The 114,406-nt window shown below is 69.6% G+C and carries 111 protein-coding genes and 1 riboswitch (1 of these 112 cut by a window edge); of the genes, 51 read left to right on the forward strand and 60 right to left on the reverse strand.

The window, feature by feature from the left end; all coding sequences use genetic code 11:
* A protein-coding gene (locus ON41_RS15500; RefSeq protein WP_040748325.1) for a TIGR03621 family F420-dependent LLM class oxidoreductase crosses the window boundary here: on the reverse strand, positions 1–239 show its 5' end (the start). 637 nt of this gene lie to the left of the window's left edge; 239 of the gene's 876 nt are visible here — the first part of the coding sequence; its start codon is at positions 237–239; its stop codon lies off the left edge, out of view.
* Between the two features lie 118 nt (positions 240–357).
* Between ON41_RS15500 and ON41_RS15505 the strand changes: the two genes are divergently transcribed.
* The 3 genes from ON41_RS15505 (at position 358) to ON41_RS15515 (ending at position 3,609) form a co-directional block, all read left to right on the forward strand.
* On the forward strand, positions 358–1,566 hold the full coding sequence (locus tag ON41_RS15505) for a helix-turn-helix domain-containing protein (RefSeq protein WP_040748326.1): 1,209 nt from the start codon (positions 358–360) through the stop codon (positions 1,564–1,566).
* A 106-nt stretch (positions 1,567–1,672) separates the two neighbouring features.
* Positions 1,673–3,193, forward strand: coding sequence for an acetaldehyde dehydrogenase ExaC (gene exaC / locus ON41_RS15510; protein ID WP_276325737.1), 1,521 nt, complete (start codon positions 1,673–1,675; stop codon positions 3,191–3,193).
* Positions 3,193–3,609, forward strand: a complete 417-nt coding sequence (locus ON41_RS15515; RefSeq protein ID WP_040748328.1) for a DUF779 domain-containing protein — start codon at positions 3,193–3,195, stop codon at positions 3,607–3,609. Before exaC ends, ON41_RS15515 begins: the two co-directional genes overlap by 1 nt.
* A gap of 24 nt (positions 3,610–3,633) precedes the next feature.
* Here ON41_RS15515 and ON41_RS15520 read toward each other — a convergent pair whose 3' ends face one another.
* The gene (locus tag ON41_RS15520; RefSeq protein ID WP_083905395.1) at positions 3,634–5,196 is read right to left on the reverse strand and encodes a putative glycoside hydrolase; all 1,563 of its coding nucleotides are present in this window, start codon (positions 5,194–5,196) and stop codon (positions 3,634–3,636) included.
* Positions 5,197–5,348: 152 nt separating this feature from the next.
* Between ON41_RS15520 and ON41_RS43440 the strand changes: the two genes are divergently transcribed.
* A complete protein-coding gene (locus ON41_RS43440) occupies positions 5,349–6,338 on the forward strand; it encodes a polysaccharide deacetylase family protein (RefSeq protein ID WP_051161572.1) in 990 nt (329 codons plus the stop codon).
* A gap of 110 nt (positions 6,339–6,448) precedes the next feature.
* On the opposite strand, the gene ON41_RS15530 is transcribed toward ON41_RS43440, so the two are convergent.
* Positions 6,449–7,504: an LLM class flavin-dependent oxidoreductase gene (locus ON41_RS15530; RefSeq protein WP_040748477.1), complete on the reverse strand. Its 1,056-nt coding sequence runs from the start codon at positions 7,502–7,504 to the stop codon at positions 6,449–6,451.
* A gap of 51 nt (positions 7,505–7,555) precedes the next feature.
* Positions 7,556–9,109 (reverse strand): succinic semialdehyde dehydrogenase, encoded by a 1,554-nt coding sequence (locus ON41_RS15535; RefSeq protein ID WP_040748330.1) that lies wholly within the window; start codon positions 9,107–9,109, stop codon positions 7,556–7,558.
* A gap of 149 nt (positions 9,110–9,258) precedes the next feature.
* Between ON41_RS15535 and ON41_RS15540 the strand changes: the two genes are divergently transcribed.
* Both ON41_RS15540 and ON41_RS15545 read left to right on the forward strand, forming a co-directional pair.
* On the forward strand, positions 9,259–9,588 hold the full coding sequence (locus tag ON41_RS15540) for an ArsR/SmtB family transcription factor (RefSeq protein ID WP_040748331.1): 330 nt from the start codon (positions 9,259–9,261) through the stop codon (positions 9,586–9,588).
* A complete protein-coding gene (locus ON41_RS15545; protein ID WP_040748478.1) occupies positions 9,588–10,259 on the forward strand; it encodes a cation efflux transmembrane domain-containing protein in 672 nt (223 codons plus the stop codon). The genes ON41_RS15540 and ON41_RS15545 overlap by 1 nt, the downstream gene beginning before the upstream one ends.
* Before the next feature lie 13 nt (positions 10,260–10,272).
* Here ON41_RS15545 and ON41_RS15550 read toward each other — a convergent pair whose 3' ends face one another.
* A complete protein-coding gene (locus ON41_RS15550; RefSeq protein WP_051161576.1) occupies positions 10,273–10,899 on the reverse strand; it encodes a LysE family translocator in 627 nt (208 codons plus the stop codon).
* A gap of 248 nt (positions 10,900–11,147) precedes the next feature.
* Here ON41_RS15550 and ON41_RS15555 point away from each other — a divergent pair, with 248 nt between their 5' ends.
* Entirely contained in the window at positions 11,148–11,561 is a 414-nt protein-coding gene (locus ON41_RS15555; protein ID WP_040748332.1) for a roadblock/LC7 domain-containing protein, read from the forward strand.
* Positions 11,562–11,705: 144 nt separating this feature from the next.
* Positions 11,706–12,275, forward strand: coding sequence for a GTP-binding protein (locus ON41_RS15560; protein WP_040748333.1), 570 nt, complete (start codon positions 11,706–11,708; stop codon positions 12,273–12,275).
* On the opposite strand, the gene mtnC is transcribed toward ON41_RS15560, so the two are convergent.
* The 5 genes from mtnC to ON41_RS15580 all read right to left on the reverse strand — a co-directional run bounded on the left by mtnC (position 12,276) and on the right by ON41_RS15580 (position 15,930).
* Positions 12,276–12,965 carry an acireductone synthase gene (gene mtnC, locus ON41_RS15565; protein WP_040748480.1) on the reverse strand — a complete coding sequence of 230 codons (690 nt, stop codon included), beginning with the start codon at positions 12,963–12,965 and terminating at the stop codon, positions 12,276–12,278. It abuts the gene before it with no gap.
* An 8-nt stretch (positions 12,966–12,973) separates the two neighbouring features.
* The gene (locus tag ON41_RS15570; RefSeq protein ID WP_040748334.1) at positions 12,974–13,549 is read right to left on the reverse strand and encodes a 1,2-dihydroxy-3-keto-5-methylthiopentene dioxygenase; all 576 of its coding nucleotides are present in this window, start codon (positions 13,547–13,549) and stop codon (positions 12,974–12,976) included.
* A gap of 30 nt (positions 13,550–13,579) precedes the next feature.
* Positions 13,580–15,361, reverse strand: a complete 1,782-nt coding sequence (locus ON41_RS15575; protein WP_040748481.1) for a bifunctional S-methyl-5-thioribose-1-phosphate isomerase/methylthioribulose 1-phosphate dehydratase — start codon at positions 15,359–15,361, stop codon at positions 13,580–13,582.
* Positions 15,362–15,454: 93 nt separating this feature from the next.
* Positions 15,455–15,628 (reverse strand): hypothetical protein, encoded by a 174-nt coding sequence (locus tag ON41_RS42280; RefSeq protein WP_169336486.1) that lies wholly within the window; start codon positions 15,626–15,628, stop codon positions 15,455–15,457.
* Positions 15,625–15,930 (reverse strand): hypothetical protein, encoded by a 306-nt coding sequence (locus ON41_RS15580; protein WP_040748335.1) that lies wholly within the window; start codon positions 15,928–15,930, stop codon positions 15,625–15,627. The genes ON41_RS42280 and ON41_RS15580 overlap by 4 nt, the downstream gene beginning before the upstream one ends.
* A 462-nt stretch (positions 15,931–16,392) precedes the next feature.
* On the opposite strand from ON41_RS15580, the gene ON41_RS15585 reads away from it, so the two are divergent.
* The 3 genes from ON41_RS15585 to ON41_RS40280 all read left to right on the forward strand — a co-directional run bounded on the left by ON41_RS15585 (position 16,393) and on the right by ON41_RS40280 (position 17,878).
* On the forward strand, positions 16,393–17,271 hold the full coding sequence (locus ON41_RS15585) for a helix-turn-helix domain-containing protein (protein WP_040748336.1): 879 nt from the start codon (positions 16,393–16,395) through the stop codon (positions 17,269–17,271).
* Entirely contained in the window at positions 17,268–17,474 is a 207-nt protein-coding gene (locus ON41_RS15590; RefSeq protein ID WP_040748337.1) for a DUF397 domain-containing protein, read from the forward strand. Before ON41_RS15585 ends, ON41_RS15590 begins: the two co-directional genes overlap by 4 nt.
* Positions 17,475–17,671: 197 nt before the next feature.
* Positions 17,672–17,878 carry a DUF397 domain-containing protein gene (locus tag ON41_RS40280; RefSeq protein ID WP_083905396.1) on the forward strand — a complete coding sequence of 69 codons (207 nt, stop codon included), beginning with the start codon at positions 17,672–17,674 and terminating at the stop codon, positions 17,876–17,878.
* 38 nt (positions 17,879–17,916) lie between these two features.
* On the opposite strand, the gene ON41_RS15595 is transcribed toward ON41_RS40280, so the two are convergent.
* Both ON41_RS15595 and ON41_RS15600 read right to left on the reverse strand, forming a co-directional pair.
* Positions 17,917–18,108 carry a hypothetical protein gene (locus ON41_RS15595; RefSeq protein ID WP_040748338.1) on the reverse strand — a complete coding sequence of 64 codons (192 nt, stop codon included), beginning with the start codon at positions 18,106–18,108 and terminating at the stop codon, positions 17,917–17,919.
* A gap of 10 nt (positions 18,109–18,118) precedes the next feature.
* The gene (locus tag ON41_RS15600) at positions 18,119–19,156 is read right to left on the reverse strand and encodes an SDR family oxidoreductase (protein WP_040748339.1); all 1,038 of its coding nucleotides are present in this window, start codon (positions 19,154–19,156) and stop codon (positions 18,119–18,121) included.
* Positions 19,157–19,241: 85 nt separating this feature from the next.
* Here ON41_RS15600 and ON41_RS15605 point away from each other — a divergent pair, with 85 nt between their 5' ends.
* Positions 19,242–19,874 carry a TetR/AcrR family transcriptional regulator gene (locus tag ON41_RS15605; protein WP_040748340.1) on the forward strand — a complete coding sequence of 211 codons (633 nt, stop codon included), beginning with the start codon at positions 19,242–19,244 and terminating at the stop codon, positions 19,872–19,874.
* 22 nt (positions 19,875–19,896) lie between these two features.
* Here the strand turns inward: ON41_RS15605 and ON41_RS15610 are convergent, their stop codons facing one another.
* The 6 genes from ON41_RS15610 to ON41_RS15635 form a co-directional block, all read right to left on the reverse strand.
* On the reverse strand, positions 19,897–20,607 hold the full coding sequence (locus ON41_RS15610) for a cupin domain-containing protein (protein WP_246461657.1): 711 nt from the start codon (positions 20,605–20,607) through the stop codon (positions 19,897–19,899).
* Positions 20,608–20,655: 48 nt separating this feature from the next.
* Complete coding sequence (locus ON41_RS15615) at positions 20,656–21,222, reverse strand: TetR/AcrR family transcriptional regulator (protein ID WP_040748342.1); 567 nt, start codon at positions 21,220–21,222, stop codon at positions 20,656–20,658.
* Positions 21,223–21,311: 89 nt separating this feature from the next.
* Positions 21,312–22,049, reverse strand: a complete 738-nt coding sequence (locus ON41_RS15620) for a maleylpyruvate isomerase family mycothiol-dependent enzyme (protein WP_051161578.1) — start codon at positions 22,047–22,049, stop codon at positions 21,312–21,314.
* Between the two features lie 104 nt (positions 22,050–22,153).
* Positions 22,154–22,969: a CE1 family esterase gene (locus tag ON41_RS15625; protein WP_157185486.1), complete on the reverse strand. Its 816-nt coding sequence runs from the start codon at positions 22,967–22,969 to the stop codon at positions 22,154–22,156.
* Positions 22,970–23,165: 196 nt separating this feature from the next.
* Positions 23,166–23,912, reverse strand: a complete 747-nt coding sequence (locus ON41_RS15630; protein ID WP_040748344.1) for a class I SAM-dependent DNA methyltransferase — start codon at positions 23,910–23,912, stop codon at positions 23,166–23,168.
* A gap of 129 nt (positions 23,913–24,041) precedes the next feature.
* Complete coding sequence (locus tag ON41_RS15635) at positions 24,042–24,572, reverse strand: hypothetical protein (protein WP_040748345.1); 531 nt, start codon at positions 24,570–24,572, stop codon at positions 24,042–24,044.
* A 147-nt stretch (positions 24,573–24,719) separates the two neighbouring features.
* On the opposite strand from ON41_RS15635, the gene ON41_RS15640 reads away from it, so the two are divergent.
* On the forward strand, positions 24,720–24,944 hold the full coding sequence (locus tag ON41_RS15640; protein ID WP_040748346.1) for a hypothetical protein: 225 nt from the start codon (positions 24,720–24,722) through the stop codon (positions 24,942–24,944).
* A gap of 104 nt (positions 24,945–25,048) precedes the next feature.
* Here ON41_RS15640 and ON41_RS15645 read toward each other — a convergent pair whose 3' ends face one another.
* Together ON41_RS15645 and ON41_RS15650 are read right to left on the reverse strand one after the other, a co-directional pair.
* Complete coding sequence (locus tag ON41_RS15645; protein ID WP_040748347.1) at positions 25,049–25,399, reverse strand: HNH endonuclease; 351 nt, start codon at positions 25,397–25,399, stop codon at positions 25,049–25,051.
* Positions 25,400–25,504: 105 nt separating this feature from the next.
* On the reverse strand, positions 25,505–25,987 hold the full coding sequence (locus tag ON41_RS15650) for a GNAT family N-acetyltransferase (RefSeq protein WP_040748348.1): 483 nt from the start codon (positions 25,985–25,987) through the stop codon (positions 25,505–25,507).
* Positions 25,988–26,052: 65 nt separating this feature from the next.
* On the opposite strand from ON41_RS15650, the gene ON41_RS39040 reads away from it, so the two are divergent.
* Positions 26,053–26,799: a class I SAM-dependent methyltransferase gene (locus tag ON41_RS39040; protein ID WP_051161580.1), complete on the forward strand. Its 747-nt coding sequence runs from the start codon at positions 26,053–26,055 to the stop codon at positions 26,797–26,799.
* A gap of 76 nt (positions 26,800–26,875) precedes the next feature.
* Here ON41_RS39040 and ON41_RS15660 read toward each other — a convergent pair whose 3' ends face one another.
* The 4 genes from ON41_RS15660 to ON41_RS15675 form a co-directional block, all read right to left on the reverse strand.
* Positions 26,876–27,898 (reverse strand): NADP-dependent oxidoreductase, encoded by a 1,023-nt coding sequence (locus ON41_RS15660; protein WP_040748349.1) that lies wholly within the window; start codon positions 27,896–27,898, stop codon positions 26,876–26,878.
* 41 nt (positions 27,899–27,939) lie between these two features.
* Positions 27,940–28,260 carry a hypothetical protein gene (locus ON41_RS15665; RefSeq protein ID WP_040748350.1) on the reverse strand — a complete coding sequence of 107 codons (321 nt, stop codon included), beginning with the start codon at positions 28,258–28,260 and terminating at the stop codon, positions 27,940–27,942.
* 55 nt (positions 28,261–28,315) lie between these two features.
* On the reverse strand, positions 28,316–28,861 hold the full coding sequence (locus ON41_RS15670) for a hypothetical protein (protein WP_040748351.1): 546 nt from the start codon (positions 28,859–28,861) through the stop codon (positions 28,316–28,318).
* Positions 28,862–28,924: 63 nt separating this feature from the next.
* Positions 28,925–29,500 (reverse strand): TetR/AcrR family transcriptional regulator, encoded by a 576-nt coding sequence (locus tag ON41_RS15675; RefSeq protein ID WP_040748352.1) that lies wholly within the window; start codon positions 29,498–29,500, stop codon positions 28,925–28,927.
* A 40-nt stretch (positions 29,501–29,540) separates the two neighbouring features.
* Here ON41_RS15675 and ON41_RS15680 point away from each other — a divergent pair, with 40 nt between their 5' ends.
* Entirely contained in the window at positions 29,541–30,782 is a 1,242-nt protein-coding gene (locus ON41_RS15680; protein WP_040748353.1) for a KasA/KasB family beta-ketoacyl-ACP synthase, read from the forward strand.
* 240 nt (positions 30,783–31,022) lie between these two features.
* Complete coding sequence (locus ON41_RS15685; RefSeq protein ID WP_040748354.1) at positions 31,023–31,460, forward strand: SRPBCC domain-containing protein; 438 nt, start codon at positions 31,023–31,025, stop codon at positions 31,458–31,460.
* A gap of 3 nt (positions 31,461–31,463) precedes the next feature.
* On the opposite strand, the gene ON41_RS15690 is transcribed toward ON41_RS15685, so the two are convergent.
* Together ON41_RS15690 and ON41_RS15695 are read right to left on the reverse strand one after the other, a co-directional pair.
* Positions 31,464–31,688 carry a hypothetical protein gene (locus ON41_RS15690; RefSeq protein ID WP_083905377.1) on the reverse strand — a complete coding sequence of 75 codons (225 nt, stop codon included), beginning with the start codon at positions 31,686–31,688 and terminating at the stop codon, positions 31,464–31,466.
* Positions 31,689–31,723: 35 nt separating this feature from the next.
* Positions 31,724–32,509, reverse strand: coding sequence for an HNH endonuclease family protein (locus ON41_RS15695; protein WP_246829536.1), 786 nt, complete (start codon positions 32,507–32,509; stop codon positions 31,724–31,726).
* 330 nt (positions 32,510–32,839) lie between these two features.
* Here ON41_RS15695 and ON41_RS15700 point away from each other — a divergent pair, with 330 nt between their 5' ends.
* The 5 genes from ON41_RS15700 (at position 32,840) to katG (ending at position 38,728) form a co-directional block, all read left to right on the forward strand.
* Entirely contained in the window at positions 32,840–33,418 is a 579-nt protein-coding gene (locus ON41_RS15700) for an LppP/LprE family lipoprotein (protein ID WP_051161581.1), read from the forward strand.
* A 153-nt stretch (positions 33,419–33,571) separates the two neighbouring features.
* The gene (locus ON41_RS15705; RefSeq protein ID WP_040748356.1) at positions 33,572–34,684 is read left to right on the forward strand and encodes a ferredoxin reductase; all 1,113 of its coding nucleotides are present in this window, start codon (positions 33,572–33,574) and stop codon (positions 34,682–34,684) included.
* 8 nt (positions 34,685–34,692) lie between these two features.
* Complete coding sequence (locus tag ON41_RS15710; protein ID WP_040748357.1) at positions 34,693–35,934, forward strand: fatty acid desaturase family protein; 1,242 nt, start codon at positions 34,693–34,695, stop codon at positions 35,932–35,934.
* Between the two features lie 91 nt (positions 35,935–36,025).
* Positions 36,026–36,460 (forward strand): Fur family transcriptional regulator, encoded by a 435-nt coding sequence (locus ON41_RS15715; protein WP_040748358.1) that lies wholly within the window; start codon positions 36,026–36,028, stop codon positions 36,458–36,460.
* A gap of 36 nt (positions 36,461–36,496) precedes the next feature.
* Positions 36,497–38,728 (forward strand): catalase/peroxidase HPI, encoded by a 2,232-nt coding sequence (katG, locus tag ON41_RS15720; RefSeq protein ID WP_040748359.1) that lies wholly within the window; start codon positions 36,497–36,499, stop codon positions 38,726–38,728.
* 106 nt (positions 38,729–38,834) lie between these two features.
* On the opposite strand, the gene ON41_RS15725 is transcribed toward katG, so the two are convergent.
* Positions 38,835–39,737: a P1 family peptidase gene (locus ON41_RS15725; RefSeq protein ID WP_051161584.1), complete on the reverse strand. Its 903-nt coding sequence runs from the start codon at positions 39,735–39,737 to the stop codon at positions 38,835–38,837.
* Positions 39,738–39,804: 67 nt separating this feature from the next.
* Positions 39,805–40,548, reverse strand: a complete 744-nt coding sequence (locus ON41_RS15730) for an SCO6745 family protein (protein ID WP_040748360.1) — start codon at positions 40,546–40,548, stop codon at positions 39,805–39,807.
* 238 nt (positions 40,549–40,786) lie between these two features.
* Between ON41_RS15730 and ON41_RS15735 the strand changes: the two genes are divergently transcribed.
* Positions 40,787–43,036, forward strand: a complete 2,250-nt coding sequence (locus tag ON41_RS15735; RefSeq protein ID WP_051161586.1) for a serine/threonine-protein kinase — start codon at positions 40,787–40,789, stop codon at positions 43,034–43,036.
* 99 nt (positions 43,037–43,135) lie between these two features.
* Positions 43,136–43,789: a metal-dependent hydrolase gene (locus tag ON41_RS15740; RefSeq protein ID WP_246829537.1), complete on the forward strand. Its 654-nt coding sequence runs from the start codon at positions 43,136–43,138 to the stop codon at positions 43,787–43,789.
* Here ON41_RS15740 and ON41_RS15745 read toward each other — a convergent pair.
* The 3 genes from ON41_RS15745 to ON41_RS15755 form a co-directional block, all read right to left on the reverse strand.
* Complete coding sequence (locus ON41_RS15745; RefSeq protein ID WP_246829538.1) at positions 43,727–44,515, reverse strand: helix-turn-helix transcriptional regulator; 789 nt, start codon at positions 44,513–44,515, stop codon at positions 43,727–43,729. The genes ON41_RS15740 and ON41_RS15745 overlap by 63 nt on opposite strands.
* Positions 44,516–44,963: 448 nt before the next feature.
* Positions 44,964–47,663 carry a tetratricopeptide repeat protein gene (locus tag ON41_RS40285; RefSeq protein ID WP_083905379.1) on the reverse strand — a complete coding sequence of 900 codons (2,700 nt, stop codon included), beginning with the start codon at positions 47,661–47,663 and terminating at the stop codon, positions 44,964–44,966.
* A gap of 506 nt (positions 47,664–48,169) precedes the next feature.
* Positions 48,170–48,733 carry a TetR/AcrR family transcriptional regulator gene (locus tag ON41_RS15755; protein WP_040748363.1) on the reverse strand — a complete coding sequence of 188 codons (564 nt, stop codon included), beginning with the start codon at positions 48,731–48,733 and terminating at the stop codon, positions 48,170–48,172.
* 88 nt (positions 48,734–48,821) lie between these two features.
* Between ON41_RS15755 and ON41_RS15760 the strand changes: the two genes are divergently transcribed.
* Entirely contained in the window at positions 48,822–49,904 is a 1,083-nt protein-coding gene (locus tag ON41_RS15760; RefSeq protein WP_040748364.1) for a saccharopine dehydrogenase NADP-binding domain-containing protein, read from the forward strand.
* An 85-nt stretch (positions 49,905–49,989) separates the two neighbouring features.
* Here the strand turns inward: ON41_RS15760 and ON41_RS39045 are convergent, their stop codons facing one another.
* Positions 49,990–51,366 carry a DUF4328 domain-containing protein gene (locus tag ON41_RS39045; protein ID WP_157185487.1) on the reverse strand — a complete coding sequence of 459 codons (1,377 nt, stop codon included), beginning with the start codon at positions 51,364–51,366 and terminating at the stop codon, positions 49,990–49,992.
* A gap of 1,295 nt (positions 51,367–52,661) precedes the next feature.
* On the opposite strand from ON41_RS39045, the gene ON41_RS15770 reads away from it, so the two are divergent.
* From ON41_RS15770 to ON41_RS15780, 3 genes are all read left to right on the forward strand, one after another.
* Positions 52,662–53,027 (forward strand): MerR family transcriptional regulator, encoded by a 366-nt coding sequence (locus ON41_RS15770; RefSeq protein ID WP_040748365.1) that lies wholly within the window; start codon positions 52,662–52,664, stop codon positions 53,025–53,027.
* 162 nt (positions 53,028–53,189) lie between these two features.
* Positions 53,190–53,627 (forward strand): Rv1443c family protein, encoded by a 438-nt coding sequence (locus ON41_RS15775; RefSeq protein ID WP_051161592.1) that lies wholly within the window; start codon positions 53,190–53,192, stop codon positions 53,625–53,627.
* Positions 53,628–53,711: 84 nt separating this feature from the next.
* Positions 53,712–54,206 carry a phosphoribosyltransferase gene (locus ON41_RS15780; RefSeq protein WP_040748367.1) on the forward strand — a complete coding sequence of 165 codons (495 nt, stop codon included), beginning with the start codon at positions 53,712–53,714 and terminating at the stop codon, positions 54,204–54,206.
* A 57-nt stretch (positions 54,207–54,263) separates the two neighbouring features.
* On the opposite strand, the gene ON41_RS15785 is transcribed toward ON41_RS15780, so the two are convergent.
* The 5 genes from ON41_RS15785 to ON41_RS15805 all read right to left on the reverse strand — a co-directional run bounded on the left by ON41_RS15785 (position 54,264) and on the right by ON41_RS15805 (position 58,025).
* Entirely contained in the window at positions 54,264–54,755 is a 492-nt protein-coding gene (locus ON41_RS15785) for a peptidylprolyl isomerase (RefSeq protein WP_040748368.1), read from the reverse strand.
* Between the two features lie 89 nt (positions 54,756–54,844).
* Positions 54,845–55,231 carry an SMU1112c/YaeR family gloxylase I-like metalloprotein gene (gene gloA2 / locus ON41_RS15790; RefSeq protein ID WP_040748369.1) on the reverse strand — a complete coding sequence of 129 codons (387 nt, stop codon included), beginning with the start codon at positions 55,229–55,231 and terminating at the stop codon, positions 54,845–54,847.
* Between the two features lie 180 nt (positions 55,232–55,411).
* Positions 55,412–56,278 carry a fructosamine kinase family protein gene (locus ON41_RS15795; protein WP_040748370.1) on the reverse strand — a complete coding sequence of 289 codons (867 nt, stop codon included), beginning with the start codon at positions 56,276–56,278 and terminating at the stop codon, positions 55,412–55,414.
* Between the two features lie 37 nt (positions 56,279–56,315).
* Positions 56,316–57,101, reverse strand: a complete 786-nt coding sequence (locus ON41_RS15800; protein WP_040748371.1) for a helix-turn-helix domain-containing protein — start codon at positions 57,099–57,101, stop codon at positions 56,316–56,318.
* A gap of 66 nt (positions 57,102–57,167) precedes the next feature.
* Positions 57,168–58,025 (reverse strand): NmrA family NAD(P)-binding protein, encoded by an 858-nt coding sequence (locus tag ON41_RS15805; RefSeq protein ID WP_051161594.1) that lies wholly within the window; start codon positions 58,023–58,025, stop codon positions 57,168–57,170.
* Positions 58,026–58,144: 119 nt separating this feature from the next.
* Here ON41_RS15805 and ON41_RS15810 point away from each other — a divergent pair, with 119 nt between their 5' ends.
* The 10 genes from ON41_RS15810 to ON41_RS15855 all read left to right on the forward strand — a co-directional run bounded on the left by ON41_RS15810 (position 58,145) and on the right by ON41_RS15855 (position 65,199).
* The gene (locus ON41_RS15810) at positions 58,145–58,996 is read left to right on the forward strand and encodes an SDR family NAD(P)-dependent oxidoreductase (RefSeq protein WP_040748372.1); all 852 of its coding nucleotides are present in this window, start codon (positions 58,145–58,147) and stop codon (positions 58,994–58,996) included.
* Positions 58,997–59,069: 73 nt separating this feature from the next.
* A complete protein-coding gene (locus tag ON41_RS15815) occupies positions 59,070–59,582 on the forward strand; it encodes a GtrA family protein (protein WP_040748491.1) in 513 nt (170 codons plus the stop codon).
* Positions 59,583–59,687: 105 nt separating this feature from the next.
* On the forward strand, positions 59,688–60,041 hold the full coding sequence (locus ON41_RS15820) for an iron chaperone (protein ID WP_040748373.1): 354 nt from the start codon (positions 59,688–59,690) through the stop codon (positions 60,039–60,041).
* Between the two features lie 112 nt (positions 60,042–60,153).
* A complete protein-coding gene (locus ON41_RS15825; protein WP_246829539.1) occupies positions 60,154–60,942 on the forward strand; it encodes an SGNH/GDSL hydrolase family protein in 789 nt (262 codons plus the stop codon).
* A 190-nt stretch (positions 60,943–61,132) separates the two neighbouring features.
* Positions 61,133–61,693: a hypothetical protein gene (locus ON41_RS15830; protein WP_083905382.1), complete on the forward strand. Its 561-nt coding sequence runs from the start codon at positions 61,133–61,135 to the stop codon at positions 61,691–61,693.
* A gap of 350 nt (positions 61,694–62,043) precedes the next feature.
* A complete protein-coding gene (locus tag ON41_RS15835) occupies positions 62,044–62,577 on the forward strand; it encodes a copper chaperone PCu(A)C (RefSeq protein WP_051161600.1) in 534 nt (177 codons plus the stop codon).
* Positions 62,570–63,760 carry a Dyp-type peroxidase gene (locus ON41_RS15840; RefSeq protein ID WP_040748374.1) on the forward strand — a complete coding sequence of 397 codons (1,191 nt, stop codon included), beginning with the start codon at positions 62,570–62,572 and terminating at the stop codon, positions 63,758–63,760. Before ON41_RS15835 ends, ON41_RS15840 begins: the two co-directional genes overlap by 8 nt.
* 56 nt (positions 63,761–63,816) lie before the next feature.
* Positions 63,817–64,095, forward strand: coding sequence for a hypothetical protein (locus ON41_RS15845; RefSeq protein WP_040748375.1), 279 nt, complete (start codon positions 63,817–63,819; stop codon positions 64,093–64,095).
* Entirely contained in the window at positions 64,092–64,418 is a 327-nt protein-coding gene (locus ON41_RS15850; protein ID WP_051161601.1) for a YlcI/YnfO family protein, read from the forward strand. Before ON41_RS15845 ends, ON41_RS15850 begins: the two co-directional genes overlap by 4 nt.
* Positions 64,419–64,482: 64 nt before the next feature.
* On the forward strand, positions 64,483–65,199 hold the full coding sequence (locus ON41_RS15855) for a 5-formyltetrahydrofolate cyclo-ligase (protein WP_040748376.1): 717 nt from the start codon (positions 64,483–64,485) through the stop codon (positions 65,197–65,199).
* Between the two features lie 19 nt (positions 65,200–65,218).
* Here ON41_RS15855 and ON41_RS15860 read toward each other — a convergent pair whose 3' ends face one another.
* Positions 65,219–66,178 (reverse strand): GlxA family transcriptional regulator, encoded by a 960-nt coding sequence (locus tag ON41_RS15860; RefSeq protein ID WP_040748377.1) that lies wholly within the window; start codon positions 66,176–66,178, stop codon positions 65,219–65,221.
* Positions 66,179–66,294: 116 nt separating this feature from the next.
* On the opposite strand from ON41_RS15860, the gene ON41_RS15865 reads away from it, so the two are divergent.
* A complete protein-coding gene (locus ON41_RS15865) occupies positions 66,295–66,750 on the forward strand; it encodes a nuclear transport factor 2 family protein (protein WP_040748378.1) in 456 nt (151 codons plus the stop codon).
* On the opposite strand, the gene ON41_RS39050 is transcribed toward ON41_RS15865, so the two are convergent.
* The 3 genes from ON41_RS39050 to ON41_RS15880 form a co-directional block, all read right to left on the reverse strand.
* A complete protein-coding gene (locus ON41_RS39050) occupies positions 66,747–67,574 on the reverse strand; it encodes a diiron oxygenase (RefSeq protein WP_051161603.1) in 828 nt (275 codons plus the stop codon). The two genes, ON41_RS15865 and ON41_RS39050, sit on opposite strands and share 4 nt — an antisense overlap.
* Positions 67,575–67,693: 119 nt before the next feature.
* Positions 67,694–68,044, reverse strand: a complete 351-nt coding sequence (locus ON41_RS15875; protein WP_040748379.1) for a hypothetical protein — start codon at positions 68,042–68,044, stop codon at positions 67,694–67,696.
* Between the two features lie 63 nt (positions 68,045–68,107).
* Complete coding sequence (locus ON41_RS15880; RefSeq protein WP_040748380.1) at positions 68,108–68,521, reverse strand: VOC family protein; 414 nt, start codon at positions 68,519–68,521, stop codon at positions 68,108–68,110.
* Between the two features lie 219 nt (positions 68,522–68,740).
* On the opposite strand from ON41_RS15880, the gene ON41_RS15885 reads away from it, so the two are divergent.
* Positions 68,741–69,667, forward strand: coding sequence for a glycosyltransferase family 9 protein (locus ON41_RS15885; protein WP_040748381.1), 927 nt, complete (start codon positions 68,741–68,743; stop codon positions 69,665–69,667).
* A 64-nt stretch (positions 69,668–69,731) separates the two neighbouring features.
* Here ON41_RS15885 and ON41_RS15890 read toward each other — a convergent pair whose 3' ends face one another.
* Positions 69,732–70,043: an ArsR/SmtB family transcription factor gene (locus ON41_RS15890; protein ID WP_040748382.1), complete on the reverse strand. Its 312-nt coding sequence runs from the start codon at positions 70,041–70,043 to the stop codon at positions 69,732–69,734.
* Positions 70,044–70,227: 184 nt separating this feature from the next.
* Here ON41_RS15890 and ON41_RS15895 point away from each other — a divergent pair, with 184 nt between their 5' ends.
* Positions 70,228–70,899, forward strand: coding sequence for a M23 family metallopeptidase (locus ON41_RS15895; protein ID WP_040748383.1), 672 nt, complete (start codon positions 70,228–70,230; stop codon positions 70,897–70,899).
* Positions 70,900–71,020: 121 nt separating this feature from the next.
* Entirely contained in the window at positions 71,021–72,052 is a 1,032-nt protein-coding gene (locus ON41_RS15900) for a hypothetical protein (RefSeq protein ID WP_174411327.1), read from the forward strand.
* Positions 72,053–72,078: 26 nt separating this feature from the next.
* Here the strand turns inward: ON41_RS15900 and ON41_RS15905 are convergent, their stop codons facing one another.
* Entirely contained in the window at positions 72,079–72,387 is a 309-nt protein-coding gene (locus ON41_RS15905; protein ID WP_174411328.1) for a hypothetical protein, read from the reverse strand.
* A gap of 390 nt (positions 72,388–72,777) precedes the next feature.
* Here ON41_RS15905 and ON41_RS15910 point away from each other — a divergent pair, with 390 nt between their 5' ends.
* A complete protein-coding gene (locus tag ON41_RS15910; RefSeq protein WP_040748384.1) occupies positions 72,778–73,113 on the forward strand; it encodes an RNA polymerase-binding protein RbpA in 336 nt (111 codons plus the stop codon).
* A gap of 51 nt (positions 73,114–73,164) precedes the next feature.
* On the opposite strand, the gene ON41_RS15915 is transcribed toward ON41_RS15910, so the two are convergent.
* The 8 genes from ON41_RS15915 to ON41_RS15950 form a co-directional block, all read right to left on the reverse strand.
* Positions 73,165–73,947, reverse strand: coding sequence for an ABC transporter permease (locus tag ON41_RS15915; protein ID WP_040748499.1), 783 nt, complete (start codon positions 73,945–73,947; stop codon positions 73,165–73,167).
* Positions 73,948–74,051: 104 nt separating this feature from the next.
* Positions 74,052–75,038, reverse strand: coding sequence for a daunorubicin resistance protein DrrA family ABC transporter ATP-binding protein (locus tag ON41_RS15920; RefSeq protein ID WP_040748385.1), 987 nt, complete (start codon positions 75,036–75,038; stop codon positions 74,052–74,054).
* Positions 75,035–88,660: a non-ribosomal peptide synthetase gene (locus ON41_RS15925; RefSeq protein ID WP_083905383.1), complete on the reverse strand. Its 13,626-nt coding sequence runs from the start codon at positions 88,658–88,660 to the stop codon at positions 75,035–75,037. The genes ON41_RS15920 and ON41_RS15925 overlap by 4 nt, the downstream gene beginning before the upstream one ends.
* Before the next feature lie 390 nt (positions 88,661–89,050).
* Positions 89,051–90,781, reverse strand: a complete 1,731-nt coding sequence (lnt, locus tag ON41_RS15930) for an apolipoprotein N-acyltransferase (protein WP_083905384.1) — start codon at positions 90,779–90,781, stop codon at positions 89,051–89,053.
* Between the two features lie 13 nt (positions 90,782–90,794).
* A complete protein-coding gene (locus ON41_RS15935) occupies positions 90,795–92,387 on the reverse strand; it encodes an amidohydrolase (RefSeq protein WP_040748386.1) in 1,593 nt (530 codons plus the stop codon).
* Positions 92,388–92,466: 79 nt separating this feature from the next.
* Positions 92,467–92,949: an FxsA family protein gene (locus ON41_RS15940; RefSeq protein ID WP_040748387.1), complete on the reverse strand. Its 483-nt coding sequence runs from the start codon at positions 92,947–92,949 to the stop codon at positions 92,467–92,469.
* A 97-nt stretch (positions 92,950–93,046) separates the two neighbouring features.
* The gene (locus ON41_RS15945; RefSeq protein WP_040748502.1) at positions 93,047–93,706 is read right to left on the reverse strand and encodes a response regulator; all 660 of its coding nucleotides are present in this window, start codon (positions 93,704–93,706) and stop codon (positions 93,047–93,049) included.
* Positions 93,707–93,796: 90 nt separating this feature from the next.
* Positions 93,797–94,978, reverse strand: a complete 1,182-nt coding sequence (locus ON41_RS15950) for a sensor histidine kinase (RefSeq protein ID WP_040748388.1) — start codon at positions 94,976–94,978, stop codon at positions 93,797–93,799.
* A 217-nt stretch (positions 94,979–95,195) separates the two neighbouring features.
* On the opposite strand from ON41_RS15950, the gene ON41_RS15955 reads away from it, so the two are divergent.
* Entirely contained in the window at positions 95,196–95,963 is a 768-nt protein-coding gene (locus tag ON41_RS15955) for a TSUP family transporter (RefSeq protein ID WP_040748389.1), read from the forward strand.
* Positions 95,964–95,972: 9 nt separating this feature from the next.
* On the opposite strand, the gene ON41_RS15960 is transcribed toward ON41_RS15955, so the two are convergent.
* Positions 95,973–96,647, reverse strand: coding sequence for a TetR/AcrR family transcriptional regulator (locus ON41_RS15960; RefSeq protein ID WP_083905385.1), 675 nt, complete (start codon positions 96,645–96,647; stop codon positions 95,973–95,975).
* Positions 96,648–96,853: 206 nt separating this feature from the next.
* On the opposite strand from ON41_RS15960, the gene ON41_RS15965 reads away from it, so the two are divergent.
* The 5 genes from ON41_RS15965 to ON41_RS15985 all read left to right on the forward strand — a co-directional run bounded on the left by ON41_RS15965 (position 96,854) and on the right by ON41_RS15985 (position 103,611).
* Positions 96,854–98,380, forward strand: a complete 1,527-nt coding sequence (locus tag ON41_RS15965; protein ID WP_040748390.1) for a TldD/PmbA family protein — start codon at positions 96,854–96,856, stop codon at positions 98,378–98,380.
* A gap of 14 nt (positions 98,381–98,394) precedes the next feature.
* Positions 98,395–99,783: a TldD/PmbA family protein gene (locus tag ON41_RS15970; protein ID WP_040748391.1), complete on the forward strand. Its 1,389-nt coding sequence runs from the start codon at positions 98,395–98,397 to the stop codon at positions 99,781–99,783.
* Positions 99,784–100,042: 259 nt separating this feature from the next.
* Positions 100,043–100,483 carry a hypothetical protein gene (locus tag ON41_RS15975; RefSeq protein ID WP_040748392.1) on the forward strand — a complete coding sequence of 147 codons (441 nt, stop codon included), beginning with the start codon at positions 100,043–100,045 and terminating at the stop codon, positions 100,481–100,483.
* A complete protein-coding gene (locus tag ON41_RS39055; protein WP_157185488.1) occupies positions 100,483–102,780 on the forward strand; it encodes a hypothetical protein in 2,298 nt (765 codons plus the stop codon). Before ON41_RS15975 ends, ON41_RS39055 begins: the two co-directional genes overlap by 1 nt.
* A complete protein-coding gene (locus tag ON41_RS15985; RefSeq protein WP_040748393.1) occupies positions 102,781–103,611 on the forward strand; it encodes an ESX secretion-associated protein EspG in 831 nt (276 codons plus the stop codon). It abuts the gene before it with no gap.
* A gap of 11 nt (positions 103,612–103,622) precedes the next feature.
* Here ON41_RS15985 and ON41_RS15990 read toward each other — a convergent pair whose 3' ends face one another.
* The 4 genes from ON41_RS15990 to ON41_RS16005 all read right to left on the reverse strand — a co-directional run bounded on the left by ON41_RS15990 (position 103,623) and on the right by ON41_RS16005 (position 106,504).
* Entirely contained in the window at positions 103,623–104,285 is a 663-nt protein-coding gene (locus ON41_RS15990; protein WP_051161607.1) for a MerR family transcriptional regulator, read from the reverse strand.
* A gap of 50 nt (positions 104,286–104,335) precedes the next feature.
* Entirely contained in the window at positions 104,336–105,127 is a 792-nt protein-coding gene (locus ON41_RS15995) for a CPBP family intramembrane glutamic endopeptidase (RefSeq protein WP_040748394.1), read from the reverse strand.
* Between the two features lie 73 nt (positions 105,128–105,200).
* A complete protein-coding gene (locus ON41_RS16000) occupies positions 105,201–106,007 on the reverse strand; it encodes an alpha/beta fold hydrolase (RefSeq protein WP_040748395.1) in 807 nt (268 codons plus the stop codon).
* 233 nt (positions 106,008–106,240) lie between these two features.
* Positions 106,241–106,504 (reverse strand): helix-turn-helix transcriptional regulator, encoded by a 264-nt coding sequence (locus tag ON41_RS16005; RefSeq protein WP_040748396.1) that lies wholly within the window; start codon positions 106,502–106,504, stop codon positions 106,241–106,243.
* A gap of 75 nt (positions 106,505–106,579) precedes the next feature.
* Here ON41_RS16005 and map point away from each other — a divergent pair, with 75 nt between their 5' ends.
* Positions 106,580–107,347 carry a type I methionyl aminopeptidase gene (map, locus tag ON41_RS16010; protein WP_040748397.1) on the forward strand — a complete coding sequence of 256 codons (768 nt, stop codon included), beginning with the start codon at positions 106,580–106,582 and terminating at the stop codon, positions 107,345–107,347.
* Between the two features lie 6 nt (positions 107,348–107,353).
* On the opposite strand, the gene ON41_RS16015 is transcribed toward map, so the two are convergent.
* On the reverse strand, positions 107,354–108,049 hold the full coding sequence (locus tag ON41_RS16015) for a DUF8817 family protein (RefSeq protein WP_051161609.1): 696 nt from the start codon (positions 108,047–108,049) through the stop codon (positions 107,354–107,356).
* Positions 108,050–108,161: 112 nt separating this feature from the next.
* Between ON41_RS16015 and ON41_RS16020 the strand changes: the two genes are divergently transcribed.
* Complete coding sequence (locus ON41_RS16020) at positions 108,162–108,746, forward strand: PadR family transcriptional regulator (RefSeq protein ID WP_040748398.1); 585 nt, start codon at positions 108,162–108,164, stop codon at positions 108,744–108,746.
* A gap of 10 nt (positions 108,747–108,756) precedes the next feature.
* On the forward strand, positions 108,757–109,140 hold the full coding sequence (locus tag ON41_RS16025) for a PPOX class F420-dependent oxidoreductase (protein ID WP_040748507.1): 384 nt from the start codon (positions 108,757–108,759) through the stop codon (positions 109,138–109,140).
* A gap of 36 nt (positions 109,141–109,176) precedes the next feature.
* On the opposite strand, the gene ON41_RS16030 is transcribed toward ON41_RS16025, so the two are convergent.
* From ON41_RS16030 to cobN, 3 genes are all read right to left on the reverse strand, one after another.
* Complete coding sequence (locus tag ON41_RS16030) at positions 109,177–109,566, reverse strand: PPOX class F420-dependent oxidoreductase (protein WP_040748399.1); 390 nt, start codon at positions 109,564–109,566, stop codon at positions 109,177–109,179.
* A gap of 87 nt (positions 109,567–109,653) precedes the next feature.
* Positions 109,654–110,193 carry a DUF8020 domain-containing protein gene (locus ON41_RS16035; protein WP_040748508.1) on the reverse strand — a complete coding sequence of 180 codons (540 nt, stop codon included), beginning with the start codon at positions 110,191–110,193 and terminating at the stop codon, positions 109,654–109,656.
* A gap of 230 nt (positions 110,194–110,423) precedes the next feature.
* A complete protein-coding gene (gene cobN / locus ON41_RS16040; RefSeq protein WP_040748400.1) occupies positions 110,424–114,098 on the reverse strand; it encodes a cobaltochelatase subunit CobN in 3,675 nt (1,224 codons plus the stop codon).
* Between the two features lie 42 nt (positions 114,099–114,140).
* A riboswitch (adenosylcobalamin-variant (AdoCbl-variant) riboswitch) is annotated at positions 114,141–114,217 on the reverse strand.
* Positions 114,218–114,406 lie beyond the last annotated feature (189 nt).

The raw sequence follows: 114,406 nt of genomic DNA on the forward strand, positions 1-114,406 counted from the left end.
TCGCGGGCCAGCAGCGCCGGGTTGTAGAACGGCACGTTGAGGACGAAGGTGATCAGCCGCACCCGCTCCGTGGCCTCCGCCGCCTGCACCATCGCGGGGAACGGCGCCGGGAGCCCCAGATGGTCGGGCACGCTGACCACGTCGTAGCCGAGTTGTTCCGCGCGGCGGCACTTCTCGATCCAGTCGGACCGGGATTCGGGCCGCATCAGATTGACACCGAAGCGGAAGGGAGCGCTCATCGCTCCTGTCTACCAGCCCCCGGTGACAGATCCGCGACCCGAAATCCGGCCCGCGCCGCCGCCGGGTACGCAATCATGAGAATGCGCAGGCGCTTTCCGGACGACGAGGTTGGTAGCGATGCCCCAGACCCGCACGCTGTCCCAGCGGCGCGCCGACCTCGAGCAGGAGTGGGCCCGCTGGGCGTCCTCGCATGCCGTGCCCCCGGGGAAGACGGTGCTGCGCACCGAGGTGGTGCAGTCGTGGCGGCGCTCGCTGCCCACGGTCGACCCCGCCTGCCCCGCCGCACCCGCCGACTCCGATCCGGGGTCGCGGTGGTCGCGTTCACCGCTGCGCACCCCGGTCACCGACCTCTCCGGCGATCTACGCAGTATCGCCGACGATTCCGGATTCGTCGCCGCGGTCACCGACGATCGGGGCACCATCCTGTGGTCGTGCGGCGGCCGGGTGATGCGCCGCCGCGCCGAGGAGGTCAACTTCGCGCCGGGCGGCCGCTGGGACGAGACCCACATGGGCACCAACGCGCTGTCGCTCGCGCTGCGCACCGGGCAGCCGAGCATCGTGTTCTCCGCCGAGCACCTGGTCGCCGCGCTGCACGGGTGGGTCTGTTACTGCGCGCCCATCCATGCCCGCGACGGGCGGCGGCTCGGCGTGCTCGACCTGTCCACCACCTGGGACCGCTCCCACCCGCTGGCCATGTCGACGGTGCGGGCCCTGGTGTCGGCGATCGAATCCCGGCTGCCGGAGGTACCGGCGGACACGGGAGCCGCGGGGATCCGGTTGCGGTGCCTCGGCGGCGCGGCCGTCACGCGAGCGGGACGCTCGATCCGGTTGCGGCCCAGGCAGATCGAGATCCTCACGCTGCTCGCCCTCGACCCCGACGGCTACACCCCGCAGCGGCTGCACGCCGCGATCTACGGCGACCGCGCGGTCTCCGCGTCGACGCTCAAGGCCGACGTCTCCCATCTGCGGCAGGCGACGGGCGGCGATATCACCAGCCGCCGCTACACGCTGGCCCGGCCGATCTCCTGCGACGCGGTCGACCTCCTGGAAGCGATCGCCGCCGGTGATCTCGCCACCGCGCTACGGCTCTATCGGGGCCCGTTGCTACCCGGCTCGGACACCCCCGGCATCGCGCACTGGCGCGAATACCTCACCGTGAGCCTGCGCACCGCCGTGCTGACCAGCGAATCACCCACGCACGCGGTCGAATTCGGCGCGCGCTGCCCCGACGACGCGCAGGTCCACGAGCACGCGCTGCGCCTGCTCCCCCGGGACGATCCGCGCCGCGCCCTGGTCACCGCCCGGCTGCACGCCGCGCTCGGCTGATATCGCGCCAACCTCGCGCCAACCGCGCCGATCCATAGTGGCACAGGTCACGCCGCCCACACCGCGGCGCGATCGTCGCGCACCGCGAGCAGAACAGGAAGCGAGCATCATGATCTACGCCAAGCCCGGAACCGACGGCAGCCTCGTCACCTTCGCCCGGCGTTACGACAATTTCATCGGCGGCGACTGGAAGGCCCCGGTCGAGGGACGCTACTTCGACAATCCCTCCCCCATCGACGGCGAGACGTTCTGCGAGGTCGCCCGGTCCACGGCCGCCGATATCGAGCTGGCCCTCGATGCCGCGCACGCCGCGGCCGACGCCTGGGGCGCCACCTCGGCCACCGAGCGGGCCAACCTCCTGAACAAGATCGCCGACCGGATCGAGGGCGATCTGGAGCGGCTGGCCGTCGCCGAGACCTGGGAGAACGGCAAGGCGGTGCGCGAGACCCTCGCCGCCGACCTGCCCCTGACCGTCGACCACTTCCGGTATTTCGCCGGCGCCATCCGCGCCCAGGAGGGCAGCCTGTCGGAGATCGACGCCGACACCATCGCCTATCACTTCCACGAACCGCTCGGCGTGGTCGGGCAGATCATCCCGTGGAACTTCCCGATCCTCATGGCCGCCTGGAAGCTCGCCCCGGCGCTGGCGGCGGGCAACTGCGTGATCATCAAGCCCGCCGAGCAGACCCCGGCGTCGCTGCTGCTGGTGATCGAGCTGATCGCGGATCTGCTTCCGCCCGGAGTCGTCAACGTGGTCAACGGGTTCGGCGTCGAGGCCGGGAAGCCGCTGGCCTCCAGCTCGCGCGTCGCCAAGGTGGCGTTCACCGGGGAGACCACCACGGGCCGCCTGATCATGCAGTACGCCAGCGAGAACGTCATCCCGGTCACCCTGGAACTGGGCGGCAAGAGCCCCAACATCTTCCTGCCGGACGTGACCGCGGCCGACGACGACTTCCTCGACAAGGCGGTGGAGGGCTTCGTCATGTTCGCGCTGAACCAGGGCGAGGTCTGCACCTGCCCGTCGCGGGCGCTCGTGCACGCCTCGATCTACGACGAGTTCCTGGCCCGCTGCGTCGAGCGGACCCGGAACATCAAGGGCGGCAACCCGCTCGACGACACCACCATGATCGGCGCCCAGGCCAGCAACGACCAGTACGAGAAGATCCTGTCCTACATCGACATCGGCCGTCAGGAGGGCGCGCGGGTGCTCACCGGCGGCGAGGTGCGCAAGGTCGACGGCTACCCGAACGGCTACTACATCGAGCCGACCATCTTCGAGGGCCGCAACGATATGCGCATCTTCCAGGAGGAGATCTTCGGGCCGGTGGTGTCGGTGACGAAGTTCGACAGCGTGGACGACGCGATCTCGATCGCCAACGACACCCTCTACGGCCTCGGCGCGGGGGTGTGGACCCGGGATACGAATTCGGCGTACCGGATCGGCCGCGCGATCAAGGCGGGCCGGGTGTGGACGAACTGCTACCACGCCTACCCGGCGCACGCGGCGTTCGGCGGCTACAAGAAGTCCGGGATCGGGCGCGAGAACCACCGCATGATGCTCGACCACTACCAGCAGACCAAGAACCTGCTGGTGAGCTACTCGCCGCAGAAGCTCGGGTTCTTCTGATGTCCGGACCTGCTGCGGGACACTCCGTTTCGCGCATCGGCATCACCGACGACGCGGCCCGGCTGCTCGATCAGCTGGCCGGGCGGCACGGTCCGGTGATGTTCCACCAGTCCGGCGGCTGCTGCGACGGTAGCTCACCCATGTGTTACCCGCGCGGGGAGTTCCGGGTGGGCGGCGCCGATGTGCTGCTGGGTCACCTTCCCGACGGGACGCCGTTCTGGATGAGCGCCGACCAGTACGAGTACTGGCGCCACACCCACCTCACCGTGGACGTGGTGCCCGGTCGCGGCAGCGGCTTCTCGCTGGAGGCTCCCGAGGGTGTGCGGTTCCTGATCCGCTCCCGGCTGCTGACCGACGCGGAAGTCGAAGCGCTGGAAGCGGATCCGCCGCGCACCGGCGCAGACCACATCGGCTGACGGGATCGGTGCGCGCCACGCCGGTCAGTGCCCGGGCAGCAGGGCGCCGGCGTGGTAGCGCACCGACGGGTTCCACAGCAGGAAGCTGTCGATCCCGGTCGCGGCGGCCGCGTCGATCTGGGCGCGGACCTCGCCGTCGCCGTAGTTCACCCCGAGGCTGAAGTCCTGCAGCCACGGGATCACGGTGGCGCCGGTGCCGGCGGTCTGCGCGCGGAAGTCCTGCAGCGACCGCGCGACGATGTCGTACGGCTGCCCGTTCGGGTTGCCGACCCCGTACTCCCCGGGACCCCAGTGCGACGGATACACCATCGGCGCAACGTAATCCACGTTCTCCGACATCATCCGGATGTCCTGTGCGATCTGGTCGGGCCGGGTGGCGGCGATGCCGAAGACGGCCGCGCCCAGGCAGGCGCCCGCGTCGCGCACCGGGTCGCGGCTCTCGCGCAGGAAGTGGGCGATCGAATCGGTCGGCGACTCCGCGAGCCCCGGGAACCGCATCCCGTCCAGCGGACCGTCGGGGCGGCGGACGTAGTCGTACATGACGCCGTCGAAGCCCAGCCCGGCCGCCTCGGCCGCGAGCGCGATGTTGTACTCGCGCACATCGGGATTCGCGAAGTTCGTGAACGCGATGGAGCCGTACCCGCTGGAATACGGCTGCCCCGAGGGGTTCTGGGCGACCCAGTCCGTGCGACCGCTGTGCCACGCCCAGCCCGCGAGGGTGGGGTCACGGAAGGCCACGATCCGGCCTTCTACTCGTATTCCCATGTCGTGCAGCGTTTTCAGGGCGGCGGGGGCGTCGTAGATACCGGCCGCGGCCCCGGACTCCCGGGCCAGCGGGACATGTGAGTCGTAGCCGACGGCGCCGTCCTCGTCCTTGATATCGAGTTCCACGGTATCGATGCGGCCCTCGCGCGCCATGGCCAGCACACCTTCGCGCAGGCCCTCGTCGGCCCAGCCGTACGCGGTCACGTGGACCGCCTTCATGCGCGGCGCGGCGACGGCCGTCCCGATCGGGCGCGCGGTCGTATTGCCCGCCGCGTCCGTCGCGACGGCGCTCGCGCCCACGGGGGCGCGGGGCACGGTCAGGGCGAAGTCGCCGGAGGCGTCGGGCGTCGCCGAGACAGTGCCGACGGTCACGCGATTCGCGCCGGTCGCCTTGCCGCGCACCGTCACCGGCTGGCGGTAGGACTGCACCGGCTGCGGCGGCGTCACCTCGAGGGCCGGGGGTTCGGTGTCGACGGTGAAGGTCTTCGAGACTCCGGGGCCGGTCCGCATCCAGCCGAACAGGCCGCCGGGCGGGATCTCCGCGGTGAGGGTGTGCTCGCCGTCCGACAGCGGGCCGGGCCGGTATCGCACGATATTTCCGGCGACGTCCTTGTGGACCTCGCGGCCGTCGAGGGTCAGTCGCAGTGCGGCCGGGTCGTGCTCGCGGGCGTCCACCGACAGCGTCAGCGAACGCAGCGCTTCCGCGCCGACGGGCCCCTCCGGCAGGCCCGTCACACTCAGTCCCGTCGGCTGCGCGCGGACCGCGCCGAGGAGAGATCCGGATATCACTACGAGCGCGATCGCCAGGACCGACACCACCACCCATAGCCGACGATCCTGCGTCGGGACACGCTTCAGCAAGGCGTACACCAGCTTTCGGTTGACGTCCCTCTACGTTGTACCCAGGTACTGCCATTCGAGACGACTTTTCGAGATCATCACGAAAATCGTTGGCGGTACGTAACATTGACGTGATGGTGAGGATGTGCTGTGTCGTCCTGTCCGCTCTGACGGTGCTCGCCGCTGCCGCCTGCGGCACCGAACCCCCGCCGCGTCCCGCCGCGGCGGCCCCGCCCGCAACCCCGCCGCCCGCACCCGATCCGGCCGCCGTCGGGGCCGACGAGCTGGGCCTGGTGCCGATCATGATGTACCACCAGCTGAGCCCGCAGCCCTCCGGCGAATACGACCAGACGCCTGAGGAATTCCGCGCGGAACTGGAGCGGATGTACCGCGAGGGCTACCGTCCGGTGACCGCCGCCCACTACGCCGCGGGCGAGATCGATATACCGGCCGGCACCCATCCGGTGGTGCTGACCTTCGACGACTCCACCGTCAGCCAGGTGTCGTTCGCCGCCGACGGCACCCCCGCGCCCGATACCGTCGCCGCCGTCCTCACCGAATTCGCCGCGCGGCACCCCGACTTCCCCGCCCGCGCCACCTTCTACGTCACCAACGACATGTTCGGCGACGACCGCCGCGCCCTGCCCTGGCTGGTGGCCCACGGCTTCGATATCGGCGCGCACACCGCCGACCACGCCAACCTCGGAAACCTCGACGCCACCGGCGTACAGCGCGAACTGGCCTCGAACGTGCGAGCCATCCAGGAGGCCGTCCCGAATACCCCGGTACGCACGATGGCCCTCCCGCTGGGCGTCTCCCCCGACAACCGAGCCCTGGCCACCGCGGGCGCCTGGGAGGGCACGCCCTATTCCTTCGACGCGGTAATGCTGGTCGGCTCCGAACCGGCCCCCTCCCCCTACGGCCCCCTCGACCCCGCCGCCGTCCCCCGCATCCGCTCCGGCCGCGGCGAGGTCCCCTTCGACTCCGCCTACTGGCTCGACCACCTCGCCACCCACCCCGACCAGCGCTACACCTCCGACGGCGACCCAACCCGAATCTCTTTCCCCACCAACCTATCCGGCGAACTCACCCCCCGCTGGTCCACCCGAGCCCACCCCTACTGACCCTCCCCGATCTCCCCACACGCCTCGTCCCCATTTCCCCACACGCCTCGTCCCCATTTCCCAGCACGCCTCTTCCCCATTTCCCGGCACGCTTTTGGCCGGGATCCACCTCACCCCCGCAGTCGCCTCCGAACCTCCGGAAGCACTTCCTCCCCCAGGCGCTTCACATTCGCCAGCACACTGTCGTGGTCTCCCGAGATCTCCACCTGGCACAGGATGCGGCGGCACCCCGAAACGCGGATCTGGTTCACCAGGCGGTCGACGCAGACGTCGGGAGGGCCGACGGGGTGGGTTGCCAGGGCGGAGTCGGTCAGGCCGTCGATGACGTGCTCGGGCGGGACGTCACCGGAGACCCGCTGCGGGACGTCCAGCAGCAGGCGATAGTTCTGACTGGCGCGGACGAATTCGCCTGCCGCGCGGCGCATTACCCGGCGGGCCTCGCCGGGGTCGTCGGCCACGTGGGTGAACAGGGCCGCACCGTGGGCGTAGCCGGTATCGGGATGGCCTGCGGCGCGGGCGATGTCGGCGTGTTCGGCAACCGAGGCGGCCTTGGCCTCGGGGTCCCTGTCGAAGAACAGCAGCATCGGCAGCCCCCGGCGTGCGGCCAGTTCCACCGAGGCCGGGGAGTTGGCGGCGAGGTAGACCGGCGTCGAGCGGCCGGGTGCGGGGCCGGGTTCGGGAACCACCTCGCGGAAGCGGTACAGCTCGGAATCCGCCACCACCGGACCGGACAGCGCGGCCAGCGTCAGGTCCAGCGCCTCGGGCAGGCCGCGCTGCCAGTACTCGACGCCGCGCCCGATGACCTCGTAGTCGACGACCGGCTGCGCCCGGCCCACACCGAGATCGAAGCGACCGCCGGACAGGTGGTCCAGCAGCGCCGCCTGCTCGGCGACGTGGACCGGTGAATGCAGCGGCAGGACGGTCACCGCGGTGCCGACCCGCACGGTACTCGTCCGGCCGAGCAGGTACCCGGCGAAGGTCAGCGCGGACGGATTCACCCCGAACGGCACGAAATGGTGTTCGGTCACCCACACGTCATCGAATCCGGCGTCCTCCGCGGCCTGCGCCGTGGCGACGCCCCGCGCCAGCACCTCACCGGCGGACTGCCCGTCGTACCGGCTGGTGAACACGAACGCGCCGATACGGACCTCGTCTGCAATGCTCATACCGAGCATGGTCGCGTATCGGCGCGTTGGTGTTCTTGGATAAAAGGGAACTCAGCGGCCGGGGAAGAACCGGATCGCGCGGGCGACGGCCATGAGGAACGGCTGCCACTTGTCCTGCGGAACCCCGCGCGGCGCATCCAGATTCAGGAACCGGGTCACCACGACGGTCTGCGGCTCGGTGAACTTCAGCAGCCCGTCGGGCCCGTGACGGCGGCCGACGCCCGAGATGCCCATGCCGCCCATCGGCGCGCCGGTGCTGCCCCAGGCGGGGGCGTATCCCTCGTCCACGCAGACCGTTCCGGCGTGCAGGCGCTCGGCGATCCGCTCGCCCTCGGACTTGCTCGCCGCCCACACGCTGGCGTTCAGGCCGTATTCGGTGTCGTTGGCGAGCGTGATCGCCTCCTCCACATCGGCGACCGGGTAGATCGACACCAGCGGGCCGAAGGTCTCGTTACGGCCGCACTCCATGGCATCGGTGACATCCGCGAGAACGGTCGGCTCGAAGAACAGCGGGCCGATATCGGGGCGGGCATTGCCACCGGCCAGCACCTTCGCCCCCTTGGAGGTGGCGTCGGCGACGTGCTTGGCCACGGTCTCGAGCTGGGCCTCGGAGATCAGCGAGCCGATATCGGCCGAATTGTCGTAGGCAGCACCGAGTTTCGCCGCCTTCACCGCCGCCACGAACTTCTCGGTGAACGCCTCGGCCACGGCCTTCTCGACATACAGCCGCTCGATGGAGATACACAGCTGCCCGGCGTTGGAGAAGCACGCCCGCACCGCGGCCTTGGCCGCCTTGTCCAGATCCGCGCCGCGGGTCACGATCATCGGGTTCTTGCCGCCGAGCTCCGCGGAGAACCCGATCAGCCGCTTACCGCACTGCTGGGCGAGGGTGCTGCCGGTCGCCGAGGAGCCGGTGAACATCAGGTAGTCGCACTGGTCGACGATGGCGGTGCCGACGACGGTGCCGGGGCCGGGGATCACCTGGAGCAGGTCGCGCGGCAGGCCGGCGCGGTGCAGCAGTTCCACATTGGCCAGCGAGGAGTACGGCGTCTGGCTGTCCGGCTTGACGATGACGGCGTTGCCGGCCAGCAGCGCCGGAATCGAATCGCCGATCGACAGCAGCATCGGATAGTTCCACGGCGCGATCACGCCGACCACGCCCTTGGGCTGCGTCCGCACGCTGGCGCGGTTGAGGACCGGGAACGCGCCGGGCACCGAATGCGGCGCCAGCAGCCGCGGCGTGACCCGCGCGAAGTACCGGGCCGCGAACATCAGGCCCATGATCTCTTCCTGCGCCGCCCAGCGGGCCTTGCCGGTCTCGGCCTGGATGACGTCCATCAGATGGCCGCGGTTCTGCACCACCAGCTCGCGGTAGCGCTCGAGGACCGCGGCCCGATCCTTCGGGGACTGCGCGGCCCACCGCCGCTGGGCGACGCGCGCCCGCTCGAACGCGGCTGTCACATCCTCGGCCGTCCCGACCGGCACCTCGCCCAGGGCGTTGCCGGTGAACACCTCCGTGATCGTGCGCGTCGCATGCTCCTGGGCGGCATCGACGGCCGCGGACTCCCGCAGGCGCTCGAATACGGCGGCTTCCGGCACGGGCATCATCGTCTCCTACTTGTCAGTAACCACGCGGTACACACAATCTACCGCGCGCTCCGGCCCGCGCCTACCACCTTGGGACGGACCCCAGTCGGTACATCCGCCAATTGTTCACCGTTTTCTGAATACAGATTGTGCTGTACCGTCGGCGTATGGACGCCGCCCTGCACACCGATGCGCTGTCCCGCTTCGGGCACGCGCTCTCCGACCCGACGCGCACCCGGATCCTGCTGGCATTGCGGGAGGCCCCGGCGTATCCGTCGGAGCTGGCCGACGGTATCGGGGTGTCGCGGCAGATCCTGTCGAATCATCTGGCTTGCCTGCGGGGTTGCGGTCTGGTGGTGGCGGCGCCGGAGGGGCGGCGCACCCGGTACGAACTGGCGGATCGGCGGATCGCGCGGGCGTTGGAGGATCTGCTCGGGTTGGTGCTGGCGGTGGACCCGGCGTGCTGCCCCGACGCCGAACGCGACGGGTGCTGCTGATGGCCGAGCCGGGAGTGCTACCGGCGGAAGCCTCCGGACGGCAGCAGGTGCTCGCGCGGCGGATCCGCCGGCTGGTGGCCGCGACCATCTCCTACAACGTGATCGAGGCGATCGTCGCCGTCGCCGAGGGCACGCGGGTGTCGTCGGCCGCGTTGATCGGGTTCGGGCTGGATTCGGTGATCGAGGTGTCCTCGGCGGCCGCGGTGGCGTGGCAGTTCGCGGGCCGTGATCCGGAAGCGCGGGAGCGGACGGCCTTGCGGCTCATCGCCTTCTCGTTCTTCGCACTGGCCGCCTACGTCGCTGTGGACGCGGTGCGCGCCCTGGCGGGTGCCGGTGCGGCCGGGCACTCCACGATCGGAATCGGCCTGGCCGCGGCGAGTCTGCTCGTCATGCCGCTGCTGTCGGCGGCGCAGCGCCGGGCGGGCCGCGAACTCGGATCCCGTTCCGCGGTCGCCGATTCCAAGCAGACCCTCCTGTGCACCTACCTGTCCGCGGTCCTGCTCGCGGGCCTGCTGGTGAACAGCGCGTTCGGCTGGTCGTGGGCCGACCCGATCGCGGCGCTGGTCATCGCCGTGATCGCGGTGCGCGAGGGCATCGATGCCTGGCGCGGCGACCTGTGCTGCGCCGCACCGCCGCGGCAGGCCGGCGACGGGCGCGCCTGCTGCGGGTGATCCTGCGCGGAGTTCAGTTGCTCTGCACCGCGATTCGCACCCCCAAGGCCACCAGAACCGTGCCCATGGCGGCATCGACGACCCGCCGCACGCGTGCACCGGTGAAGACGTGGCGCAGGGTCGCTACTCCGGTGGCCAGCACCAGGAACCACGCCAGCGTGACCGCCGTGGCCGTCGCGCTCAGCTCCAGGGTGTCGAGGAGGCCGGGAGACGCGGGGAGGAACTGCGGCAGTAGCGCGAGGAAGAAGACGGCCGCCTTGGGGTTCAGCAGATTGTTCAGCAGCCCCTGCCGGAACCCGGTCCGCATACCTACCGGACGCCCGCCCAGGGCCGTGTCCAGCTCGTACCCACCGCGCCGCGCGGCGAGCAGCGCCCGCACGCCCAGGAACATCAGATACCCCGCGCCCACGAGCTTCACGACCGTATAGGCGACCGCCGACGCCGCGAGCAACCCCGCGATTCCGAGACCCGACAGCGCCGCCCAGACGAACACTCCCAGCGCGACACCCGCGGCCGACGCGACTCCGGCGCGACGGCCCGACAGCATCGCGTTGCGCACCACGATGACGAAATCGGGCCCCGGCGAAATCGCCCCGAGCAGCATCGCCCCACCCACACCGAGTACCTGCGCCGTCGACATCACCCGGCCAGTCTACGAATCGCCACCGACATCGCCACCCGGATTTCGGGCCTCTGCCCAACCGCTGCCCCACCGGCCCTTCCGACACTCCGGGGCCGGGTGTCGCGGGTACGACACGCTGCCGAAACCGGCCCGCGGCGAACACGTTCGGTGGAGGTGCCCCGAGATCCGGTGTCGGCCATAGAGAATGGGTCCGGCAACCGCGGCGGGAGAGCTCTCGGCCTCCCGGGACGAACAGGAAGGCGCCGGTGACCTCTCCCCACGCAGGTGATCTGAACACGCTTCTCGACGAACTCGTCGACCGCCTCGGTCTGCGGCACGCGGTGGTCCATTCGGCCGACGGCCTATTGATCGCCCGGTCCTCCGCCATGGACCGCGCCGACGCCGAGCACTTCGGCGCCATGTCCGCCACGCTCTACGGGCTCGCCCGCAGCGCCGGCAGCCGCTTCGACGGCGGGGGCGTGCGGCAGGCCGTCATCGAACTCGACCGGGCCGTGTTGTTCGTCACGGCCGCCGGCGACAACACGTGTATCGCATTGCAGGCCACCGATACCGCGAACCTCGGTATGGTCGCCTACGAGACGAACCTGACCGCGCAACGCGTCGGCGGCTGCCTGTCCGCCGCGGCGTCCGCGGCTCCGGAACAGCTGGAGCACAGATAGCCATGACACGCTGCGGGAACCCCCTGGCTGGCACCGAGCGCCCGGTCGGTGATTTGATCAGCAAGGGGCACTCGACCTTCCGGGCGCCCGCACGCCATCCTCGACGGAATCCGAAAGCTGTAGAAACACACCGTGCCTGAAACGATGTCCGCGGCGCCACTAGCCGCATCGGTCAAGATCCTGGTCGCCGGCGGTTTCGGCGTCGGCAAGACCACGATGGTGGCCTCGATCAGTGAGATCCCGCCGCTGCGCAGCGAGGAGGTCATCACCGAACTATCGTCCGGCGTCGACGATATGACCGGCGTGGAGGGGAAGAAGACCACCACGGTCGCGCTGGACTTCGGCCGCCTCACCATCGATCGCAATCTGGTGCTGTACCTGTTCGGGACGCCCGGACAGGACCGGTTCTGGTACCTGTGGGACGAACTCTCGCGCGGCGCGCTGGGCGCGATCGTCGTCGCCGATACCCGGCGGCTGGAGAATTCGTTCGCCGGCATCGACTATTTCGAGCGTCGCGGGCTGCTGTTCACCGTCGCGGTGAACTGCTTCGACAACGCGCCGGTCTACAGCACCGCCGAGGTCCGCGACGCGCTGGATCTCGATCCGAACGTCCCGGTGGTGCTGTGCGACGCGCGCGATCGGGCATCCTGCCGCGCGGTGCTGATGACGCTGGTGGAGCATCTCATCAAGCGGGCCGCGCCGAGCGCGGTGTGACTACCGCGCGCCGATCTCCACGGCGTCGAACGTATCGATCCACCGGTGCGGGGGGCGCGGCGAATTCGGTTCACCGGGGCGGGTGACGCCGAGGACCTGCCAGCCCGCAGCGGCGGCGGCGTCGAGTTCGTCGGGATGGTCGGACAGGAACAGGATCCGCCCGGGCGGTTCTCCGATCGCCCCGGCGATCTTCTCGTAGGAACCCGCGTCGCGCTTGGCTCCGGCGTTGGCGAGGTCGAACCAGCCGCCGATCAGCGATGCCAGCTCACCGCCCCGGGCGAAGGCGAACCAATCCTGTTGGTTGCGCACCGAACCCGACGAGTACACGTACAGCGCGATTCCCGCGGCGTGCCAGGCGCGCAGCGCGGGCGGTGCGTCCGGGAAGAACTCGCCGTGCAGGGCCCCGCCCCGGAAACCCTCCGCGCAGATCAGGCCCTGCGCGGCCTTGAGCGGTGCGGCCTTCACGTCCGCATCGAGCCAGCCGCGCAGGATCTCGGCGACCTCGGCGGTGTCCGCGTCGGGGCGACCGGCCTGTTCACGTGTGCCCTCGATCACGGCTTCGGCAGCACCGCCGCGATTGTCGGCGAGCCATCGCGGAAGGTGTTGGCGCGTATAGCCGTACAGGTCCTCGCGCACCGCACTCGTCGGGCTGGTGGTGCCCTCGATATCGACGACGACCGCGGAGATCACGGGGGCGGTCACGCCGCGACGAGCGCGTCGAGGGCCGGGAACCGGGAGCCGATCTCGTCACCGGTGAAATCGCCGACCCAGCCGTCGGCCTCCTCGAAGAACCGGACGGCCACGAAATCGGGGCGGGCGCCCATATCGAACCAGTGCCGCGTGCCCGCCGGCACCGATACCAGATCGCCGCCCTCGCACACCACCGCCACCACTTCCGGTTCCAGGTGCAGATAGAAACATCCGCGACCGGCCACGAAGAAGCGGACCTCGTCCTCGGCGTGACGGTGTTCGGAGAGGAATTTGCCGCGCGCCGCTTCGGCTTTCGCCGACCATTCCGGGTCGGCGGCGTCGGGGTGGATGCGGGCCAGATCGATGTGCTTGTACCGGCCGTCGGCGTTCAGGTCGCCGATGCGGGCGTCGTAGTGGGCGAGGATGTCCTCGGTGGAGGTCGCCGGGTCCAGCCCGGGCATGGTGGGCCAGCGGTCGAAGACGATGCCGCGCTTACCCAGTTCGGCGCCGATGACCTCGGCGTCGGCGGTGCGCAGCCGCACGTCGGCGGCGTCGCTGTCGGCCATGATCTGCAGAACGGTCATTGCGGTTCCTCCGGAACTCGGTGTGGGTGTTCAGATCTCGCGGCGGCCGGTCAGGGTCACCAGCTCGCACATCGCCTCCAGGCATTCGGCGCGGTCGCGGGCCTGCGCCAGGGTGGCGCCCCACGCGGTGATGCCGTGACCGGCGATGAACAGGACCGGCGGTGCGTCCGGATGCTCGCTCAGGTGGCGCTCGATATCCGCGCCTATGCTCGGGACGTCCGCGTGATTCGGGAAGACCGGGATATCGATGGCGCCGGTGGCGCCGAGTCCCTTGATGAGTTCGTATCCGGTGAAGCGCAGCGACTCCGGCGTGCCGATCGATCGTGCCGTGGCGTGGGGCGGATGGGCGTGGACGACCGCCCGGGCGTCGGTCGCCCGGTAGACGGCGGTATGGATGGTGGTCTCCGCCGACGGGCGTCTCGTGCCCGAAACCGGCTGGGAGTCGGCGATAGTCACGGTCACCATGTCGCTCGCCGTCAGCTCGCCCTTCGACAGGCCGCTTCCGGTGATCACCGTGTGGTCCCCCACGCGCTCGGAGATATTGCCCGCCGTTCCGGGCATCCAGCCGCGCTGGTAGAGGCCGCGCGCCACGTTGGCGATGCGCTCGCTCGCCGCCGATTTCCGTGCCGCGCAAACCTTTTCGGTGGCAGCGGCCAGACCCCCCTCCGCGTTCTCGGCCACGGGCGTGCTCGGCGCTGCGGACAGTGTGGCAGGCGGGTCCGCCGTCTCGCTCCCGGCGGCGGCTGCAGCGCTGGCGGCTGTCCCGCTCCCGGCAATCGCTGTGGTCGCGGGCGAGTTCACTGCACCACTCCCGGTGAGCGTTGCGGTCGGGAGCAGGCTCACCAGCCCGTTCTCTGTGACAACCGCGGTAATCAGGTCGGGTGGGGTGACGTCGAAGGCCGGGTTGAACACGTCGGTGTTCTTCGGCGCGGTGGCGATGCCACCGACGTGGGTGATCTCGCCTGCGGCCCGCTCCTCGACCACGATCTCCGCGCCCGTTGCCGTGTGCGCGTCACGCGTGGATTCCGGAGCGACCACAATGAAGGGGATGCCGTGCCGCTGCGCCGCCACCGCCAGGCCGTAGGTGCCGATCTTGTTGGCCACCGATCCGTCGGCGGTGATCCGGTCCGCGCCGACGAGCACACAGTCCACCTGCCCGGTCGCCATGGCCCAGGCGGCGGCCGAGTCGATCGTCAGCCGATGCGGGATGCCGGCCTCGGCGAGTTCCCAAGCGGTGAGCCGGGCCCCTTGCAACAGCGGGCGGGTCTCGTCGACGAGGACCGACTCGACCGCGCCGCGCGCCGACAGCACCCGCAGCGCACCGATCGCCGTGCCGAACGCGGTCGTCGCCAACCGACCGGTATTGCAGTGGGTGAGCAAGCGCAGCGGCCGGTCCGGACACAATCGCTGGACCAGATCGGCGGCGTGGGTCGCGGCCGCGCGGTTGACGCGGCCGTCCTCCTCCAGCATCGCCAGGGCCTCGTCGAGCACCGCCTGCGGCCCCGACGGCAGGGCCGACAGCGCCCGCCGCACGCCCCACGCCAGATTCACCGCCGTCGGCCGGGCCGCCGCGATGCGCTCGGCCTCCAACTCGACCTTCTCGCGATCACCGGGATAGGCCGCCGTGGCCAGCACCACACCGAACGCCCCCGTGACCCCGATGGCCGGCGCCCCGCGCACGGCGAGGGTCTTGATCGCGTCGACGACCTCGTCGACCGTCGCGAGCCGCAACTCCCGCACCTCGTGCGGCAGCGCCCGCTGATCGATGGTGACCACCGCCCCGTCGACCCACGCGATCGAACTCTCACCCATCCGCGCAACCTCACCCATCGGCACAACAGAATCCACTGAAACCGTATCGAACCAGCAGCTCACCGCCCACACCAGGTTTGCGCTCGCCGGGAGTCATTCGGACAACCACCGCTCGATGAGGTCGAGCGACGCCGCCGCATGCAACGCCACCCCATCCGCCGCATCCACCAGGACCCAGTCCCCGGGCCCGCGCACCAGCCGATAGCCCGCCCGCGCCGCGCGGTCCGCGACAGCCCGTTCCCGTCCCGGATCTCGATCGACCATCATCGGCTGACCTTCCCTGTCTTCACGTGCGATCGGCCTTCGCGTGCGGATTGCTGCGGGGTGATGAATTCAGTCCAGTACTCGTGCCGCACCGCATCCCACAGCCGGGTAAGCCTCGGGAACTGCTCGCGCATGTGCGCCAGATCCGGCGCGACGGCCGGGGTGGTTGCCGCCATCAACGTCAAGGCATCGGATACGTTGTGTACCAGCATCATTCGTATACTGTGCTGTTCCAGTCGCCAGACCGCCTGCCATCCGTCGATCTCCGTGCAGCGCTCGCCCGCAGCGTTCGCCGGGCCGGTCATTCGGAACCTACGACCGGTCGAACGATCAATTGTCGCGCGGCCGAAATAATTACGGCCGAGACCGGCTGTCTCACCGTGAAATTCAAGACGTATCCCCTCGGATCGTATTTCTCCGGCTGTGGCACTTGTTTATCGGTCATCGGTCCGACTTTCGGTCGATGGTGTGGTGGCAGCCCGGCGGCCAGGATCGACACGGATCGCATTTCGCTCGATCGCTCAGCGGAGTGCGCTAGTGTTTCGAATCGGTCGCACCGGGGATGGGGATCTTCTGGGCGGCTTGCTGATTCGAGCTTCCTCCGGCTGTCGGGTCACAACAGAACACCACTGGACAAACCGGCAGCACAAGCGCACCATGCATTCGCTGACAAGCTTATTTGAATGGCCAGAGCGGTTTTCACGATTACCCAGAAGCTTTTGCACGGTGCAAACAACCATCACTCACGATGCAAAGCGAGGAACCTCGTGCCAGACGATAGCTCGACGACCCTCCCCCGTCGCCAACTCGGCCGATATCTCCGGGAAGCCCGAGAGGCCGCCAACCTGAATCTCGAAGATGTCGCCCCGATGATCCAACTGTCGGTCAGTACCCTGTCCCGGGTCGAACGAGGCCTCACCGGCGTCCGCGTCCCCGACGTCGAGGCACTCTGCCGCATCTATGCCATCGACGACTCCGAAACCGTTGCGGGACTTGTCAGTCTGGCGAGGCAGTCGACCGGCAAGAGTTGGTGGCAAGCCTTCGATGATGTCATGTCGGGCAACTTCGACATGTACGTAGGGCTCGAATCGTCAGCTAGGCATTTGACCATCTATCGACCCGATATGCTGTCCGGCCTGTTCCAGACCCCGGACTACGCGCACGCGCTCAATCGAGTCTATTTTCCGGATCTCAACGATGAAGAGCTGGAAAGGCGCATACAGCTCAAGATCAAGCGCCAGGCGCTGATCACCCGCAGGACCAAGCCTGCCAGCGTCGACCTCGTCGTCCACGAATCAGTCCTGCGCACGGTTGTCGGCGGCGCGAAGGTCATGAGGGAACAGCTGAACCACTTGGCGAACATGCCTGCCAACGTGACAGTGAGTGTGCTTCCGTACGCTGCGGGGTTTCCCACCGGCTTCTCGACCGGACCGTTCACGATCCTCGGATTCGGCCAAGACGCCAAGGGCCGAGACGTGTCGCCCACGGTGGTTTACATCGAGTCGTACGCGGGTGACCTTTATCTGGAGCGAGCCAAGGATGTCGGCAGGTATCGTCAGGCCTACAACGTCATACGGCAATCGTCGCTTGACGTCGCATCCAGCAAGCGCCTGGTAAGGCAGATAGCAAGGGAGTACCCAACGTGAGCTTCGATCTGTCGACGGCCCAGTGGTTCAAATCAACCCGCAGCGCGGCCGACAAGGACTGCGTAGAGGCCGCCTTCCTCGACCGCGGGATGGTCGGGGTGCGTGACTCCAAGAACCCGACCGGCCCCACCCTCGTCTTCACCTCATCCGAATGGGATGCCTTCACGGCAACCCTCCAAGGCGGCGAGTTCGACCACGCCTGACGATCCGCCTACGGCCCACGCCGACACGCGAAGCAGCCTCGCCCCACCACTTCCGGGGCGGGGCTGCTTTGTGAGGCCGGGGGTGTGCGGTCGACCTCCACTCGGGTGGGCATAGTCGGGCTGTGCTGCGTGGTCTGAGCCGAGTAGCGTTGAGCCAGACGGATTTCAGAGATAGGGCCCTGCGAAGGACGACGACTATGCATATCGATCTGTCCGCAACGCGATGGTTCAAGTCCAGTCATAGCGCGGGCGGCAAAGACTGTGTGGAGGTTGCCTTCCTCGGCGACGGGATGGTCGGGGTACGGGACTCCAAGAACCCGACCGGCCCTGCACTCGTCTTCACCCCGTCCGAGTGGGACGCCTTCACGGCAACAGTCCAGGGTGGCAGGCTCGACCGATCCTGACAACACCTCGAACCAGAGCCGGAGATATCAGGCACCACTTAGGCGGTCATTCCCCAGCAGGGGTCGATCAGCACCCAGCCGAGCATGAGGGTGGCGGCCAGGGTCGCTGATGCGATGACGGGAGCCTTCCGGAATGTGATGCGGGCGAGTCTGTTTCGCAGCGGGCCGCCGGGGCGGACGATACGGCGCAGGTAGACGATCGAGGCGATGAGCATAGTGGCGATGAGCATGGGGGATCCCTCAGGCCGATGCTGACGCTGACTGTGGGCGAACGCCTTTGCGGGCCGCTCGGCGGGTATTCGGCCCCGGGTCGGGTACCAGACCGAAGTGGATGAGGCTCGCGGCCGTGTCGAGGACGGTCTGCTCGATCGGGCGCATGGTCCAGCCCAGTTCGCGCCGGGCCTTGTCGGAACTGACGTCTTCGTGTCGGCTCAGATAGCGCGCCGCGGTGCGGGCCGCCGGATTGAAGCGGGCGATCAAGCGGATCAAGGGAGCCGGGATGGTGCGGGTAGGCACGCGGTAGTGGTCTGCCAGGATCCGCGCGATCTGCGGCAGCGAAACCTGGTCTCCCGCACAGATATAGCGCTCGCCCGCAGCGGCCGGCTCGGTCATCGCCAGGCGATGCGCCGCCGCGACGTCGCGGACATCGACCGTGGCGAAACCGATGGGCGGCACACCCGGCATGCTCGCGGCCAGCAGTAACCGGATGGCGTCCACCGAGGTGCGGGCCTCGGCGCGCAGTACCGGCCCCAGGATCATGCCCGGATTGACGACGGCGAGTTCGAATGCGGCTGTCTCGCGGACGAATTCCCATGCGGCGCGTTCCGCGAGCGTCTTACTCTTCTCGTAGGCCTGACACTGCGCGAGATCCGACCAATCCTCCTCGGTGCATACCCGATCTGCGTGCCCGACTCGCACGGCGGCGATCGAGGAAGTCACCACCACCCGCTCGACGGTCCCCGCCTCGGCGGCGGCCCGCAGCACCCGCCGGATGCCGTCGACGGCGGGGCGCACGAGGTCGTCCTCGTTCTCGGGTTCGGCGTCGGGGAACGGCGAGGCGGCGTGGATCACGTAGCGACAGCCCGCGACCGCCTCGGCCCACCCAGCGCCGGCGCTCAGATCGGCTCCGACCAGCTCGATATCGCCGAGTTGGGCGGCGATCTCCGGCGTGGCCCGGCGCGCGGTCCCCCGCACCGCGTAGCCGTGAGCACGCAACTCGGCAACGATGTGCCCCGCGAGATACCCCGACGCGCCCGTCACCAGAACACGGTCCTGCATGACAACCCCAATCTAAGCAGTGTTCAGAATATAATCACTGTATAGATTGCCGGATGTACCGCTGTCAACCCGTACCCTTCGTCCCATGCCGCCGACCAAGAACCGCTATCACCACGGGGCGCTGCGCGAGGAGTTGCTGCGCGCCTCACTCCAGTTGATCGAGGCCGAAGGGCTGGCCGCGGTGAGCTTGCGTCGGGTCGCGCGGGAGGCTGGTGTCAGCCCCGGCGCGCCCTACCATCACTTCACCGACCGGGCCGCGCTGCTGTCGGCGCTGTCGGTCCAGGGATTTCGGCTGTTGGCCGAGCGATTGCAGTCGGCGCACGCCACGACGACCGCGCCCATGGAACGCCTGCGCGCCATGGCCGAGGCATACGTGCGGTTCGCCTGGGATCAGCCCGCGTACTTCCGCCTGATGTTCCGCCCCGAACTGTCGCAACCCGATAAACACCCCGATGCCGAAGCCGCCGGGGACGCCGCATACTCCGTACTCGCCGACACGATCGACGAGGCCGTCGAGGCGGGCGTGCTGCCGTCGGGCGAAGCGGCGGAGATGGCGATCGGCTGGTGGAGCCTCGCCCACGGCCTGGCCTCACTCGCCCTGGACGGCCAGCTCACCAAACGAGCCGCGCAACTCGGCACCGATCCCCGCACCCTGGCCGAACGCATCACCCGCATGTTCGCCGACTTCGCCGGGGCGGGCGCGCGGCACGCGGAATAGCGATGCTGTAGTCCTGCCGTACTCAGTGGGCCTGCAGGAGTTCGACGTTCAGGCCTTCGGCCAGCAGGAAGTACCCCAGGAACGTGACGCCGTCGCCTCGGGCGTCGAAGCGAGCGATGCGCGCGCCCTCGGGCTCGTAGAACACGTCGCCGGGTTCGAGGACGGTTTCGGGTTCTCCTTCGATCTGATAGACCGCCGAACCGGTCTCGATGTTGCCGAAGACCGGCCCGTTGTGGATGTGGAGCCCCGCCGGGTGCCCGGGCGCGATGGTGATCCGCCTAATCTCGACGCGCTGGGTGGCCAGGGGCCGCGGCAGTGCCTGGTCCATGACGACAACGCGGCTCACCGGCTCGGTCTGAGCTGTACTCGCGCAACCATATTCGACGTCGGTCACCGCCTCGGCGACTTCTGGCGTCCGCCCGTCTTCCGGCGACTCCTCGATGGCCACATGGATCATCGCGCTGGTGGGCGTCGCACCGTGCCAATGCCACTCGCCGGCGTCGATCCGTACGACGTCACCGGTGGTGACCGTCTCGACCGGTGCGCCGCGACGTTGTACGAGGCCGGCACCGGCGGTCACCACGAGAACCTGCCCGACCGGGTGACGATGCCAGTGGGTGCGGGCACCGGGCGTGAAGTGCACGCTGTCGACCTGTGTCCGCGACGGCCCCGCGGGGACGGCGAGTTCTTCGACGCGGGCGTCGCCGGTTACCCATTCGGGCGAAGCGGGCATGCCGGTGTGGGGAGTACGGGATATACGCATGCTGTTCTTTCGATCTTGTCAATGGACGGTATGGCCGTCGAGCAGCGCGAGGACCCCCTCGATCGCCTGCTCGAAAGGCGCTGCGCTGCCTGCGGACCGGGCGAGGACGTACCCGCCCTGAAGTGTGGCGACGATCGCCGACGCCGTGGCCTCCGGGTCGAGGGCCGCGCTCAGCTCGCCGCCGTCGATACCCTCTGTCACCACCCTCGCCAGGCGTGTGCGCAACCAGCTGAGCGTCTGCTCGACCGGCTCTCGCAGGACGGGTGCGGCGAGCACATCCGGGTCTTGGGTCAGCCGGCCGATCGGGCAGCCCTTCAGGACATCGCGTTCACGCCGCAAGTAGGCCGAAATGCGGTGGAGCGCAGTGCCCGGACCGGACAGCTGTGCGTCGACACCGACCCGCAACTCCTCGACCGTGCGGTCGATCGCGGCACGCGCCAAGTCCTCCTTGCCCGAGAAGTGGTGGTACATACTCCCCTGCCCGGCCCCCGCCCGCTGCTGAATGGCCTTCGGGCTGGTACCGACATAGCCCCGCTCCCACAGCAACGCCCGCGTGCTCTCGATGAGGTTGTCCTTGGCGTTCACACGAGCTACTTTACATACTAGTAGGTACAGCGTCCATAGCTACAGGTGCGGTTGCCGTTCCGCCGTAGCCGATTGTGGTGGTCGGGCCCCTATCGGGTTTCCTCGCCGAACCGAGTGGCGAGGGTGGCCAGAGCCGTGGGATCGCCCCAGGTTCGCACGACCACGTTGTCCAGGTCGCGGTTCCACAGATACAGCAGCAGATCCTCCGGAGGTGCGTGTATGACCGCGTCTACGGCAACGCCTCTCGCCGCGTAGTCGACTCCGCCTGGCCGAAGGGTCAGCGTCCACCGGTGGTGGCCGGCCTGCAACTCGACGGTACGGCCTGCGCCCTCCGGGAGCGCTGGGCTGTCTCCGAAATCGTGGACAACGAAGCCGATCAGTTCATCGATCCCGTCCGCTGCCAGCTCAGGATCTACGGGTGTTCTTGTGCCAGCGGCAAGTTCGGCGTCGACGCGGTGGACCGCGGTCTCCGACGCCATCCTGCGATACCAGAAACCGACCGATTGATCGGGAGGGAACCAGGTGTGGCTCGGTTGGGCGTGGCCGCGCCGGGACAGCTGCTCCAGCAACGTATCCCGATGCCCGACGAACCAAGTGTGCAAGGCAGAAGCGTTCTGCGGCACGGCCGTTCGTTGCTCCGGATCGGGTTCGCGCCCCAGGGTCATGCACAGGATCTTGTGCTCGTATACCTGGCCGACGTGAACCAACACGTCCGTCGCGGTCCATCCCGGGCACGAGGGCACTACGGCACCTGGATTCTGCCGGGCAGCCGCGAGCAGCGTATTACTGTCGGCCAGAATCAGTTCGAGATATCGAGGAAAATCCATTCCGACGATTCTGCCGCACAGTCAATCCTCGGGACCGGGAAACTTCACCTGAGCTTTTCGCAACAATCACGCTTCGGACGGTTCGGGACCCTCGTCCGGCGGAATTACGGGAGCGGATGGTTCTGGAACAGTTGCCACATGCGGTTGCGTACGTCGGCGCCACGGGCATCGGCAGGCCATTCGTGGCCGCCGTCCTTGTACTTGCGCCAGACGACGTTGGCCCCCTGCTCACAGGAATACCGATATCCTTCTGCCACTTCGGGACCGGTCTCGGTGGCCGCGTCGTTGCCGCAGCCGATGGTGCCGCGCCATTGCAGGTGTGCGGCGAAGACGGGTGCCTGGGTGAAATCGTTGTCGGCGGTGAAGAATCCGAACGACAGTTTGCGCACCGGAACACCGTCCTCGCATCCGCCGTGCGAGCCGCCCGCGTACATCGCCGTCGCGCCGAGCTGTGCCGAAGCGGCACACGCCATTCGGGATGTCATCTGCCCGCCGTTGGAGTGTCCGGCCATGTAGACGCGCTTACTGTCGACGCACGACCGGCCCTCGACATCGGCGATGACTCCCAGGAGGAAGTCCACGTCCGTTTTGTTGCCGTTCTCGAAATACCAGCTGCGGTCGTCGGGCCGGGTGGGATCGCTGACGTCGTCCTTGCCGCCCTGCGGATAGGCGACGATAAATTTCTGCTGCGCGGCGAATGGCGTCCAGCCGGATTGAGTCTCGTGCAGAGCCGGGTTGCTGCCGCCGCCGTGGAGCGCGATCAAGAGCGGGGCGGGACCGGTCAGTCCGCTCGGGACACGCAGCAGGTACTGCCGATCGCCGAGGGGGCGGGTCTCCGAAATGGGAGCCAACGAGCAGGCCGCCTGCGAAGGGTTCTCCTGCTCCGGTGCCGGCTGGGCCGTCGCGAGGCTGCCCGGCACCGCCAGCGCGGCTATGGCGCACAAAGTTGTCGTGACTCTGCCCGCGGCTCGGGTCGCCCGGCCGAACATACGAATCTTATGCACCGAAAACTCCTGCCCGGCAAATGCATTGAACGTACAACGATCGAAACTTATCGCCGTGCATCTCGGTTCGCTGAGGTTCGTAGGCTTTTGTGACAACTCCCAGGACCGGTCGCTAACCGCTGGGAATCTTGTGCCATACGGAGATGTGCTTCGCGGAGTCCTGGGTGAACGGCGTCCCGTCCCAGTCCGCGACGCGACATTCCAGCTCGAGCCCGGCGATTCGGGCCATGAGGTCGAGTTCCGCGGGCCAGGCGTACCGGTGCCGGGAGCTGTCGCGGCGGTAGCGGCCGTCGTCGCCGTCGCGGGTGAGGTGGTGGGACACGAGAATCTGCCCGACGAGATCGACGGTGTCGAAGCCCAGGTGCCGCTCGGAGACGTCGAACGGCACCGCGACCTGCCCGGGCGGCAGGAACCGCAGCGGCGGCACGCCCACCTCGATGACGAATCGGCCGCCGGGCTCGAGATGGCGTGCGGCGTTGCGGAAACACTCGACCTGCTCGTCTTGGGTGAGCAGGTTCGTGATGGTGTTGTAGACGAGGTAGACCAGCGTGAACGCGCCAGGGACGGCGGTGGTGGTCATATCCCCGATGGCCACCGGGAGGGTGTCCTCGTCGACCTTGCGCCGAAGCACTGCCGCCATGTGCTCGGACAGTTCGATGCCCGCGACCGGCACGCCCCGCTCCCGCAACGCAACGCCGACACGTCCGGTTCCGATGGCGAACTCCAAAGCCCTTCCGTCCCCGGCGAGTTCGGCCAGGAAGGCGAGAGTCGGCGCGAGAACGGCGTCGGAGGACATCTCGGTCTCCTCGGCGTCGTAGCGCTCGGCGGCTGCACGGCTCCACACTTCGCTGCTCGTCACAGAGGGCTACTGTGCCGAGCGCCCGGGGCGCTGTCCACGCATTTACTCCCCGCCCCTGCCGCGCATGCGTCCGATCCCGCCGATTGGCCTACGCGGCCCCGGAGATCCGGATCCGGACCGAGTACGGCCTCAGGGAGATGAAGCAGGCAATCGAAACGGCAGCGCACGTAGCCAGTCCGTGAGAACCGTGAAATCGGTGTCGCGGAGACCCAGAGCACTGTCGATTCGATAGAGAAGGGCAGGGCCGGGATGATTGCTGCCAACCCAGGTTCGATCCTGCTGCCTGATCTCATCATCGATCCAGATGAACGAGCGACCGGCGGCAATGCCGACTAACGTCCTTGTCTTCCAATGCAACTCGTCATCGTAGTAATCTCCGCCGGGATACTCCGGCAGCGTCACCACCGGCAACTGCGGCAGGCCCAGGACCGGGGCGAGCACGCGGTTGGCGTCGTCGCCCCACCCCGTAGCCCACCTCAGGTCGCAACCCAATGCCAGCAGTTGGTCACCGAGGCGTCGATTCAACCGGGACAGAGCTGGATTCGACCGATGCTGCCATGCCGCCCAGTCGATTTCATTCTCCGCTGGCTCCGCGCCGCGAGGAAGTAGTGTGCCGTCGACATCGAGGAACAGCAGGTGACGAATCGAGCCAGCGCCCATGCGGACGATTCTCCGTGATGGAGGCGGCTTCGTTGTCACCACGCCATGAGTGCGATGGCCGATCCGGATCGCATGATGTGGTCGATGTGGCCGGCGATGGCCGGCAGGGGCGGATTTTCGTTGGGTTCGGACGTAGGGTGAGGTCCCGTGGAGTCAGACGGCAAGTTAGAGGACTTACGGTCGGTGCTCTCCTGCGTTTTCGAGAAGCTCGGTGCCGAGAGTCTCACCGAGCCCGATCGGGTCGAGTTGGTGGCGCGCGCCGAGGTGGTTCAGGATCAGATCGAGGCGATCCAGGATGGCATCGACGACGAGGAGCGCGCACGGATGCGAACGACGGCCGTGCCGGAGCCTACGGGTGATCGGCTGTTCTGAGGCGGCGTTGATCCGCGCGGGGCGCGGCAGAAGGGAACGACCGCGCGGTGCCGTCACGCAACCTTCGTCCGGTCGGTTTGATGGGTTGAAGCCGCGACTGGCTGCTAGGCGAACCGGGCGGTGAGTTCGGTCCAGATTTCGTGGTGGCGCACGAGGAATGAGCGTTCGTCGAGCTTCTTGCGTCGCAGCCAGCCGGTCACCTCGGCGTTGCATTTGCTGGCGTTGCACGACCCGCATGCGGGGACGACGTTGCCGAGTGTGTAGCGGCCGCCGCGTGAGATGGCCTGCACGCAATCCTTCTGCAGTGCGGTGGCGGGAGAGCCGCAGTAGGCGCACCCGCCCCAGGACGTCTTGAGCGCGTCCCACTGGGCGTCGGTGAGATCGTGGGTGACGCGCACCATCCGCTTCTTGCGCTTGCGCGCCGCGCGAACCTGTTTGCTACCGCCGGACGGCATGGATAGTGAGACTACGCGCCGCGATGGTCAACCGGTCGGAGGCGGGGCGTTGTGCCGAGCGCGCTCATACCGACATCTCGCGGGTCGGCCGCTCACGTCGCGGCGTCACGGCGTTTCGGAAATTTGGCTGCTCCTCGACCTCAGCATGCGCCGTTCGCTGGCGTCATCCGGCGAACGGCCCGCGTCGGTGAATCCATGGCGTTCGTACAGTCGGATCGCGGCCTGGTTGTCGCTCTTCACCGACAACCCGACCACTCGGCCGTCTGCCCACTGCAGCACTGCGCTCACCGCCGCGTCCGCGACGCCCCGGCCGCGGGCGTGCGGCGCGACCCACATCGATATCAGTTCGACCGTGCCAGCTTCTTCCTTGTAGGCGCTGACCATGCCTGCCTCGATTCCGTGCCACCGAACGACCACATTGAACGGAACGTCCGTCAGCCGCGCACGCCACCGGGCTTCCGTATCACCTGGCCCACTCCATTCGGCGAGCGTCGAGCCGAACGCCGCCGGCGCCTCCGCCAATGCCTCCCGTCGCAGCCGCCGCCAAATAGGCCAGTCATCGGACCGCAGCACCTGCACCTCCACCACACCACGACGATATCCACGACACGAACGCGCGGCCAACGAATATCGCGCCGATTAGGCTGAATTCAATGGTCGATTCGATGCACTTCGATGCTCATGCCGGGGCTTACGAGCGTGGGCGGCCGCCGTATCCGGCTGCGCTGTGGGCGCGATTGCGGGCCGGTGGTTTGCTGCGTGCGGGTACCCGTGTGGTCGAACTCGGCGCGGGTACCGGGTTGGCGACCGGGCCGATGGTGCGAGCCGGTGCGTCGGTGACCGCTGTCGAGCCGGGACGAACGTTCGCCGACATCCTGCGTCGCCGCTGGCCCGAGGCGGACGTACAAGCCGCTACTGCCGAAGATGTGGCCTTGCCGCCTGCCGCTTTCGATCTGGCTGTTGCGGCGACGGCGGTGCATTGGTTCGACCTCGACGTCGTACTTCCCACACTGCATCGTGCCGTGGTGCCCGGCGGTCATTTCGCTGTGTGGCGCAATGCGTTCGGCGACCCATCGGCACCCGTTACCCCGTTCCGGAAGCGGGTCGCCGCGATCACGGACCGGCGCCGCGCGGTGCCACCACCACCGGTCCCTGGAGAATTCGAAACCGCCGCCTGGGTGGAGCGTCTGACCGGAACCGGACATTTCACATGCAGTAGTGTCGAGTGCTTTTCGTGGACCATCGAACTGCGCACCGACCAGATCCGTGATCTGTTCACGACCTTCAGCAACTGGAGTTCCGGCGAAGCCGACGAGGCGGCCCGAGCGGTGGACGATCTCGGCGGGCGCGTACTAGAGTATTACACCACTCCGCTGATCATCCTCGAACGCGGCGAATGAGTAATCGGCTCCTTGATGAGGACGGGCGCAGTTCTCCTACGTAACGCCACACCCAGGTTTCCTGATCGGCAGGAATTCACGGTTGCACGATCTGGACCAGTTGCTTGCCGAGATTGGCGCCCTCGAAGACCGCGCGTAGTGCGGAGGGTGCGGATTCCAGTCCGCTGGCTATGGTTTCGGCGAGGGTGATGTCTCCCTGTGCGTGCCAGTCGCGTAATGCTGTGAAGGCTTCGGGGAATCGGTCGACGTAGTCGAGGAAGATGAAGCCTTCCATGCGTGCTCGGTCGAGCGCCAGGCGCATGTAGTTGCGTGGGCCGTGTGCGGGGTCGGAGCCTTGGTAGCCGGAGGAGATGGCGCCGGCCAGAACGACGCGGGCGTGGCGTGCGAGGTGTGCCAGACCGTATTCGAGGATGCGGCCACCGACGCCGTCGAAGAAGACGTCGATGCCGTTCGGGGCCAGGCGGTTCAGACAGGCGTCGATATCGTCGTGCTTGTAATCGATGGCGGCGTGTAGCCCCGCGTGATCGGTGATCCACGAGCATTTGCGCGGCCCGCCCGCGATCCCGATGACCGTGCAGCCCAGCGCTTTCGCGATCTGGCCCGCGAGGGAACCGGTCACGCCCGCGGCGGCCGATACCAGCACCGTCTGGCCCGGCTCGGGGCGACCGATATCCGTCATTCCGAAATACGCGGTCAGGCCGGGCGCTCCGAACAGGCTCAGCATGTGCGTGGGCGTCACCCCGTCGGGAATCACGTTCAGCCCGAACAATCCGCCCTCGGACGCCACCGCGTAGTCCTGCCACCCCACCATTCCCGCGACCCGGCTTCCGTCCGGATATCGCGGATCGTTCGAATCGACAACCTCACCGATGCCGCTACCCCGCATTACCGCGCCGACAGGTACGGCATCGATGTAGTTGTCGGCGGCGTTGAGCCAGCCACGCTGCGTGGGATCGATCCCCAGGCAATGCACCCTGACCAGGGCCTCCCCCGGTCCCGGGACGGGTACGGGCCCGCTGCGCAGTTCGAAATCCTCGTCCCGCAACGCGCCCTCCGGCCGCCGCCGCACGATCCACTGCCGATTCACCGCATCCGCCACCGGGCGATGCTAGATCACCCTCCACACAGCCTTCGAGCCATTTACGCTTGGATGACCTCGATTCCCACGAGGGCGTTCAGTGAGTCGCAGCTGGCCCAGGACTGGTTTTGCCCGTACTGTGCCGGGCCGTATTTCCAGTAGAGGAATGGGACGGGCCACGCGACGCATGTCAGCTTGACCTGGTGCCAGGTGGGCAGCTCACAGGTGGACATACCGCCGGTGTTGAAGATGCTGTACACGTGGCAGTTGGCCTCCCACACCGGTACGTCGGCCTGGGCCACACCGCCGCCACCGACCAGTGCGGTGGTCGCGGCCGCCGTGACAACGGCGGCGCCGGCGGCCAGTCGCTTCGCAGAAAACATGTCGAGCCTCCTGAATGAGTGATGCTCAACACATCGGACGGAGGTAGCTGTTGTGTTACTGAAGGCTGTCGAGAATGTGCACCCGGACCCCCGCCGGGGCGAATTCGGCAGCGGCGTCCGCGACGGCCGGGCGGGGGAAATTCTCGCCGAAGGGCATGAGCACCGCGGCGCCGTCTTTGCCGCGGAATCGTTTGGGAAGGGTGGTGTCGACGGCCCAGACTCGGAGGCGGGCGGATTCGGTTCCCGTGCCCCTGCCGTCGATGCGGCGGATATGGCTCCACGGCAAGCGGAGATCGGTGCCGTGATAACGGATGGTCAAGCCGTAAGTGTCGAATCGGAGAGTGTCCGGGGTGCGGTAGGCGGCCCAGTCCAGGCGGCCGGCGCGCAGGAAGCGCCACAGGAGTCCGCCGCAGCACACGAGCATCAGCGCGGTGCCGAGAATGACTTGATCGAGGAAATGCGCGGTGAGCCAGCGGGACAGCAGTTGGATCGTGCAGATCACCAGCAGCAGCAGGAAGATCCAGACAATCCAGGTCGGACGGGACGGGGGCGCGGTGAATTCCCGTGTCTCACCGTGTGGTTCGAGTTCGGAGTGCGTCACGAGTCCCCCGGTCCGGCCGCTTGTCCGGCCACACTACAAGCAGTCGCCCCCGCCCGCAGCGCGTCACCGCGGTTCCGGTGATCGGAGGGTATTCGTGATGAGCAGGCGGGCAGCCTTCGACACCCGAGTGTTGTCGCCCGTGACCAGCCGGTCCTGAAGCAGGCCCCGGATACCCGAAACCAGCAGTGTGGCCGTCGATTCCGGATCCGGGAATTCGGGCTCCAGCCGCCGCAGCACGTCGGTCACCGCGCCGACCAGCACCCGGACCGCGTCGACGCCGTAGCGGCGGAACGGGCTGCCCGGCACCGAGGCCACGCCGAGTACCTGGAACAGGACACGCGTGCTGCTCACCCAGCCGGTGGTGGTGTTCACGCAGAACGATTCGATCAGCCGCCGCCGCAGTTCCTCGATGTCGTCGATATCGGCGAACATTCCGGCGATATCGGGGCGCTGGGTCTCCAGCGCCGCCACCAGCATCTGCTCCTTGGTGCCGAAGTAGTGGATCAGCATGCGCGAGCTGGTGCCGAGGTAGTCCGCCAGCGGCCGCAGCGACAACTCGATGAGTCCGTGCTCACCGATGTAGGCGATCACTCCTGCCAGCAGTTCGGCGCGACGCGCTTCGTCGAGAGGTCTGGGCACGGGTTGACTGTAGCGGTCGCTACAGGTATCCATGTCCCCTATGGGTGTACCAACTGCTACACAAACCCGGAACGTGGTCGTGACCGGCATGGCCGCCACCACGTGCCTGGCCCCCGACCTCGACACCACCTGGGCGGGCCTGCTGGACGGCGCGTCGGGGATCGCCGCACTCGACGACGACTTCGTGACCGACTACGACCTGCCCGTCCGCATCGGTGGCAAGCTGAAGCTGCACCCGGGCGAGCATCTGAGCCGCATCGAGCAGCGCCGCCACTCCTATGTCCAGCAGCTCGCGCTCGTTCTCGGCCGTCAGGTGTGGGAGGAGGCGGGCAAGCCCGACGTGGACGGCGAACGGCTGGGCGTGGCGATCGGCACCGGACTCGGCGGCGGCGACGCGTTCGTCTCCGCGGTCGACGCCATGCGCGCCGGCGGCTATCGCAAGGTGCCGCCGCTGACGGTGCCGATGGTCATGCCGAACGGTTCCGCGGCCCGCGTCGGACTCGAATTCGGCGCCAAGGCGGGCGTCTACGCGCCGACCTCGGCGTGTTCCTCCGGCGCGGAGGCGATCGCGCACGCCTGGCGGCTGATCACCACCGGCGAGGCCGACGTCGTGATCGCGGGCGGCGTCGAGGGCTACATCGAGGCCGTGCCGATCGCGAGTTTCGCCATGATGCGCGCGATGAGCACCCGCAACGACGAACCCGCCCGCGCCTCACGGCCTTTCGACCGCGACCGCGACGGATTCGTCTTCGGCGAGGCCGGGGCCCTGCTGGTGCTCGAGTCCGAGGAGTTCGCGCGGGCCCGCAGCGCCGAGATCCACGGCCGGATCCTCGGCGCGGGCATTACCTCCGACGGATACCACATCACCGGCACCGAACCGGAGGGCGCGGGCGCGGCGCGGGCCATGCGGAAGGCGATCGCGTCGGCGGGACTGATCGCCGCCGATATCGACCACGTCAACGCGCACGCCACCTCCACCCCGGTCGGCGACGCGTCGGAGGCCAATGCCATTGCGGCCGTGGCGGGCCAGGCCTCGGTGTACGCCCCCAAGTCGGCGCTCGGGCATTCGATCGGGGCGGTCGGCGCACTCGAGGCCATTCTGACCCTCCGCACGCTGCGCGATCAGATCGTGCCGCCCACACTCAATTTCGACCATCCGGACGAGGGCGTCGATCTGAACATCGTGCACGGCGCGGCGCGACGGCAGCGAATCTCGCACGCGCTCAGCAACTCCTTCGGCTTCGGCGGGCACAACGTCACCCTCGCCTTCGGGCGGGCCTGAAACGACTTGTCCCCAAGTCCGTCCCAAGGGTGTGGAACGAGCGGTGTTCACCGAAATGTGTGGATGAAGAGCGATAACTGGGGATAAACCAGCCGGACATTGCATCGCGTGCGTTCATGCACTAACTGCCCGGCCGCCCAAGCGATTTCGATCGGCTGGTCGGTAACTGCTCTCGGTCCGGATCGGAGGGAATGCGGCACACCCTCGGGGAGGTAGAACCGGTTTCAGTATTGTCGTTGCATGGCCTTCACGATCGACGACAGTGTGGATATCGACGCGCCCGCCGAGGTGGTGTGGAAAGTGCTCACCGACTTCCCCGCGTACGGCGAGTGGAATCCGTTCGTCGGCGAGTGCCGGACCACCCTCGAGCCGGGCGACGCGATCGATATGCGGGTGCGGCTGGTGGGCCCGCGGCCGATGGCGCAGCGGGAGTGGGTCCGCTCGCACACGCCGGGCACCGAATTCAGTTACGCGATGAAGCCGATACCGCTCGGCGCGCTGCACAGCCTGCGCTCGCACACGCTGACGCCGCTCGAGGGCGGGCGCTGCCGCTACACCTCGCACTTCGAGATCGCCGGATGGCTGCAGCCGCTGGTGACCGGGCTGCTGGGCGCGGCGCTGCGGCGCGGGTTCGGCGGGATGACCGCCGCGGTCAAGCGGCGGGCCGAGCAGGGCTAGGCGCTACGCCTCGAAGGGGATGGTGTTGCCGGCCGCGTCCCGTTCGCCGCGGCCGGCCTCGATCGCTTCGGCGAGTTCGCTGACCGACGACCAAGTGCGCACCGGCTCGTCCTCGAGATTGCCGACGGCGTACCAGGTATCGGTGTCGCGGTAGCGGACCTGCCCCCGGCCCGCGTCGTCCAGGCGCACATCGAGTTCCCCGGACACCGTCCCTTCCTCCTGGGTCATGACGGCGGCCTTACCGGGGATCTCGATGATGTCGCTTATTTGAACTCTCCTCGCTTCACACAGTCGTCGACCGCGGTGCGCAGCGCCGACTGTTCGTCGGGATCGATCGTCAGACCGTATTTTACTTTCACGGTGACGTAGTGAGCGACATAGGCGCACCGATAGGCGCCGGGCGGCAGGTAGTCGGAGGGGTCCTGATCACCCTTGGACCGGTTGGCCGACGGGTCGGCGGCCACCAGATTCTGCGCGTCGTTGGCGATATTGCGGCGCGTGTTCTCGTCCTTGTCGGCGGCGCCCGAACGCCACGCCTCGGCCAGCGCGACGATGTGGTCGGCGTCCATACCGGAAGGGTCGGAGGTGAACTTGTAGTCCTTGAGCTTGCCGGTCTTCTTGTCGAGGATGCCGTACTGATCGCGCCAGCCGCCGTCCTTGCCGACGGTGAACTTGCACGTCTTCGCGTCGAGTTTCACCGAGCCCGTGGCGTCGCGCAGCAGCATGACGTCGCGCGTCTCGCATTTGGCGTAGGCGGTGTAGTCGGCGCCGAATCCGTGTTCGGGCGTATTGGTGTCCCAGTGCGGGAACTTCTCGCGGGAATAGCCCGACATCGAAGCCTCCGGCGCGACAACGAGCTTCGCGAGCAGGTCGGGAATCTCCTTGCCCGCCACCACGGTCGACCCGGCCGGGGCGGGTTTGTTCTTGTCGTTCTTGTTGCCCATCTCGTCGATGAGCACGTAACCCACCGCGAGAACGATCGCGACCAGAACCGGCGCGACCAGAGTGATGATCCGGCGCATACCGGACTGCCGGGAGCCTCGCTTCACCACGACTCCCCCGCTCGTTCCACGACGCCGTCGTCCTTGTTACCGTTCACCACGCACCGTCCCGAATACTGCTGCACTGCCGGGTAAATCATGCGCTATCTCCCTGATTCGCGCAGCATCCTCCGGTACGGCAGGCGCCGCGCGACCGCGCAGCAACCGCGCGCGCCGCCCAGACCGCAAGCAGCAGGAGATACACAACACCCAAGGGCAGGATCACTTTTCGGCCGCGGCGGGACGGCTCTTCGCAGGCATTTCTCATCTCGGGAAAACACAGTGTCAACGGTTCGGGCAAACAGCAAGCCCGACACAGGGTTCAGTAACGTGAGTCACATGTCCCGAACAATCGCCACCGCGGTGGCCACCACCGCCCTCGCGTGCGCGCTGGCCGCGTGCGGATCCTCGACCGGCCCGAGCGCGGGCTCCGACGAGTCGAAAGCCCCAGCGGCAACGCGGAGTCCGAGCGCCGCGGCCGAGCAGGCGACGCACTCCTCGACCGTCTCGCCGGCGCGCTGCGGCGTGGACCTGGGCGCACCGGCGGTTCGGCAGGCGGCGTCGGCACTTCCGCCCGAGGCCTCGACCCACGCCGCCTGGAATACCGATCCCGCGACGTTCGAGGGCAATTTCGATCCGTGCGCGACGCTGTCCACCGCGATCGTCAGCATCGCAGGGGCGACGGGCAGTTCGCCGCAGCACGCGCTGATGTTCCACCGGGGTGAGTACCTCGGCACCGCCACCGCCGACGCGCGCGGGTTCACCACCCTCGCCGCGGCGGCGACCACCGACGACACCGTGGTCCTCGACTACAAGACCCCCGGCAGCTGCAATGCCTGCCCGGACGCCACCCACACCCAGGTCGGATTCCACTGGGACGGTACGCGTGTCGTGATGGAGGGGAACCCTCCGAAGTAAGGGGGGACGACGCGCGCCGGGCGTGAATTTTAGTGTACATCTGTGCACTACTGGCTGGATATTTGTGCGATATCCACAGAGCCGTCGCACCGGCTTGCACGGCAGCCCTCCCCATGTGAGTGTACGGTCGTACACAGGGAGGTGAGGTCCGCCGTGGATCTGTTGAAGTGGAGCACACGGCCCGCGGCGGGGGTCAGCGCGCGGACGCCGCGGGTGAACATCGTGCGCGGGCTCGTCGCGCGGGCGACCACGCCGCTGCTGCCGGACGACTATCTGCGCCTGGTCAATCCGCTGTGGACCGCGCGGGAACTGCGCGGCAAGGTCGTCGACGTCGTCAAGGAGACCGCGGATTCGGCCACGGTGCGCATCCGGCCGGGGTGGGGCTTTCCGGCGTCCTACGAACCCGGGCAGTACATCGGCATCGGATTGCAGATCGCGGGCCGCTGGCATTGGCGCTCGTATTCGCTGACCTCGATCGGCTCGGCCGCGGACAAGACGATCACCATCACCGTGAAGGCGAATCCCGACGGTTTCCTGTCGACCCACCTGGTCGACGGCGTCGGCCCGAACACCATCATCCGGCTGGCGGCGCCCAAGGGCGATTTCCATCTGCCGGAACCGGTTCCGGGCAAGATCCTGTTCGTCACCGCCGGCAGCGGCATCACGCCGGTGATCGCGATGCTGCGGGCGCTCGAGGCGCGCGGGCAGACGCCCGACATCTGCCATGTGCATGCCGCGCCGACCCGCGACGACGTGATCTTCCTGGAGGAGATGGAGACCCGCGCCGCCGCCTCGCCCGATTACGATCTGACGCTCCAGCTGACCCGGGAGAACGGGAATTTCGACGTCGCGCGCCTCGAGGAATGGGTGCCCGACTGGCGCGAGCGCGAATGCTGGGCGTGCGGTCCGCCGGCGCTGCTGGACGCGATGGAATCGCACTTCGAGGCCGGTGGGCTGCGGCAGCGCCTGCATGTCGAGCGGTTCACCATCGCGCGCACCGACTACGGCGGCGAGGGCGGGACCGTGCGATTCGCCGCCTCCGGTAAGGAGGCGGAGATCGACGGCGCGACAACGCTTCTGGAAGCGGGCGAGAAGCTGGGCGTGCAGATGCCCTTCGGCTGCCGGATGGGGATCTGCCAGACCTGCGTCGTCCCCCTCGCGGGCGGCTATGTGCGCGATCTGCGCACCGGCCAGGAGCGGCGCGAGGGAGAACGCATCCAGACGTGCATCAGCAGCGTGTCCGGCGAGTGCACGCTCGATTTGTAGGAGGTCCCATGGCCATTACCGATATCGACGCCTACGCGCATCTGACCGCCGCGGACGTGGAGGCGCTGGGCGCCGAACTGGACGCCATCCGCCGCGATATCGAGGAGTCGCGCGGTGAGCGCGACGCCAAGTACGTGCGGCGCACGATCGCGCTGCAGCGCGCGCTGGCCGCCGGCGGCCGCGCGACCCTGATGTTCAGCAATCGCCGACCGGCGTGGCTGGCCGGGACGGTGATGCTGTCACTGGCGAAGATCATCGAGAATATGGAGCTCGGGCACAATGTGATGCACGGGCAATGGGATTGGATGAACGATCCCGAGATCCACTCCTCCTCGTGGGAATGGGATACCACCTGCCCGAGCGTGCAGTGGAAACATTCGCACAACTTCGTCCACCACAAGTACACCAATGTCGTCGGCATGGACGACGATGTCGGGTACGGCATCCTGCGCGTCACCCGCGACCAGAAGTGGGAATGGTGGAATGTCGGCAATCCGCTGTACAACCTGGTGCTGGCGACCTTCTTCGAGTGGGGCGTCGCCCTGCACCACCTCGAGGCCGAGAAACTCCGCACGAAGAAGAAGACCTATCGGCAGGCGCTCAAGGACCTGCGCATCATCGGGACGAAGGTCGGCAAGCAGGCGGCGAAGGACTACCTGATCTTCCCGGCCCTGGCCGGGCGGAATTGGAAGACGACCCTGACCGCCGACGCGACCGCCAATTTCGTGCGTAATTACTGGGCGTATCTGGTGATCTTCTGCGGCCATTTCCCCGACGGCGCGGAGAAGTTCACCACGGCGGAACTGGAGTCCGAGGACCGGCCGCGCTGGTATCTGCGGCAGATGCTGGGATCGGCCAACTTCCGGGCCGGGCCGCTGATGCGTTTCGCCAGCGGCAATCTCAGCCACCAGATCGAGCACCACCTGTTCCCGGACCTGCCGAGCAACCGCTACGAGGAGATCGCCGTGCGGGTGCGGGAGGTGTGCGACAAGTACGACCTGCCGTACACAACCGGATCGATCGGCCACCAGTATTTGCAGACGTTCCGGACGATCGCGAAGCTGGCCCTGCCGAACGCGCTGCTCGCGTCGACCTCCGACGATGCGCCGGAGACGGCGTCGGAGTTGCGGTTCGCGATCCGCGAGGGCATGCAGGATCACTTCGGCGTCGACCCCGAGACCGGCAGGCGCCGGGGGCTGCGCACCGCGCTGCGCGAGCTGAAGCACGCGCCGGTGCGGTCGGCGAGCTGAGGACGATCACCACGTAGCCGAGTCTCGGATTCCGGGAGAACTTCCGCCGAAACGCTCCCGCCCGAGACTTGAATGATTCATACTTCGGAACGTGTCCAGCACGTCGGACTTCGAGCGCATGCTACGCGGGGCCACCCTCCGGGTGACCGCACCGCGGGTGGCTGTGCTGGGCGCGGTACACGACAACCCGCACTCCGATACCGACACGATCCTCGGTCTGGTGCGCGCATCCCTCGGCACGGTCTCCCATCAGGCCGTCTACGACGTGCTGCGGGCACTGACCGACGCGGGACTGATCCGTCGCATCCAGCCGATGGGTTCCGTGGCGCGCTACGAGACGCGGGTCGGCGACAACCACGTCGTGTGCCGGTCCTGCGGCGCCATCGCCGACGTCGACTGCGCCGTCGGTGACGCGCCCTGCCTCACCGCGTCGAACGACAACGGCTTCTCCCTCGACGAGGCCGAGGTCATCTATTGGGGCGTGTGCCCCGACTGTTCGACGACCCCAACACGATCACAGCCGTGATCACAGCCCGAACGACAGCCCCCGAAAGGAAAACCCGTGCCCGAGGAAACTCCGCCCATCGGCGAGGCCAACACGGAACCTGCCGAAAACGGTTGCCCCGTTCTGTCCGGTCGCCTCAAGGAACCGGTCGAGGGTGGCAGCAACCGTGACTGGTGGCCCAACCAGCTCAACCTGAAGATCCTGCAGAAGAACCCCGCCGTGGCCAACCCCATGGCCGAGGACTTCGACTACGCCGCGGAGGTCCGAAACCTCGACGTGGCCGCGGTGCACCGCGACATCGTCGAGATCATGACGACCTCGCAGGACTGGTGGCCCGCGGATTACGGCCACTACGGCCCGCTGTTCATCCGCATGTCCTGGCACGCCGCGGGCACCTACCGCGTCAAGGACGGCCGCGGTGGCGCCGGCGCCGGCATGCAGCGCTTCGCGCCGCTCAACAGCTGGCCCGACAACGCCAGCCTGGACAAGGCCCGCCGCCTGCTGTGGCCGGTCAAGAAGAAGTACGGCAAGCAGCTGTCCTGGGCCGACCTTCTGGTCTTCGCCGGCAACGTGGCGCTGGAGTCGATGGGCTTCAAGACCTACGGCTTCGCCTTCGGCCGCGTCGACCAGTGGGAGCCCGAGGAGGACGTCTACTGGGGCCCCGAGCACGTGTGGCTCGACGACGAGCGCTACACCGGCGAGCGCGATCTGGAGAACCCGCTCGCGGCGGTCCAGATGGGCCTGATCTACGTGAATCCCGAAGGCCCCAACGGCAATCCGGATCCGCTGGCCGCGGCCATCGACATCCGCGAGACGTTCGGCCGGATGGCCATGAACGACGTCGAGACCGCCGCGCTGATCGTCGGCGGCCACACCTTCGGCAAGACCCACGGCAACGGCGACGCCGACCTGGTCGGCCCCGAGCCCGAGGCCGCCCCGCTCGAGGAGCAGGGCCTGGGCTGGCGCAGCGCCAACGGCACCGGTGTCGGCGGCGACGCCATCACCAGCGGCCTCGAGGGCACCTGGACCCCCACCCCGACCAAGTGGGACAACAGCTTCCTGGAAACCCTCTACGGCTACGAGTGGGAGAAGACCAAGAGCCCCGCGGGCGCCTGGCAGTACATCCCCAAGGACGGCGCGGGCGCGGGAACGGTTGCCGATGCCCACGATCCGGCCAAGAGCCACCCGCCGGTCATGCTGACCACCGACCTGTCGATGCGGGTCGACCCGATCTACGAGCAGATCACCCGCCGCTGGCTGGACCACCCGGACGAGCTGGCCGAGGAATTCGCCAAGGCCTGGTACAAGCTCATCCACCGCGATATGGGCCCGAAGGTGCTCTACCTCGGCCCGCTCGTGCCGGAGCAGACGCTGCTGTGGCAGGACCCGATCCCGGAGACCACCCACGATGTCGTCGGGGCGGAGGACATCGCCGAGCTGAAGCGCCAGATCCTGGCGTCCGGGCTGACCGTGCCGCAGCTGGTGTCGACGGCGTGGGCGTCCGCGTCCTCGTTCCGCGGCAGCGACAAGCGCGGCGGCGCGAACGGCGGCCGCATCCGGCTGCAGCCCCAGATCGGCTGGGAGGTCAACGAACCCGACGAGCTGGCGAAGGTGCTGCGGACGCTCGAGGGCATCCAGGAGTCGTTCAACTCCGCGCAGACCGGCAACACCCGGGTGTCGTTCGCCGACCTCGTGGTGCTGGGCGGCGTGGCGGCGGTCGAGCAGGCCGCCAAGACCGCGGGGCACGACATCCAGGTGCCGTTCACCCCCGGCCGCACCGACGCCACCCAGGAGCTGACGGACGTGGAGTCCTTCTCCCTCCTGGAGCCGAGCGCCGACGGATTCCGCAACTACCTCGGCAAGGGCAACCGGCTCCCCGCCGAGTACCTGCTGATCGACCGGGCGAACCTGCTGACGCTGAGCGCTCCGGAGCTGACCGTGCTGGTCGGCGGCCTGCGGGTGCTGGGCGCCAATTACAAGCAGTCGCAGCTGGGCGTGTTCACCGCCAACCCGGGGTCGCTGACCAACGACTTCTTCGTGAACCTGCTCGATATGGGCACCAAGTGGGAGCCGTCGCCGGCCGACGACGGCACCTACGTCGGCACCGATCGCGCCACCGGCGCGACCAAGTGGACCGGCAGCCGCGCCGACCTGGTCTTCGGGTCGAATTCGCAGCTGCGGGCGCTCGCGGAGGTCTACGCGACCGACGACGCGAAGCAGAAGTTCGTCGAGGACTTCGTCGCCGCCTGGGACAAGGTGATGAACCTGGACCGGTTCGACGTGCGCTGACCCCGTCGTTCCACCCGACGCCCCGCGAGTTCGGCTCGCGGGGCGTCGCGCGTGTGGGGCCGAAACCTGTTCCGCCGCAAGGTGGAATCGCGCGGGTGGCGCGGCGTCAGCGGTCTACGGAGCGGATGGCGTCGGTGACGGCGGCGAGGGCCATCAGGCGGACGACGTCGACGTGGGTATCGACCTCGCCGGTGGCGGCGGCGATGAATCCGTCGCCGTCGAATCGGGTGTGCGGCGGGGTGAGGGCGCGGGAGAGGCCGTCGTGGGCGCCCTGCGCGACGATGTGGCACGACGGCTTGTCGAGCCGGGCATTGGTCACGACCGCGCCGATGGTGGTGTGCGTGCGGCCCTCGGCGAATTCGAACGGCTGATTCAGAATCGCCACGGCGTCCAGGGGGACCTCGGTGTCGCCGTGGTCGATATCGCCGAAGGCGTTGACGACGCACAGTGCGCCCACGACGAGATCGCCCAGCCGCCGCTGCGCGAACGCCAATCCGCCGGGGCGGCGGCCCTCCCCGCGCCAGTGCGAGGTGTACGCGCCGGTTCCCGCCCCGATGCGCCCGGCAAGCACCTGTTCGCCCGAGACCGCTTGCGCGGCGGCATATCCCGAGTCGGCGGTGGGTCGTGCGGTGGCGTCACCGGCGGCCAGGTCGAACAGGGCGAGGGTCGGGGCGATCGGGACGCGGCCGGCGGGCGTCGGCACGCCGCGCCCCTGTTCCTCCAGGTAGCGCATGACGCCGTCGGCCGCGGCGAGGCCGAACGCGGAACCGCCGGTCAGCACGATGGCGTCCACGCTGACGACGGACTTGTCCGGGGACAGGGCATCCAGCTCGCGGGAGGCGGGAGCGCCGCCGCGGACCTCGCACGAGGCGACCGACCCCTCCGGCAGCTCCAGCACCGTACAGCCGGTCTGCCCGGCCGTATCGGTCCAATGTCCCACGCGCACACCGGAAATCCCGAACTCCACACCAACCTCGCTCTCGCCGGACGCACTCCGCCCCTCGATCATCTCACCAACCTCCGGACGCGCCCGCCGCGGCTCGCACATGATCGACGGTGTTCTGCCAGCGGCGAACTCAGCGGGCACCGAAGACGATTGCCCGAGCGGTGTCCACCAATTTGACCAGGTCGTCGGCGGCTCCGTCGTCCAGGACGGCGAAGGCCGGGGCGATGAGGGCGTCGGTGGTGGACTCGGCGGCCTCCCAGGCGTGCCGCTGGGCGTCGGTGATCTCCTCGAACGGCTCCGGCCAGCCGAAACTGCGCGCCTGGTCGGGGCCGCTCTTGAGCGGCGAACCGCCGATGAGGACGGCCTGCCGCGGCGTCAGGCCGTGGGCGCGGATCGCCATCAGGTGCAGCCCGCCACGCAGTTCCCGCAGCACGTGGATGAGTTGCAGGACGCGGGCGGGCGCGTCGTCGGCCAGCGGCAGCGCCCGCCAGCCCGCGAACAGCGGCGCGCCCGCCACATCCGCGGCCTCGGCGACGGCCCGCAACAGCTCGGCGAGGCGTTCCGCGCCGTCGAAATCGCCCAGCTTGCGCCGGCCGAAGTCCTGGCAGGCCGCGAGGTAGCCCGCCGCGGCGTCGGCGGCGGGCAACCGCACCGATTCCCAGGCCGCGCGGACCGTGCCGGGCTCGAAGAATCCGAACGCGGCCACCACGACGGCGGCGTCGACATCGCCCAGGACCCCGCCGCGACCACGGGTGTACGGGCCGAGGAATCCGTCGACGCCCGTCGACTTCCCGAAGGTCTTCGTCTCGCGGGAGAACATGAATCCCCCGCCGACCTGCTGAATCTGCTCCTTGACCGCGGCAGCGACCGACACGGGCGAACCCCTCTCTCCGAGAACCGAACTCGAACCGGACCCTATCTCACTATCGTCCGCTAAGGCCAGGACTCGGCGGCGGCACAGAAACAATGGGCTTGCACACCGACGCTCCCGATCGGATGATGACCTCGATATTCCGACACCGGGTTACGGTATCGGCACACAGCCGATGACCCGCGCCAGGATCGAATACTCGGGGCCGGGCCCGGGCACGACCAGTTCGAAGCGAGCGACGATGGACGACGACCTCGGCGCGACCGCACCCGACCCCGGTGCCGATCGTGCGACGGCAACGCAGACCGCGTTGACGAGCCTGGTCGCGCTCTTCGCCGGGCAGTGGCAGGCCGCGGGCGCGCCCCCCGACCTGTCCGCCCACCTCCCGGCCGAGCCCGCACTGCGCCGCACCGCCCTCATCGAACTGATCAAGGTCGATCTCCAGGAACGCTGGCAGCGCAGCGACGCCGCCCTGCGCCTGGCCGACTACCGCGCACAATTCCCCGAACTCGCCGCCGCGCCGCTGCCACCGGACCTCATCTACGAGGAGATCAGCGCCCGCAGCCGCCGCGACGACATCGACCTGAGCGAATACGAGCAGGACTACCCCAGCCAGATGGCCCGCATCACCGAGGGCTACGACGTCGACGGCCTGCGCACCACCATGCTCGCCGATCCCACCGCGCTCGACGCCCTCGACACCATCAACCCCGGCGCCACCATCGACGACTTCGACCTGCTGCTGCCCCTGGGCCAGGGCGCGTTCGCGCGCGTCTTCCTCGCCCGCCAGCGTTCCCTCGGCCGCCTCGTCGCGGTCAAGATCTCCCACGACCGCGGCAGCGAACCGCAGACCCTGGCCCAGCTCGACCACGACCACATCGTGCGCGTCTTCGATCAGCGCCAGATCACCGACCAGCACCTCAAACTCATGTACATGCAGTACATCCCGGGCGGCACGCTGCTGGGGGTGCTGCGCATCCTGCGGCGCACGCCGCTCGAACGCCGGTCCGGGCGGCTGCTGCTCGAGGCGATCGATGCCGCCTCCACCACCGGCGGCGTCCTGGAACCCCAGCCGTCGGCCACCCGCTCCGAACTCGAACGGCTGACCTGGCCGGAAACCGTTGCGTGGCTGGGCAGCCGGCTCGCCGCCGCCCTCGACTACGCCAACCATCGCGGCGTGCTGCATCGCGATATCAAACCCGCCAACGTCCTGCTCACCGCCGACGGGCACCCCAAACTGGCCGACTTCAACATCAGCTTCAGCCGCCACCTCCCCGGCGCGAACCCGGTCGCCTACTTCGGCGGATCGCTGCCCTACATGTCCCCCGAACAGCTCGCCGCCTGCCACCCCCAGCTCGAGGCGACCGCCGCCGACCTCGATACCCGCAGCGATCTGTACGCGCTCGCGGTCGTGCTGTGGGAACTGCTCACCGGGCGCATCCCCTTCGACGACGGCCACGCCGCCGGAGAATCCGAGCATTCCCTGAACGCCATGATCGAACGGCGGCGCGTGCCCGTCAGCGCCGAGGCCGAGGACGCCCTGCCGCCCGACTGCCCGGCGGTCCTGCGCCACGCGCTGCTCACCTGCCTGTCGCCCGATCCCGCCGACCGCTACGCCAGCGGCACCGAACTCGCCCATCAGCTGGAACTCAGCCAGGACCGCGCGGCCCGCGACCTCGTCGATCCGCCCGCCCACAGCTTGCGGGCCCGGCTCAAGATGCGGCCGATGCCGGTCGTCACGCTCTCCAGCCTGCTCGGGCAGCTGCTCGCCGGAGTGTTCCTGGCCGCCCACAATCTCCGGCTCATCCGGCACGAACTCGGCACCGACGCGGCCACCGAGCTCACCCGCCTCGGCTACCTCGTCATCGTCATCGCCTACCCACTGGCCATCGGGCTCCTGCTGTACTGGTGCCGGCTGGTGATCCTGGTTCCCGACGGGCTGCGCCGCGGCAGGCAGTTCGACGAGCGGACCCTCGCCAAGGCCCGCAACGACAGCCTCGCCTGCGGCGACCGCATCGCCGTCATGACATTCGCCGGCTGGATCGGCGCGATGGGCATCTTCCTCGCGAAGCTGTACTCCCTGGGGTCGATGCCCGCCGGGTTCACCGTGAACCTCATCGCGTCGAATCTCGTCGCCGCCGCGGTCGCCGTCGTCTACACCTACTTCCCGGTCACCTTCTTCATGCTGCGCTGGTACTACCCCGGCATGGTCGCCGCGGGCCGCACCACCGCCGCCGACGGCATCCGGCTGCACCGGCTGGTCCGCCGCAGCCGCGTGTATCTCGGTGTGGCCGCGTCGGTTCCGCTCGCCGGGGTGCCGGCCGGGCTCGTCTTCCTGACGCCGCCGCAGCAGCAGCTCGTGATCAGCAGCATCGTCGGCCTCTGTGTCGGCGGGCTTTTCGCGTTCGCGATCGCGTTGCGGGCCTTCTACGCGCTGGAATCCGATCTGCACGCGCTCGACCGCGTCGTGAACTCGCACTCGCACGGCTGACCACCGCACGGGTGTTCGATCAAGATCGGCTAGTCTTCCCCGGTGCTAGGACATTCACATGCGACCAGTGGAGCACTGGCCTGGGCGGGAGCCGCTGCGGTGCTTCCGCTTTCGGTGCTCACCTACCCCGTGCTCCAGAACGGCGATCTCGGAACCGTCGACCTGCTGATGGGTACCTTCCTCACCGCGGGCGCGGCCCTCCTCCCGGACGCCGACCATCCGAACGGGACGATTTCGCATGTGCTGGGGCCGATTTCGCATGTGGCCTGCAAGATCATCTCCACGGTGTCGGGCGGGCACCGCCACGCCACCCACTCACTCGCCTTCGTCGTCCTGGCCGCCCTGGGCACCTGGGCCGGCGAACACTGGATCGGCCGCTGGTTCACCCTCGGGCTGGTGTTCTTCCTGCTGGCGCTCGCCCTGCGGGCGCTGAACCTCTGCCCGCCCGGGGAGGGATTCCGGTCCTATTTCTCCGTCACGGTGCTCGCGGTCGCGGGCACCTTCGCCATGGATCACTGGCTCTCCGACAAACCCTCCTGGCTGCCGTTCTGCGTCGGACTGGGCGCCCTCGCCCATCTGCTCGGCGACTGCCTCACCGACCACGGCTGCCGCCTGCTGTGGCCGCTGAAGCTGCGCATCAGCGTGCCGATCATCGATCGCACCGGCAACAAGGTCGAAACCTGGGTGATCTCACCGCTTTTCGTGCTCGGCACCCTCGCCCTGCTGTGGTACATCGTCATCCACCAGCCCTAGGCGTACCTCCGCATTCGCTCCGGCCGTGCGCGGACTGGGGACGGCTACGCCGACCAGCAGGGCCACCGCGTCGCGGTCCGGGCCGTCCGGCGCGGCCTGGAACGCGACGACCCGCTGACCGTCCGGGGCGGTGAGAATCTCGGAGGTCAGCTCCATACGGCCGACGGCGGGATGCCGGAACGCCCGCCGCGATCCGCGCTTGGTGCGCACCTCGTAGTGCGCCCACAGTTCGTCGAACTCGGCACTGGCAGCGCACAATTCCGTGGTCAGCGCCGCCAGCCCCGGATCCGCCGGATCGCCGCCCTGCACCGTGCGCAGATGCGCCACGCAGTCCCGCGCCATGCCCTGCCAGTCCTCGAAGACCGTCCGCGCCGCGGGATCGGTGATCACGTACCGAATCAGATTGCGGCGCCCCGGTTCCCACGCCGTCATCCCGGACAGCAACCGCAGCCCTTCGGGATTGGCGGCGAGCAGATTACTCACCCGATCGAGGACGAACGCCGGTGTCGGGCGCACCGACTCCAGCAACAGCACCAGTCCAGCACGCGGCGCCGCGTGCACCGGCCGCGACACCTCGCGCCTATCCGCCACCGCCCGAGCCAGATCGATGAGGTGATCGCGCTCGTCCGCGGTCAGCCACAGCGCCGTGGCGAGCGCATCCAGCACGGCGAGGCTCGGAGTGGTATCGCGCCCTTGCTCCAGACGGATGTAGTAGTCGACGCTCACCCCAGCAAGTGGTAGCCGCTCTGCACTATCGATGGCCGGAACCTGGCGGACGATCCTCTAGCCAATGCAGACCGACATGATCCCGCGTCGCGAGTGCTGCCCCACATGTCACCTCGGGTCGCGGTGAGCGAGTATCACGCAATTGGCAGTTGCGCTGCGCAACTGAGGTCACACCCGGCAGACGCGGAAACTTCTCGGCAGTGAGGGCTCGCGGACACGGCATTCTGAAAGTGATCGATAGTATCCGAGACTGGGCATTGACTGGTAGTCCGACCGGAGGGAGGAGAATGGCTGCTCCGAAGCTGAGGACTGTGCTCATACGGGAGAGCCGCTGACGGACCCAAGATTATGACGTTGACGACCTTCTTGAGAGCGTCGGTTATTGGTTCCACTCGTCGATTGCTCAAGCGCATCCGCCACCTCGCCGATTCCAGGAGCGACCCTGAGATCACTTCCTGGGATCGGTAGCGACGGCCTTGTTGGCCAGCACCAGAAGTCTTCGACACCGCAATGCTTGGACATGATCACCGCCTAATACCCGGACACAATCGTCCAAGCTTGATTCGGCAAGTGAAATAGCCTTGCCATGCTGCCTGTTCAGCACGTACGCGAAAACGAGGTTCTCCGTGTTGTCGAGAACGTTCGGATGAGTCGCGTCCAAGCGGCGGATCCGGTGCGCAAGGTTTTTCTCGCGTTCGGCTACAGCCTCGGCGTAGCGATCCGCCAGGATATAGGCGTCGGCCAAGCGGTCGCGGTAATGCTGCGTGAGTGGGTATCCATCACCGAGTATTCGTTCTGCTTCGCAGAGATTCCGCTGGTAGAGCTCGATTGCTACGTCGACGCGATCCAATTGACAGTAGACGTAAGCGAGGTCATTCCGGGCTCCTAGTACGTCGACGTGCTCGGGTCCAAGAACGCTCACCGCCTCGTCAAGATTCGATTTTCCGAGTTCGAGCGCCTGGTCCAAGTGGCTTGCCGAGCTGTAGGCCATGACAAGATTGCGGCGGCAGGTGAGTGTGCTGGGATGGTCATTTCCGAAAATTCGCTCGGATACAGATAAGTTCTGCCGATGTAGATCCACTGCTTCGGATGCACCCCCGACCGAGACGCAAACGGTGGCAAAGTTGTTGCGGTAGAGGACTACGTCGGGATGCTCATGGCCAAGAACGCGGATCGACTCCCGCAGATTTTCTGCGTATAATGCGAACGCGTCAGACTCGCGGCCAGCAGCGTTATACGAATGAGCGAGGTTGTTCCGTGCTAATAAAACCTCGGGATGCTCGTTTCCATGGATTCGAATCCATGCCGCAACCAGCTCTTCGTGTATTGCAATCGCCTTCTCGGTGAGGCCGATGTCTTGATATGCGACGGCGAGATTATTTCGTGCAGAGAGAACTTGGGGATCATCGCTCGCAAGGTCGCGGATCCTCGATGATGCCTCGTATAGCGCGACCGCCTCAGCCGGTCGACCGATGCCGAGTTGCGCGTGGGCCGCGAAGCTCCGAGTGATGTCGGTGTCGGTATGATCCGGCCCCAGCAGTCGTTCGTGGTCTGCCAGCGCCGTAGCCGTGAGACGTGCTGTCCGCGCAGTATCGGCAGTGTCAAGCAATTGTCTGCAGACCCACCGACGGGCGGTGAGGGATCGCGTCCTCAGTTCGGCGCTCGCCAGGTCAGGAAGTCCAGTCGTCCAAATCGACTCGACCTGATCGGCGAGGTGGATTACAAGGTCACGGTAGCTCCATAGTTCGTCCGTTGTTGGCAAGTACGGTTCAATGATTCCGAGAGCATCCCCCACGAGTATGTCGATAGTTTCGGTCGATACGGCGGCGCGTTCTCGCACGACGCGTGCAGTAAGTCTATGCATCGTCACAACGTCGTCGCTGGCCGACCACAGCAGTAGTGATCCCTGCACACATCGTTCCAATGCCTCTTCGATGAGTAGCTCGGAATGTATTTCCGAGGTGTTGAGCAGTTCTCTCGGCACGCCCGACGGATCAAGCATCGATATGACGCCGAGTGTCCATCGCACTGCATTGTCCAGATCGATGTCCTCGCTGGCCGACTCGACCGTATCTATCGACAACAAGATCGCCTGATCGACTCGATAGGGATGGTCGTGCCCTTCTCGTCGTCGCAGTGCGCGCGGCAGAGGATGAATTCGCAACAGTTCCAAGTAGCGCGAGTATGACAGGTGGCGAGACTTGATAGTGGCAGCGGCCGCAGATAGCGCTAGAGGCAGGTCGCCCAGCTCTTCTGCCAGTAGATGAGCATCTTCCTGATCATCGATGTCGGTCGCCTTACACAAATACTGAACAGACTCTTGTCGGGTGAACCCGTTCGCAGCATCCACGGTCACGCCCAGAAGACAGAACGCGCGGTTCGTCGTGGTGACGACGACAGATAGCCCCTCCCCGAAGGGGATGAATGGCCGAAGATCATCCAGGTTCGAAGCGTTGTCGAGGACAAGCAGTCCCGTGCTTGAGTGTGTGGACAGATGGTCACGCAACCAACGAGCGGAAGCCGCGGCATCGGACCCGGCTTTTGAGATGCCTAGGCGCTCGGCTATTTCGGCGTAGTCGCTGATCAGTGAGTCGACTGTTTCGGCATTCACCCATGCCACCAATCCGGATCGCGACGCGACCAACTGCCGTGCGTACGCGGCTGCCAGCTGTGTTTTACCGGCGCCACGCATCCCAGTCACGATTGTAACGACCGTGGTGTCGTTCAGCGCCTCGCAGACCTCATGAAGTTGCGCACGAGCAACGTAGTGTTGGGGTTCATCCGGAATCTTTCCGAACACCGTCAATGTTGTTTGGACCGCCTGTCCGGTGGCACAGCGGAATGCGGCCAACCATTCAGCCAGCTGATCTCGCGGAACTTGGCAGATGAACAACAGCAGGCGTAACCGTTCCTCACTGATTCGACGTCCCTGGCGCATGTCTCCGACGACGGATTTATTCAAAGTGGTACGCCGTCCATCCCTCTCGGCATTGATCCGGCTCGCAATCTCTTCGACCTTTCGGTACGACAGGTTCGAGTGTGCCAAGGCCCGTCCGATCAGGTCCCCCAACTCGTCAAGATTCCGTACAAGTGTCAACTCATCGCGAGTGACTGCTGCGACCGATTGGGGTGCCACCAAATCCTCCATAGGTGCGGATGGTGCTGTCCGGTGAGTGTCCAGGCGTCCGAGACGCGATTCTAGATGTGTGCACCGACCTGCGTTCGGAGACTTTCGTTGTCCGAACCGTTTTGGACATCTGTGCAGCTGTGCACTCTGGTCGACAAGACCGCGCCGATAGCGCTGAAGACCGATGGAGGAAGACAACGATGTGGGTCGAGATCGGGAAGACAGTCCGCCATGCGATCAAGGACTGGGGCAGCACGTGGCGGATGGTCGTCTGTGTTGCATCGCTGACCGTGTCCGTGACCGTCGTTCTTTGGGCAACTGACGGCGCCCTGCTATAGCACGGCAGCCGCCGGTTCACGTGGAAACCAGACACAGTGTGTAACTGACATCTCACCCCGGCGAGCGGTGCTGACTCCGCACTCCCATGGCCCGGACCAGCCCGCACGATAAGCGGCATGAGCGCGCACTCAAGTTCGCGTGAGTCAGCAGACCGCGATGCGGGCGCCCGCGAGCTGTACGGCGGCGGCTCAGGTGTTTCCGGCCAGCACCGCATGGAGCACGGCCTCGGCGGCGTCGAAACAGTCGGGGAAGGCGCCCTCGCCGTTGGCCCAGCGACCGAACGCCTCCTCGGAAATGATCGAGGCCACTCGCGCGGTGAGGTGTGCCTCGGTGGGCTCGGCCCCGCGCTGTCGCAGGGCGTCCCGGAGCGCGGCGGTGACCGCTGCCGACTTGCTCCGCTCGCGTTCCAGCAGCTCCGTACTGGACTCGATGATCGCTCTGCGTCGCCCGGACTCGGCGGCCATTCCGCTGACCGCCACACCGACCTCGCGAAGGGCCGACAGCGCCGCCGGTAGTGGCGCAAGCTCGGGATCCGCGGCGAGGACCGCCTCGGACACGGCGGCCGGAAGCCGCTCGGAGCCGGCGAAAAGAATCTCCCGCTTGTCTGCGAAGTACCGGTGGAAGGTCCGCCGGGTCAGCCCGGCCCGCTCCGCGATGTGCGTCACCGTCACAGCGTCGTAGCCGTGCTCGTCGAACAGGTCCAACGCCGCCTGTCGCAAACGTTCCGGCGCTCCAGGGTCCCACCGTGCCATGCTCGCATCCTACCCATCGCGATGACTCACTGTGACATCGATGCTATCGTCGTGATGACACAATGAGACATCACACGATGGAGAAGACATGGCGCAAGGTGAGATCTGGGTTCTCGGAGCCACCGGAAGGGTCGGGCGGGCCGTCGCGGCGCAGCTCACGGCGGCCGGGGCCGTCCCCGTGCTGGTCGGGCGCGATGCCGGTCGGCTGCGCACCGCGGCCGCCGACCTCGGGCTCGACGCCGAGGCGAAGATCGTCGTCGCGTCGGGGGCGGAGGCCATGGCGGCCGAGATCACCCGGCAGCGGCCCGCCGTGGTCGTCAACACCATCGGCGACTACGCCGAGACCGCCGTACCGCTTGCCCGCGCCTGCATGCCGGGCGGCCACTACCTCGACCAGGCCAACGACCCAGCCGCCTTCCATCGCCTGTTCGCCCTGCACGACGAGGCCGTCGCCGCGGGAAGCACCCTGGTGACCGGTGCGGGATTCGGCGTCGTCGGCACCGAGGCGATCGTGGCACGCCTGTGTGAGAACCGTCCCGTGCCGAGCCGGGTCCGGGTGGACACCTTCGCCTCGGCCGCCGTCGAGGAAGGAGTGCTGGGCCCCGCCCTTGCCGCCAGTATCGTGGACAGCTTCGCGATGGGTGGTCGCCGCTACGACGGTGGCCGGCTGGTCAAGACCCGCCTCGGCGCGGAAGTACAACGCCTGACCCTGCCCGACGGGGAGCGCATGTCCTCGGTCGGTGTGCCCTCCGGTGAGCTCATCGCCGCGCATCGGGTCAGTGGAGCTCCCTCGGTGTCGGCGACCTCCGGCCTCATTCCCGCCTCGCTCGCCGTTCGGGCGGTCCTGCCGCTGCTCTCGGCGATCCTGCGGATCCGGACGGTGCGGACCTTCGCGATCGGCCGGATGGCCGGAATCAAAACCAAGGCTGCCCCACGCCCCCGTCCCCACACCTGGGGCCACGCCGTCATCACCTGGCCCGACGGCACCGCCCGCGACGGCTGGCTGCGGGCCGGCGACGCAATGGAATTCACCTCTGCCGTCGCCGCTCAGACCGCGCTCCAGCTCGCCGCGGGTAATGGACGGCCCGGCGCGCACACCCCGGCCGCCGCCCTCGGCCCGGACCTTGCCACCGCTGCCGGAGCCGACTTCGTGGACGAGGCCCTGGCCTGACCATCACGGCAAAGAACCGCCACGCCGCACAGCGCACCGGTCCTCGAGAAGCCCACCGCACCAGCACCGGCACCCCCGCCGCGGATCACAGGGGTGCTGTCGGCCACCACTGGTTCACGATGTCGGCACCGTTGTGCCCGCGCCAGCTGACCATCAGTCCGCATGCGGCGCGCGGCATCTCATCGAAGTAGACGTACAGGCCAGCGCCTTCGTCCCGGTCCGAAGTCGATATCCGCAGGTAGCCAGTACCGGAAGGACGCTGGAACGATTCCCGGCGGAAGTAGCGGTCGTCGCTCTGGAACGGATACTGCTCGCGGTAAACCGTCGGAGTCGCATTGCAGGACAAGGAGTATCGGAGCGCCCCGGCGGTCAGCCACTGCGGGGAGCAGTGGACAGTGTCGATGCCGTCAGAAACCGAAGCGCTGCATCCTAGGCCGTTGCCATGGAGGGCGTCCGCATCGACCGGAGCGAGCCCGGGAAACATATCGGCGATGCGCTGACGGGTCTGCGTTGCCATGACGGGCGTCGGTCGCGCCCGCGTCGCCGTCGACGTCGCCACGGATCCGGATGTGGCAGGCTGCGGACCGGTCCCCAGCGCCGCAGCGAGGACGACACCGATGACGACCGCACCGACCCCCGCGACCACGATGATCGCGGCCAGCAGGACGCCATGACGTCCCCGCGAACCGGCTTCGGCCCGCGGGAGGGTCGCCTCGCCGGCCGCCGGAATCGCCGGGCTCGAAACCGGCACAAGTGCTCCCTGCGTCGGCACCGGCGCGGGGGCGGGCATGCCACCGCGATACCGCTCCGGCCGTGGCGGACGAGCACGGCTCCGTTGCCAGTGATCGACTCTCCTGATCAGCGCGGCCAGACACACCGCCGTGACGGCGGCCGATACGGTGCTCGCCGTGATGAGCAGGGCAGCCACACCGGAGAACCCGGAGGTGAACCGGCCCGAATCGAGATCGGCCGAGGCACGAAAAGCATTGCCGCCGCCGCTCTGCCGGACCGCCCAGAGCAACGACAGCGTGGCCAGCCATCCCAGCCACCACGCGACGACCAGCACACCGACCGAGCGGCCACGCAGGTCCCGGGCATTCGACGGGGTCCGTGGATCACTGGCGCGCAGGACGTCGGCGACGATGAGCGCCGGAAACCAGACATTGACGATTGGACAGAACCAGCCGCCGATCACCCACCCGATCGGCAGCCGATGCCGCGCCGCGCACAGCGCCTCGCTGTTGCGCCGAGCCCGCCACAACCACACCAGCAGGACGACACCCGCGGCCGACATCGCAAGCAGCGTCAGTGCGGTGGTCACACCGTAGACCGCCAGCCACGCCCGTTCCCGGCGTACCAGCAGCGCGCCGCTCACGTGATGACCCGCCATGCTCCGATAGGACCACCAGGCCGCGACTGTCTGCACGACCTGCGTCGCGACAGCCGCGGCGAGCAATGCCACCGTCCAGAAACCCAGCGCTCGCAGTGGGCGCACCTGCCCCACATGCGCCGACGAAACACCGTCGGTACTCGATGTCGTCATCGGCCCCACCCCATCGCTGCGCAACGGCCCGTCGCCGACGCAGTTGGATCATGGCACGCACGTAGAGGTTTCACTCGCCAAGCACGGGAAGCGAGAACCTCCACCGACCTCCCCGCAATGGCGCGACAGGCTCCCGTCACCTACCGGGCAGCCCGCCACCACGGCGGGATACCCTCGGTCCCCCAACCGAAGACACCGCGGTACTGGAGCCGCCAACGGGAACAGAGTGATGTTGTTGCACAAGACCTTTCGAGTCAACGCCGACAGGCCCCGGCACTGGTGCGCCGGGGCCTGAGATCTACGAAGAAAGGGGAAAATCGCATTGCTTCAGCGGCCCGTCAGGGCCGCTGTGACACCGCATCCGATGCATCCCGGGATGCGGAACCGATAAATCACTACTCAGTGACCACCTCCTGGAACGCCGCCTTCCTCGGTGCTTACGAACTCGATTGTTCGATGGTGCTTCGTCCCCTTCCGGCAGGTCCGGCCAACGTGCACCGGGTCTATCCGTCATCCGCCGGAAGGGGACGGTGAAACTTCCTTCTCCCGGGCAGTTCACCTCCCGGCTTCTGAACTTTCCTTCATTCGAACGAGAGCGACTCTATAACGGCCTTCAGCGAATGTCTACACCCGACACGATAGATTTTCGGCTGTCGGTACGGGCGCTTTCACATAGGTAGACGGGTTTCGGGGTGGGAAGCGGGGGCGGGCGCCGGCCAAGGTGCGCCAGCGCGGCGTGGGGGCGACCAGCCGATCGTGTGCCCTGCGCGCGACTGCGGCGAAGCGCTCCGCATGATGCCGAAAATCTGTAGTCGAAGCTCTAGACATTGGAGGTTCCGGTGTGTAACTTCACTGTCATTGAAGAGAGAGAGATCGAGTGGCTGGGCAGGTGAACTGCCTGGTATGCGGTACGCCCTTCCCCTTCCGGCGCAGACGAGAATCCGGCCAAACCCCCCGTGGCCTGGACCGCCGCCGGAGGGGGACGGGGGCGTAGCACAGTGAAGACCTTCGCAAGCAGGACCCGGCGCGTTTGGAGGTGGTGGCCCACTGAGTGGTCCTCAGTCTGTTCCGCGACCCGAGAAAGCATCGGGTGCGGTTGTACGCCACCGGTCTCCGAGGACCGGTGAACAGTTGACCCTTTCGTACACACGGATCCCCGGCCCCGGCGCACTCGCGCCGGGGCCCGTCGTCGTCTCCAAATCCTGAGAGGTGTTGTGCAGCAACCCGATACCACTCCCCCCGGCGGCGCCGGGGGGACCGACAGGCTCGATGACGAGGACTTCCCCGCCTACAGCATGGGCCGCGCGGCGGAGATCCTCGGCGTCACCCAGGCATTCCTGCGCAGCCTCGACGCCGCGCGCCTGCTGGCCCCGCAACGTTCCGCGGGCGGGCATCGCCGCTACTCGCGCTACCAGCTGCGGATCGCCGCGCGGGTGCGCGAGCTGATCGACGCCGGCAATTCCCTGGAAGGGGCCTGCCGGATCGTGATCCTCGAAGATCAGCTCACCGAGGCCCAAGCCCTCAACGCCACCCTGCAACACGCCCTCGACGAGCGCGAATCACAGCACCCGCACCGCTGATCACCCGCACTGCGGCCACCGCGAAGTGCCCACGCGGGCGCGGCTGCGACTTCCTGGCGCGGAGCGAGGTGTTCCGGTCACGTAAGCCACCGGCCAGCAGGTGACATCCGCAACGGATTCCGGGCCCTTGCCCAGACGTCGAGCATCGACGATGATCGCCTCGTGAGTAAGGTGACCCTAACAACCGAGCTTCCGATTCCGGCCGAAGCGGCGTGCGCGCTCGCGCTGAAACCCGAACTGTTCAAGTACGTGGTCCGGCCGATCCTGCGGGTGCCCGCCATGGACTTCCCCGAGCACGTCGAACCGGGAATCAGCGTTTCGGCTCGACTGTGGTGGTTCGGAATCATCCCCGCATGGACACACCATCTGACTCTGGTTCGCCTCGGCGACACCGAGATCTACACCAACGAACACGGTGGGCCCGTGCGTACCTGGAACCACCACCTCACGTTCACTCCGATCGACGAACGCCGGTGCCGCTACACCGACGAGATCGAAACCGAGGACGGACTGCGCGGAGCGGTCACTCGTCTGTTCATCCGGCTGATGTTCCGTCACCGTCACCGCCGCTGGCGGACACTCACACGAATTCTCGCCTGAAACCCGAGGGCCGAAGTCCCGGCGGCGCATTCCTCGGAGCGGAGGTGGTCTACGTTCGTTCCAACGGTTACGGAAGGGGCGCGGATGTCGGATCGGGAAGAGCTCAGCTGGGAGCTGTTCGGGTCGGCGAGTCGGGAACTGGCCGAACAGGTTGCGAAGGACGGGTTCGAGCCGGATCTGATTCTGTCCATCGCGCGGGGTGGGTTGTTCGTGGCCGGGGCGCTCGGTTACGCGCTCGACGTGAAGAACCTGCACGTGATGAATGTCGAGTTCTATACCGGGGTCGATCAGCGGCTCGATCTGCCGGTCATGCTGCCGCCCGTGCCGCAGGCCGTCGATCTCGCCGGGGCGCACGTGCTCGTCGCGGACGATGTCGCGGATACGGGTGCGACGCTGAAACTCGTGCGGGACTTCTGCGCCGGGAAGGTCGCCGAGGTGCGATGCGCGGTGGTCTACCAGAAGCCGCGGTCCGAGGTCGACTGCGAATACGTGTGGAAGCGGACCGATCGCTGGATCAACTTCCCGTGGTCGGTGCAGCCGCCCGTCACCAGCCGGGCCGCCCGCGTCCTGGACGCCTGAGAACACCGAAGGCGGCCGCGCCACCGGAGTGGGCGGCCGCCTTCACCGTACTTACGGTCAGGCCAGCTGGGCCGACAGGATGGTGATCGGGTCGATCGGCACGTCCTGGTGGCCCGCCCGCGAACCGGTGCGCACGCCCGCGATCGAGTCGACCACGGCCGTACCGTCCACGACCTGACCGAACACCGCGTAGCCGAAACCGTCCTGGCCCGGGTAGTTCAGGAAATCGTTGTCCGAGGTGTTGATGAAGAACTGCGCGCTCGCCGAATGCGGATCGGAGGTGCGCGCCATCGCCACCGTGTACTTGTTGTTCTTGAGTCCGTTGTTCGCCTCGTTCTCCACGCGGTTCGGGGCCGGCTTCTGCTGCATGTCGGCGGTCATGCCGCCGCCCTGCACCATGAAGTTCGGGATCACCCGGTGGAAGATGGTCCCGTCGTAATGACCGGCCTTCACGTAGTCGACGAAGTTCGCCACCGTCTTCGGCGCCTTCGTCTCGTCGAGCTCGAGAGTGATGTCCCCGGCTGAAGTGTTCAGCAGCACTTTGGTCATCCGGTCATCGTATGGGAGCCGTTCGAGCGGCGGGCTGGCGGACCGGAATCACCTTCCTCGGCACCATCTTCGGCCTGGTCACGCCCGGCTCACGCCTCGTACAGCTCCAGCGGCAGATCGTCCGGATCGGCGAAGAACGCGAACCGCCTCCCCGTGTACTCGTCGACCCGCACCTCCTCGGTCCGCACGCCCTTACCCCGCAGCTCCGCCAGTGCCGCGTCGAGATCGGCGACCGCGAAGGCCACGTGCCGCAGCCCGCACGCCTCCGGCCGCGACACCCGCGCCGGCGGATCCGGGAACGAGAACAGCTCCACCTGACCGCCGTCCGGCAGCGCGAGATCCAGCTTGTACGAGCGCCGTTCGGCCCGGTAGTTCTCCGCCAGCACCCGCAGGCCCAGCACGTCGACGTAGAACGCCTTCGACCGCGCGTAGTCGGAGGCGATGATCGCCGCGTGGTGAATCCGCAGCAGGTCCATGACCCCGACGCTAGCCGACCACCACGGCCGGACGGCCGCCCCTCTCCTCCGTGCGTCTCTAGACGCAACCACACCGAGCCGTAATTCTCCGACACAGCCGGAGATACATGGTTAGATGCGCATATCTAAATTTAGGTATTTTTCAACCAGCCGATCGAGGATGCAAGACCAGCGAATCGCTCACCCGCCCAACGCCGATTCCGCCGCGTCGATGGTCATCTCGCGATACGAACTCCCGAACAGCACCACGTGGACGAGCAGCGGATACAGCTGGTGCAACGGAATTCGGTCCCGCCACCCGCGCGGCAGCGGCACCGCCTCGTGATAGGCGGCGCGAATACGGTCGAGATGGGGCGCACCGAACAGCGCGAGCATGGCCAGATCGGTTTCCCGGTGGCCGCCGTGTGCGGCGGGGTCGATCAGCCGCACGCCGTCCGCGGTCCAGACGAGATTGCCCGACCACAGATCGCCGTGAATCCGGCTCGGCGGCTCCGGATCACCGGCCAGCGCGCCGATATCGGCCATGACCCGCTCGACGAGCCGCACGCCCCGCTCCCCCAGGGCCGGCGCCGCGGCCGAGAGCAAGGGCGCCAAGCGGCGCTCGGCGTACCACGGGCCCCACTCCCCCGTCGTCGGCGTATTGTCTTGCGGCACAGTGGCGATGAAGCCGGGCCAGGGCGCGCCGAAGGCTTCGGGAGCGCGGGCGTGCAGCCGCGCCAGATCGCGCCCGAACGCCTCGGCCGCCGCCGCGCCCGGGGCGGCCGATTCCAGCCACGGCAGGACCAGCGTGGTGTCGTCACCGGCAAGCACCGGCGGCACCAGGCCGTTGTCGAGGCCCTCCCCCAACCAGCGGAGTCCGGCCGCCTCGGCGTGCAGCATCTCGCCGATCTCCGGATTGCGCGCTCCCTCCGCCGCTTTCACGAAGACGTCGCGGCCGTCGTCGAGGCGAACGCGATGCAGCGTCCACGCGTGACTGCGGCCGAGGTCCGAAACCCCCGCCACCGGCACTCCGAGCAGGTCACGCACGCGGGCCGCCGCATCGATCATGCTCTCGATTGTGCCCGCGCGGCCCGCCGGTGCGGTGTCATCCGGTGGGCGCGTTGGTGCGCATGTACTCCGCGGTGGCCGGATCGGCCGGGAAGAACGATTCGATGGCCAGTTCGGCGACGGTCACGTTCATGGGCGTGCCGAACACCGTCATGGCACTCAGGAACGCGAGTTCGATGCCGTTGTGGCGCAACCGGAGCGGGACGACGGCCTGTTCGGGCTCGGGCAGACCGGGCGCGTGCTCGCCGCCGGGATAGCCGCGCAGTTCTGTGAGCAGTTCGGCGAGGTGCGGCGAACCGGTGATCTCGAGCTGGCGTTGCAGGCGCTCGAACAGGTGCCCGCGCCATTCGGCGAGGTTCACGATCCGGGGCGCCAGGCCGTCGGGATGCAGGCTCAGCCGCAGCGCGTTGACCGGCGGGGCGAGCAGTTCGGCGGGGATGTCCTGCAGGAACAGCCCGGCGCTGGCGTTGGCGTCGACCATGTTCCAGTGCATGTCGACGGCCAGCGCGGGGTGCGGTTCGTGGCCCACCAGGATCTGGCGCATGGCGGTGCGGACGGGCTCCATCTGCGGCGTATCCAATCCGGGCTCGGCGTAGACGGGTGCGTACCCCGCGGCGAGCAACACCCGATTCCGTTCGCGCAGTGGGATTTCCAACTCCTCCGACAGGTGCAGGACCATCTGGCGGCTGGGTGTGGCGCGCCCGGTCTCGATGAAGCTGAGGTGGCGGGCGGAGGTCTCGGCGCGGCCGGCCAGTTCCAGCTGGCTGAGGCGGCGAGTCACCCGCCAATGCCGGAGCAGGTCGCCTGCGGTCTGGGTTTGCACGTGCTCGATCGTACGGAGACGCGTGCGGTGTGCCGATTACCTACGAGGTAATGGCAATCCCGGCGGTCAGCGATGGGCGGCGAACTGGGCCAGGCTGGTCGGCGGATGGCCACCGTACTTCTCGATATCGGGCGTGACCTGGTAGAGGCCCGTGCCCTCGCCGAGGAGGCGGAAGATCTCCCACAGTTTCGACAGATGGTCGGCGGCGTGGGCGGAACCGTAGAAGTCGAGCGCCCAGCTGTGCCACTGCGGCGGCGGGACGTCGATGTAGGAGCGGCCGAGCAGGCGGGCGGCCTCGCCGATGGCGAGAACGTCGCCCGTCAGCAGCATGACCGGATCGGCCGGGCGGTCCGCGGCCGCGAGCAGGCCCGCGGCGACCCGGGCCACGTCGACCGCGGCGATCAGCGGCACCACGGTCGTCTCCGGACCCATCGGAAGGGCCAGGCGGGTGGCGTCGCCGGTGTCGGCGATCAGGGCGAGGTTCTCGTGGAAGACGGCGGCCCGCAGATGCACCGCCCCGATACCGGCCCAGTCCAGGACCTGTTCGGCGACCCAGTGCTGGCGCATGCGCGGGGTGAGGGCCTGCGGGCCTGCGGCCAGCTGCGAGACGGCGACCACCCGGTGCACCCCGGCGTCGCGCGCGGCGACGGCGAATGCGCCCGCGGCATCGACCAATCCGTCGACGACCGGGTAGGTGAAGTAGGCGCGGCCGACGCCGTCGAGGGCGGCGCGGGTGATGGCGATATCGCGGAGGTCGCCGACGACGACCTCGGCGCCCAGGGCGCGCAGCGGCGCGGCGCGTACGTCGTCGGTGTGCACGAGGGCGCGCACGGGGATGCCGCGGCCCAGCAGCAGGGCGGTGAGATGGCGACCCGTCGAGCCCTGCAGTCCCCCGGCGGCGCCCGTGACCAGTACCGGCTCCATCCGTTCACGGTACCGGTCGCCGTATGGCACACAGGGTGTTTCGCGCGGGCCGCGGGGCCGATAGGGGGTCGATTCCGTGCGCAGGACAGGGTGCGGGGCGATCTGGCATCGTGGCTGTCATGAAGACGATCCTGATCACGGGGGCGACATCAGGCATCGGGCTGGCGGCCGCACGGCAGATCGCCGCGGGGGGCGATCGGCTGGTGCTCGTGGGGCGCAATCCGGACAAGCTCGCGGCGGCGGCCGACCAGGTGCGCGCGGCCGGGCCCGGTGCGGTGGACACCGCCGAATGCGATATCTCGTCGCAGGATTCGGTGCGGCGGCTGGCGAGTACGGTGCTGGAGAACTATCCGCGGGTCGATGTGCTGGCCAACAACGCGGGCGGCTTCTTCGGCCGCTACACGAAGACCGGGGACGGCGTGGAGTCCACCTTCGCGACCAATCACCTCGGGGGCTATCTGCTGACGGAACTGCTGCTGGAACGCCTGCTGCACAGCGCGCCCGCGCGCATCGTGTTCACCTCGTCGGTCATGCACTACGGCACGACCGTGGATCTCGGCGATCTCGGGTGCGCGCGGGGCTATTCGGGGCAGAAGGCCTACAGCCGGTCGAAGCTGGCGAATCTGCTGTACGCGCGGGAGCTGTCGCGGCGGCTGGCGGGGACCGGGGTGACGGCCAACGCGTTTCATCCGGGCGCGGTGTCGACGGGCATCTGGGATTTCGCGCCGTGGTTCGCGAAACCCGTGATGGAACTGGCGAAGCGGGTGTTCATGGTGCCGTCGGAGGAGGGCGGGCGGCGGCTGACCGCCTTGGCCACCGACCCGGATCTCGCGGCCGTGACCGGCTGCTATTTCCAGAAGGGTCGCGTGAAGGCGCCGTCGCGAGTCGCCCAGGACGACGAACTGGGGACGCGGCTGAGCGCGGCGTGCGCGGACCTGGTCGGCCTGCCCGCGCCGTCGCGGCCGCGATAGTGCCGCCCCGACCCCTACCGGCCCGGACCGAGTTCCCGGGCGTACCGGCGCGGGCACGGTTATGGTGGGTCCCGTGTCGCTGGTAACACCCGTCCTCGATCTGCTGCCGGAACGCTATCGCGCCCTCCTCGTCCGGCATCAGGAGCTGATGAAGTTCGCGGTGGTCGGCGCGATCACCTGGTTCGTCGACACCGGCATCGTGTACACGCTGAAACTGACGGTGCTGCAGGACAAACCGCTCACCGCCCGTGCCTTCGGCGTGCTGATCGCGACCATCGTGTCCTACATCCTCAACCGCGAGTGGTCGTTCAACACCCGCGGCGGGCGGCAGCGCCATCACGAGGCCGCGCTCTTCTTCGCCGTGAGCGCGGCGGCCATCGCGGTCACGCTGATCCCGCAGGCGATCTCGCTGTACCTGTTCGACATCCGGGTGCCGCACGTCAGCGCGCCTACGCAGGCGATCGCGAATTTCGTGACCGGGCAGATCCTCGGCGTCCTGCTGGCGATGGCGTTCCGGTTCTGGGCGCTGCGGCGGTTCGTCTTCCCCGACGATCTGCGCGCCGCCGCCGAACTCGAACTGCTCTGACCGGCGCACCGGACACGCCGGGCGCGGGTGGCCGCTCGCCGTGATCGCGACGGTAACGTGGGACGCCTGCCCGGAACGGACATACCTCGCCCCCGAGGAGGCCGCGTGGCCCGGTACGAGACGGTCGACGACTACATCGCCACCTTCCCCGAGTCGGTGCGGGCGGTGTTGCGGCGAGTCCGCGCGGTGGTCCTCGAGGCGGTGCCCGGCGGCGCCGAGACCATCAGCTATCAGGTGCCCGCCGTCCAGGCCGGCGGCAAGGCCGTCGTGTACTACGCGGGCTGGCAGCACCATGTCAGCATCTATCCGATTCCGGCCGGTGACCCCGAGTTCACCGCGGCCGTGGCCCCGTATCGGGCGGGTAAGGGCACGTTGAAGTTCCCGCTGGCGCAGCCGGTTCCCTACGAGTTGATCGCGCGGGCCGCCGCGCTGCTGGCCGCACAGCACGCCCTCCGCTGAGCCGTCCGAGCCTGTCATACAGCTGGTAACCGGATGCGGGGTTCGTGTATCCGCGCCGTTTCCCGACCGGCCGTACTATGTGCTCGCCGCAATGGCCCCGCGGGAGGTAGAGGTGACGTCGGAAACCACAGCAGCGCAGCCGATCAGGCGTTTCGTCGCATTGGGCGACAGCCAGACCGAAGGGATCGGCGATCCGGACGGCCGGGGCGGGCACCGGGGCTGGGCCGACCGGCTCGCCACGCTGCTGACCGGGCAGAACCCGTCCCTGGCCTACGCCAATCTGGCGATCCGCGGCCGCCGGGCCGCACAGATCCGTGCCGAGCAGCTGGGGCCGGCGCTGGCCCTACAACCCGATCTGGCGACCGTGGTGGCGGGGATGAACGACGTGATCCGGCCGCGCTTCGACCAGGAGGCGGTGCTCGCCGAGATCGATGCCATGTTCGCGGCGCTGACCGCCGTCGGGGCGCGCGTGGTGACGTTCACGTTCCCCGATATCGGCGGGATCGCCCCGATCGTGCGGCCGCTGTCGTCGCGGGTGCGGGAGATGAACGCGCGGATGCGGGAGCTGGCGCGGCGGCACGCGGTCACGCTGGTGGATTTCGAGCCCGTCGCCGCCACGACCGATCGCCGGGTGTGGGCGGAGGACCGCCTGCATCTCAATCCGCTCGGCCACGACCTGGTCGCCCGCGCCGTCGCGGAAACCCTGCATATTCCGGGAACCGACGGTGCCTGGCGCCAACCGCTCCCGCCGCTCCGCTACGACCTGGCCGAGTTGATCACGGCCGAATTGCGCTGGGTCGCATTTCATATGGCTCCCTGGGTCACCCGCTGCCTGCGCGGGGTGTCTACGGGCACCGGCCTCACGCCCAAACGTCCCCAGCTACTTCCGGTCGCCGACTGACCCCGCCTGCGGTGGAGGTTTGTGTGCCACGGGTGAGCGAGGTGCCGAGCCGGACGTGCGCGGGCGTCGCCGGGCACGGGGCACGCCGACCGTCGTCGTGCGGACGGGACGGGTAGCCGGGTTGTGGGATGTGGGCTGCGCCACGGTAGTCGGAGGTCGCGGGTGGGTCGGGCGATCGTAGGATGATCGGGTGCGGTCATCGGCGGATCCTGCGGCGCGGTTGCGTGGTGCGTCCGTGGGTGCGGCGTCGGGGGCTGTGAGTATCGCCGCGCATGCGCTCGGCGGGGGCGTGGTGTCGCTGGGGTCGGCGGCGGTGCCGCTGCTGGTCGCGGCGTGCACGCTGGTGGGGGTGGTGGTCGCCGCGCTGGGGACCGGACTGCCGCGGCTGATGCTGATGCTCGGCGCGGGGCAGGTCGTCGGGCATGCCGCGCTGTCGGCCGCGCCCGGGCACTGTCATCCGGCGGTGTTCACCTCGGCGATGCTGGTCGCCCACCTGGTGGCGATTCCCGTGGGGGCCTTGCTCGTTCGCGGGGCCGAGATCGCGCTCGGCCGCATTCTGTCGAGCGTGCGGCGGGTCGTCGTCGCTCTCGCCGGGACTCTGGAAACGTCGCGGCCCACGCCACGCATCGTCCGCGCCGTACGCGTGACGATCCCGCGGCGCTTGCTGCTCAGTTCGGGTACGGGCCGGCGCGGCCCGCCGCGCGGCGCTCCTCTGTTCCTTCACCGTTCGGCTGTCCCCGCGTGCGCATGAGGCGTTCGCCGGACGGCCGCGCCCCCCATCGTTCGGCAGTCATCGCACTCATCTCACAGGCGGCTGTCTTGCTGCGATAGCCGGACTATCGGTGACGACCGCAATAGGCGATCAGCGTCCCGCAGATGATTCTCGGCGTCCCCACTGCCCGCGACTGAGCATCGGCGTCTCGTGTGGTCTCCGGTGAGGCGGTGACCTGCGCTGCCGGAATTGCACTGTGGCCGAGGCGGTTTCCGTGTCGGATTACCACTGCGGCGAGTACCGCGGTGGTACGCGCGGTGGGCGGCGGTCGGGAACAGAGGCTTCGCATGCGTCCACGGTCCACCCCTTCCTTCCGAAATGGAGTTCCCATGCCGACATTCACGCCCGTGCGCCTGACCGGTCTCGCCGCTGCCGCGCTCGTCGTACCCGGACTACTGACCGCCTGTTCGTCACGTGACGGCGGTGCGCCTGCGGCACAGGCCGATTCGATCACCGTCACCGATCAGTGGATCAAGGCCGCCGATCAGGGCATGTCGGCCGCCTTCGCCGAGATCGCCAACGGCTCCGATCGCGAGGTCCGCATCGTCGACGCGGCCAGTCCCGCGTCCGCGCGGATGGAGATTCACGAGACCGTCGACGCCAACGGGTCGAAGACCATGCGGCCCAAGGCCGGTGGCCTCGTCGTCCCGGCGCACGGCAGCGCCGCGCTCGTGCCGGGCGCCGACCATCTGATGTTCATGGATCTGACGAGTCCCCTGCGCACCGGCGCCGAGGTGCCGGTGACGCTGAAATTCGCCGACGGATCCACCACCACCCTCACGGCCCAGGTGCGCGACTTTCCCGGCAACAAGGAGAACTACACGCCCGCCGACGGCGCGACCCCGGCGGGTCACGGTGGCTGATCGGCGAGTGTCGCGGCGGCGCCTGCTCGGCGGGGGCGCCGCCGCGGCCGGGGTCGCGGGAGCCGCCGGAATCGGCTGGGGCGCAAGCAGAGTCGCGCGCCCCGCGGACGGCGGCGATCCCGCGGCGGACGTGGAACCGTTCTACGGCCGCCACCAGGCCGGGATCGCGACGACCCCGCAGCTGCACGCGTCGTTCGTCGCCCTCGACCTGAAACCGGGCACCGACCGCGACGACGTCATCGGACTGCTGAAGATCTGGACCGGCGACGCGGCGCGGCTCACCCGGGGCGCGCCCGCGCTCGCCGACACCGAACCGGAACTCGCGGAACGCCCGGCCCGGCTCACCGTCACGATCGGATTCGGGACGCGCGTCGTCGGCCTCGCCGGGTCCGGCGCCGCCCCGCCGTGGCTGCGCCCGCTGCCGGACTTCCCGATCGACCGGCTCGATCCCGCCTACTGCGCGGGTGATCTGCTCCTGCAGGTCTGCGCGGACGAGGCGACGACGGTGGCCCACGCGGTGCGGGCGCTGTGCAAGAGCGTCACGTCGCTGGTGTCGGTGCGGTGGGTGCAGCGCGGATTCCGCAATGCCGCCAAAGGACGGACGATGCGCAACCTGATGGGCCAGGTCGACGGGACCGTGAATATCGATCCGGCCGACTTCGATCGGCTGGTGTGGGACGACGGCGGCGCGCGGCCGTGGCTGGCCGGTGGCACCTCCCTGGTGTTGCGCCGGATCGCGATGAATCTGGACACCTGGGACGAACTCGACGCCGACGGCCGGGAACTCACGGTCGGGCGCCGGGTGGCCACCGGCGCGCCCCTGACCGGGACCCGCGAATTCGACGACCCCGATTTCGCGGCCGTCGACCGGTTCGGCATCCCGGTCATCCCGGCGTCGTCGCATATCGCCCGCGCGCACCACACCACCGAGACCGAGCGATTCCTGCGGCGGGGCTACAACTACGACGACGCACCGCCGCCCGGCGCCACCTCGAATTCGGGACTGCTGTTCGCCGCCTACCAGCGCGACGTCGACGCCCAGTACCTGCCGGTACAGCGGCGGCTCGCGGAATTCGACGCGCTCAACACCTGGACGACGCCCATCGGCTCCGCGGTGTTCGCCGTCCCGCCCGGAGTGCCGGCACCGGGCGGGTACGTCGGGCAGCCTCTGTTCGAGGGGTGAGGTCCGGATCGCCGCAACCCTGTCATCTGCGGTTACTACGCGCGTAGTATTGAACCATGGGTTTCGAGTGGCCTGATTGGGCGCTTGCTCACCTGATCGGCATCGAGACCGCCGAGGTTCGGCAGATCCTCGCGAGCACGCGGCGGTGGCCGCGGCAGGCCGGCGACGGGTCGGTCGCGGTACTCACCCTGTGGGGCCGCACCGACGCCGGTCGGCCGCTCATCGTCGCCGTCCGCCGTCAGGACAGCTGGACATGGCTGATAATCGGCGCCCGCGAGATGCGCGGCGACGAGGTGAGGGTGTTCGAACAGTGGGAACAGGAGAACCTGCGATGAGCGACAAGGATTTACCGTCCAGCCCGCAGGAGGTCACGGCGTTTCTGGACCGGCTGACCTTCGACGGCACGGCACCGGCGGACCAGGTGCCCCCGCCGCTGCGTCCGGACGAGGACATCATGATCACCAGTTCGATCCGGCTGCCGCTGCGCCTGCACGCCAGGCTCAAGGAATTGGCGAGCGAGCGCGGCATCGGATTGTCCACACTGGTGCGGGAGTGGTTGGAAGCGTCGATCGCCGAACTCGACGACGACCAGCTGATCTCCCGCGCCGAGGCACGCATGGCCCTGGCCCGCCTACACCCGGCGCGGCAGGCGGGCTGAGCCGCGCTCAGCGGGCCGGCACGGGGGGTGACGATGTCGACGGAGACGAGACAGGAGTGTCGCAGTGAGTGTGGATCAGGCGAAACAGGCCGTGCGCCAGGACATGTGGTCGCTACTGAAGTACGAGCGCGCGGTGCCGGTCGGCGCACCCTGCAACATTCCCGATTTCGACGGCGCCGCGGCCGCCGCCGACCGCCTGGCCGGGCTGCCGGCCTGGACGTCCGCGCGCGTCGTCACCACCGTGCCCGATACCGCCCAGCTGCCCGTGCGCCTGCGGGCGCTGACGGCGGGCAAGCTGATCTACATGGCCGTTCCCCGGCTGGCCGAACCGAAGCCGTTCTACCTGCTCGACCCCGACCGATTACCGGTACCGCCGGCCGAGGCCGCCCGCAAGGACACCGCCGCGCGCGTCGCCCGCAATGTCGAGGTCGACGAGATGCTGCCGGTCGATCTGGTGGTGCTCGGCAGCGTCGCGGTGAACCGCCGGGGAGTGCGGCTGGGCAAGGGCGCGGGCTACTCCGATATCGAGATCGCCCTGCTGCACGAGGTCGGCCTGATCGACGACCACACCACCATCGCCACCACCGTCCACGAACTCCAGGTCCTCGACCACGACCTGCCGGAGGCCGACCACGACTGCCGCGTCGACCTGGTCGTCACCCCCGACTCGGTGATCCACTGCGACGAACCTCGCCGCCCGCCGGGCCTGCGCTGGGATTCGCTCACCGCGGAGAAGATCGCCGCCATCCCGGCCCTAGCCGCCCGCTACGCGCTGCGCTGAGTGCAGTCCCCGGTCCGGCTCAGCCCGGCCGGGCCGAGGTGCGGAAGCGGGACCTGTAGGCGGAGGGTGTGATGCCCAGGTGGCGGAGGAAGGCTCGGCGTAGGGATTCGTCGCTGCCCAGGCCCGAGCGGCGTGCCGCGGCGGTGACGGACTCGCCGGATTCGAGCATGGCCTGTGCCGCCTCGAGGCGGGCGGATTCCACGAAAGCCGCTGGGGTCGTGGCTAATTCGTCGCGGAACAGGCGGGTGAGGTGCCGCACGCTCACGGCGGCGCGGGCGGCCATCGCGGGCAGGGAATGGTCGCCCGCGGGGTCGGCGAGGACGGAGTCCAGCACCGCGCGCAGGTCGGCCCGGCGCGGGCGCAGGGTGCGCGAGGCGACGGAGAACTGGGACTGCCCGCCCGGTCGCTGGAGGAAGACCACGAGGTCCCGGGCGACCTCGCGGGCCACCGGCGCGCCCTCGTCCTCCTCGACGAGCGCCAGCGCGAGGTCCAGCCCCGCGCTCACCCCGGCCGAGGTCATGACGGTGCCGTCGCGCACGTAGATGGCGTCCGGTTCGACGGCGACGGACGGATAGGCGCGGGCCAGGCGTCCGGCGTGCCGCCAGTGCGTGGTCGCGCGCCGCCCGTTCAGCACTCCGGCCTGGGCGAGCGCGAACGCGCCCGTGCACACCGACGCCACCCGCCGCGACGTCCCCGACAATCGCGTGATCGTCGCCAGCAGTTCGGCGGGCACAGGGCCGAAGGGCAGCGTGGGCGCGCCGGGGACGAGCAGCGTGTGGGGATGCGCGAGATCGCCGAACGCGGACTCCACCATCAGGCGGGTGCCGGAGGCCGTGGTCACCGGCGCGCCCGTCGGCGAGCACAGCACGACGTCGTAATGGGCGCCCAGGGTGTTGGCGGTGCTGAACACCTCCAGCACCGCGGTGGCGTCCAGCAACCGCACGCCCTCGAACGCCAGCACGGCGACCTGCCTCTTCACGCCGCCACCCTAGCAACCGGCCATGTCCGAATGTGTGGATTGTCTGTCCGGATAGACACGGCCGCGGGATACTCGGCAGGACGATGCTCGGTCGTATGGATGGACATGAAATACCCGTGAGCCGACCGCCGCTACCGCCGTTCACCGACGAGGCCGACGCCCGCGCCAAGGTCCAGCTGGCCGAGGACGCCTGGAATACGCGCGATCCCCGCCGTGTCGCGCTGGCCTATACGCCGGATTCGGTGTGGCGCAACCGCGACGAGTTCGTCACCGGCCGGGACGAGATCGTCGCCTTCCTCACCCGCAAATGGGAACGCGAACTCGACTACGCCCTGCGCAAGGAGCTGTGGGGGTTCCGCGGGCACCGCATGGCGGTGCGCTTCCAGTACGAGTGGCACGACGCCGCCGGCCGCTGGTGGCGCAGTTACGGCAACGAGCTGTGGGAGTTCGACGACGCCGGGCTCATGCGCCGCCGCGAGGCCGGTATCAACGACACCCCGATCACCGAGGCCAACCGCCGTATTTTCGGTCCTCGCGCACCGGGAGACACCGGCCCGCTGCCGCTGCGCTAGAGCGGATCGGCCGCGCGGGAGGCGGTCGTTTCCGCGGGAGTCACCGGCCAGGCGGGACCCGACCGTCGGCGCACCCGCGTCACCGTGAATCGCGACGGCCGGCGCGGGGCGCGGGCGGGCCCGTCGGCATCGGGAACCATGCCGGCGGCCCGGTACGCCTCGGGGTGGGTGGCCACCGCGTGCGCCGCCGTCGTGGCCGCGGCCACCGCCCACGCGCGCAGCGGATCGCGCACCGGCGACCGCGCCGCCACCGCGCGGATCAACATCTCGCGGGAGCCTTCCAGATGCCGCACCCAGGTCACCAGCCGCAGCCGCGCCGCCTCCCGGACCAGCGGCTGCCGCCCCGGATCGTCGGCGAGCGCGCCGGCGAGCCGCAGCGACGCCTGTTCGCTCAGCTCCACCAGTCCGGGATCCATGGGACCGGGCGGCAGCCACGCCGACGCCCGCGCCGCCAGCCGCACGGGCCACGGCGGGCGATAGGGCACCACGCCCGTCGCCGCGGTCAGCCGCACGAACAACGCCGAATTCCGGTGCGACGCGGCCAGTGCCAGCACCGGGCCGCGCCCGCCCGCCTCGCGCATACCCAGCAGCGACAGCACCGACTGCGCGCACATCCCCGCCGTCAGCAGCCCGACCAGTTCGCGGCGGCCGAGGTCACGGCGCTGGATCGGATCCAGCCGCCACCACAGCCAGCTGCCGTAGAGCGAGATCCGGTGCCGCGGGAAACGATCGAGTTCCGCGGCGGGGGGCGAGAATCCGGCTCGGCGCACCGAGGCGCGCATCATCGCCGAGGCGGGGAGATGGAAGTGGTCTCCGCTGGACATCGTTGTCCCTCACGAGCTTTCGCCGATTCGCCGCGCACCGTCAGGCAACCGGTACCTGCGGCCCGAGTACAGAAACGAGTGTGAGCGTCGTCTCATCCCCTGTCAACGCGTGACGCCGATCACGTCCACAGCACGGCGACGAGGACGTTCAGGATCGCCAGCCCGCCCGCGGCGTGCGACATCCACTCGACGGTCTTGCCGCGCTTGGCATCCGCGTGCGCCACCTCCGCGAGACCGGCCACCGCGACCGCCACGACCAGCTTCACGACGACCTTGGCCATCACGAGGTGCTTGTCCAGCGAATCGATCCCGTCGGCCATGCCGACCAGCACCAGACCGGTGATGATCTGCGCCCGCGCGCCCCAGACCATCACCTCGTTCACTTTGGGCTGCCCGGAGGCGTATCCGCCGATGACGGCGGCCAGGCCCAGAATGTGCGTGACGACCACCAGGTTGTAGACGAATGTCATGACTACACACAGTAGTTGATCAACGGTCCGTCAACGACATTATGTAGTAGAAATATCCGCCGCTCATTCGGACGGGGCGGCGATATTCACCATCCAGCCGATCCCGAACCTGTCGGAGCACATCCCGAACTCGTCGCCCCACATCTGCTTCTCCAGCGGCACCGCGACGGTCCCGCCCTCGCTCAGCCGGTCCCACCAGCCGCGCAGGAGCGCCGCGTCGTCACCGCTGAGACTCACCGCGATACTGCTGCCCGGCGCGTACTCCATGCCGGGCGGGGTGTCGGCGGCCATCAGGGTGAAGCCGTCCGGGGTCTCGAGCATGCCGTGCATGATCAGGTGCGCGCCCGGCGCCTGCTCGTCGCCGAACTCGCCGAAGGTCGACAGCGTCAGAGTGCCGCCGAACACCTCCCGATAGAACTCCAGTGCCGCACGTGCGGTATCCGCGAAGCTGATGTAGGGATTGAGTCGAGCCGCCATGGGAACCCTCCTGAGGGGTCTTGTCGCAGTCGCCATTCGGAGGCTAGTCCGGCGGGCGCGGCGATGCGGCGGATATCGCCGCGATTCGGCGTTTCGGCGGTGTATAGCTCGGGTAGTCCTCTCCAAGTGGCTCTCTCAAGTCCATGCCGTGCTCTCCAGCGCGGGGGCGAAGTGGGTCGGGTTGTCGTGGGTCGCTTGGTGGATGGCTAGGAGAAGAGGGTGGCGGTTGTACTTGTGCTGCGCGCACGCGGACTAGGTGATCTCCTCACCGCGGTCCCGGCTCTCCGCGCGCTGCGCCGGGCCAGGCCACACGATCACATCGCGCTCGCCGCGCCGCATCGGCTGAAACCGATCGTGGATCTGATCGCATCGGTCGACGAGATGGTTCCGACCGCGGACCCCGAGAGCCTCCGTTACGACGGTGAGCCTCCGGCGCTCGCGGTCAACCTGCACGGCGCCGGGACCGAGGGCATCGTGGAGCTGGCCAAGACCGATCCGGCCCGCATCCTCACCTATCGCAATCCCGCCTTTCCCGAGCTCCGCGGGCCGGACTGGCAGCAGGACATGCACGATGTAGACCGCTGGTGCCACCTGCTGGAGTCCGACGGCATCGCCGCCGACCGCCGCAATCTCGGGCTGGTCCCGCCGGTGGCCACCACCAGTCACCGCGACTGCGTGGTCGTGCACATCGGGGCCGGGTCACCGGCGCGCCGCTGGCCGCCGGAACGGTTCGCCGCCGTCGTGCGGCATCTGCTCGTGCAGGGGCGCGAGGTGGTGCTGACCGGCGACGAGTTCGAGCGCGAGATCGCCCTCAATATCGCCGCGCGCGCGGGACTGCCGCACCTGCACGTCCTCGCCGGGCAGCAGAACCTCATCGAGCTGTCCGCCACCGTCGCCGAATCGGCGCTGGTGGTATCCGGCGATACCGGCGTCGCCCATCTGGCCACCGCCTTCGGCACCCGCACCGTCCTGCTGTTCGGTCCCACGGCCCCCAGCCACAGCGGCCCGCCGCCCCACCTCCTCGGCCGCCACGTGGTGCTGTGGGCCGGCCGCACCGGCGACCACCACGCCGACACCCCCGACCCCGGCCTCCTCGAGATCAGCGTCGCCGAGGTCGTCGACGCCATCGATAAACAACTCCGCTAGCGCCCCTGGCCCGGCACCAGCGTCGACCGCCGCCGCCCGGCCTACCGCCGCGTGGGCTGACCCGCTACTTCCGCGCCTCGGACAGGGCCGCCGAATAGGAGGCGAGGGCGCTCGGCCAGAACTGTTCCAGGTAGTCGCGGGCGTCGGCCAAGCCGCGGGGGTCCAGGGAGTAGAGGCGGTGGTTGCCCGCGGGGCGGACCATCACCAGGCGGGCCTCGCGGAGAACTCGGAGGTGCTGGGAGACCGCGGAACTGCTCACGCCGACGGTGGCGGCCAGGTCGCCGACCGATCGCGGCGCCTGCGGCAGGGCCTCGAAAATCGCTCTGCGGGTCGGGTCCGCGAGAGCGGTCAACGCCTTGACTCCGTTAGTCGCCACTGAAATAGAGTGCCGGTTCTGCGGCGTGCCGGTCAAGACGCGGCAGCGTGCGATCGAACCCGGTCGAAGGCATTTTCCCTGCGTGTAGCCCCCTGGACGACACGGTACGGCGGCCGCGTCGCGGCGCTGTGATGGTCACAACACGATTACGGAACCGCCCGGATCCTGTCGTAGGTTCCCAGCCATGCCCGTGACCGTTTCGTTACCTTCGCGGCGGGCCCGCCGGACCGCCCAGGCCGTCGCGATCACCGCCGTCGTCGGCGCCTCGCTCGGCGCGCTGTCCGCCGCCGACCGCCACGGCGAGAGTCCTGCTCCCGGCCTCGCCGCTCTCCAGCAGACTCTGCCGCCCGCTCCCCCGGCCCCCGTCGCGGCCGACGCCCCGCACGTGCTCACCGCCCACGAGGAGCCGCACCTCGACTGGCCGCTGGCCAAGACGGCGCAGGAGATCCGCCCGCAGTCGGTGCGGCCGGTGGCGGGCGCGCTGAGCTCCCTGTTCGGGGTGCGCTGGGGCGCGCAGCACGCGGGTATCGACTTCGCCGACGCGCTCGGGAGCCCGATCGCCGCGGTCACCGACGGCGTGGTCCTCGAGGCCGGGCCCGCCTCCGGATTCGGCATGTGGGTGCGGGTGCGGCAGGACGACGGCACGGTCGGGGTCTACGGCCACGTCAACGACATCCTCGTCGGCGCCGGACAGCACGTGCGCGCCGGCGACACCATCGCCACGGTCGGCAACCGCGGCTTCTCCACCGGGCCGCACCTGCACTACGAGGTGTGGACCCAGGACAACGGCGACAAGATCGATCCCATCCCGTGGCTCGTCGCCCGCGGCATCGATGTGGGCGCGCTGCACGACTGACGCCCCGCGGAACCCGTTGACGCCGTAGGTGGTTGGCGGCGGATTCTCATACCCGGGTATCGGGTGCGGACAGCACCGGCGGGTGACGTGCGCGCGTGGTCGCCGCTCTTAGCGTCGGCCTATGACCACGACTGCTGTCGTATCCGCGTCCCTCCGGCGGTGGCATCGGCCACTGCTCGTCACCACCGCGCTCATGGGCGGGCTGGTCCTGTTCTCGCTGGCCGCCATGCTCGTCGATCACCGGCAGCTGATGGGAGAATCGGTGTGGCTCAAGCCGTTCAAGTTCGGGCTGGCGTTCACGCTGTACTCCGGGACGCTGGCCTGGCTGCTGTCGCTGCCGCACCGGGGGTCGCGGGCCACCTGGTGGCTGGGGACACTGTTCGCGGTGACCGGGTTCGTGGATGTCGGCTTCATCGTCCTGCAGGCCGCGCGCGGCACGTTCAGCCACTTCAACGCCGACCACGCCGACCGCGTGAACGATATCGGGCAGATGGTCTTCGCCTCGGGCGTGCCGGGGCTGTTCGTGGCGAATCTGGCCATCGCGGTGATCCTTTCGTGGCAGCGGATCCTGGACCGGCCGGCCTCGCGCGCCGTCCACGCGGGGCTGGCGCTGGCCGTCGCGGGGATGGCGCTCGGCTACCTGATGGGTTTCACCGGCGAGCAGACCGCGCTCGACGCCGAGGGCCGTACGGTGCCGCTGGCGGCCGGGCACACCGTCACCGAGACCGCGCAGCCCGGCCGCGACGCGGGCGCCACCATGCCGATCACGCATTGGAGCACCGTCGGCGGCGACCTCCGCGTCCCGCATTTCGCCGGGCTGCACGGCATCCAGGTCCTGCTCGCCGCGGCCCTCGCCCTGGCCTGGCTGGCCCGCCGTCATCCGTGGCTGACCGAGCGAGTCCGGGCGCGCCTCGTCGGGGTCTGGGCGGTCGGATACGCGGGATTGCTCGCCTTGCTGCTGCGGCAGGCGCTCCGCGCTCAGCCGTTGCTCCGCCCGGATACGGAAACGGCCGTCACGGCAGTGATCCTGGCCGCGCTCACGCTCACCGCCACGGCCGCGATCGTCGCCCGGGCGCGCCACACGGGCCCCACAGCCGTCACCGCCCCGCGCCGGGAACCAGTGCGGCGCGTGGTGCCGGCACATCTTCGGTGACGGCACGCGGAAGATGCCGCCCGTTCTCAGCGCAGGCGCTCGGCATCCTTGGTGAGGGCTACGAGGGTGGCGGTGAGTTCGGCCAGTTCGCTCGCGTCGGCGCCCTCGGCGACGGCGGTGGCGACATCCTCGGCGGCGCAGCGCGCGGCGAACCAGCGGTCGGCCAGATCGGTGGCCTCCTGGGCGCTCAGTACGACGGAATCCTCCGGAATGCCGGTGCCCTCCAGGCCCTTCCGATGCTCGTAGGCCCGCTGGCGGCAGGACTGCCGGCAGTAGCGGCGCCGCCGCCCCACCTCCGATTCGGCGATCTCGCGCCCGCACCACAGACAGGACACACGGCGTTCGGAGGTACTACGACCTGACCTGGGCGTACACAGCACGCGGACACCTTAGCCCCGACCGGCCCGAACACAAACGACCCCGCCGCGAGAAAACGCCGCATGTCCGAACCGACCGCCCCGTCCGCCACCTCGGCGGCAATCGGGGTGGGGCCTACCGCCCTACCAAGGGGCCCAGGCGGCAAGTAGGGGCGAGACCTACCGCCCATCCAGGACCCTGGCGGCGGGCGACGGTGAGACCTACCGCCCTCACCCAGGACCCTGGCGGCAGGCGGCTGCGAGACCTACTAGAATGTCAGGGTTGACCGTTGCCGGGAACTGAAGTAAGCCGCGGCGCGTTCATACTCGTGTAGGACGTTGCCGACAGGCTAGAGAGGACCGCACACCATGGCAGATCGCGTACTCCGAGGCAGCCGGCTCGGAGCGGTGAGCTACGAGACCGACCGCGACCACGACCTGGCGCCGCGTCGGGTGGCGCGGTACCGGACGGACAACGGCGAGGAATTCGACGTTCCCTTCGCCGACGATGCCGAGATCCCGCCGACGTGGCTGTGCCGCAACGGCCAGGAGGGCATCCTGATCGAGGGCACCACCCAGGAGCCCAAGAAGACCAAGCCCCCGCGCACCCACTGGGACATGCTGCTGGAGCGCCGGTCCAAGGACGAGCTCGAAGAGCTCCTCCAGGAGCGCCTGGACCTGCTCAAGACCCGCCGCGGCCGGTAGAGATACGACGAAAGGCCCCCTCTGCAAAGAGGGGGCCTTTTCTTGCCCTCGTCAGTGGCTGGCGACCTTGCGGTACTGGAGGAGCGCCAGCGGGACGGCGACGGCCAGGATGGCCAGGGAGCAGAGGACGGAGTAGCCGACGCAGTGGTCGGCGGGCCAGCCGTGCGGCGGGATGAAGGTCGGCGGCGCGCCGTTGTCGAACAGCCTGCGCCCGGCCGCCGAGACCGCGGTGATCGGATTCCACGCGGCGATGGCGCGCAGCGGGCCCGGCAGCGTCTCGCTCGAGATGAACGCCGAGGAGATGAAGGTGACCGGGAACAGCCAGATCAGGCCCGCGCTCTGCGCCACCTCCACGCTCGGCGACAGCAGCCCGGTCAGCGCGCCCACCCACGACATCGCGAACGCGAACAGCAGGATCACCCCGAAACCCAGTGCGGCGTCGGCGATTCCGCTGTGAATGCGCCAGCCGACCACGTACCCGCAGCCCACCATCACCGCGAGGGCCAGCACGTTCACCATCAGATCCGACAGGGTGCGGCCCATCAGCACCGCCAGCCGCGACATCGGCAGCGTCCGCATCCGGTCGATGATCCCCTTCTGCAGGTCGTTGGCCAGGCCGACCGTCGTGAACGCCGCGTTGAACGCGACGGTCTGGGTGAAGATGCCCGCCAGCAGGAACTCCCGGTACTGACCGCCGCCCAGCGACGCGCCGAAGATGTAGGCGAACAGGAAGACGAACATCAGCGGCTGGATGGTCGCGGTCACCAGCAGCGTCGGGACCCGCAGGATGGTCAGCAGATTGCGGTAGGCGACGATGGCGCTGTCGCGGAACACCCGCACCGGCGCGGCGATATCGGCGACGCCACGATCCGGCGCCTGCCCGGGCGCGGAATCGGACGGTGCCGCAACGGAATCCGTCGCCGCGAGTTCGGCCGTCTTCACGACATGATCTCCTCTGCTACGTCGTCTTTCTCGGATTCGGCGGCGAGCGCGGGCGTTCCGGTCAGCGACAGGAACACGTCGTCGAGGCTCGGGCGATGCACGGACGCGTCCACCACGCACACGCCCGCGTCGTCGAGGCGGCGTAAGGCCTCGACCATGGTGCGCGAGCCGTCGCCGACCACCACCGACACCTGCTCGGCGCCCGCCTCGTGCGCGGGTTCGCCGACGCCGACCTGTGCCAGCACCGACAGCGCGGGCGCGGGGTCCTGTCCGGCGGCCAGCGTCACGGTGAGGCGGTCGCCGCCGATGGACGTCTTCAGCTCGTCGGCCGAGCCGCGCGCGATCACGCGGCCGCGGTCGATGACGGTGATCCGGTCGGCGAGCAGATCGGCCTCCTCCAGGTACTGCGTGGTGAGCAGCACGGTGGTGCCGTCGTCGACCAGATCGCCGATGACGCGCCACATCTCCATGCGGCCGCGCGGATCGAGACCCGTGGTCGGCTCGTCCAGCACGACGACCGCGGGCCGCGCCACCAGCGCGCCCGCCAGGTCGAGCCGCCGCGCCATACCGCCGGAGTAGGTGCCCGCGCGGCGGTCCGCGGCGTGCTCGAGTCCGAGCGCCGCCAGCAGTTCGGTGGCGCGCGCGGCGGCCGGCTTGTGCGCCATCCCGTACAGCCGGGCCACCATGCGCAGATTCTCGAAACCGGACAGGTTGGCGTCGACGGCGGCGTACTGCCCCGACAGGCCGATGCGGGTGCGGGCGCTCGCCGGATCGCGCAGGACGTCCACACCCGCCACGCGCACCTCGCCCGCGGTCGGTGCGAGCAGCGTGGTGACGATCCGCACGGTCGTGGTCTTCCCGGCCCCGTTCGGGCCCAGCAGGCCCATGACCGTGCCGGACGGTATCTCCAGATCTATCCCGTCCAGCACCCGCGCCTTGCCGTAGCACTTCACCAGGCCGGCGACCTCCACCGCCAGACTCATACCCGCCTCTCCTTCGCGTCGTCGGCCCGGACGCTGCCGTCCAGGTGTTCTCGCACCACCGGGCCGATGATCGCGAGGGCTTCCGGCGTGGTCATCCCCGAATGGCGGCAGCGCACCTTCTGGTCGTGGACCGCGCCGGTCACGTACGGCTCCCACGCCGCGGCGCACCGGGTCGGATCGGCCCGGTTGATCTCGTCGTCGGCGGCGGTGAAGAACAGCAGGTCGCCGTCGAAGACGCGGGGCCGGAAGCCGTGGGCCAGCACCGCGCCGTTGGCGTAGCCGTTGTACAGCCGCTGCAGATGGTCGACGGTGAGCGCCGCGAACGGGCCCGGCCGGTCGCGCAGCAGTTCCGCCGCGTCCCGCAGGGTCAGCCGCGGGTCCACCGCGTGGTCGCCGCCCAGCAGGTCGCTGCCGAATTCGCCGATGATGTCGGCGACCCCCGGGATGGCGTGTTCCAGCCACTCGTCGGACAGCTGGTAGCTGTCCATCATGGCCAGCATGTCCACCCGCTCCCCCGCGTGCTGCAGCTGGACCGCGATCTCCTGCGCGATCAGGCCACCCAGCGACCAGCCGAGCAGGTGGTAGGGCCCCTCCGGCTGCACCGACTTGATCTGTGCCACATAGTGTTTCGCGGCCTCGACGATCGAGTTGTCGTCGTCGCCGCCACTGACGTGCGGCGCCTGCAATCCGTACACCGGCCGGTCGGCGGGCAGATGGGCCAGCAGGCCCGAATAGCACCAGGCCAGCCCGATCGCGGGATGCACGCAGAACAGCGGCGCCACACCGGAATCCGCGTCGCCCCGCGGGATCGGCCGGATCGGCAGCAGCGGTTCCAGCGCCAGGGCGAGCGCGTCACCGGCCGACTCGTCCAGCCGGCGCGCGATGGCCGCAGGCGTGGATTCGCCGAACATCAGCTGCACCGGCAGGTCGATGCCCGCCGCGCGCACCTGCGCTACCACCTTGGTGGCGAGCAGCGAGTTGCCGCCCAGTTCGAAGAAGCCGTCGTCGGCGCCGACCGTCTCCACGCCCAGGGCCTCCGCGAAGGCCGCGCACAGCGCGGTTTCCGCCGGGGTGGACGGCGGCCGGTACCCGGAACGGTTGCCGAACACCGGTTCCGGCAGCGCGGCGCGGTCCAGCTTGCCGACCGGCGTCAGCGGCAACGCGTCGAGCAGCATGATCGATTGCGGCACCATGTAGTTCGGCACCAGCTCGGCCAGGTGCCGGCGCAGGCCCGGGGCCGTGGGCGTGGTTCCGGCGTACGGCTTCACATAGGACACCAGCGCCGTCGCCCCCGCCGGGGTGCGGTGGCCGAGGCTGGTCGCGAACTCCACGTCCGGGTGCCGGGACAGCGCCGCGTCGATCTCGCCGAGTTCGATCCGGAAGCCGCGGATCTTGACCTGGTGGTCGGTGCGGCCCACGTATTCCAGCTCGCGCCGGCCGTCGTGGTCGGTCCAGCGCACCAGATCGCCGGTGCGGTACATGCGCTCGCCCGGTTTGCCGTACGGGTTGGCGAGGAATCGCTGCGCGGTCAGCCCCGGCCGGTGCAGGTAGCCGCGGGCCAGCGCCGGACCGGACAGGTACAGCTCCCCGGTGACGCCGACCGGCGCCGGATGCAGCCGCCGATCGAGGACGACCGCCTGCACGCCCCGGATCGGGCCGCCGATGGTGATCGGACCGCCGGGCCTCATCGGCTCGGAGATCACCGTGACGATCGTGGTCTCGGTCGGCCCGTACACGTTGTGCAGGTGGCGGTCCCGGCCCCAGCGGGTCACGAGATCCGGCGGCAGCGCCTCGCCGCCGACCAGCACGTGCCGCAGGGCGGTGACGCCTTCCGGATCGGCGGTGCCCAGCGCGGAGGTGGTGATGAAGGCGTGCGTGATGCCCTCCTCGACGAGCACCCGCGTCAGATCCGCGCCGCCGTACACTCCCGGCGGCGTGATCACCAGGGTGCCGGCGCCACCGAGCGCGAACAGCAGATCCAGCATCGCCGCGTCGAAACTCGGTGTGGCGAAGTGCAGGACGCGGCTGCCGGGCCCCACGTCGAAACGCTGCGCGGTCTCGGCCGCGAAGTTCGACAGGCCGCCGTGCGTGACGACGACACCCTTGGGTGTGCCGGTCGACCCGGAGGTGTAGATGACGTACGCCGGGTGGTCGAGGCGCGGGGTCCCGCGCCGTTCGGCCGCCTCGATCGGCGCGTCCGAGGTGCGCAGCACCCGCCGCCGGAACGACGGCGCGTCGAGGACGGTCCAGTCGGCGCCGTCGGGCATGTGCTCGCGGTGCGCGGCCAGCGTGATACCCAGCGCCGCACCGGAATCGGTGAGCATGTGGCGGATGCGGTACTCCGGGTAGTTCGGGTCGACCGGAACGAACGCCGCGCCCGCCTTGGCGACGGCCAGGGTCACCGCCACCGACTCCGCCGATCGCGGAATGCCCAGGGCCACCAGCGTTTCCGGTCCGACGCCCCGCTCCATGAGCACCCGGGCCAGCCGGTTGGTCCACCGGTCCAGCGCGTCGTAGCTGATCCGGGTGTCGCCGGACCGCACCGCCACGGCACCGGGGTTCACCGCGACCGCCGAGGCGAAGACGTCGGCAAGGGTGACCGGGCGGTCGGGGCACGCGCCGCGCACCGGGGCCAGGCTCGACCATTCCGCGGCGTCGAGGAGTTCCAGATCGCCCACGGGCAGTGTCGGATTCGCCGCGGCCGCCGTGAGCAGCCGGACCAGCCTGCGCCCCAGTCCGGCGGCCGTGTCCTCCTCGAACAGGTCGCGGGCGTAGTTGACCGAGATGGTGACACCGGCCGGTTCGCGCTCGCCCGCGGCCCCGGTCGTCCACGACTCGGTGACAGTGAACTGGAGATCGAATTTGGCGATGCCGGGGTCGGCGTCGGCCGCCTCGATCCGCAGGCCGGGCAGTTCCAGCACCCGCACCGGCTGGTTCCGTACCGACAGCATCACCTGGAACATCGGGTGATGCGACTGCGAGCGAGCCGGATTGAGCACCTCCACCAGCCGCTCGAAGGGCACGTCGGCGTGCGCGAACGCCTCCAGGTCGGTATCGCGCACGGCGTGCAGCAGATCGGCGAACGACGCGCCGCCGTCGATGCGGGTGCGCAGCACCAGGGTGCCGACGAACATGCCGACCAGGCGGTCCAGCGCGGGGTGTCCGCGCCCCGCGATCGGGGTGCCGACGGTGATGTCGTCCCCGGCGGTGAGCCGGTGCAGCAGCGTCGCCAGCGCCGCGTGCAGCACCATGAACATGGTGACGCCGTGCTGGCCGGCCACCGCCTGCAGTTCGCGGTGGGTGCGCGCGTCGATCTCGCAGTCGACCGAACCGCCGCGGTAGCTCGGCGCGGGCGGGCGCGGCCGGTCGGCGGGCACGTTCAGCAGTTCCGGGATGCCGTCGAGGGCGCCGCGCCAGTAGTCGAGCTGGCGGGTCGCGGTCGAATCCGGATCGTCCTCGCTGCCCAGCGTATCCCGTTGCCACAGCGTGTAATCCGCGTACTGGACCGGCAGGTCGTCCCATTGCGGGGCCTCCCCCGCCGCATGCGCCCGGTAGGCGACGGCCACGTCGGCGGCGAGCGGTTCCAGTGACCAGCCGTCCATCGCGATGTGGTGCGCGACCAGCACCAGCACATGGTCGTCCGCCGCGATCCGCAGCAGTTCGGCGCGCAGCGGGACGGACGCGGCGAGGTCGAATCCCGGTGTGGCGAAACGCTTCACCTCGGCCTCGATCCCGGCCTCGGCGACGTCCACGACATCGAGGGACACCGCGGCGTCGGACGGCGTGAGCACCCGCTGGTACGGCTCGCCCTCCAGTTCAGGGAAGACCGTGCGCAGCGTCTCGTGGCGCTCCTGCACCGCAAGCAGGGCCGCGCTCAGGGCCGCGGTGTCGAGGTCGCCGCGCAGCCGCAGCGCCACCGGCACGTTGTAGACCCCGGCGACCTCGTCGCCCGCGGCGGCGTTGAACCGCTCGAGGAACCACAGCCGCCGCTGGGCCGCCGACAGCGGAACCCGCCGCGGCCGCGAGCGCGGCGCCAGCTCCGGGGTGCTGTCGGCGCCGCTGCCGCTGTCCAGCCGGGCGGCCAGCGCCGCGACGGTGGGCGTGGCGAAGACGGCGCGGACCTCCAGCCGGGTGCCGGTCGCGGCGGCCAGCCGGGCCACCAGTTGCGTTGCCAGCAGCGAGTTTCCGCCGACCTCGAAGAAGCTCTCGTCCGCGCCGACCGCGTCCGCCCCGACCAGGTCGGCCATCACCCGGGCGACCAGGCGCTCGGTGTCGGTCTCCGGTTCGCGGACGGCGGCCGCCATCGGCTGGGGGTCCGGCAGCGCGGCGCGGTCCAGCTTGCCGACCGGTGTGAGCGGGATGGCGTCGAGCACGGTGAGGCTGCTCGGAACCATATGCGCCGGAAGGCGTTCGGCGACATGATCGCGCACCCGGTCGAGATCCACACCGGCTCGGTCGACGGGCTGCACGTACGACACGATCCGCTTCACGTCCGCGATCTCGCGAACCTCGGTGTGCGCGAACCGGATCGCGGGGTGGGTGGTCAGCACCTCGCTGATCTCGCCGAGTTCGATCCGGAAGCCGCGCACCTTGACCTGGTGGTCGGTCCGGCCCAGGTACACGATCTCGCCGCGGCCGTTCCAGCGCACCACATCGCCGGTGCGGTAGATGCGGGTGCCCTCCGGGCCGTAGGGGTCGGCGACGAAACGCGTTGCGGTGAGCCCGAATCGGTCGAAGTAACCGCGGGCCACGGCCTGCCCGCCGAGGTACAGCTCGCCGGGCACGCCCACGGGAACCGGGCGCAGCCGCTCGTCGAGCACCAGCGCGCGGGCGCCGCGCACCAGCGTGCCGATGGTGATCGGCTCGCCCACGGTCAGCACGCCGGACATGGTGATCACGACCGTGGTCTCGGTCGGGCCGTAGCCGTTGAACATCATGCGGTCCGGCGCCCAGCGCGCCACCAGCTCCGCGCCCAGCGCCTCGCCGCCGACCACCAGCGCCTTCAGGTGCGGCAGCGGCCACCGATCGCGATCGATGGTGGCCAGCGCCGCCGGTGTCATGAAGGTGTGGCTCACCCGCTCGCGGTCCATCAGCTCGGCCAGCTCGTCGCCGCCGTAGACGTCCGGCGGGCAGATGATCATGGTGGCGCCGGCGCCGACGGGCAGCAGCAGGTCGAATACCGCCGCGTCGAAGCTCGGGGACGCGAAATGCAGTGTGCGCGAATCGCGGTCGACGCGCATGCGGTCGCGGATCTCGTCGGCGAAGTTGGACAGCCCGGCGTGCGTGACCGCCACGCCCTTGGGCTTTCCGGTGGACCCCGAGGTGTACACCAGGTACGCCAGATCGGAGGTCCACACGGTGCGGATCCGGTCGGCGTCGGTCACGGTGGCCGGGCTCATCCGCTCGATCTCGGCCATCACGTCGGGATCGTCGAGCAGCAGCCAGCGGGTGTCGTACCCGCCGATCGCGGCCTCCCGCAACCGGTCCCGATGCGCCGTCAGCGTGATGCCGGTCCAGCACCCGGAGTCGGTGAGCATGTGCCGCACCCGGTCGGCCGGATAGTTCGGGTCGACCGGGACGAATGCCGCACCCGACTTGGCGACGGCGATCATGGTCACCACCGATTCGATGGACCGGGTCAGGCCCATCGCGACCCGGTCACCGGGGCCGAGGCCCCGGCTGATCAGCGCCCGTGCCAGGCGGTTCGAGTACTGGTCCACCTCGGCGTAGGTGAGTTCGACCTCGCCGAACCGCATCGCGGTGCGGTCCGGGTGCAGGTGCGCGGTGGCCGTGAAGTAGTTCGACAGGCTGCACGGCGGCATCGGCACCGGCGCGTAGCACGGGGACAGCAGGGTCCGTTCGCTCTCCGTGCGAGCATCGATGTCGCGCACCCGCACGGCCGGATCGTCGGTGACGGCCGCCAGCACCATGCCGAAGCGGTCGGCGAGCGTCCGCACCGTCTCCGGGTCGAAAAGTTCGGCGGCGTAGACGAATTCGAAGGTCCCGTCGGATTCGCGGGTGCTCGGCGGCACCCGCAGCTCCAGATCGAATTTGGCCGTGGCGATATCGAGTTCCTCGGCCTGCAGCCGCAGCCCCGGCAGGTCCAGCACCGGCAGCGGCCCGTCTGCGACCGTCAGGGCCACCTGCAGCACCGGCCGCGATCCGCCGCTGCCGCGGCCCAGTTCCTGCACGATCCGCTCGAACGGCAACTCCGCGTGGGCCATGGCCGCCAGTTCGCCGTCGCGGTCGATCTGCAACTGTTCGGCGAAGCCGCGGTCCGGGTCCACATCCGAGCGCAGCATCAGCGTATTGACGAACATGCCCACGAGGTCGTCGAGCCGGGTGTCGGTGCGGCCCGCGACCGGGGTGCCGACGACGATGTCACGACCGCCGGTCACGACGCGCAGCAGGACCGCCAGCGCCGTACGCAGCACCATGAACATGCTGACGCCCTGGGCGCGGGCGACGTCGGCCAGGCGCTCCCGCACGTCCTCGGGCACCTCGAACCGCACCGATCCCGCGCGCTGCGTGGGGTTCTCGGGCCGCGGCCGGTCGTAGGGCAGCGGCAGTTCCTCCGGCAGGTCGGCCAGCGTCTCGCGCCAGAACCGCAGCTGGGCGGCCGCGGGACTGGTCGGATCGGTCTCGTCGCCGAGCGATTCCCGTTGCCACAGGCTGAAATCGGCGTACTGGACCGGCAGCGCGGACCACGCCGGGGCCGCCCCGCCCCGGCGCGCGGTGTAGGCCACGGCCAGATCGCGGGTCAGCGGGGCCAGCGACCAGCCGTCGGCGGCGATGTGGTGCAGCACGATTCCGAGTACGTGGGTGCTCGGGCCGATGCGCAGCAGCGACAGGCGTAGCGGGATCTCGCGGGTCAGGTCGAAGCCGCGCCGCGCCAGGGTGCGCAGCGTCGCGCGGGCCTCGTCCTCGTCGGTCGCGACGGGTTCGAGAACGGGCAGGCACCGGTCGGGGTCGAGCACCAGCTGGTAGGCGCCCGCCGTCTCCGATCCCGCGCCGCTCGCGGCGGTGTCCTCGGGGAAGACCGTGCGCAGCACCTCGTGCCGCGTCATGAGATCGCCGAGCGCCGCCCGCAGCGCGCCGACATCGGGCTCGCCGTCGATGCGGATCGCGAAAGCGATGTTGTAGGCGCTGGATTCGGGCGCGAAGCGGTTGAGGAACCACACCCGCTGCTGCGGCAGCGACAGCGGGACGCGGTCCGGGCGCGGGCTGCGCACGGCCAGCGGCGCCCGGTGCGTCCGCGGCGCCGCGGCCAGGCGCGCCGCGACGCCCGCGATGGTGGGCGCCTCGAAGACCGCGCGGACCGGCAGGTCGACGCCGAACTCCGCGTGCAGCGCGGCGGTGAGCCGGGTGGCCAGCAGCGAGTTGCCGCCCGCGTCGAAGAAACTGTCCTCGGCCCCGGCGACCGGATGCCCGAGCACGGTCGCGAAAACATCCGCCACACCGCGCTCCAGATCCGTTTCGGGCGCGCGGGAGGGTCCGGCGGTCACGAAAACGGGCTCCGGGAGCGCCTTGCGGTCGAGCTTGCCCGACGGGCTGATCGGCACCTCGTCGAGCAGCGTGATCGCGGCCGGGACCATGTAGCCGGGCAGCCGCTGCCGCGCGGTCTCCAGCACCGCCGCCGGATCGGTCGCGCCGTCCGCGGTGACATAGGACGCGAGCCGGGCGCTGCCGTGCTCGCCGTGATGCACGACGGTGAGCGCGAACCGGACACCCGGATGCGCGCGCAGTACGTGGTCGATCTCGCGCAGCTCGATGCGGAATCCGCGAATCTTGACCTGGTCGTCGGCGCGGCCGAGGAAGCGCAGTTGCCCCGACGCGTCGGCCACCACCAAATCGCCCGTGCGGTACATGCGCTCGCCGCGGCGGCCGTGCGGGTTGGCGGGGAAGCGCAGCGCGCTCAGCCCGCGCCGGCCGAGATAGCCGCGGGCCAGGCCCGGACCGGACAGGTACAGCTCGCCGGGCACGCCCGGCGGTACCGGATGCAGGCGGCCGTCGAGGACGAACAGCCGCATCCCGCGCACGGCCAGGCCGATCGGCACCGGCGCGCCCGCGGCCATCGGACCGGTCGCGGTGGCGGCGACGGTCGCCTCGGACGGGCCGTACATGTTGTGCATGCGATGCTCGGCCGTCCACGTCCGCACCAGATCCTCCGGGCACGCGTCGCCGCCGACGATCACGGCCTCGAGGTCGTCGAGACCGTCGGACGGCACCGTGGCCAGCGCGGCGGGGGTGACGAAGGCGTGCGTCACCCGCTCGGTGCGCAGCAGGCCGGCCAGTTCGGCGCCGCCGTACACGCCCGCGGGTGCGACGACGACGGCGGCGCCCGCCGCGAAGCCGAGCAGCATCTCGAGCACCGACGCGTCGAACGACGGCGACGAGAAGTGCAGGGTGCGTGCGGAATCCGTCACGCCGAACAGATGTTTCTGCTCGTGCGCGAGGGAGGCCAGCCCGGCGTGGGTGACCACGACGGCCTTGGGCGTACCGGTCGACCCGGAGGTGTAGATGAGGTAGGCCGGATGCGCGACGCGCAGCGGATGGTGCCGGTCGGTATCGCCGACCGGGGTGTCCGGGAAGCGGGCGGCCTCGTCGGCCAGCGCCGGCGACCCCATGAGCAGCCAGTCGACATACTGCTTGCGGTGCCGGCCGCGGCGCACCGGCCAGTCCGGCAGGGCGGCGTGGCAGCGCGCGTCGGTCAGGCCGAGCATGGCGCCGGAGTCGGAGAGCATGTGCGCGATGCGCTCGGCCGGATAGTCGGGATCGATCGGCACGTACGCGGCGCCGGTCTTGGCGACCGCCCAGATCGCGGTGATCGAGTCGAGGCCGCGCGGCAGCGCGATCGCCACCACCACCTCGGGTCCGGCGCCGTGGCCGATGAGCACCCGGGCCAGCCGGTTGGACATCTCGTCCAGCCGCCGGTAGGTGGTGTCCTCGCCGAGGTAGCGCACCGCGACCGCGTCGGGCACCCGCTCCGCGGTCTCGCTGAGCAGGCGGGCCAGCGTGGTCGCGGGTTCGCCGGGCGCGCCCTGGATCGGCACCAGCTTCCCGGTCTCGCGGGCGTCGAGGATCTTCAGATCGCCCACGGGCATTCCGGGCGCGGCCACCGCGGCGGTCACCAGGCGGGTGAACCGCCGCGCCATCGCCGAGACCGTCGCCTCGTCGAAAACATCGGTGGCGTAACCGAATTCGGCGGTGAGGGGGCCGTCGTCGGCGTCGGATTCGTGCACGGTCAGCTGCAGGTCGAACTTGGCGACGCCGACATCCATCGGCAGCACCCGGGCCTGGACCCCGGGCAGGTCGATGCGGGGTTCGGGCGTGCTCTCGTAGGACAGCATCACCTGGAACAACGGGTGCCGGCCGGCGTCGCGGGCCGGGTTGACCACCTCCACCAGCCGCTCGAAGGGCACGTCGGAGTTGGCGAACGCGTCCAGGTCGGTCTCGCGCGCCCGGTCGAGCATGCGGTCGAATCCGGCGGCCGGATCGACGGCGGTGCGCAGGACGAGCGTATTGACGAACATGCCGACCAGGTCGTCCAGCGCGGGATCCGAGCGGCCCGCGATCGGGGTGCCGATCGCGATATCGGTGGTGTTGCACAGCCGGGACAGCAACGTGGCCAGCGCCGCGTGCAACACCATGAAGGTGCTCACGCCGCGGTCGGTGGCCAGCGCCGCGATGGCGCGGCGGGTGGCGGCGGGAATGCTGAACCGCACGGTCGCGCCCTCGGTGCTGCGCTGCTGCGGGCGCGGGCGGTCCATCGGCAGGTCCAGCTGATCCGGCAGGTCGGCCAGGGCCGACCGCCAGTAGGCCAGCTGGCGGGAGAGCGCGCTCGCCGGATCGTTCTCGTCGCCGAGCAGTTCGCGCTGCCACAGCGCGAAGTCGGCGTACTGCACCGGCAGCGGCGTCCAGCGCGGCAGCGACCCCGCGGCGCGGGCGGCGACGGCCTGCATCAGATCGCGCGCCAGGGGCGCCACCGACCAGCCGTCTCCGCAGATGTGGTGCAGCACAACGAGAAAGACGTGCGTATCCGGTCCGGTGGCGTACAGCGCGACCCGGATCGGGGCCTGGCTGCGCAGATCGAAACCGTACCCGGCGTACTCGGCGGCGAGGGCCGACGCGTCGGTGCCGGTCGCGTCGATCGGATCCAGGCTCAGCGGGATCTCCGCGGCCGGATGCACCACCTGCGACGGCCCCTCGGGCGAGTCGGGGAAGGTGGTCCGCAGGCTCTCGTGCCGTTCCAGCACGTCGACCAGCCCGGCGCGCAGCGCCCCGATGTTCAGCGGCCCGGTGAGCTCGACCGCCAGCGGCATGTTGTAGGCCGAGGCGTGTTCGGCGAACCGGTTCAGGATCCACAGCCGCTGCTGGGCCAGCGACAGCGGGATGCGCTCCGGCCGCCGGGCCGCCACCAGCGGCGGCGAGGACAGGTCCGGGCCGTGCGCGTCCAGCCGGCCGGCCAGGGTCGCGACCGTCGGCGACTCGAACAGGTCCCGGATGGTCAGCGCCGCGCCGAAGGCGCTGTTGATCCTCGCCACCGCCCGCGCCGCGGTCAGCGAGTTGCCGCCGAGATCGAAGAAGTTGTCCTCGACGCCGAGGGCGTCGCCGGCGAGCACCTCGGCGAGGATGTCGCACAGCCGCCGCTCGACCTCGGTGCGCGGCCGGTCCGCCGAACCCGCCGCCCGGCGCGCACCGAATTCCGGTGCGGGCAAAGCCTTCCGATCGACCTTGCCGTTGGCGCTGAGCGGTAGTTCGCCGAGGACGAGCAGGTGCGCGGGCACCATGTAGCCCGGCAGCGTGCGGCGCAGCCCGGCCAGCAGGTCCGCGGTCTCGACGGTGTCGCCGGGCGCGGGCACCACGTAGGCGACGAGTTCGTCGCCGCCGGGTGCGGCGTGGGCGACGCACACCGCCCGCGTGACCCGCGGGTCGGCCAGCAGCGCCGCCTCGATCTCGCCGAGTTCGATGCGCAGGCCGCGGATCTTGACCTGGAAGTCGGTGCGGCCCAGGTACTCCAGGACCCCGGCGTCGCCCTCGTGCCGCCACCGGACCAGGTCGCCGGTGCGGTACATGCGGCCCGCCCCGTCCCCGTACGGATCGGCCACGAACCGCTCGGCGCTGAGTCCCGGGCGCGCGAGATAGCCGCGGGCCAGCTGGACGCCTGCCAGATACAGTTCGCCCACCGCGCCGGGCGCCACCGGGCGCAGCCGCTCGTCCAGGACGTAGGTGCGGGTGTTCCAGATCGGCGCGCCGATCGGCACGCTGTCGCGCTCGGGCGCGCATTCCCACGCGGTGACGTCGACCGCGGCCTCGGTGGGGCCGTACAGGTTGTGCAGCACGGGTTCCGGCAGCGCGGCGTGGAAGTCGCGCACCGTGGCCGCGGGCAGGGCCTCGCCGCTGCAGAAGACCCGGCGCAGGCTGTCGCAGCCGCGCACGTCGGTGTCGGTGACGAACACCGACAGCATCGAGGGCACGAAATGCGCCGTGGTGACACGCTTCTCGGCGATGAGCCGCGCCAGGTAGGCGGGATCGCGGTGCCCGTCGGGCGCGGCGACGACCAGCCGGGCGCCGACCTGCAAGGGCCAGAAGAACTCCCATACCGAGACGTCGAAGGTGGCGGGTGTCTTCTGCAGCACCGCGTCGGTGCCGTCGAGGGGATATTCGTGCTGCATCCACCGCAGCCGGTTCACGATCGCGGCGTGCGAGACGCCGACCCCCTTGGGCCGCCCGGTGGAGCCGGAGGTGAAGATGACGTAGGCCAGGTGATCGGGCCGCAGCGGCGTCGTGCGCTCGGCGTCGGTCAGCGGCCCGCCGGCGAATCCGGACGTGTCCAGAGTGTCGATGTCGAGCCGTTCGGCTCCCGCCGGCACGGCGAATTCGTCACGGGCGGCGGTGAGTACGCACAGCGGGCGGGCCTGCTCGAGCACGTGCCCGGTCCGCTCTGCGGGATGGTCGGGATCGATCGGCAGGTACGCCGCACCGGCCTGCACGACGGCGTACATGCCGACCAGCAGGTCGATGCCCCGGCGCAGGGCGAGGCCCACGATCGTGTCGGGTCCGGCGCCGCGCGCGATCAGCGCCCGTGCCAGCCGGTTGGCCCGCTCGTGCAGGTCGGCGTAAGTCAGTGTCTCGTCACCGAATTCGAGCGCAGTGGCCTGCGGGCAGGCCGTGGCGCGGTCGGTGAACAGCCCGGCGAGGGTGCCCTCCTGGCGGGCGACCGTCGTCGAATTCCATTCGCGCAGTACGAGTTCCCGTTCGGCATCGGTGATCACCGGGACCGCGGTGGCCGGGGTCGCGGGGTCGGCGGCGAGCAGCCGGGACAGGAAGTCCAGGAACCGGTGGTGGTGCCGGTCCAGCTCCGTGCCCGTGTAGAGCCGCGGGTTGGCCTCGAAATCGATATGGATGCGGTTGCCCGCGCCGTTGTAGAGGTTGACCGACAGGTCCTCGACCGGTCCGGTCGACAGCACGTTCAGGGAGCCGGTGAGGCTGCCGAAGCGCAGTTCGCTGTGGAACAGCATGATGTTGACCATCGGCCCGAAGAACCCGCGCGCATCGCGGGAGTAGCCGCAGTCGCGCCGGATGTCGTCGTGGCGGTAGCGCTGATGCCGCAACGCGCCGGTGATCTGCAGTTCGGCCGCCTTCACCACGTCGCGCACGGTGGTGGCGTGGTCGAAGCGGATCCGGATCGGCACCACGTTCGACACCACTCCCGCTGACCGGCGCAGCGCGACCGTGGTCCGCGCCGACACCGGCAGGCTCAGCACCACATCGGCGCTGCCGGTGACGGCCCGCACGTAGCAGGCCAGCGCGGCCACGAAGAGGGTGGAGTTCTGGGTGTCGAACACCCCGGTGGCCGCGGCCAGATCGGACGCCGCCGCCGGCGCGAGGACGCCCGCGGCGATGCGGCGGCCCGCCTCGGGCACCGAGACGCCGATTCCGCTGGTGGACAGGCTCATCGGCGCGCCGACCCCGGCCAGCTGCTCGATCCAGTACTGCCGGTCGGACCCGAAACGGCTGGTCTCGCGGTAGGCCGACTCGCCCGCGTACATCTCGGCCAGCGTGGTGGCGCGGGAGGCCACCGGCTCGGTGTGGTTCTCGAGGGCGGTGTAGATCTCCGCCGTGCGGGTGGTGCCGTTCATGGCGCCGTAGCCGTCGATGACGATGTGGTGGCCTCGCGAGTACCAGATGTAGTCGCGCTCACCGACGCGCAGCACGACGTTGGTCGTCAGCGGATCGCGCTCCAGGTCGATCGGGGTGCTGGCGTGCTCGTTCATCCAGCGCAGCGCCGCCGCCCGCGGGTCGGCCTCGTGCCGCAGGTCGATGCGGGCCCAGCCGGGCCGCCGCGCCGGATCGATCACCTGATGCGGGACGCCGTCGATCTCCAGCAGCCGCACGTGGCCGACCTGTGCCTCCGCGCCGAACCGCTCGATCGCGTACAGCAGGCGGCCGACGTCGAGATCACCGTGGATGTCGACGTACTGGGCGACGGTCAGCGGAACGTCGGGCCGGATGCGCTGGGCGTACCAGATCGCGGTCTGCGCGGGCGACAAGGCGAAGGGCTGTGCTGAGAATTCGCCGGAAGAGCATTGGTCGACGCGATCCGTGGCCAATGAACTCATCAATCACTCCGTTCTGCCGCTGTTGACGCAACTCCCCGTGCCCTCGAGAACGACGCTGCGGCGGGCGCGCACACGCGGCCGCCGTAGGACGTGATCCACGCCCTATGATTCGGAGCATCGAGTCGGGCGGATCGGTAGCGATCTCGAGATGTTTCACTTCCAACGATGTTGGTGGAGAGTGCTTTTAGTTAGCAATCTCTTCGCAAACATCGCGATCGAACCGGAAAAACCACTTAAAACGCTGTTCAAGCCGGGTTTTCGGACGCACCCGTGGAGCTACACGCAATGATCGGGCGAACTAGGCGCGGGCGTACCGGCCGGTGCCTGGTACTCGCATCGGCCGTGCGGTGTCACAGTATGTTCACCACGCGGGAGAGCCTGCGGAGGCGACTAGCGGCCCATCCGGTCACCGACGGCGTCCGCATCTGCCGGATGCTCGGACGACGACATTCGCCGCCGAATAGCCACAGCCACAACAACAGCCGCGGCAAGGATACACAATGTCCGCTCGGGCCACGGGCCCACCCGCGTCGCGGGTGTCGTCGCGTCGCGCAGCGGGACCGTCGCCTCCAGTGCGGCCGGAACGAATTTCGGGGTCTGCTGCGCGACGGCGCCGTCGGCGGTGACGATCGCGCTGACCCCGGTGGTGGCGGCCACGATCAGGGCCCGGCCGTGTTCGACGGCGCGCAGGCGCGACATGGCCAGCTGCTGATACGTCATCTCGCTGTCGCCGAAAGTGGCGTTGTTGGTCGGCACCGTCAGCAGTTGCGCACCGGCGCTCATCGAATCCTCGAAGGCGCGGTCGAAGGCCACCTCGTAGCAGGTCGCGACGCCGACGGCGACCTCGGGGCCGCCCCCGGCGGGGCGGGCGTGCACCACGCCGTCGCCGTGGCCGGGCACGAAATAGCCTGCGCGGTCGGCGTATTCGGAGAAGTGCCGGAAGAAGCCGCGCAGCGGCAGGTATTCCCCGAACGGCTGGATGATCTTCTTGTCGTGCCGCTCCCCCGGTCCGGCGTCGCCGTTCCACACGATGACCGAGTTGGTGGTGGTGACCGCGGAGTCGCCGGAGTCGCGGTTCACCAGGACCGCGCCGACCAGGATGGGCGCGTGGATCGCGGTGGACGCGGCGGCGATCTCGTCGGCGGCGTCGGCATTGCGCAGCGGGTCGATATCGGACGAATTCTCCGGCCAGATCACCACATCCGGCTGCGCGGCCTGCCCGGCGGCGACGGCCAGGGCCAGTTCCTCGGTACGGCGGACGTGGTTGTCGAGGACGGCGCGGCGCTGGGCGTTGAAGTCCAGTCCGAGCCGCGGCACGCTGCCCTGGATGGCGGCGACCGTGATGTGGCGGATGCCGTCGTCCGGGGCGGGCAGCGCGGAGCGCAGGAGCAGTCCGGCGCCAGGGACGATCACCACGACGAGTGCGGCGGTGACGATTCCGAGCAGCCATCGGGGCCGTCGCCGGTCGGCGATCCCCAGCAGCAGGGCGGCCAGCGCGGTCCCGGTGAGGGCCACCGCGAAGCTCACCCCGGGCGCGCCGGCGAGGCTCGCGAGCGGCAGATACCAGCCGTCGGCCTGCCCGAACGCCAGCCGTCCCCAAGGGAATCCGCCGAACGGGAAGGTGGAGCGACCCCATTCGGTCAGCGTCCACATCGCGGCCACCCACAGCGGCCACCCGGGCCGCGTGCTCACCAGCCGCGCGAGCAGCCCGAACAGCCCGACGTACACCGCGCACGCCGCCGACAGCGCCAGCCACGGCACCGGCCCGACGTAGATCCCGGTCCAGGGCAGCAGCGGGACGAAGAACGCCGCCCCGGCGAGCAGGCCGTACCCGAATCCGGCGCGCAGCCGCCCGTTCCCGCGCACCACCAGCGTCAGCAGCGCTATTCCCAGCGGCGCCAGATACCAGCAGGCCCGCGGTGGGAAGCTCGCGTAGATCAGCAGTCCGGCGACGATCGCGCCGACGATCCGCGACCACACCGGATACCGCCGCGGCAGGTCCAGCAGCCTCGCGCCGACGTCACGAGTGTTCGCGGTGGCGTCACGAATGTTTCCGGCACGCTGGTGGCCGGGATCGGTATCGGGCGCGGCCACTGCGCCTTCGGCGTGATCGTTCGTCATCGACGTTCGCGTCTCACGCCTCGTAGATGGTGACGCCGCGATGGACCGTGCGCAGGCAGGCGGGCGGTGTGGTGCCCGGGTCGAGCGGCGGGAGGCCGGGGACCCGCGAGCGCGGGTCGGTGGACCAGCGCTGGACCTTGTCGGAGGCGGCGGCCACGACCAGATCGGCGGCGTCCCAGATCGCGTACGAGGCGGGCGCGCCGGGGACCAGGGTTCCGGCGATGCCGTCTCGGATACCCCCGGCGCGCCAGGCGCCGCGGGTGGCGGCGGCGAAGGCGGCGCGCGGGGAGATCTGGTGGCCGGGCGTCCGGTGGTGGGCCGCGGCGCGCACGGCCTCCCACGGGCTCAAGGCGGTGACGGGGGCGTCGGAGCCGAGGGCAAGGGAGATCCCGGCGGAGGCCATGGCGGCGAACGGGTTCAGGGCGGCAGCGCGCGCGCCCAGTCGCGCGGCGTACATGCCGTCCGGCCCGCCCCATTCGGCGTCGAATCCCGGTTGCACGCTGGCGATCACGCCCGCGGCGGCCAGCGCCGCGATCTGCTCGGCATCGATCAGCTCGGCGTGTTCGACACGGTGCCCGCGCGCGGCGACCGCGGGACCGCCGAGGTCGGCCGCGACCCGCGAGAAGCCCTGTGCCACGGCCTCGAGCGCGCCGTCGCCGATGGCGTGGAATCCGGCCTGGATCCCCGCCTCGGTGCAGGCCCGCACGTGCGCGGCGACGGCGTCGGCCTCCAGGTAGCCGACGCCGGTGGTGTCCCGGTCGGCGTAGGGCGCGCGCAGCCAGGCGGTGTGCGAGCCGATCGACCCGTCGACGAACAGATCACCGGCGAGGCCGTGCACGCCCAGTTCGTCTATGAGGGCGCGGGCCTCGTCCGCGGTGCGGACCGCCTCGCCCCAGTACGCGCGCACCTGCACGCCGTGGGTGAAGGCGAGCAGTTCGGTCACGTCGTCCCGGCCGGAGATCTGCGGCCCGGCGCATTCGTGCACGGCCACAACGCCGTTGGCGGCGGCGTGGTCGAGGGCGGCGGTGCGGGCGGCGTCCCGCTGCGCCCGGTCCAGACTGTTCAACGCGCTGGCACGCACGAGGTGGTGGGCGTCGGCGCGCAGCGGTTCTCCCGGGGTGAATCCGGCCGCCGCGGTCACCTGCGGGACGGCGTCGAGCAGCGCGGAGGAAGCGACCGCCGAATGAGCGTCCACGCGAACGAGATACACCGCGCGGCCGGGTCCGGCGGCGGCATCGATCTCCTCGGTCGTCGGCGGCCTGCCCTCGGGCCAGCGGGTCTCGTCCCAGCCGTCGCCGAGGACAATGCCCGGATGCGCCCGGGCGTAGTCGCTCACCAGTTGCAGGCAGTGCGCGAGGGAGGTGGCCCGCGACAGATCGAGTCCGGTCAGTTGCAGTCCCAGCGCGGTGACGTGCACGTGCGGGTCCACGAACGCCGGCGCGACGAACGCGCCGTCGAGATCGACGACCTCCGCGTCGGGATGCAGCGCCCGCCCGGGCTGATCCGCACCCAGCCACACCACCGTGCCGTCGGTCACCGCCATCGCCGTGGCATCGGGTGAACTGGAGCTGTAGATGCGTCCGCCGACCAGCAACTGGGTACTCACGGCATCCCAGTCTGCCGTACGGGCGATCCGCCGCTCGGCCTGCCCTCGACCGGCCGCGGACCGCCCGCGGCGGCGGTGGTCAGCGACCGTCGATCATCGGGCGGGCCCCGCCCTGGCCGTCGTCGTAGTACTCGTGCACGACGGTGCCGTCGACCACATCGCCGCTGGGCTCGACGACCACGCCGTGATACCCGGCCGCCATGGACAGGCGGTCGATGCGGCGGGTCGCGAAGGCCGACACCACCGGGCGCAGCAGCGCGCGGGTGGGCAACAGCAGGAGCAGGCCGAACACGGAGGTGATCAAGCCGGGCACGAACATGAACACGGCGCCGAGCGCGACCAGCGCGCCGTCGGCGACGGCGGTGCCGGGCGCGATCTCACCGAGGCGGGCGCGGCGGAACTGGTCGAACACCCGGCGGCCCTGCGACCGGACGAGGATCAGGCCGAGGCCGGATCCCGCGATGAGCAGCAGAATCGTGGGGACGACGCCGATCAGATGGCCGACCACGACGAGCGCGGCGATCTCGACGACGAGGTAGAGCGCGAACAACAGGGCGGGCATGGCGATCCTTTCGAGAACGATCTACCCGTCCAACGCGCGGGACGCCCGATTTTCTCCCGCGGCTCCTGAATTCCGGCTGTGAATTCCGCGACCGGGCTCAGGCGCCCGGCCGCACCAGACCGGTTTCGTAGGCCAGCACCACCGCTTGCACCCGGTCGCGCAGGTTCAGCTTGGTGAGCACGCGGCCCACGTGCGTCTTCACGGTGGCCTCGGACAGGAACAGCTCGCCGGCGATCTCGGCGTTCGACCGCCCGGCGGCGATCTGCTCGAGCACCTCGCGCTCGCGGGCGGTGAGCACGTCGAGCACCGACGGGTCGCGCATCCGCGCCGGATCGTCGGCGATGAGGCGGTCCAGCAGCCGTTTGGTCACCTTCGGCGACACCACCGCATCGCCGGCGGCGACGCTGCGGATGGCTGAGATCAGGTCCTCCGGCGGGGTGTCCTTGAGCAGGAAGCCGCTGGCCCCGGCCCGCAGCGCGCCGAGCGCGTGCTCGTCGATGTCGAAGGTGGTCATCACCAGAACCCTGCTGCCGCACCCGGATTCGAGGATCTGCCCGGTCGCGGTGACGCCGTCGACCACGGGCATCCGCACATCCATGAGCACCACGTCGGGCCGCAACTCCCGCGCCCGGCTCACCGCCGCGGCCCCGTTGTCGGCCTCCCCCACCACCTCCACGTCCGGATGGGCGCCGAGCACCATCTTCAGCCCGGCACGCATGAGCTCCTGGTCGTCGACGACGAGAACGGTGATCGGCACGCGCACCAATCTATAGCGTCCCCCGACGTCCCCACCCCGTCTCCCGACGCCCCCGCCGGTTTCCCGGAGCACCCGCCGATTTTCCCGACGTCAGTCGGGGCCGTCACGGTCCAGCGGGATGACGGCGCGGACGCGCCAGCCGCCTTCCGGGCGGCGGCCCGCCTCGAGGCTGCCGCCGAGGACGGCGACGCGCTCACGCATGCCGACCAGGCCCAGACCGCTGCCGATGATCTCGGCGCGGACGCCCGGAGCAGCGGCACTCGCGGCGTGCCCGAGGTCGTCGACCTCGACGAGGACGTCACGGTCGCGGCGGCGCACCCGCACCCACGCCTTCGGATCGGGCCCGGCGTGGCGGAAGGTGTTGGTGAGCGACTCCTGGACGATGCGGTGCACGCCCAGGCTGACCTCGGGGGTGACGTCGTCGAGTTCGCCGGTCAGCTCCAGTTCCACCACCAGGCCCGCGCTGCGCATCATCTCCACCACCCGCGCCAGGCCCGCCGTCCCGTGTTGGGGCAGCTGTTCGGGGGCGTGTTCGGTGCGCAGCAGGGCGACGGTGCGGCGCAGTTCGCGCAGCGCGTCGCGGCCGGTGCCGGCGATGACGCTCAACGCCTGTTCGGCCACGTCCGGATCGCGGCGCAGCGCGTATTTCGCGCCGTCGGCCTGCACGATGATCACGCTCACCGCGTGCGCGACCACATCGTGCAGTTCGCGGGCGATGCGGGTGCGCTCGATGGCGACGGCCTCGTGGGCGCTGCGCTCCCGGTCGTAGTCGGCGACGGCGAGACGGGCCGCGACCTCGGTGTCGTAGGCGTGGCGGGCGCCGAGGAATTCGGCCAGCGTCCAGCACAGCGCGTAGAACATGATCAGGAATCCGGTGGTGATCCAGACGCCCTGGTTCAGCAGCGTGATCGACAGAATGCCGTCCACGGCCAGCGCCGCGAGATAGAGCAGCCCTTCGCGGCGCCCGACATAGGCGACCAGCGTGTAGAGCATGATGCCCACCGCCACCAGCGCGGGCGGCTGCAGATCCTCGCCGATCGCGATGCTCACCACGGTGCTGCCGATGGAGACGGCGAGCAGCGCCGCGGCGCTCCCCCGCGGATACGCCCGCCGCCACACCACCGGCAGCGGGGCCAGCACGCCCAGCACCACGTAGACCGCGTGATGCTGTTTCCCCGCCACGGTCAGCAGATCGAGCACCAACAGCACCAGCGCCAGCATCGAGTCCGCCACGAGTGGTTTGCCACGCAGCCACAGACTGAATCGACGCACCCGCTCAGCCTAGGTGGCACAGCCGGCGTAGCCGTCCTCAGCCGCGCACGGCCGGAGCGAATGCGGAGGTACGCCTAAGTGGCGCAGTCGGCGTAGCCGTCCTCGGTCCGCGCACGGCCGGAGCGAATGCGGAGGTACGCCTAGGTGGCGGCGCGCTCGTTCCGAGCAGGCCGGGGGCGGATTTGCCCAATCATCCGACGTCTGATTGGGTCGCTCGGTGAATCTCGCAGACTGGGCGGTACTCCTCGCGGCCGCGACCGCGGCGGGCTGGGTGGATGCCGTGGTCGGCGGCGGCGGGTTGATCATCCTGCCGACGCTGTTCCTGGTCGCCCCCACGATCGCGCCGCAGACGGCGTTGGGCACCAACAAGATCGCCGCCTTCTCCGGCACCACCGCGGCGACGATCACCTTCGCGCGCAAGGTGCCGATCCGCTGGCGGCTGCTGCTGCCGGGCGCGGTGATCGCCGCGGGAGCCGCGGCGGCCGGATCGGCGGCCGTCGCGCTGATCGACCGCGACTACTTCATCCCGATCGTGATGGTGGTGCTGATCGGCGTCGCGATCTTCGTGACCGCGCGGCCCTCGATCGGCGTCACGATGGCCACCCACGCCCCCACCCGCCGCAAGACGATCCTGGTGGTCGCGCTGGCCGCGGGCCTGATCGGCTGCTACGACGGGCTGCTCGGGCCCGGCACCGGCACGTTCCTCATCATCACCTTCGCCACGCTGCTGGGCACCGAGTTCGTCCGCGCCGCGGCGATGGCCAAGGTGATCAACTGCGGCTCCAATCTGGGCTCGCTGCTGTTCCTCGGCGCGACCGGGCACGTCATCTGGACGCTGGGCCTGGCCATGGCCGTGGCCAATATCGCGGGCGCGATCGCCGGGTCGCGCATGGCGCTGGCGCGCGGCGCGGGATTCGTCCGCGCGGTCCTGCTGATCGTGGTCGTCGGCATGGTGATCCGGCTGGGCTGGCAGCAGTTCGGCTGAGCCCCGCTCTCAGCAGCGGGCCTCGGCCATCATCTGCCGGACCGGCCGATCCGCCCGCGGCGGCTCGGCCAGCCAGGGCGCCAGGACCTTCGAGGTCGTCTCCCGGATCTTGTGGTGCAGGCGCTCGCCGTCCTCGATCGCGTGGCGGCCGGAGAACAGCACGGTCAGCGCGCCCGAGACCGCGCCGACCACCGCGCCGACCAAGGCGGCCGCGCCGACCTCGTCGAGTTCCTCCGGGAACGCCCCGCGCAGCTGGCGGGCGATCTCCTGCTGGGCGGCCAGCTGGGCGTGCGCGGCGCGGCCGCTGACCGCGGGCACCGTGCGCGAGACCTGCGCGCGCAGCACGGAGATGCGGGCGGCGAGGTCGTCGCCGAGATGGTCGCCGGGATTGTCGCCGGCCGCGCGTAAGGCGCGTAACAACACTTCGACGGGCCGCTCGTCGGGCCGGCGGGTGGCGATGGCGTGCACGGCGGCGCGCACCCGCTCGTCGGGTTCGGGGAAGAGCAATTCCTCTTTGCTCTCGAAGTAGTTGAAGAACGTTCGCGTGCCCACCTCGGCGGTCGCGGCGATATCGGCGACGGTGGTCGCCTCGTAGCCACGTCTCTCGAACAGGTCGACGGCGGCCTCGAGGAGGGCACGGCGGGTGCGTTCCCGCTTACGGTCACGGAGCGCGGATGGCGGCACGCGGGCACACGGTACGCCATTGATCACGAAACACCCGGCAAGCTGTGTGTCGGCGCGTGCGGTTCACCTCGTGCCACACCGCATGTCGTGCGGGTTTGCATCGCGTGCAGGTTTGCACGGCGTGTCGTGCTGGGCGGCAACGATTCCCGCACGGCCGCATCGAAAGCTGTTGAACGACCGGTCCGCAACCGATTAGCGTATTCGCCGTGAGCACCCCTGTCCGGGCCGTGGACGAACAGTTCCGCGCCCTCCCGCTCGCCGAACTGGCCGACGCCGCGCTCACCGCGGCCCGCGCCGCCGGCGCCACCCACGCCGATCTGCGTGTGCACCGGCTGGTGACGCAGTCGATCCGGCTGCGCGACGGGCGCGTCGAATCCATCGGCAATGCCACCGATCTCGGCTTCGCGGTCCGGGTCGTCGTCGACGGCACCTGGGGTTTCGCCTCGCACGCCGATCTGTCGCCCGCCACCGCGGCCGAGGTGGCGCGCCGCGCGGTGACGGTCGCGACGACGCTGCGCGCGCTGAACCGCGAGCGCGTCGAGCTGGCGGACGAGCCCGTCTACGCCGGAGCCGCCTGGGTCTCGCCCTACGAGATCGATCCGTTCGCGATCGAGACACCCGAGAAGGTCGCACTGCTGCAGGACTATTCGCGGCGGCTGTCGGACGCCGCGGGCGTCGACCACGTCACCGCCTCGGTGCTGCAGGTCAAGGAGCAGACCTTCTACGCCGATACGGCCGGATCGTCCATCACCCAGCAGCGGGTGCGCCTGCACCCCGAACTCGAGGCGATCACGGTCGACCCGGCGGCGGGCGTCTTCGAGACCATGCGCACCCTCGCCGCTCCGGCGGGCCGCGGCTGGGAGTACGTCACCGGCGCCGACGGCGTCTGGGACTGGCACGGCGAGCTGGCGCGGATCCCGGAGTGGCTGGCGGAGAAGGTGTCCGCGCCGAGCGTGGATCCCGGCGCCTTCGACCTGGTCATCGATCCGACCAACCTGTGGCTGACCATCCACGAGTCGATCGGCCACGCGACCGAATACGACCGCGCCATCGGCTACGAGTCCGCCTACGCCGGAACCTCGTTCGCCACCCCCGACCAGCTCGGCGCCCTGCGCTACGGCACCCCGGTCATGCACGTCACCGGCGACCGCACCCAGGAGCACGGGCTCGCGAGCGTCGGCTACGACGACGAGGGCGTGGCGGGCCAGCGGTGGGATCTGATCCGCGACGGCACCCTGGTCGGCTACCAGCTCGACCGCGTCTTCGCCCCGCGGCTGGGACTCGACCGCTCCAACGGCTGCTCGTACGCCGATTCGCCGCATCACGTCCCCATCCAGCGGATGGCGAACGTCTCCCTGCAGCCGGATCCCGAGCGCGACACCACGACCGCTGAGCTGATCTCCCGGGTCGACAACGGCATCTACGTGGTCGGCGACAAATCGTGGTCCATAGATATGCAGCGCTACAACTTCCAGTTCACCGGTCAGCGGTTCTACCGCATCCGCGACGGCCGCCTCGACGGCCAGCTGCGCGATGTCGCCTACCAGGCCACCACCACCGACTTCTGGGGCGCGATGGAGGCGGTCGGCGGGCCGTCGACGTGGGTCCTCGGCGGCGCGTTCAACTGCGGCAAGGCGCAGCCCGGGCAGGTGGCGGCGGTCAGTCACGGCTGCCCGTCGGTGCTCGTGCGCGGCGTGACCATCCTCAACACCCGCGCGGAGGCCGGGCAGTGACCACTACCGACGGGGTGTTCCCCGCACAGGATGTCGTCGAGCGCGCGCTGCGGCTCTCGCGCGCCGACGACGCGATCGTCATCGTCACCGACGCCTACGAGGCGTCGCTGCGGTGGGCCGGAAACTCCATGACCACCAACGGTTCCTCGGTCTCCCGGCAGTGGACGGTGGTCTCGATCCTGCGGGACGGCCCGGAGGCCGCGCGGGTCGGCAGCGTCGTGTCGACCAGCGTCGACCCCGCCGAGATCGAGGCCGTCGTGCGGGCGAGCGAGGAGGCCGCGCGCACCGCCGCACCCGCGAGCGACGCCGTGCCGCTGCCGGATCCCGATCCGCTCGGGCCCGATCGCGCTCTGCCCTGGGAGGGCGCACCGGCGACCACCGATATCGGCGTCTTCGAGCGGCTGGCAAGCGATCTCGCCACCGGATTCGACGGCGCGGACCGGCTCTACGGCTTCGCCCACCATCAGCAGCATTCGACGTGGCTGGGCACCTCGACCGGGGTGCGCCGCCGCTGGACGCAGCCCACCGGATCGGTGGAGATCAACGGCAAACGCGGCGAGGGCGCGGAGCTGGCGAGCGCGTGGGCCGGGACCGGCACCGCCGACTTCACGGATGTCGACGTTCCCGCGCTGCTCGCCGAGCTCTCGCGCCGGCTCGACTGGTCGCGGCGGCGCGTGGAACTCCCGGCCGGGCGCTACGAGACGCTGCTGCCGCCGGGCGCGGTCGCCGATCTCATGATCTACCTGATGTGGTCGATGGAGGGCCGCGGCGCGCACGAGGGCCACACCGCATTCTCCCGCGCGGGCGGCACCCGGATCGGTGAGCGGCTGGGCGACCTCCCGCTCACGCTGTACTCCGATCCGAGCGCTCCCGGGCTGGAGTACCGGCCGTTCGTGGCCACGCCCTCCTCGTCGGAGTCGCTGTCGGTCTTCGACAACGGGCTCACCGCGCGCCGCGCCGACTGGGTGCGCGACGGCGTCGTGACCTCGCTGATCTACCCGCGCGCCACCGCCGCCGAATTCGGCGCGCCGGTCACGGTTCCCGGCGAGAACCTGCTCATGACAGGCGGATCCGGCGCCACGCTGACCGATATGGTCGCGCGCACCGAACGCGGGCTGCTGCTCACCTGCCTCTGGTACATCCGCGAGGTGGATCCCGCGACCCTCCTGCTCACCGGGCTCACCCGCGACGGCGTCTATCTCGTGGAGAACGGCGAAGTGACCGGTGCGGTCAACAATTTCCGGTTCAACGAGAGCCCGCTGGACCTGCTGCGCCGGGCGACCGAGGCGGGCGCCACCGAGATCACCCTCCCCCGCGAGTGGAAGGACTGGTTCACGCGGACGGCCATGCCGCCGTTGCGGATTCCAGATTTCCACATGTCGTCGGTCAGCCGCGCGACGTAGCGGCCGCGCGTCCGGCGGGTAATCGACTGGCGGGCAATCGCTCCGGTGCCCGCGACCGGCTCGCGTATGGCAGAATCGCCCCACCGGAACCGCCGGTCCGTCGCGCTTCCCGCTGTCGCGACCGGCCGCCGCACAGCTCGAGCACCGGAGGAGCTCGTGACCGATCGCCGCCGAGATCTTTATCCAGATCGATGGAACCAGGGCGGTCGCGTGTGCGTCGAATCGATAACAGATACGCACGCAGTCGTATGGGGGCATCATGGGAGATGACAGCGGCCGGCAGGTCTTCGGCCCGCTGATCGAACAGGCCAAGACGGGTGCGGTTTCGCTGAAGGTGAATCCGCAGGCGTTCGTGGCGCTCGATCAGGCGATGGAGAAGCGCAAGACCGAGATCCGGGCCATTCAGCAGCTCGTGCAGCAGGTCAACCAGCACGAATCCTGGGGTCTCGGCGAGAAGTCCGCCGTCCTCACCTCGGCGCACACCCTCGTGCAGCGCTTCCGGGACAAGGGGTCCGGCGGCGGCAGCAGCGCCCACGAGGCGCTCGAGGGTCACTGGCAGGTGGCCGACGAGGTGCAGAGCCTGTTCCGCACGATCCGCGAGCGGCTGCAGCAGACCGACAGCGAGTTCGCCGCGCAGTACCGCGCGATCTCGACGGCACCGGGCCCGGCCGCGCCCGGCCCCAGCGCGGAGAGTGTGTGATGAGCGGATACGACCAGCCCGGAATCACCAACCCGGAGAACGTCGACGCGCTGACCCATCAGCAGATCTACGACGCCTTCCAAACCGTCGACGACCAGACCGCCCCGGTGGTCACGGCCTGGCAGCAGGCGCGCGACCAGTGGCGGGACTCCACCACGCAGCTGGTCCAGTCCGTCCGCACCGCCGTCGACGGCGAGTGGACCGGCGCCGCCGCCGACACCGCGGTCCAGGCCCTGACCGACTACGGCACCCAGGCCGGAACGCTGGCGGACCTGTTCGACCAGACCGGCCAGGCGGTCGCGAACACCGCCACCGCCGCGCTGACCGCGAAAGCGTATGTGCCCAAACCGGTTCCGGTCAGCGCCGACCAGACCAAGGACCCGTCGGGCTACGACGGCCAGTCCCGCGCGGCCCAGCAGGCGCAGGACGACGCCCGCCAGGTCATGCAGCAGCGCTACGTGGTCCCGTTCCTCGATCAGGACGGTCGGCTGCCCACCTATCCCGCCGCGATATCGATCGGCGGCGAGGGCGATTCCGGCGGCCCGCTGAGCGGCCTGTTCACCGCGGCCGGTTGGAAGCCGTCCGCGGGCGCGACGGTGACCACCGCCGCGTCGGTCACGGGGCTGCCCGTCAACGGCAGCGGACTCGGCACCGACCCGGGCAGCAGCTCGCTGTTCGGGGGGCAGCCCCACACCTCGAACGGCCAGGACTCCACGTCCTCGCTCTACGGTTCCCGGCCGTCGCGGCCCGGCAAGCCGAATCATCAGTCCCCCGGCGGCAACCGGCCGTCGTCCACCTCGCCGGGCAGTCGCTTCCCTTCCACCAATGGCGTCAGCTACGGCGTCCCGCAACAGCAGCACGGGCACGACGCACCCCAGCAGACCCAGCCCGAGAAGCCGAGCGGTGACGAGAGGCCCGCGCCGCGGCCGAGCCACTCCACCTCACCCGGCTCGTCCACCTCGCCCGGCGTCGGCACGGGCCCGGTCGAGCAGCCGAAACCGGATCTGCCCCGCCCGGTCACCGGCACCGCGCCCGACGTCTCGTCGAGCTACACCTCACACGACAGCACGACCGGTGCGGCCACCTCTGCCAGCTCCCACAGCGGCGCCGCCACCACCGGCACGGGCGCGAACACGCCGCAAACCCAGGCGCCACAGTCCCAGGCACCTCAGTCCCACGCGCCGAATTCCCCTGCACCGGCACCGTATTCGCCGCCGCAGGCACAGACGCCGGTCGCGCCTCCGGTCACCCCGGCACCGCCGGTCGCGCCTGCGCCACCGGTCGCACCCGTGCCGCCGCCCGCGGCCGGTCCGCTGCCGAGCGCGCCGGTACCGCCGCCCGTCGCCCCGCCCGCCGCGCCGCCGCCCGCCACGCCCATGCCCGCACCGGCTCCGCCCGTGAGCCCGCTGCCGCCGAGCCCGGCTGTCCCCACGCCGCAGCCGGCTCCTGCCCACCCGGCACCCGGCGCGCCACTGCTCAAGCCGGCGCCGCCGGTGCCACCGGTCGCGCCGCCGCCCCCGGCGACCCCCAATCCGCCGGTGCCCCCGCAAGCGCCGAACGCCCCGGTGATGAAACCCCCGGCCTTCACTCCCCCGTCCGCGCCCGTGACACCGCCGGATCTCACCCCGTACACCACAGCGGGCGCCACCGCCGTCGGCGGCACGGCGGCCGCGGAACTCGCCGACAACAATTCGCCGCACCGAATCCCCCGCCTCCGCGTCCGCTTCCAGGGCGACCGCGACCGTTTCGGCATGCGATTCGACCAGCACCGCGAAACCGCCGATTCCACCGCCGAGGACCTCACCCCCGACACCGCCGCCCAGGAACAGGCCGCCGCCGAGGCACCGTCGGCCACCGATTCCACGCCGACCGAGGTACAACCCGCCGACACGTCAGCCGAACAGACAGCGGCCACTGACGGCGACGCCTCGCACGCCACCGCGGCCGAGCCCCAGCCGGGCATCATCGGATTCCATGCCGCCGAACCCGTTTCGACCACGGATTCGGGAAGCGGATCGTCTCTCGGCGATAGCGGCACGGCTGCGGACGACTCCCCGTCCGGGGCTACCGACGACACGGCCGGAGAACCGGGACCAGCAGAGCCGGCTGAGGGGGTGCACGGCGGAGCCGACACTCTGCAAGACTCCGGCCGACATGCCGCGAAGGAGCCGCTGGTGGATACTGTCGGAACAGAGTCCGCCACAGCGGGTTCGGAGCCGAGGTCCGATACCGGCGCCTCGTCTCCTGCCGGGCGACCGGACACGTACCGCAACGTTCCACCCGTGATTGGTGAATAGATGGCGTCCTGGTCGTTCGACGAAGAGGAATTCGCGGCCCTGTGGTACGGGCCCGCCAACGACCGCATGCTCTATCCCCTGAATTATCTGTCCCGGTTCGGGCACGTCAACGAGCGCGACGCGTTCTGGGCCGGGGTGCGCCAGGAGTACTCCGAACGCGGCCGGCTGAGCTGGAACGAGGCCGATCTGCTGCGCCGCGCCTTCACAGTGCTGACCGATCCGGAGGTCTGGGCGGAGATCCACGGGGTCTCCGACCAGGCCGGGCCCATCCGGGTCGCGGCCGCCCGGCACGACCGGCACGCCGCGCTCGCCATGCAGTTCCTGCGCCGGGAGCGGATCGAACTGTCCATCACCTCCGCCGACCGGCTACCGGACCGGCTGACCATGCTGCTGTCGGAACAGCCGCCCGGCAGCCGGCCCGCGCAGGCGTTCGTCGCCGCCGACCTCTATCCCGAACATCAGCCGGTACTCCGCTACACCGGCGAATCGACTCCTCTCCAGCGCTACCGCGACTTGGTCCGCCGACCGGCCACCGGCGCGGGGGTGATCACCGTCTTCCGCGGCCCGCGCCGCCAGGGCCTGCGCCCGCCCCGCAAGGTCGGCACCGTCCGCTGGTACGACATCGAGGACGACGGCCGCTATATGGAGACCGGCACCCGCACCCTCACCGTCCGCCCCGCCGACACCTCCGCCGTCCGCAGCGCGGTCACCCGCCTCCTCGACCACGCCCTCACCGAATTCCGCGACTACACCGAAGATCTCGGCGAATTCGCCCACCAGCACGCCACGATCGATCCCCCCGCTTCCCCGGCCCCGGGCCTGCGCCCCTGACCCTCGGAGAATCAGACGAGGGGCGTCATGAACGACCAGAGCCGGTTCTCGCAGCTGACGGTGTCGAATCCCGCGGTCCTCGGCGAGTGCAGCCCGAACCGCGGCGACACCCGGTGCAGCCAGATCACGCCGTCCCCGGCGGTGACCTCGCCGTGCTGCACCACACCGTCCGGATCGCGGTCGAGCCGGCCGGCTTCGAAGCCGAAGACCTCGGTCAGGAATGTGTGCGCCGCTTCGATATCGGCGTACACGAGCGTCGGGATCCGCCGCCGCACCTTTGTATCCAGCATGACCATGTCCTCCAATGTGTCCAGTAGTTCCCGGGATCGGATCTCGCGCCGGTCACCGGCGGCGTTCACCATGACGGTGAGCCGTTGCCGCAGGCGGTGCCCGACCGCGAGCTGCCCGTCGAGCTGTTCGATGTGCCTGCCCATCGCCGACCGCAGATCCCAGGCCGGATCGTCCAGCGCGGAGGCGATCTCGTCCAGCCGCAAACCGAGCTTGCGGAGCAGGGTGATCCGGTACAGCCGCTCGATATCGGCGGTCGAGTACAGCCGGTGCCCGGCGCTGGTGCGACCCGACGGCGCCAGCAATCCGATCTCGTCGTAGTAGTGCAGCGTGCGCACCGTCAGCCCGGTGGACCGAGCCAGCTCACCGACCTTGGTTCCCGCCATGACGCCCACGGTAGAACCTCACGCCGCGTGAGGAGCAAGGGCTGGTCGTGTCAGAGGAGGTTCAGTGCGAGGGCGAGTGTGCCGAGGGTCGCCAGGATGGTTGCCGAGCCGACGTGCATTCCGATCGAGATCCGGATGTCCCGGTGCCGCCAGGCGAGCCAGTATCCGGGGAATGTGAAGAGCACGCGGGAGACGAATGCCCACGGTGACCAGAGGTGGTACAGCGAGAACAGGACCGTGTTGAGCACGGGCGCCCGGCGGCCGAGGTGGGCGATGCGCGGCAGGAGGAAGCCGCGGAAGTACAGCTCCTCGATGAGCGGAAGTGCGAATCCGGTCAGTGGCAGGCAGGTCAGCATGGTGGTGAGCGTGGTGGCGTGCGAGTACCCGTGCAGGTAGGCGTTGGTGCCGTTGCTGCCGGCGTCGGCGTAGGGGAGCCAGGTGAACAGGTGGTCGAGGAAAAATGTGTTCACCGGCGCCAGTGCGTAGCCCAGGATGATCATCCACAGGATGAGCGGGACGACCATCGCCACCAATCTCCGGCGTGCGACCGGCCTGCCGGTGTAGTGCAGCACGCCGTGGAGCGCGGGGCGGCCGTTGCGGCGGTAGCCCAGCCACAGCAGACCCGCCAGGATCGGCAGGAGAACCGTGCACAGGGCGACGGCCCAGCCGGCGAAGTGCGGATAGCCGATGGCGTCGGCGAACGGTTCGCCGATGAGCAGGTAGGCGGCGACGATCAGCGCACCGGGAGCAAGGTGCAACAGGACCGACAGCGGCACGGAGTGACGATCACTCAGCAGCCGTTCGGCCAACCGGTTCGATCGTGTGTCTACGGAAGCGGGCATGACCGGATTCCTCGTACTGGTGGAATGTGGACAGATGCGGATGCCGTTGCGCGGGAAGGGCTTCCGCGTCGCCTCAGCGCGCCTCGTCATCGAGGAGAGCGGCGACCTCGCGGACCGCGTCGGCGACGGCGGGGGAATCGTTGCGCAGGATCTTGCCGTGATCGCTGGCGACCCGCGCGCTGATCTTCAGGTTCGGGTTCCGCGCCAGGTACGGGTCGAGGGTGCGGCGCATCTGCTCCAGCTCGCCGCCCTTGTCGTAGACGGTCTCGGCCGAGGCGGCCACGTATCGGACCGGGAGGGCAGCGCGGTCGAGGAGGGGGCCGAGGGCGGCGTGCAGCGCGTGGGCCTCGATCTGGATCTCGGCGTGCTGGTCGGCGCTCATCCGCGCGGCTAGGCCCAACGGGGCGACCAGCGGCAGCAGCGGCCGCATCCGGCGGAACGTCTTCCGCAGTCGCTCCCGGCCCGCCTCGTCGGTCCAGCCGGACGGGTACGGGCCGTCGACCCCGACCACGCCCAGCGCCCGATCCGGGTGACGGTCGGCCCAGTAGACCCCCAGCAGCGCGCCGTAGGACCAGCCGACCAGCAGCGGCTGGTGCACGCCACGTGCGGCGAGAACCGCATCGATATCTCGCAGGCAGGCCTCGAACGAGTAGTCCGCGGATCGCTTCGACCTACCGCGAGCCCGCTCGTCGAACGTGATGTGCCGATAGCCGGGGCCGAGGTCGGCGATCACGCGCCGCCAATGCCGTTGGCTGGCATACGATCCGTTCAGATAGACGATCGGCCGGCCGGAACCGCCGGTGTCGGTCACGGCCAGCGCGGTGTCGTCCACCGGCACGGTGCCGATCCAGGTCGAGGTCGAAGTAGCGTTGTCGGACATCGTTTTTCCTTCCGAAGAGGTGTTGTCCAACACTCTCGCCAACTCGGCTGATACGGACCTGACATGTCGCTGACATAGCCTGACACGAGAGTTTCGGCCTGGTCAGGCCCCCGACGACGAACACCGACGGGCAGCTGACCGACGCTCGGCTACCGCGCTGGGCGGTCTCGACAGTTGCTACCGCGCTGGGCGGTCTCGACAGTTGCTACCGCGCTCGGCGGTCCCGGCGGTTGCTAGGCCGTTTCGGCCAGGACCGCGGACTGCCACACGTCGGCGAGATCCTGGAGCGGGATGTCCAACGCCCGGCTCAGGCCGACCACCGTGCCGAACGCGGGGCTCGGCAGGCGCCCGGACTCGATCTTGCGGAGAGTCTCCGGGGAGATGCCCGCCGCGCGCGCCACTACCACCGGGTCCCGTCCCGCGCGGGCGTCGCGCAGGTACGTGCCGAGGCGGCGACCGGCCTCGACCTGGGCGGGAGTGAGGGGCAGGCGAACCATGCGGCCAGGCTACGGCTGGTATTCAAATACCGCAAGCGCTATGGTCGGTATTTAAATACCGATGAAAGGACGCACGTGGTAGAACTCAAGACCCCCGCCGAGATCGAGCGCATGCGCGTGACCGGGCAGTTCGTCGCCGAGACCCTGGCGGACCTGCGCGAGCGCGCGCGGGTGGGAGTCAACCTGCTCGACCTGGAACTGCACGTTCGCCGGCGCATCGAGGAACGCGGCGCGGTCTCCTGCTACTGGGACTATTCGCCGTCGTTCGGCCGCGGCCCGTTCCGCAACACCATCTGCCTGTCGGTGAACGACGCTGTCCTGCACGGACTTCCGTTCGACTACGCGCTGTGCGACGGCGACGTGCTCACCATGGATCTGGCCGTGAGCATCGATGGCTGGGTGGCCGATTCGGCGGTGACCACCATCGTCGGCAACGCCGACGACCGCGACCTGCGGCTGGTCCGCGCCACCGAGGAGGCCCTGGCCGCCGCGATCGAGACGGCGCTCCCGGGCAACCGCATCGGCGACATCTCGGCGGCCATCGCCGAGGTCGCGCACGGGTACGGCTATCCGATCAATACCGAATTCGGCGGCCACGGCCTGGGCCGGACCATGCACGAGGATCCGCACGTGGCCAACGACGGGCGCCCCGGCCGGGGCATGGTCCTGCGCCCGGGTCTCACGCTCGCTCTGGAACCGTGGTTCGCCGCCGGCACCGACCGCATCGTGACCGATCCGGACGGGTGGACCCTGCGCTCGGCCGACGGCTCCCGCACCGCCCACTCCGAGCACACGATCGCCGTCACCGACGACGGCCCCCGGATCCTGACCCTGGCCGCCTGAGCCCTATCACGCCTCCCCGCCGCCCGGGAACTCGCCGCCGATACCGTCGAGGTCCGCCCGCGACAGTCCGAGTGCGGCGAGTTCCCGGCGGCACTCGCTCGCCCGCCCGGAATCCCCTGCGACGTCGCGCATTTCGGCCAGCATGGCCAGTGCCCGGCCACGCTCGAGCGGCGGCGCGGTGCCCGCGAACCGGCGCAGGCCCACCTCCAGCACCTTGGCGGCGGCCCGCTCGTCGGTCTTGAAATCGCGCAGGATCCGCGCGTTGTCGATCACCCGCGCCAGCCCCTCGAGGTCGCGCGAACCGCCGTATTCGACCTCGGGTTCGTCGCGCTGGATGTAGATGATCGAGTTCCCGGCCGGGTCGACGACCGTGAATCGCGACTGCCCGGGCCGGAACCGGGTGATCCGCGGCGCCCCGCGCGCGGGAACGCGGCTGTAGCGCTCGCGCAGCCCGTCGCTGAACGCCCGATGCAACTCCGCGGCGTCATCGATCATCACCAGGCAGCCGACGTACGCCTCTTCCGCGCTGCCGCCACCCTTCGGCATCGGCCCGAAATGCACCTCGCAGCCGTCGCGCTGCACGACGCCGTAGGTGTAGGGCCGGGTCTGCTCGTAGGTCACCTTGTAACCCAGCGCCCGGTAGAAGTCGAGCGTGACCGGCAGGTCACCGCTCCAGAGCACCGGAATCGAGGTGGAACTCATGCATTCCCCTTGGCTAGGTAATCAAATTTGACTAGCCGACGGTAAGCCGGTTGGCGGCGGAAGTCAAATTTGACTAGCATGATCGAACACCCTCGGCCAGCGAAGGAGACCCGTGTCCGCCGTACGCCTGCTCGTACTGGGAGTGATCCGGATGCGGCAGCCCACCTACGGCTACGCCGTGCGCCAGGAGCTGCTGTCCTGGCGCGCCGAGACGTGGACCAATGTCAAACCGGGTTCGATCTACCACGCCCTCAAGCAGCTCACCGCCGACGACGCGCTGCGCGCGGTACGCACCGAGGACAGCAGCCAGGGACCGGGCCGCACTCTCTACGAACTCACCCCTGCGGGCGAATCGGAATTCCTCGCGCGCTTGCGATCGGCGCTGACGAGTGTCGATATGGAGGAACTCGGCGCCGGCATCGCCTTCATGGACGCGCTGCCGCGCCGCGAGGTGATCGATCTGCTGACCGAGCAGCGCCGCGCCGCCGCCGGCGTCCGCGACGATCTGATCGCCATGGCGCCCGACTTCCCGGGCCGCCACGACGCGCCGCACTCGCGCGACCTGCTCGACCTGTGGAGCGGCGTCTTCGATAACTTCACCGGCTGGACCGCCCGCCTCCTGGACCGCCTGGCGGCCGGCGAGTATCGCATGGCCGACGACCGCCCGCGCGATGCCGATCCGGACCGCCGCGGATAGGCTGCCGGATGTGGACAATCCCTTCGGTGACGCCGGCACCGCGAATTACGTTCTGCTGACCACGTTCCGCAAGGACGGCACCCCGGTCGGGACGCCGCTGTGGGCCGCGCTCGGCGACGGCAAACTCTACGTCTGGACGGTCACCGACAGCTGGAAGGTCAAGCGGATCCGCCGCGATCCCAAGGTGACGGTGCAGCCGTGCAGCGTCAACGGCACCCCGCAGGGCGAGGTCGTGGAGGGCACCGCCCGCATCCTCGACGACGCGGGCAGCGATCGCGTGCGCGGCCTGATCAAGCGGAAGTATCCGGTGCAGGGGTGGCTGATCGTCACCGGCAGCGTCCTGCGCCGGGGCAAGCGCGGCACCGTCGGCATCGAGATCACCGCCGATAGCTGACACGCGAAACACGCACGCGCCCAGCCTCTTCGGTCCCTAGGCGGTCGGGGCCTGCTGCGCGATCGACAGCCCGACCGACCGATCCTTGCCCAGGAACAGCTTGTGCCCCTGGATGGCGAGGGTGCCGATCACCCCGTACTTGCGCCCGACCAGACCGCGGACCCGGTCGGTACCGGCGTCGTCGAGCACCTCGGCCGTGCCGGTCAGGATCTCCTCGCCCCGCACGCGCCCGCGGTTGTCGCACGCCTGCAGGGTGACCTTGGGATCGCGGCGGATCCGTTTCACCTTCCAGGTCTTGGGGTTGGTCCACACCACGATGCGGTCGCCGTCGGGCGCCACCCACACCGGCGTGCCGACCGCGGTGCCGTCCTTCTTGTACGTCGTGAGTAGCGCGTATTTGGCTCGCGCGAGATCGTTCCAGGTCATGGGGCCAACAGTACGGCGAGGCGCCCCGCGGCACATCCGCCCCGGGGCGCACGGGTCCCTACGCCCGGCGGCGTAGGGGCGACTCCGTCACGGCTGGTTGGCGCCGATGGCTCCGCCGATGAGACCGCCGACGACGCAGCCGAGGATCGCGCCGACACCGAAGAACCAGATGCCGACCACGATCCCGATCACGCAGCCGAGCGCCGCGCCACCGATGATCTGGCCCTCGCTGCCGATCTGCTTCAGCGCCTGGGTCTGCGGCGTGGGCGCGCTGATGTCCGCCGCGTTGTCGGGGCGCACCGTCAATGTCGTTGCGGCGGCGTCGATTTCCGGTGTCACGTGCACCGTCCGGCCCGCCGCCTGGTACACCAGCGGCACCGTGCCGACCTGCGCGCCGTCGGGCGCGAAGACCGCGACGGCGTCCGGCGTGACCTCGAACCGTCCGGCCGCCAGGGTGGTGGTGACGGCGGAGTGGTCGTCGGCCATCGTCGTGGTGTAGGCGACGCCCTGGTCGGCCCCGCTCAGCGACGGCCCGGTGATACCGGCTTCACCGTGGGCGGTGGCGGCGGCGATTCCCAGAGCGGCGACGGAGACGGCGGCGGTGGCAGCGAATCTGGCAATTCTCATGATCAATTCCTGTGCCTGGAGAATCCGTTCGCGAACGGCCTCGCGACAATCCGAGCAGCATCGGACAATCGACCGTTCCACGAACCTGATTCGGGGTCGAATTGTGCTTCCGGATAACGTTATCCGCCGGTCCGGCGCTGGACTGGACCGGACGGTCGTCGCGACATTCTCATGGTGCTCTCAGGACAGGCGCGGACCAAGCCCAAGCTTTTATGGGGCAGGCGAATTCGCTACTCCAGCTCGCCCTCGGTCTCCAGGTACACGTGCCGCAGCCGCTCCAGCGTCTCCGGTTCCGGATGCTCCCACAGCGTGCGCTCGGCCGCCTCGAGCAGGCGTTCGGCGATGCCGTGCAATGCCCACGGATTCGACTGCTCCATGAACTTGCGGTTGACGTCGTCGAAAACATAGCTTTCGGAAAGCTTCTCGTACATCCAGTCGGCGACGACATTGGTGGTGGCGTCGTAGCCGAACAGATAGTCCACGGTGGCCGCCATCTCGAAGGCGCCCTTGTATCCGTGCCGCCGCATCGCCTCGAGCCATCGCGGATTCACCACGCGGGCACGGAATACGCGCGCGGTCTCCTCCGACAGCGTGCGGGTGCGCACCGCGTCCGGGCGCGTGCTGTCGCCGATATAGGCCTCCGGATTGGTTCCGGTGAGCGCTCGCACGGCGGCGACCATTCCGCCGTGATACTGGAAATAGTCGTCGGAGTCGGCGATATCGTGTTCGCGGGTATCGGTGTTCTTGGCCGCCACCGCGATTCGCCGGTAGGCGGTGCGCATATCGTCGGCCGCCGGGGCGCCGTCGAGGTCGCGGCCGTAGGCGAAACCGCCCCAGGCGGTATACACCTGGGCCAGATCGTCGTCGGTGCGCCAGCTCTTGGAATCGATGAGCTGCAGCAGTCCCGCGCCGTAGGTGCCGGGCTTGGACCCGAAGATGCGGGTGGTCGAGCGGCGCTCGTCGCCGTGGCCGGCCAGATCCGACTGCGCGTGCGCGCGTACGTAATTCGACTCCGCCGGTTCGTCGAGCGCCGCGACCATCCGCACCGCGTCGTCCAGCAGCGCCAGCACGTGCGGGAAGGCGTCGCGGAAGAAGCCCGAGATGCGCACGGTGACGTCGATGCGCGGGCGGCCCAGCTCCGCGAGCGAGATCGGCTCCAGATCGGTGACCCGGCGGCTCGCCTCGTCCCACACCGGCCGGACGCCCAGCAGCGCCAGGACCTCGGCGATATCGTCGCCGGAGGTCCGCATCGCCGAGGTGCCCCACACCGACAGGCCGACCGAGGGCGGGTAGGCGCCGTGGTCGGCCAGGTAGCGCGCGAGCAGCGAATCCGCCATGGCCTGACCGGTTTCCCAGGCCAGCCGCGACGGCACCGCCTTCGGATCGACCGAGTAGAAGTTGCGCCCGGTGGGCAGCACGTTGATCAGCCCGCGCAACGGCGATCCGCTCGGCCCCGCGGGAATGAACCCGCCGTTCAGCGCGTGCAGGACCCGGTCGATCTCGACGCCGGTCTGCCGCAGCCGCGGCACGACCTCCGTCGCGGCGAAACGCAAGACCGCGCGCAGGGTGTCGACGCGGTCGGCGGGCACGGTGATCGGCGTGACATCCGCGTCCGGCGAATCCGCCACGGGCGCTGCGACTTCCGGACCGGACGTAGCGAAAGCGCCGATCGTGACGTGCCGGTCCAGCACGCCCTCGACGGCGTCGGCCGACCAGTCCGCGGCCTGCAGCGCGGCCAGGAGGGTGCGGGCGCGGAGTTCCACGGCGTCCACGCGCTCGCGGGATTCGTCGCCGGATTCGCTGAGCCCCAGCGCCTCTCGCAGTCCGGGCACCGCGATCTCGCCGCCCCACAGCTGGCGCGCCCGCAGCATCGCCAGCACCAGGTCCAGCTCGCTCTCCCCCGCCGGGGCCCGGCCGAGGATGTGCAGGCCGTCGCGGATCTGCACGTCCTTGATCTCGCACAGCCAGCCGTCGACGTGCAGCAGCATATCGTCGAAGACGTCCTCGTCGGGCCGTTCGGTGAGGCCCAGGTCGTGGTCCATCTTCGCGGCCCGCATGAGGGTCCAGATCTGCTGGCGGATCGCGGGCAGCTTGGCCGGGTCGAGCGCGGAGATGTTGGCGTGCTCGTCGAGCAGCTGCTCGAGGCGGGAGATGTCGCCGTAGGTCTCGGCGCGCGCCATCGGCGGGATCAGGTGGTCGACCAGCGTCGCGTGCGCCCGCCGCTTGGCCTGGGTGCCCTCGCCCGGGTCGTTGACCAGGAACGGGTAGATCAGCGGCAGATCGCCGAGGGCGGCGTCGGTACCGCACGCCGCCGACATGCCGAGCGTCTTGCCGGGCAGCCATTCCAGGTTGCCGTGCTTGCCCAGATGCACCATCGCGTCCGCGCCGAAGCCGTCCGCGATCCACCGGTAGGCGGCGAGGTAGTGATGGCTCGGCGGCAGATCCGGGTCGTGGTAGATGGCGACGGGGTTCTCCCCGAACCCGCGGGGCGGCTGCACCATCAGCACCACATTGCCGAATCGCAGTGCGGCGATGACGATCTCACCGGCCGGATCCGCCGACCGGTCGACGTACAGCTCGCCCGGCGGCGGGCCCCACGCCTCGACCACCGCGTCGCGCAGTTCGGCGGGCAGCGTCGCGAACCATTCGGCGTAGCGGGCGGCGCCGAGGCGAATCGGATTGCCCTCCAGCTGTTCCGCGGTCAGCCAGTCGGGGTCCTGGCCACCGGCGGCGATCAGCGCGTGGATGAGCGCGTCGCCGTCGCCCTCCTCGAGGCCCGGGATCTCCCCCGGCGCGCCGAGATCGTAACCGGCCGCGCGCATCTCGGTGAGCAACCGGATCGCGCTGGCGGGAGTGTCGAGGCCCACCGCGTTGCCGATGCGGGCGTGCTTGGTCGGATACGCCGACAGCATCAGCACGATGCGACGCCGGGCGGGCGGGATGTGCCGCAGCCGGGCGTGCCGCACGGCGATACCCGCCACCCGCGCCGCGCGTTCCGGGTCGGGGACGTACGCCGCCAGGCCGTCGGCGTCGAATTCCTTGAACGAGAACGGGACCGTGATGACGCGGCCGTCGAATTCCGGCACCGCCACCTGCGTCGCGACGTCCAGCGGCGAGAGGCCGTCGTCGTTGGCCGCCCACTGGGCGCGCCCGCTGGTCAGGCACAGGCCCTGCAGGATCGGCACGTCGAGGTCGGCGAGCGCGCCGATATCCCAGGCGTCGTCGTCACCGCCCGCCGACGCCGTCGCGGGTTTACTGCCGCCCGCCGCGAGCACCGTCACCACGAGGGCGTCGGCGCCGCGCAGCGTCTCGATCAGCTCCGGTTCGGCGGTGCGCAGCGAGGCGCAGTACAGCGGCAGCGGACGCCCGCCCGCGTCCTCGATGGCGGTGCACAGCGCGTCGATATACGCGGTGTTCCCGGCCAGCTGCTGGGCGCGGTAGTACAGCACCGCGACGGTCGGGCCCTCGACCTCGCGCGCGGTCCGTTCCAGCTCGCCCCAGTTGGGCAGGTGCACCGGCGGTTCGAAGCCGTGCCCGGTGAGCAGCACGGTGTCGGAGAGGAAGTGGTGCAGCTGCCGCAGGTTCTCCGCCCCGCCCGCGGCCAGGTAGTTGTGGGCGTCGGCCGCGACGCCGCCCGGGACCGTCGAGCACTCCATCAGCTCGGCGTCGGGGGTCATCTCGCCGCCGAGGGCGACCACGGGAATCCCGCTGTCGCGCAGCGCGTCCAGCCCCTCCTCCCAGGCCCGCCGGCCGCCGAGGATGCGCACCACGACCAGCTCCACGCCCTCCAGCAGGGCGGGCAGATCGTCGAGCAGCAACCGGGCCGGATTGCTCAGGCGGTAGGCCGCGCCGCTGGCCCGCGCGGACAGCAGATCGGTATCGGAGGTGGACAGCAGCAGAATCACGGTTCGGCCTTCCTCGGGTGACGCGCCCATCGGGGAGTTGGCGCTCGCCGGGAGGGTCTGACTGTCACAGTGGCGCGACCGCACCGGAATTACACCGGTTTCCTCCCGGAGAGGCGAGCACCCGGGATGCTACCGGGCGCCTCCCGGCCCCTCGAGGGCCGCGTCGGGGTACCCGCGATGTGCTTATGCATCGAACAGGCAACGACCTGTGCGTTCGACGTTTCCAGCACGGCCGCACCAGAGTACGCTCGACATATGCCAAGCTCACCAGGATGGGCCAGGCGGAATCGCTTCGCTGCCTGGTCAGG

It is taken from the genome of Nocardia transvalensis NBRC 15921, assembly GCF_000308875.1.
Lineage (GTDB): Bacteria > Actinomycetota > Actinomycetes > Mycobacteriales > Mycobacteriaceae > Nocardia > Nocardia transvalensis.

Coding starts and splice junctions, on each gene's coding strand:
- ON41_RS39055 (WP_157185488.1), top strand. CDS start 100,483: ATGAGCGGATACGACCAGCCCGGAATCACCAACCCGGAGAACGTCGAC.
- ON41_RS15620 (WP_051161578.1), bottom strand. CDS start 22,049: ATGGATTTTCCTCGATATCTCGAACTGATTCTGGCCGACAGTAATACG.
- ON41_RS15570 (WP_040748334.1), bottom strand. CDS start 13,549: ATGACCGTTCTGCAGATCATGGCCGACAGCGACGCCGCCGACGTGCGG.
- ON41_RS15810 (WP_040748372.1), top strand. CDS start 58,145: ATGAAGACGATCCTGATCACGGGGGCGACATCAGGCATCGGGCTGGCG.
- ON41_RS15605 (WP_040748340.1), top strand. CDS start 19,242: ATGCCGCCGACCAAGAACCGCTATCACCACGGGGCGCTGCGCGAGGAG.
- ON41_RS15700 (WP_051161581.1), top strand. CDS start 32,840: ATGTCCCGAACAATCGCCACCGCGGTGGCCACCACCGCCCTCGCGTGC.
- ON41_RS39040 (WP_051161580.1), top strand. CDS start 26,053: ATGGTCGATTCGATGCACTTCGATGCTCATGCCGGGGCTTACGAGCGT.
- ON41_RS42280 (WP_169336486.1), bottom strand. CDS start 15,628: ATGATGGTCGATCGAGATCCGGGACGGGAACGGGCTGTCGCGGACCGC.
- ON41_RS15685 (WP_040748354.1), top strand. CDS start 31,023: ATGGCCTTCACGATCGACGACAGTGTGGATATCGACGCGCCCGCCGAG.
- ON41_RS15805 (WP_051161594.1), bottom strand. CDS start 58,025: ATGGAGCCGGTACTGGTCACGGGCGCCGCCGGGGGACTGCAGGGCTCG.
- ON41_RS15515 (WP_040748328.1), top strand. CDS start 3,193: ATGTCCGGACCTGCTGCGGGACACTCCGTTTCGCGCATCGGCATCACC.
- ON41_RS15835 (WP_051161600.1), top strand. CDS start 62,044: ATGCCGACATTCACGCCCGTGCGCCTGACCGGTCTCGCCGCTGCCGCG.
- ON41_RS15920 (WP_040748385.1), bottom strand. CDS start 75,038: ATGAGTCTGGCGGTGGAGGTCGCCGGCCTGGTGAAGTGCTACGGCAAG.
- ON41_RS15900 (WP_174411327.1), top strand. CDS start 71,021: ATGACCACGACTGCTGTCGTATCCGCGTCCCTCCGGCGGTGGCATCGG.
- ON41_RS15635 (WP_040748345.1), bottom strand. CDS start 24,572: ATGGGCGCTGGCTCGATTCGTCACCTGCTGTTCCTCGATGTCGACGGC.
- ON41_RS16005 (WP_040748396.1), bottom strand. CDS start 106,504: ATGGTTCGCCTGCCCCTCACTCCCGCCCAGGTCGAGGCCGGTCGCCGC.
- ON41_RS15530 (WP_040748477.1), bottom strand. CDS start 7,504: ATGAGCATTGCAGACGAGGTCCGTATCGGCGCGTTCGTGTTCACCAGC.
- ON41_RS15725 (WP_051161584.1), bottom strand. CDS start 39,737: ATGATCGAGGGGCGGAGTGCGTCCGGCGAGAGCGAGGTTGGTGTGGAG.
- ON41_RS40285 (WP_083905379.1), bottom strand. CDS start 47,663: ATGGAGGATTTGGTGGCACCCCAATCGGTCGCAGCAGTCACTCGCGAT.
- ON41_RS15665 (WP_040748350.1), bottom strand. CDS start 28,260: ATGTTTTCTGCGAAGCGACTGGCCGCCGGCGCCGCCGTTGTCACGGCG.
- gloA2 (WP_040748369.1), bottom strand. CDS start 55,231: ATGGACCTGCTGCGGATTCACCACGCGGCGATCATCGCCTCCGACTAC.
- ON41_RS15880 (WP_040748380.1), bottom strand. CDS start 68,521: ATGGCGGCTCGACTCAATCCCTACATCAGCTTCGCGGATACCGCACGT.
- ON41_RS15845 (WP_040748375.1), top strand. CDS start 63,817: ATGGGTTTCGAGTGGCCTGATTGGGCGCTTGCTCACCTGATCGGCATC.
- ON41_RS40280 (WP_083905396.1), top strand. CDS start 17,672: ATGCATATCGATCTGTCCGCAACGCGATGGTTCAAGTCCAGTCATAGC.
- ON41_RS15910 (WP_040748384.1), top strand. CDS start 72,778: ATGGCAGATCGCGTACTCCGAGGCAGCCGGCTCGGAGCGGTGAGCTAC.
- ON41_RS15690 (WP_083905377.1), bottom strand. CDS start 31,688: ATGACCCAGGAGGAAGGGACGGTGTCCGGGGAACTCGATGTGCGCCTG.
- ON41_RS15875 (WP_040748379.1), bottom strand. CDS start 68,044: ATGACATTCGTCTACAACCTGGTGGTCGTCACGCACATTCTGGGCCTG.
- ON41_RS15545 (WP_040748478.1), top strand. CDS start 9,588: ATGGCCGAGCCGGGAGTGCTACCGGCGGAAGCCTCCGGACGGCAGCAG.
- ON41_RS15755 (WP_040748363.1), bottom strand. CDS start 48,733: ATGGCACGGTGGGACCCTGGAGCGCCGGAACGTTTGCGACAGGCGGCG.
- ON41_RS15940 (WP_040748387.1), bottom strand. CDS start 92,949: ATGCCCGCCCTGTTGTTCGCGCTCTACCTCGTCGTCGAGATCGCCGCG.
- ON41_RS15985 (WP_040748393.1), top strand. CDS start 102,781: ATGGCGTCCTGGTCGTTCGACGAAGAGGAATTCGCGGCCCTGTGGTAC.
- ON41_RS15780 (WP_040748367.1), top strand. CDS start 53,712: ATGTCGGATCGGGAAGAGCTCAGCTGGGAGCTGTTCGGGTCGGCGAGT.
- ON41_RS15850 (WP_051161601.1), top strand. CDS start 64,092: ATGAGCGACAAGGATTTACCGTCCAGCCCGCAGGAGGTCACGGCGTTT.
- ON41_RS15760 (WP_040748364.1), top strand. CDS start 48,822: ATGGCGCAAGGTGAGATCTGGGTTCTCGGAGCCACCGGAAGGGTCGGG.
- ON41_RS15505 (WP_040748326.1), top strand. CDS start 358: ATGCCCCAGACCCGCACGCTGTCCCAGCGGCGCGCCGACCTCGAGCAG.
- ON41_RS15595 (WP_040748338.1), bottom strand. CDS start 18,108: ATGCTCATCGCCACTATGCTCATCGCCTCGATCGTCTACCTGCGCCGT.
- ON41_RS15925 (WP_083905383.1), bottom strand. CDS start 88,660: ATGAGTTCATTGGCCACGGATCGCGTCGACCAATGCTCTTCCGGCGAA.
- ON41_RS15895 (WP_040748383.1), top strand. CDS start 70,228: ATGCCCGTGACCGTTTCGTTACCTTCGCGGCGGGCCCGCCGGACCGCC.
- ON41_RS15785 (WP_040748368.1), bottom strand. CDS start 54,755: ATGACCAAAGTGCTGCTGAACACTTCAGCCGGGGACATCACTCTCGAG.
- ON41_RS15710 (WP_040748357.1), top strand. CDS start 34,693: ATGGCCATTACCGATATCGACGCCTACGCGCATCTGACCGCCGCGGAC.
- ON41_RS15795 (WP_040748370.1), bottom strand. CDS start 56,278: ATGATCGATGCGGCGGCCCGCGTGCGTGACCTGCTCGGAGTGCCGGTG.
- lnt (WP_083905384.1), bottom strand. CDS start 90,781: ATGACGAACGATCACGCCGAAGGCGCAGTGGCCGCGCCCGATACCGAT.
- ON41_RS43440 (WP_051161572.1), top strand. CDS start 5,349: ATGGTGAGGATGTGCTGTGTCGTCCTGTCCGCTCTGACGGTGCTCGCC.
- ON41_RS15600 (WP_040748339.1), bottom strand. CDS start 19,156: ATGCAGGACCGTGTTCTGGTGACGGGCGCGTCGGGGTATCTCGCGGGG.
- ON41_RS16030 (WP_040748399.1), bottom strand. CDS start 109,566: ATGACCTGGAACGATCTCGCGCGAGCCAAATACGCGCTACTCACGACG.
- ON41_RS15540 (WP_040748331.1), top strand. CDS start 9,259: ATGGACGCCGCCCTGCACACCGATGCGCTGTCCCGCTTCGGGCACGCG.
- ON41_RS15645 (WP_040748347.1), bottom strand. CDS start 25,399: ATGCCGTCCGGCGGTAGCAAACAGGTTCGCGCGGCGCGCAAGCGCAAG.
- ON41_RS16015 (WP_051161609.1), bottom strand. CDS start 108,049: ATGAGTTCCACCTCGATTCCGGTGCTCTGGAGCGGTGACCTGCCGGTC.
- ON41_RS15575 (WP_040748481.1), bottom strand. CDS start 15,361: ATGGGTGAGAGTTCGATCGCGTGGGTCGACGGGGCGGTGGTCACCATC.
- ON41_RS15580 (WP_040748335.1), bottom strand. CDS start 15,930: ATGACCGGCCCGGCGAACGCTGCGGGCGAGCGCTGCACGGAGATCGAC.
- ON41_RS15975 (WP_040748392.1), top strand. CDS start 100,043: ATGGGAGATGACAGCGGCCGGCAGGTCTTCGGCCCGCTGATCGAACAG.
- ON41_RS15560 (WP_040748333.1), top strand. CDS start 11,706: ATGTCCGCGGCGCCACTAGCCGCATCGGTCAAGATCCTGGTCGCCGGC.
- ON41_RS15550 (WP_051161576.1), bottom strand. CDS start 10,899: ATGTCGACGGCGCAGGTACTCGGTGTGGGTGGGGCGATGCTGCTCGGG.
- ON41_RS15535 (WP_040748330.1), bottom strand. CDS start 9,109: ATGCCCGTGCCGGAAGCCGCCGTATTCGAGCGCCTGCGGGAGTCCGCG.
- ON41_RS16035 (WP_040748508.1), bottom strand. CDS start 110,193: ATGAGAATTGCCAGATTCGCTGCCACCGCCGCCGTCTCCGTCGCCGCT.
- ON41_RS15990 (WP_051161607.1), bottom strand. CDS start 104,285: ATGGCGGGAACCAAGGTCGGTGAGCTGGCTCGGTCCACCGGGCTGACG.
- ON41_RS15995 (WP_040748394.1), bottom strand. CDS start 105,127: ATGCCCGCTTCCGTAGACACACGATCGAACCGGTTGGCCGAACGGCTG.
- ON41_RS16000 (WP_040748395.1), bottom strand. CDS start 106,007: ATGTCCGACAACGCTACTTCGACCTCGACCTGGATCGGCACCGTGCCG.
- ON41_RS15680 (WP_040748353.1), top strand. CDS start 29,541: ATGGGTGTACCAACTGCTACACAAACCCGGAACGTGGTCGTGACCGGC.
- ON41_RS15735 (WP_051161586.1), top strand. CDS start 40,787: ATGGACGACGACCTCGGCGCGACCGCACCCGACCCCGGTGCCGATCGT.
- ON41_RS15610 (WP_246461657.1), bottom strand. CDS start 20,607: ATGCCCGCTTCGCCCGAATGGGTAACCGGCGACGCCCGCGTCGAAGAA.
- ON41_RS39050 (WP_051161603.1), bottom strand. CDS start 67,574: ATGTCCAGCGGAGACCACTTCCATCTCCCCGCCTCGGCGATGATGCGC.